At 57.3% G+C, this 115,343-nt stretch carries 101 protein-coding genes, 2 tRNA genes and 2 pseudogenes (1 of these 105 running past the window's edge); 65 read left to right on the forward strand and 40 right to left on the reverse strand.

Features of this window, described 5'->3' with window-relative positions:
• From VJ651_RS06615 to VJ651_RS06655, 9 genes and pseudogenes are all read left to right on the forward strand, one after another.
• A pseudogene (locus tag VJ651_RS06615) lies at positions 1 to 163 on the forward strand (phosphomannomutase/phosphoglucomutase); the annotation flags it as partial.
• A 171-nt stretch (positions 164 to 334) separates the two neighbouring features.
• Positions 335 to 1,981 (forward strand): GMC family oxidoreductase, encoded by a 1,647-nt coding sequence (locus tag VJ651_RS06620; protein ID WP_324106681.1) that lies wholly within the window; start codon positions 335 to 337, stop codon positions 1,979 to 1,981.
• A gap of 158 nt (positions 1,982 to 2,139) precedes the next feature.
• Complete coding sequence (gene galE, locus VJ651_RS06625) at positions 2,140 to 3,171, forward strand: UDP-glucose 4-epimerase GalE (RefSeq protein ID WP_324106682.1); 1,032 nt, start codon at positions 2,140 to 2,142, stop codon at positions 3,169 to 3,171.
• Positions 3,172 to 3,228: 57 nt separating this feature from the next.
• The gene (locus VJ651_RS06630) at positions 3,229 to 4,095 is read left to right on the forward strand and encodes a glycoside hydrolase family 16 protein (RefSeq protein WP_324106683.1); all 867 of its coding nucleotides are present in this window, start codon (positions 3,229 to 3,231) and stop codon (positions 4,093 to 4,095) included.
• A gap of 366 nt (positions 4,096 to 4,461) precedes the next feature.
• Positions 4,462 to 5,889, forward strand: coding sequence for a glycoside hydrolase family 16 protein (locus tag VJ651_RS06635; RefSeq protein ID WP_324106684.1), 1,428 nt, complete (start codon positions 4,462 to 4,464; stop codon positions 5,887 to 5,889).
• Between the two features lie 881 nt (positions 5,890 to 6,770).
• Positions 6,771 to 7,385, forward strand: coding sequence for a glycoside hydrolase family 16 protein (locus VJ651_RS06640; RefSeq protein WP_324106685.1), 615 nt, complete (start codon positions 6,771 to 6,773; stop codon positions 7,383 to 7,385).
• A 361-nt stretch (positions 7,386 to 7,746) separates the two neighbouring features.
• Complete coding sequence (locus tag VJ651_RS06645) at positions 7,747 to 8,868, forward strand: GNAT family N-acetyltransferase (protein WP_324106686.1); 1,122 nt, start codon at positions 7,747 to 7,749, stop codon at positions 8,866 to 8,868.
• Positions 8,869 to 9,193: 325 nt separating this feature from the next.
• Complete coding sequence (locus VJ651_RS06650) at positions 9,194 to 10,318, forward strand: glycosyltransferase family 4 protein (protein WP_324106687.1); 1,125 nt, start codon at positions 9,194 to 9,196, stop codon at positions 10,316 to 10,318.
• A 95-nt stretch (positions 10,319 to 10,413) separates the two neighbouring features.
• The gene (locus VJ651_RS06655) at positions 10,414 to 11,175 is read left to right on the forward strand and encodes a polysaccharide deacetylase family protein (RefSeq protein WP_324106688.1); all 762 of its coding nucleotides are present in this window, start codon (positions 10,414 to 10,416) and stop codon (positions 11,173 to 11,175) included.
• A 148-nt stretch (positions 11,176 to 11,323) separates the two neighbouring features.
• Here the strand turns inward: VJ651_RS06655 and VJ651_RS06660 are convergent, their stop codons facing one another.
• The 14 genes from VJ651_RS06660 to VJ651_RS06725 form a co-directional block, all read right to left on the reverse strand.
• Positions 11,324 to 13,327 carry an acyltransferase family protein gene (locus tag VJ651_RS06660; protein ID WP_324106689.1) on the reverse strand — a complete coding sequence of 668 codons (2,004 nt, stop codon included), beginning with the start codon at positions 13,325 to 13,327 and terminating at the stop codon, positions 11,324 to 11,326.
• A gap of 362 nt (positions 13,328 to 13,689) precedes the next feature.
• Positions 13,690 to 14,493 carry a WecB/TagA/CpsF family glycosyltransferase gene (locus VJ651_RS06665; RefSeq protein ID WP_324106690.1) on the reverse strand — a complete coding sequence of 268 codons (804 nt, stop codon included), beginning with the start codon at positions 14,491 to 14,493 and terminating at the stop codon, positions 13,690 to 13,692.
• Positions 14,447 to 15,565, reverse strand: coding sequence for a glycosyltransferase family 4 protein (locus VJ651_RS06670; RefSeq protein WP_324106691.1), 1,119 nt, complete (start codon positions 15,563 to 15,565; stop codon positions 14,447 to 14,449). The genes VJ651_RS06665 and VJ651_RS06670 overlap by 47 nt, the downstream gene beginning before the upstream one ends.
• Positions 15,566 to 15,663: 98 nt before the next feature.
• Positions 15,664 to 16,911 (reverse strand): glycosyltransferase family 4 protein, encoded by a 1,248-nt coding sequence (locus tag VJ651_RS06675; RefSeq protein ID WP_324106692.1) that lies wholly within the window; start codon positions 16,909 to 16,911, stop codon positions 15,664 to 15,666.
• A gap of 299 nt (positions 16,912 to 17,210) precedes the next feature.
• The gene (locus VJ651_RS06680; RefSeq protein WP_324106693.1) at positions 17,211 to 18,068 is read right to left on the reverse strand and encodes a glycosyltransferase family A protein; all 858 of its coding nucleotides are present in this window, start codon (positions 18,066 to 18,068) and stop codon (positions 17,211 to 17,213) included.
• Positions 18,065 to 18,826, reverse strand: coding sequence for a glycosyltransferase family 2 protein (locus VJ651_RS06685; protein WP_324106694.1), 762 nt, complete (start codon positions 18,824 to 18,826; stop codon positions 18,065 to 18,067). Before VJ651_RS06685 ends, VJ651_RS06680 begins: the two co-directional genes overlap by 4 nt.
• Positions 18,827 to 18,837: 11 nt before the next feature.
• The gene (locus VJ651_RS06690; RefSeq protein ID WP_324106695.1) at positions 18,838 to 20,067 is read right to left on the reverse strand and encodes a glycosyltransferase family 4 protein; all 1,230 of its coding nucleotides are present in this window, start codon (positions 20,065 to 20,067) and stop codon (positions 18,838 to 18,840) included.
• Between the two features lie 11 nt (positions 20,068 to 20,078).
• A complete protein-coding gene (locus tag VJ651_RS06695; protein ID WP_324106696.1) occupies positions 20,079 to 21,572 on the reverse strand; it encodes an oligosaccharide flippase family protein in 1,494 nt (497 codons plus the stop codon).
• Complete coding sequence (locus tag VJ651_RS06700; protein ID WP_324106697.1) at positions 21,559 to 22,983, reverse strand: O-antigen ligase family protein; 1,425 nt, start codon at positions 22,981 to 22,983, stop codon at positions 21,559 to 21,561. Before VJ651_RS06700 ends, VJ651_RS06695 begins: the two co-directional genes overlap by 14 nt.
• A gap of 390 nt (positions 22,984 to 23,373) precedes the next feature.
• On the reverse strand, positions 23,374 to 24,342 hold the full coding sequence (gene fcl, locus VJ651_RS06705) for a GDP-L-fucose synthase (protein ID WP_324106698.1): 969 nt from the start codon (positions 24,340 to 24,342) through the stop codon (positions 23,374 to 23,376).
• Positions 24,343 to 24,439: 97 nt separating this feature from the next.
• Complete coding sequence (gene gmd, locus VJ651_RS06710) at positions 24,440 to 25,606, reverse strand: GDP-mannose 4,6-dehydratase (protein ID WP_324106699.1); 1,167 nt, start codon at positions 25,604 to 25,606, stop codon at positions 24,440 to 24,442.
• A gap of 24 nt (positions 25,607 to 25,630) precedes the next feature.
• Complete coding sequence (gene galU, locus VJ651_RS06715) at positions 25,631 to 26,575, reverse strand: UTP--glucose-1-phosphate uridylyltransferase GalU (protein WP_324106700.1); 945 nt, start codon at positions 26,573 to 26,575, stop codon at positions 25,631 to 25,633.
• A 35-nt stretch (positions 26,576 to 26,610) separates the two neighbouring features.
• Positions 26,611 to 27,066 (reverse strand): VanZ family protein, encoded by a 456-nt coding sequence (locus tag VJ651_RS06720; RefSeq protein ID WP_324106701.1) that lies wholly within the window; start codon positions 27,064 to 27,066, stop codon positions 26,611 to 26,613.
• Between the two features lie 94 nt (positions 27,067 to 27,160).
• The gene (locus VJ651_RS06725; protein WP_324106702.1) at positions 27,161 to 28,522 is read right to left on the reverse strand and encodes an undecaprenyl-phosphate glucose phosphotransferase; all 1,362 of its coding nucleotides are present in this window, start codon (positions 28,520 to 28,522) and stop codon (positions 27,161 to 27,163) included.
• A 503-nt stretch (positions 28,523 to 29,025) separates the two neighbouring features.
• On the opposite strand from VJ651_RS06725, the gene VJ651_RS06730 reads away from it, so the two are divergent.
• The 4 genes from VJ651_RS06730 (at position 29,026) to VJ651_RS06745 (ending at position 34,602) form a co-directional block, all read left to right on the forward strand.
• Entirely contained in the window at positions 29,026 to 29,427 is a 402-nt protein-coding gene (locus tag VJ651_RS06730) for a group II truncated hemoglobin (RefSeq protein ID WP_324106703.1), read from the forward strand.
• A 50-nt stretch (positions 29,428 to 29,477) separates the two neighbouring features.
• Positions 29,478 to 30,932, forward strand: coding sequence for a DNA recombination protein RmuC (gene rmuC / locus VJ651_RS06735; RefSeq protein ID WP_324106704.1), 1,455 nt, complete (start codon positions 29,478 to 29,480; stop codon positions 30,930 to 30,932).
• A 206-nt stretch (positions 30,933 to 31,138) separates the two neighbouring features.
• Positions 31,139 to 32,452 carry a hemolysin family protein gene (locus VJ651_RS06740; RefSeq protein ID WP_324106705.1) on the forward strand — a complete coding sequence of 438 codons (1,314 nt, stop codon included), beginning with the start codon at positions 31,139 to 31,141 and terminating at the stop codon, positions 32,450 to 32,452.
• Positions 32,453 to 32,601: 149 nt separating this feature from the next.
• Positions 32,602 to 34,602 (forward strand): acyl CoA:acetate/3-ketoacid CoA transferase, encoded by a 2,001-nt coding sequence (locus tag VJ651_RS06745; protein WP_324106706.1) that lies wholly within the window; start codon positions 32,602 to 32,604, stop codon positions 34,600 to 34,602.
• 23 nt (positions 34,603 to 34,625) lie between these two features.
• Here the strand turns inward: VJ651_RS06745 and glp are convergent, their stop codons facing one another.
• The 5 genes from glp to VJ651_RS06770 all read right to left on the reverse strand — a co-directional run bounded on the left by glp (position 34,626) and on the right by VJ651_RS06770 (position 42,119).
• A complete protein-coding gene (gene glp / locus VJ651_RS06750) occupies positions 34,626 to 35,909 on the reverse strand; it encodes a gephyrin-like molybdotransferase Glp (RefSeq protein WP_324106707.1) in 1,284 nt (427 codons plus the stop codon).
• Positions 35,906 to 36,490 (reverse strand): molybdenum cofactor guanylyltransferase MobA, encoded by a 585-nt coding sequence (gene mobA / locus VJ651_RS06755; RefSeq protein WP_324106708.1) that lies wholly within the window; start codon positions 36,488 to 36,490, stop codon positions 35,906 to 35,908. Before mobA ends, glp begins: the two co-directional genes overlap by 4 nt.
• 3 nt (positions 36,491 to 36,493) lie before the next feature.
• Positions 36,494 to 37,609, reverse strand: coding sequence for a GTP 3',8-cyclase MoaA (gene moaA, locus VJ651_RS06760; protein WP_324106709.1), 1,116 nt, complete (start codon positions 37,607 to 37,609; stop codon positions 36,494 to 36,496).
• A 37-nt stretch (positions 37,610 to 37,646) separates the two neighbouring features.
• The gene (gene chrA / locus VJ651_RS06765; RefSeq protein ID WP_324106710.1) at positions 37,647 to 38,987 is read right to left on the reverse strand and encodes a chromate efflux transporter; all 1,341 of its coding nucleotides are present in this window, start codon (positions 38,985 to 38,987) and stop codon (positions 37,647 to 37,649) included.
• A 123-nt stretch (positions 38,988 to 39,110) separates the two neighbouring features.
• On the reverse strand, positions 39,111 to 42,119 hold the full coding sequence (locus VJ651_RS06770; RefSeq protein WP_324106711.1) for an Rne/Rng family ribonuclease: 3,009 nt from the start codon (positions 42,117 to 42,119) through the stop codon (positions 39,111 to 39,113).
• A gap of 713 nt (positions 42,120 to 42,832) precedes the next feature.
• Here VJ651_RS06770 and VJ651_RS06775 point away from each other — a divergent pair.
• Genes VJ651_RS06775 through VJ651_RS06790 form a run of 4 tightly spaced genes read left to right on the forward strand, consistent with a single transcriptional unit; the run spans position 42,833 to position 45,957 of the window.
• A complete protein-coding gene (locus VJ651_RS06775) occupies positions 42,833 to 43,840 on the forward strand; it encodes an RluA family pseudouridine synthase (protein WP_324106784.1) in 1,008 nt (335 codons plus the stop codon).
• A gap of 53 nt (positions 43,841 to 43,893) precedes the next feature.
• A complete protein-coding gene (locus VJ651_RS06780; RefSeq protein ID WP_324106785.1) occupies positions 43,894 to 44,553 on the forward strand; it encodes an HAD-IIIA family hydrolase in 660 nt (219 codons plus the stop codon).
• Positions 44,554 to 44,560: 7 nt separating this feature from the next.
• Positions 44,561 to 44,932, forward strand: coding sequence for a Rieske (2Fe-2S) protein (locus tag VJ651_RS06785; protein ID WP_324106712.1), 372 nt, complete (start codon positions 44,561 to 44,563; stop codon positions 44,930 to 44,932).
• A 32-nt stretch (positions 44,933 to 44,964) separates the two neighbouring features.
• Positions 44,965 to 45,957 (forward strand): S49 family peptidase, encoded by a 993-nt coding sequence (locus tag VJ651_RS06790; RefSeq protein ID WP_414691316.1) that lies wholly within the window; start codon positions 44,965 to 44,967, stop codon positions 45,955 to 45,957.
• 274 nt (positions 45,958 to 46,231) lie between these two features.
• Here VJ651_RS06790 and VJ651_RS06795 read toward each other — a convergent pair whose 3' ends face one another.
• Together VJ651_RS06795 and VJ651_RS06800 are read right to left on the reverse strand one after the other, a co-directional pair.
• A complete protein-coding gene (locus tag VJ651_RS06795; protein WP_324106714.1) occupies positions 46,232 to 46,984 on the reverse strand; it encodes an SAM-dependent methyltransferase in 753 nt (250 codons plus the stop codon).
• Between the two features lie 4 nt (positions 46,985 to 46,988).
• Complete coding sequence (locus tag VJ651_RS06800) at positions 46,989 to 47,603, reverse strand: Maf-like protein (RefSeq protein ID WP_324106715.1); 615 nt, start codon at positions 47,601 to 47,603, stop codon at positions 46,989 to 46,991.
• 106 nt (positions 47,604 to 47,709) lie between these two features.
• On the opposite strand from VJ651_RS06800, the gene VJ651_RS06805 reads away from it, so the two are divergent.
• The 30 genes from VJ651_RS06805 (at position 47,710) to VJ651_RS06950 (ending at position 73,129) form a co-directional block, all read left to right on the forward strand.
• The gene (locus tag VJ651_RS06805) at positions 47,710 to 48,207 is read left to right on the forward strand and encodes a YceD family protein (RefSeq protein ID WP_324106716.1); all 498 of its coding nucleotides are present in this window, start codon (positions 47,710 to 47,712) and stop codon (positions 48,205 to 48,207) included.
• Between the two features lie 120 nt (positions 48,208 to 48,327).
• Positions 48,328 to 48,510, forward strand: a complete 183-nt coding sequence (rpmF, locus tag VJ651_RS06810; RefSeq protein ID WP_057293158.1) for a 50S ribosomal protein L32 — start codon at positions 48,328 to 48,330, stop codon at positions 48,508 to 48,510.
• 163 nt (positions 48,511 to 48,673) lie between these two features.
• Positions 48,674 to 49,765 (forward strand): phosphate acyltransferase PlsX, encoded by a 1,092-nt coding sequence (gene plsX / locus VJ651_RS06815; RefSeq protein WP_324106717.1) that lies wholly within the window; start codon positions 48,674 to 48,676, stop codon positions 49,763 to 49,765.
• On the forward strand, positions 49,762 to 50,748 hold the full coding sequence (locus tag VJ651_RS06820) for a beta-ketoacyl-ACP synthase III (protein WP_324106718.1): 987 nt from the start codon (positions 49,762 to 49,764) through the stop codon (positions 50,746 to 50,748). Before plsX ends, VJ651_RS06820 begins: the two co-directional genes overlap by 4 nt.
• Before the next feature lie 20 nt (positions 50,749 to 50,768).
• Positions 50,769 to 51,701, forward strand: a complete 933-nt coding sequence (gene fabD, locus VJ651_RS06825; protein WP_324106720.1) for an ACP S-malonyltransferase — start codon at positions 50,769 to 50,771, stop codon at positions 51,699 to 51,701.
• Positions 51,698 to 52,444 (forward strand): 3-oxoacyl-ACP reductase FabG, encoded by a 747-nt coding sequence (fabG, locus tag VJ651_RS06830; RefSeq protein ID WP_324106722.1) that lies wholly within the window; start codon positions 51,698 to 51,700, stop codon positions 52,442 to 52,444. Before fabD ends, fabG begins: the two co-directional genes overlap by 4 nt.
• Before the next feature lie 122 nt (positions 52,445 to 52,566).
• Positions 52,567 to 52,806: an acyl carrier protein gene (gene acpP / locus VJ651_RS06835; protein ID WP_040041346.1), complete on the forward strand. Its 240-nt coding sequence runs from the start codon at positions 52,567 to 52,569 to the stop codon at positions 52,804 to 52,806.
• Between the two features lie 30 nt (positions 52,807 to 52,836).
• Positions 52,837 to 54,084, forward strand: a complete 1,248-nt coding sequence (fabF, locus tag VJ651_RS06840; RefSeq protein ID WP_324106723.1) for a beta-ketoacyl-ACP synthase II — start codon at positions 52,837 to 52,839, stop codon at positions 54,082 to 54,084.
• A gap of 56 nt (positions 54,085 to 54,140) precedes the next feature.
• The gene (locus tag VJ651_RS06845; RefSeq protein ID WP_324106724.1) at positions 54,141 to 54,656 is read left to right on the forward strand and encodes a protein YgfX; all 516 of its coding nucleotides are present in this window, start codon (positions 54,141 to 54,143) and stop codon (positions 54,654 to 54,656) included.
• Between the two features lie 74 nt (positions 54,657 to 54,730).
• Positions 54,731 to 55,333: an RNA polymerase sigma factor RpoE gene (gene rpoE / locus VJ651_RS06850; protein ID WP_040041344.1), complete on the forward strand. Its 603-nt coding sequence runs from the start codon at positions 54,731 to 54,733 to the stop codon at positions 55,331 to 55,333.
• Between the two features lie 69 nt (positions 55,334 to 55,402).
• Positions 55,403 to 55,999, forward strand: a complete 597-nt coding sequence (locus tag VJ651_RS06855; RefSeq protein ID WP_324106725.1) for a sigma-E factor negative regulatory protein — start codon at positions 55,403 to 55,405, stop codon at positions 55,997 to 55,999.
• A gap of 5 nt (positions 56,000 to 56,004) precedes the next feature.
• Positions 56,005 to 57,024 (forward strand): MucB/RseB C-terminal domain-containing protein, encoded by a 1,020-nt coding sequence (locus tag VJ651_RS06860; RefSeq protein WP_324106726.1) that lies wholly within the window; start codon positions 56,005 to 56,007, stop codon positions 57,022 to 57,024.
• 19 nt (positions 57,025 to 57,043) lie between these two features.
• Positions 57,044 to 58,531 carry a DegQ family serine endoprotease gene (locus VJ651_RS06865; RefSeq protein ID WP_324106727.1) on the forward strand — a complete coding sequence of 496 codons (1,488 nt, stop codon included), beginning with the start codon at positions 57,044 to 57,046 and terminating at the stop codon, positions 58,529 to 58,531.
• Between the two features lie 109 nt (positions 58,532 to 58,640).
• A complete protein-coding gene (locus tag VJ651_RS06870; protein WP_324106728.1) occupies positions 58,641 to 58,895 on the forward strand; it encodes a glutaredoxin family protein in 255 nt (84 codons plus the stop codon).
• 243 nt (positions 58,896 to 59,138) lie between these two features.
• Complete coding sequence (gene lepA / locus VJ651_RS06875; protein ID WP_324106729.1) at positions 59,139 to 60,932, forward strand: translation elongation factor 4; 1,794 nt, start codon at positions 59,139 to 59,141, stop codon at positions 60,930 to 60,932.
• Entirely contained in the window at positions 60,929 to 61,840 is a 912-nt protein-coding gene (gene lepB, locus VJ651_RS06880) for a signal peptidase I (RefSeq protein WP_324106730.1), read from the forward strand. Before lepA ends, lepB begins: the two co-directional genes overlap by 4 nt.
• Before the next feature lie 21 nt (positions 61,841 to 61,861).
• Positions 61,862 to 62,251: a DUF4845 domain-containing protein gene (locus VJ651_RS06885; RefSeq protein ID WP_324106731.1), complete on the forward strand. Its 390-nt coding sequence runs from the start codon at positions 61,862 to 61,864 to the stop codon at positions 62,249 to 62,251.
• A gap of 28 nt (positions 62,252 to 62,279) precedes the next feature.
• Positions 62,280 to 63,257 carry a ribonuclease III gene (gene rnc / locus VJ651_RS06890; RefSeq protein ID WP_324106732.1) on the forward strand — a complete coding sequence of 326 codons (978 nt, stop codon included), beginning with the start codon at positions 62,280 to 62,282 and terminating at the stop codon, positions 63,255 to 63,257.
• Positions 63,254 to 64,156, forward strand: a complete 903-nt coding sequence (gene era, locus VJ651_RS06895; RefSeq protein WP_324106733.1) for a GTPase Era — start codon at positions 63,254 to 63,256, stop codon at positions 64,154 to 64,156. Before rnc ends, era begins: the two co-directional genes overlap by 4 nt.
• Positions 64,157 to 64,261: 105 nt before the next feature.
• Positions 64,262 to 65,074: a DNA repair protein RecO gene (gene recO, locus VJ651_RS06900; RefSeq protein WP_414691317.1), complete on the forward strand. Its 813-nt coding sequence runs from the start codon at positions 64,262 to 64,264 to the stop codon at positions 65,072 to 65,074.
• Between the two features lie 16 nt (positions 65,075 to 65,090).
• Complete coding sequence (gene pdxJ / locus VJ651_RS06905) at positions 65,091 to 65,858, forward strand: pyridoxine 5'-phosphate synthase (RefSeq protein WP_324106735.1); 768 nt, start codon at positions 65,091 to 65,093, stop codon at positions 65,856 to 65,858.
• Positions 65,855 to 66,247, forward strand: coding sequence for a holo-ACP synthase (gene acpS, locus VJ651_RS06910; RefSeq protein ID WP_136420165.1), 393 nt, complete (start codon positions 65,855 to 65,857; stop codon positions 66,245 to 66,247). Before pdxJ ends, acpS begins: the two co-directional genes overlap by 4 nt.
• Complete coding sequence (gene nagZ / locus VJ651_RS06915; protein WP_324106736.1) at positions 66,244 to 67,296, forward strand: beta-N-acetylhexosaminidase; 1,053 nt, start codon at positions 66,244 to 66,246, stop codon at positions 67,294 to 67,296. The genes acpS and nagZ overlap by 4 nt, the downstream gene beginning before the upstream one ends.
• A gap of 15 nt (positions 67,297 to 67,311) precedes the next feature.
• Positions 67,312 to 69,168: an excinuclease ABC subunit UvrC gene (uvrC, locus tag VJ651_RS06920; RefSeq protein ID WP_324106737.1), complete on the forward strand. Its 1,857-nt coding sequence runs from the start codon at positions 67,312 to 67,314 to the stop codon at positions 69,166 to 69,168.
• Between the two features lie 84 nt (positions 69,169 to 69,252).
• Positions 69,253 to 69,834 (forward strand): CDP-diacylglycerol--glycerol-3-phosphate 3-phosphatidyltransferase, encoded by a 582-nt coding sequence (pgsA, locus tag VJ651_RS06925; protein ID WP_324106786.1) that lies wholly within the window; start codon positions 69,253 to 69,255, stop codon positions 69,832 to 69,834.
• A 61-nt stretch (positions 69,835 to 69,895) separates the two neighbouring features.
• A tRNA-Gly gene (locus VJ651_RS06930) sits at positions 69,896 to 69,971 on the forward strand.
• Between the two features lie 119 nt (positions 69,972 to 70,090).
• Positions 70,091 to 70,164 (forward strand) — tRNA-Cys (locus tag VJ651_RS06935).
• 842 nt (positions 70,165 to 71,006) lie between these two features.
• Complete coding sequence (locus VJ651_RS06940) at positions 71,007 to 71,444, forward strand: type III secretion system chaperone (protein WP_324106738.1); 438 nt, start codon at positions 71,007 to 71,009, stop codon at positions 71,442 to 71,444.
• 61 nt (positions 71,445 to 71,505) lie between these two features.
• Positions 71,506 to 72,570, forward strand: coding sequence for a hypothetical protein (locus tag VJ651_RS06945; protein ID WP_324106739.1), 1,065 nt, complete (start codon positions 71,506 to 71,508; stop codon positions 72,568 to 72,570).
• Positions 72,571 to 72,694: 124 nt separating this feature from the next.
• On the forward strand, positions 72,695 to 73,129 hold the full coding sequence (locus VJ651_RS06950; RefSeq protein WP_324106740.1) for a type III secretion system chaperone: 435 nt from the start codon (positions 72,695 to 72,697) through the stop codon (positions 73,127 to 73,129).
• Positions 73,130 to 73,161: 32 nt separating this feature from the next.
• Here VJ651_RS06950 and VJ651_RS06955 read toward each other — a convergent pair whose 3' ends face one another.
• A complete protein-coding gene (locus tag VJ651_RS06955; protein WP_324106741.1) occupies positions 73,162 to 74,217 on the reverse strand; it encodes a GlxA family transcriptional regulator in 1,056 nt (351 codons plus the stop codon).
• Positions 74,218 to 74,668: 451 nt separating this feature from the next.
• On the opposite strand from VJ651_RS06955, the gene VJ651_RS06960 reads away from it, so the two are divergent.
• The 5 genes from VJ651_RS06960 (at position 74,669) to VJ651_RS06980 (ending at position 80,052) form a co-directional block, all read left to right on the forward strand.
• Complete coding sequence (locus VJ651_RS06960) at positions 74,669 to 76,129, forward strand: MFS transporter (RefSeq protein WP_324106742.1); 1,461 nt, start codon at positions 74,669 to 74,671, stop codon at positions 76,127 to 76,129.
• Positions 76,126 to 77,211: a M14 family metallopeptidase gene (locus tag VJ651_RS06965; RefSeq protein WP_324106743.1), complete on the forward strand. Its 1,086-nt coding sequence runs from the start codon at positions 76,126 to 76,128 to the stop codon at positions 77,209 to 77,211. Before VJ651_RS06960 ends, VJ651_RS06965 begins: the two co-directional genes overlap by 4 nt.
• Positions 77,212 to 77,285: 74 nt before the next feature.
• On the forward strand, positions 77,286 to 77,906 hold the full coding sequence (locus tag VJ651_RS06970; protein ID WP_324106744.1) for a chalcone isomerase family protein: 621 nt from the start codon (positions 77,286 to 77,288) through the stop codon (positions 77,904 to 77,906).
• A gap of 477 nt (positions 77,907 to 78,383) precedes the next feature.
• Entirely contained in the window at positions 78,384 to 79,220 is an 837-nt protein-coding gene (locus tag VJ651_RS06975) for a winged helix-turn-helix domain-containing protein (protein ID WP_324106745.1), read from the forward strand.
• Positions 79,221 to 79,527: 307 nt separating this feature from the next.
• On the forward strand, positions 79,528 to 80,052 hold the full coding sequence (locus VJ651_RS06980; protein ID WP_324106746.1) for a CesT family type III secretion system chaperone: 525 nt from the start codon (positions 79,528 to 79,530) through the stop codon (positions 80,050 to 80,052).
• Between the two features lie 46 nt (positions 80,053 to 80,098).
• On the opposite strand, the gene VJ651_RS06985 is transcribed toward VJ651_RS06980, so the two are convergent.
• On the reverse strand, positions 80,099 to 85,738 hold the full coding sequence (locus VJ651_RS06985) for an AAA family ATPase (protein ID WP_324106747.1): 5,640 nt from the start codon (positions 85,736 to 85,738) through the stop codon (positions 80,099 to 80,101).
• Between the two features lie 399 nt (positions 85,739 to 86,137).
• On the opposite strand from VJ651_RS06985, the gene VJ651_RS06990 reads away from it, so the two are divergent.
• Positions 86,138 to 91,204 (forward strand): diguanylate cyclase, encoded by a 5,067-nt coding sequence (locus tag VJ651_RS06990; protein ID WP_324106748.1) that lies wholly within the window; start codon positions 86,138 to 86,140, stop codon positions 91,202 to 91,204.
• Here the strand turns inward: VJ651_RS06990 and VJ651_RS06995 are convergent.
• The 17 genes and pseudogenes from VJ651_RS06995 to sctW form a co-directional block, all read right to left on the reverse strand.
• The gene (locus tag VJ651_RS06995) at positions 91,171 to 91,752 is read right to left on the reverse strand and encodes a GNAT family N-acetyltransferase (protein WP_324106749.1); all 582 of its coding nucleotides are present in this window, start codon (positions 91,750 to 91,752) and stop codon (positions 91,171 to 91,173) included. The two genes, VJ651_RS06990 and VJ651_RS06995, sit on opposite strands and share 34 nt — an antisense overlap.
• A gap of 479 nt (positions 91,753 to 92,231) precedes the next feature.
• Positions 92,232 to 93,299, reverse strand: coding sequence for a hypothetical protein (locus tag VJ651_RS07000; RefSeq protein WP_324106750.1), 1,068 nt, complete (start codon positions 93,297 to 93,299; stop codon positions 92,232 to 92,234).
• Between the two features lie 119 nt (positions 93,300 to 93,418).
• Positions 93,419 to 94,462 carry a type III secretion system export apparatus subunit SctU gene (gene sctU / locus VJ651_RS07005; protein WP_324106751.1) on the reverse strand — a complete coding sequence of 348 codons (1,044 nt, stop codon included), beginning with the start codon at positions 94,460 to 94,462 and terminating at the stop codon, positions 93,419 to 93,421.
• Complete coding sequence (gene sctT, locus VJ651_RS07010) at positions 94,459 to 95,244, reverse strand: type III secretion system export apparatus subunit SctT (RefSeq protein ID WP_324106752.1); 786 nt, start codon at positions 95,242 to 95,244, stop codon at positions 94,459 to 94,461. The genes sctU and sctT overlap by 4 nt, the downstream gene beginning before the upstream one ends.
• A complete protein-coding gene (gene sctS / locus VJ651_RS07015; RefSeq protein ID WP_324106753.1) occupies positions 95,244 to 95,513 on the reverse strand; it encodes a type III secretion system export apparatus subunit SctS in 270 nt (89 codons plus the stop codon). Before sctS ends, sctT begins: the two co-directional genes overlap by 1 nt.
• A gap of 10 nt (positions 95,514 to 95,523) precedes the next feature.
• Positions 95,524 to 96,171 carry a type III secretion system export apparatus subunit SctR gene (sctR, locus tag VJ651_RS07020; protein ID WP_324106754.1) on the reverse strand — a complete coding sequence of 216 codons (648 nt, stop codon included), beginning with the start codon at positions 96,169 to 96,171 and terminating at the stop codon, positions 95,524 to 95,526.
• Complete coding sequence (sctQ, locus tag VJ651_RS07025) at positions 96,171 to 97,382, reverse strand: type III secretion system cytoplasmic ring protein SctQ (RefSeq protein WP_324106755.1); 1,212 nt, start codon at positions 97,380 to 97,382, stop codon at positions 96,171 to 96,173. Before sctQ ends, sctR begins: the two co-directional genes overlap by 1 nt.
• 27 nt (positions 97,383 to 97,409) lie before the next feature.
• Positions 97,410 to 98,270 (reverse strand): hypothetical protein, encoded by an 861-nt coding sequence (locus tag VJ651_RS07030; protein ID WP_324106756.1) that lies wholly within the window; start codon positions 98,268 to 98,270, stop codon positions 97,410 to 97,412.
• Positions 98,267 to 98,731 carry a type III secretion system stalk subunit SctO gene (sctO, locus tag VJ651_RS07035; RefSeq protein ID WP_324106757.1) on the reverse strand — a complete coding sequence of 155 codons (465 nt, stop codon included), beginning with the start codon at positions 98,729 to 98,731 and terminating at the stop codon, positions 98,267 to 98,269. Before sctO ends, VJ651_RS07030 begins: the two co-directional genes overlap by 4 nt.
• Positions 98,728 to 100,056 (reverse strand): type III secretion system ATPase SctN, encoded by a 1,329-nt coding sequence (gene sctN, locus VJ651_RS07040; protein WP_324106787.1) that lies wholly within the window; start codon positions 100,054 to 100,056, stop codon positions 98,728 to 98,730. Before sctN ends, sctO begins: the two co-directional genes overlap by 4 nt.
• A 26-nt stretch (positions 100,057 to 100,082) precedes the next feature.
• Positions 100,083 to 100,856 (reverse strand): EscD/YscD/HrpQ family type III secretion system periplasmic domain-containing protein, encoded by a 774-nt coding sequence (locus tag VJ651_RS07045; protein ID WP_324106758.1) that lies wholly within the window; start codon positions 100,854 to 100,856, stop codon positions 100,083 to 100,085.
• A 60-nt stretch (positions 100,857 to 100,916) separates the two neighbouring features.
• Positions 100,917 to 101,135, reverse strand: a pseudogene (locus VJ651_RS23610) (FHA domain-containing protein); the annotation flags it as partial.
• 70 nt (positions 101,136 to 101,205) lie between these two features.
• Positions 101,206 to 103,329 carry a type III secretion system export apparatus subunit SctV gene (sctV, locus tag VJ651_RS07055; protein ID WP_324106760.1) on the reverse strand — a complete coding sequence of 708 codons (2,124 nt, stop codon included), beginning with the start codon at positions 103,327 to 103,329 and terminating at the stop codon, positions 101,206 to 101,208.
• A 2-nt stretch (positions 103,330 to 103,331) separates the two neighbouring features.
• Positions 103,332 to 103,715: a tetratricopeptide repeat protein gene (locus tag VJ651_RS07060; RefSeq protein ID WP_324106761.1), complete on the reverse strand. Its 384-nt coding sequence runs from the start codon at positions 103,713 to 103,715 to the stop codon at positions 103,332 to 103,334.
• Between the two features lie 8 nt (positions 103,716 to 103,723).
• On the reverse strand, positions 103,724 to 104,149 hold the full coding sequence (locus VJ651_RS07065) for a hypothetical protein (protein ID WP_324106762.1): 426 nt from the start codon (positions 104,147 to 104,149) through the stop codon (positions 103,724 to 103,726).
• Between the two features lie 55 nt (positions 104,150 to 104,204).
• The gene (locus VJ651_RS07070; RefSeq protein WP_324106763.1) at positions 104,205 to 104,570 is read right to left on the reverse strand and encodes a hypothetical protein; all 366 of its coding nucleotides are present in this window, start codon (positions 104,568 to 104,570) and stop codon (positions 104,205 to 104,207) included.
• Entirely contained in the window at positions 104,567 to 105,787 is a 1,221-nt protein-coding gene (sctW, locus tag VJ651_RS07075; RefSeq protein WP_324106764.1) for a type III secretion system gatekeeper subunit SctW, read from the reverse strand. Before sctW ends, VJ651_RS07070 begins: the two co-directional genes overlap by 4 nt.
• 395 nt (positions 105,788 to 106,182) lie before the next feature.
• On the opposite strand from sctW, the gene VJ651_RS07080 reads away from it, so the two are divergent.
• From VJ651_RS07080 to VJ651_RS07135, 12 genes are all read left to right on the forward strand, one after another.
• Entirely contained in the window at positions 106,183 to 106,824 is a 642-nt protein-coding gene (locus VJ651_RS07080) for a hypothetical protein (RefSeq protein ID WP_324106765.1), read from the forward strand.
• A 68-nt stretch (positions 106,825 to 106,892) separates the two neighbouring features.
• Positions 106,893 to 107,402, forward strand: coding sequence for a SycD/LcrH family type III secretion system chaperone (locus VJ651_RS07085; protein WP_324106766.1), 510 nt, complete (start codon positions 106,893 to 106,895; stop codon positions 107,400 to 107,402).
• Entirely contained in the window at positions 107,383 to 108,624 is a 1,242-nt protein-coding gene (gene sctE, locus VJ651_RS07090) for a type III secretion system translocon subunit SctE (protein WP_324106767.1), read from the forward strand. Before VJ651_RS07085 ends, sctE begins: the two co-directional genes overlap by 20 nt.
• Positions 108,625 to 108,754: 130 nt before the next feature.
• Positions 108,755 to 109,630: a type III secretion system translocon subunit SctB gene (gene sctB / locus VJ651_RS07095; RefSeq protein WP_324106768.1), complete on the forward strand. Its 876-nt coding sequence runs from the start codon at positions 108,755 to 108,757 to the stop codon at positions 109,628 to 109,630.
• Positions 109,631 to 109,632: 2 nt separating this feature from the next.
• On the forward strand, positions 109,633 to 110,112 hold the full coding sequence (locus VJ651_RS07100; RefSeq protein WP_324106769.1) for a SycD/LcrH family type III secretion system chaperone: 480 nt from the start codon (positions 109,633 to 109,635) through the stop codon (positions 110,110 to 110,112).
• 39 nt (positions 110,113 to 110,151) lie between these two features.
• Positions 110,152 to 110,448 (forward strand): hypothetical protein, encoded by a 297-nt coding sequence (locus VJ651_RS07105; RefSeq protein ID WP_324106770.1) that lies wholly within the window; start codon positions 110,152 to 110,154, stop codon positions 110,446 to 110,448.
• Between the two features lie 632 nt (positions 110,449 to 111,080).
• Positions 111,081 to 111,671, forward strand: a complete 591-nt coding sequence (locus tag VJ651_RS07110; protein WP_324106771.1) for an RNA polymerase sigma factor — start codon at positions 111,081 to 111,083, stop codon at positions 111,669 to 111,671.
• 295 nt (positions 111,672 to 111,966) lie between these two features.
• Positions 111,967 to 112,206 carry an EscF/YscF/HrpA family type III secretion system needle major subunit gene (locus VJ651_RS07115; protein WP_324106772.1) on the forward strand — a complete coding sequence of 80 codons (240 nt, stop codon included), beginning with the start codon at positions 111,967 to 111,969 and terminating at the stop codon, positions 112,204 to 112,206.
• Between the two features lie 158 nt (positions 112,207 to 112,364).
• Entirely contained in the window at positions 112,365 to 112,781 is a 417-nt protein-coding gene (locus tag VJ651_RS07120) for a CesT family type III secretion system chaperone (protein WP_324106773.1), read from the forward strand.
• Positions 112,782 to 112,807: 26 nt separating this feature from the next.
• Complete coding sequence (gene sctC / locus VJ651_RS07125; RefSeq protein ID WP_324106774.1) at positions 112,808 to 114,631, forward strand: type III secretion system outer membrane ring subunit SctC; 1,824 nt, start codon at positions 112,808 to 112,810, stop codon at positions 114,629 to 114,631.
• A 12-nt stretch (positions 114,632 to 114,643) separates the two neighbouring features.
• Positions 114,644 to 115,186 carry a tetratricopeptide repeat protein gene (locus tag VJ651_RS07130; protein ID WP_324106775.1) on the forward strand — a complete coding sequence of 181 codons (543 nt, stop codon included), beginning with the start codon at positions 114,644 to 114,646 and terminating at the stop codon, positions 115,184 to 115,186.
• A 21-nt stretch (positions 115,187 to 115,207) separates the two neighbouring features.
• Positions 115,208 to 115,343 carry the 5' end (the start) of a hypothetical protein gene (locus VJ651_RS07135; RefSeq protein ID WP_324106776.1) on the forward strand. Its footprint extends 347 nt past the window's final position, so 136 of the gene's 483 nt are visible here — the first part of the coding sequence; its start codon is at positions 115,208 to 115,210; its stop codon lies beyond the right edge, outside the window.

Genomic DNA, 115,343 nt, shown 5'->3' on the forward strand with positions numbered 1-115,343 from the left:
GGTGGAGTATGCGGACGGATTCGGGCTGGCGCGTTCATCCAATACCACGCCGGTGGTGGTGATGCGCTTCGAGGGCGAATCGGCACAGGCATTGCAGCGCATCCAGGAAGAATTCCGGCGCGCCATCCTTGCCTGCAAGCCCGATGCGGCGCTCGATTTCTGACAGGCGCGTGATGCCGTGCGGTCTTTCCACGGATGAACGGACATTCTCTAACGTATATCAAAACGTCTCCGCGGAAAAAGCCTATTTTCAAAGAGGTTTGAAATCGGCGGTGACGTAACGGAATGCACGACTTTCAGGCGATTTTTTTCACTCGAGGGAAGAAGAAGAAAAATGTTTATCGATACGCGACGAGTTGAACAAGGTACTGCGGTTCAGGCCACTGTTTGCATTATCGGCGCAGGCGTTGCGGGTATCACGCTCGCAATGGAGCTGGACAAGCAGGGCATCGACGTCTGCCTTCTCGAAAGCGGTGGATTCTCACCGGACGATGGCACGCGCGATCTCTACCGCGGCGAGGATGTGGGCGAATGGCGCTACAACTTTGCCGACGGCAGCCGCAGCCGTTTTCTCGGCGGCAGCAGCAACTGCTGGGGCGGATGGTGCCGTCCGCTGGACCCGTGGGACCTGGAGCAGCGGGACTGGATTCCGTACAGCGGCTGGCCATTCGGCCTGGACGAACTGCTGCCTTACTATGACCGCACCCACTCGCTGCTCAAGCTCGGCCCGAACAACTACGACCCGGAATTCTGGGAGCGCTCGATCGGTCGCCCCGATGTGCGGCGACTGCCGCTGGTCACAGGCAAGGTGCGCGATACCATTTCGCAGTTCAGCCCGCCCGCGCGGATGGGCAAGCTTTATCGGGAAACGCTGAAACGCTCGGACCGCATTCGCGTGTTCCTGTATGCGAACGCGACGAATATCGACACTGACAGGTCGGCACACACGGTGACGCGCATCCAGGTTGCCACGCTGACCGGCAAGTACATGGAAGTGTCCGCGAAATACTATGTCGTCGCGACCGGCGGTATTGAAAATCCGCGCCTGCTGCTGGCGTCGAACAAGGTCTTGCCTTGCGGCCTGGGCAACGGCAACGATCTGGTCGGACGCTTTTTCATGGACCATCCGCGGCGCTATGTCGGCAACATCCGCTGGACCAAGGAATGGTCGCGCAACAAGCTTTCCGATGTGAAGTATCACTACATGAATTCGGCGGTGGCTGCGTTCGGCACGCATGTCGCGCATCAGTTTGCCTTGACCGAAGACGTGCTCCGCGAAGAAAAGCTGCTGAACGCGCGCGTCTGGTTCTGCTCCACCTTCCCCGGCGAAGGCAGCGAGGGCGCGCAGGCACTGTTCAGGATCAAGCAGGCACTGCTTCAGAAGGATCAGGAAGACTGGAGTCTGACCAAGGACGTCCTGACCATGTGCGCCCATCCGATCGATACTATCGGCTACGGCTATACCCGTCTGTTCCAGCCGCGCTGGCTGATCCAGGGCGTGAAGTTCCAGCTCATTGTGGAACCGGAACCCGATCCGAACAGCCGCGTGATGCTGTCGCCGTCGCAGAAGGACCAGCTCGGCATGAACCGTGTTCGCGTGGACTGGCGTCTGGGCAGGAACGTGCAGCGCACGATCGACCGGACGCTGGAAATCATGGCCGAGGAAATGCGGCGCACCGGCGTTGCCGAGGTTGAACTCGATCCGCCGATGGAAGGCAAGAAGTGGCCTTCGGACCTGGAGGGAACCTGGCACCACATGGGTACGACGCGCATGCATGATTCGCCGAAGTACGGCGTGGTAGACCGCGACTGCAAGGTGCATGGCATGTCCAATCTGTACGTTGCCGGCAGCTCGGTGTTTCCGACCGCGGGTGCGAACTTCCCGACCATCACGCTGGCGGCGCTGGCCTTCAGGCTGTCCGACCATATCGCTGCGCAGATACGCACATCCACTCTTCACCTGGCGGAAGAAGCGGCCTGACGGACCGCCAAGAGAGTTGAAGCAGCGTCGGTATTGATGCAACACCTGTCCGGGCGCCGTACCGGGCAGGTGCTTTTTTTCGGCAACGAGGTCTTGCCGCAGGAACAGTTCATCCGCCTAGCGGTTGCCACTGCGGCGAGGCTCTGGAACTCTCCGACATGACGACACATAAAACGATTCTGGTTACCGGTGCAGCGGGCTACATCGGCTCGCACACCAGCGTGGAACTCCTCGAAGCCGGCCATTCGATCGTCGCGCTCGACAACCTGTGCAACAGCTCCATCGAATCGCTCAAGCGGGTCGAGAAAATCACCGGCCATCTCATTCCATTCTATGACGCCGATGTGCGCGACAGGCTGGCATTGAATGCCTTGCTGAAGACGCATCGCATCGATGCCGCAATCCATTTTGCCGGACTCAAGTCGGTCGGTGAATCGGTCGAGAATCCGCTGGCGTATTTCGAAAACAATGTCACCGGATCGATCACGCTATTGCAGGCATTGCGCGATGCCGGCGTCAGGAAATTCCTGTTCAGCTCTTCGGCTACCGTCTATGGCGATCCGGAATCGGTGCCGATCAATGAGTCGGCGCGGCTCTCCGTCACCAATCCGTATGGACGTTCCAAGCTGATGGTCGAGCAGGTACTGGAAGACCTTGAGAAGTCCGACTCCTCGTGGGCGATCGGTGTACTGCGTTACTTCAATCCTGCCGGCGCGCATCCCAGCGGATTGATCGGCGAAGACCCGCGCGGCATTCCGAACAATCTGATGCCGTATGTCGCGCAAGTCGCGATCGGCAGGCGCGAACGCTTGTCGGTATTCGGCAATGATTACCCGACTCCGGACGGCACCGGCGTGCGCGACTACATCCACGTGGTCGACCTGGCGCGCGGCCATGTGGCGGCGCTGGCCGAACTGTTCCGCTCCGAGCAGGGCTTTACCCTGAACCTCGGCACCGGTCGCGGCTACAGCGTGCTGGAAATGGTGCGCGCGTTTGAAGATGCAAGCGGCCGCTCGATACCTTATCAGATCGTTGATCGTCGTCCGGGAGATGTGGCGGTGTGCTACGCCGACCCGAGCCAGGCGGCGCAGGTACTCGACTGGCGCGCGAAGAAAGGACTTGCTGAAATGTGCGCCGATCACTGGCGCTGGCAAAGCATGAATCCCGACGGCTTTCATGATACGCGCTGAACGCGATGACGAGCGTGTGGTCGCCGGCGCCTCAGGGACAATCCTCATGGATCGATCATGCGAGTAAGAAAACATCTTCGTCATGCGGCCTTGCTTGCCGCCTGCCTCGCCATTGTCTTTTCCGCCGCGTGCGACGAGGTAAGTGTGGATAACGACGTGCTGGCGGCTGTCGTGCCTGTCGCGAAGAAGACGCCGAAGACGGTCGTCAAGTCGCCATTCGGCCAGGATGCGTCGGACTATGTGCTGACCTTTGCGGAAGAGTTCGACACCTTCGACCGGCAGCGATGGAACGATCACACCTGGTACGAGACGCCCAATCCGACCAGGAACTATCTGGTCGAACACGGCGTGCTCAAGATCTGGCCGCAGCGCGACGCGTCCGGCAAGTTCTTCAACCGGACGCTCGACACGGATGGCAAGTTCGAGCAGACCTATGGCTATTTCGAAATCGAAGCGAAGCTCCCGCGCGGGAAGGGGACATGGCCGGCCTTCTGGCTCTTTGCGCATCCCGACAAGCGGCGCCCCGAGATCGACATCATGGAAGCGTATCCCGGTGGCGTCGAGCCCTGGGGAATGATCGATGACGCTGGCGTCGCGCGGCCGACCGCCTACGGAATGACCGTATGGCGCGATGATGGCATTTCAATCGGAAATCGCCAGTTCGACGCAGGCACCGACCTGTCCCTCAAGTTTCACAAGTATGCGGTGAAGTGGGAACCGCACGGACAGACTTTCTACTTCGACGGCAAGAAAGTGCTGGAAGTGGCAGAGCGCATGTCGGATCCGATGTATCTGATGGTCGACCTGTGGTTCGGCAGTTCGAGCGGCGAACCCGACGAAACAACGCCGCAGGGAAAATCGAATTCCTTCGAAGTCAACTACGTGCGGGCCTGGCAGTTCAGGCAGCACGCTCCCCGGCACTGAGAGCGCACTTCGGCAGGCAGCACCTGCAACCTACAGACCAGGCACGGCGGATACTGCGTTGCTCGTCGTTGCCACAGGCACCGCTATGTCGCCCCCTCGTGCCTTGTCTGCGCCGTTCCTGACCAGCAATCCTCAGACGCTCTTGGTGCTTCTAGCAACATCGCGCGCATAACCGAAAGTAGTGCTTTCTCAATCGGCATCGTGCCAAATTTTCCATTCTTCACAGATCGACAAGTTGTAACGACGAGTTACAAAAATTAAGTTCTATTTTATAGATTCCCCACGGAACTATTTCTGACTGGAAATGCTCAGAAGAAATTCTTGCTGAGCCACATCAGTAAATTTCATTCCGAAAAGGGGACCATCTTGTCGAATTTATCTTTCCATCGTTTATCGGTGTCTGCGCTGTCGTCCGCATGCGCAGCGGTGCTGCTTGCTGCTTGCGGCGGCGGCTCTGGAGATGCCGCAACACAGGACACTTCCGCCAACGCAGACGCGACGCTGCTGGCGACGACGACCTCCAGTACTACCAGCTGGAAGCGCTGCGCGGTTGAAGGCGGCACCTGCTCGTTTACCGGAACGCGGAAGGTGCGCTACGGCCTGAGCGGCAAGTACGCGACCAAGACGGCAACCGGTTCCATCGCCTGCACGAACGAAGTGTTCGGCGATCCGTATCCGGGCGCGGACAAGGTCTGCGATTATGCGACAACGACAACAACCACGGCACCTGCGCCTGCTCCCGCTCCTGCACCAGCACCTGCACCTGCACCGTCGACGACGACATGGACGCAATGCGCCGTTGAAGGCGGAACATGCTCGTTCTCCGGCACGACGCAGGTACGTTATGGTCTGGATGGAAAGTACGCGACCAAGACGGCAACCGGTTCCATCGCCTGCACCAACGAAGTGTTCGGTGACCCGTATCCGGGTGCGGACAAGGTCTGCGATTACGCAACAACAAGCACAACCACAGCGCCGGCTCCCGCACCCGCACCCGCACCTGCGCCGGCTCCCGCACCCGCACCCGCACCCGCACCCGCACCCGCTCCGGCCCCGGCACCTGCTCCGGCACCTGCTCCGACGACCGCTCCTGGACCGTACGGCCAGGATGCAAGTTTGTACACCTCCAGCTTCTCGGAAGAGTTCAACAGCTACAACACCAGCCTGTGGAACGACCATATCTGGTACGAGTCGTCCAACGCGACCAAGAACTACACCGTTGAAAACGGCACGCTGAAGATCTGGCCGCAACGCGATGCCAATGGCAATTTCTTCAATCGCACCATCGATACCGATGGCAAGTACTACCAGACCTACGGCTACTTCGAAATCGAAGCCAAGCTGCCGAAGGGCAAGGGCACCTGGCCGGCGTTCTGGCTGTTCAACCATATCGACAACCGTCGTCCTGAAATGGACGTGATGGAAGCCTATGCAGGCGGTGCAGCACCGTGGGGCTTTACCGATTCCAGCGGCGTGTCGCATCCGCAAGCTTATGCGCCGACCGTATGGAAGGGTGATTACGACGGCCAGTTGGTTGGTTCGCGCCAGTACGACACCGGGATGGACCTGTCCGCCGGCTTCCATAAATATGCGGTGAAGTGGGAAGCGAACAAGCAGACCTATTACTTCGACGGCAAGGAAGTGCTGACGCTGAATGTCTCGATGAGTGATCCGATGTACATCATGCTGGACCTGTGGTTCGGCAGCGCATCGGGCTCTCCGGACAACTCGACGCCGCAGGGGAAAGCCAACTCCTACGAAGTCAATTACGTCCGCGCATGGAAGTTCAAATAATGCAAGGTCGTCCCCGGCAACGAGGACACGCCCTAGCGTTGCATTGACTTGCAAGGAAGGCCAGCTCATATGCTGGCCTTCTTTTTTTGTTCTGCATCCTCACGCTCGCGCGCGACAGGCTTTCCATGGCGTTTCAACAAGGCGGCACAGCCGTCCGTATGGCGCCTTCCATGCCAATGCGCGGCACGCTCGCTTGCCATGTCATGCAAAAGAGCCAAGGGCATTGGCCATCGATTGATTGATGTGCGTGGCGCGAGCCTCGCTGTTTCAGCAAGACATTGCCGGTCTGTCCATGTCATCCATTCTGCCGGCGCCCCGGGTTTGCCACCTTCAATCTTGACGCCTCGACAAACTTGTTTGCAGGCTGCCAAGGAAAGCCTTGTCAAGACAATTACAAAGGCCAAAAAAAGCCCGCTTTCTTCATATTTCCCGGAACCATTTTCCGCAAAGCAAGCTCTGAAAGGCACTTGCTAGCGAGAATTATTGGCTATCATCAATCTGAAGAAAGAGGAACTATTTTGTATAAAATCACTTTTCACCGATTCGCGATTTCCGCACTGTGTTGCGCCTCCACAACTGTTCTGCTCGCCTGCGGTGGCGGTGGCGGCGTAGGCGATCCGGCTGCTGATGTATCCACAACGCAGACCCTCGCATCGACGCAAGCTGCTGCAAAAACCAATGCAAATGCTCCTTCCGCTGATGGCGGCGCTACAGCCACCGGTACGGCTCCCGCATCAACAACATCAACATCTACTATTCCTGAGGCTGTTTCAGCTCCCGCGCCTGCACCCAAGACTCCTTTTGGCCAGGACGCAGCTGCCTATTCACTGTCCTTCTCCGAAGAATTCGACAGCTTCAACAGCAGCCTTTGGAATGATCACATGTGGTATGAATCATCCAATGCGACCAAGAACTACACGGTCGAAGACGGCAAGCTGAAGATCTGGCCGCAACGCGATGGCAATGGCAACTTCTTCAACCGCACGGTCGATACCGACGGCAAGTATTACCAGACCTACGGCTACTTCGAAATCGAAGCCAAGCTGCCGAAGGGCAAGGGCACCTGGCCGGCGTTCTGGCTGTTCAACCATATCGACAGCCGTCGTCCTGAAATGGACGTGATGGAAGCCTACGCAGGCGGCGCGGCTCCGTGGGGCTTTACCGATTCCAGCGGCGTCTCGCATCCGCAAGCCTATGCGCCGACCGTATGGAAGGGCGATCAGGAAGGTCAATTGGTCGGCTCGCGCCAGTACGACACAGGTACGGATCTGTCCGCCGGCTTCCACAAGTACGCTGTGAAATGGGAGCCGAACAAGCAGACCTATTACTTCGACGGCAAGGAAGTGCTGACGCTGAACGTGACGATGGGCGATCCGATGTACATCATGCTGGACCTGTGGTTCGGCAGCGCATCCGGTTCTCCGGACAACTCGACGCCGCAGGGGAAAGCCAACTCCTACGAAGTCAATTACGTCCGTGCATGGAAGTTCAAGTAATGCAAGACGTTCCCCCCGGCGGGAACGCTTGATCAACTTGATCAGCGAAGAAGGCCAGCTCATATGCTGGCCTTTTTTTCGCCGCCCGTTTTTATCAAGATTAATGCGGGAGTGCGTCGCAAACGCCATCGGGATGCGCTCGATCTATGACTATCGTTGTAATAACTCAAAAGATTGCATGAACGTTGGATGATACTGTGAGATGCAATGCCAGAGGGCCATAGCGTGCCGACAAGCGCTGCGACCTGCGCGGCGATTTATGCGTTGCGCCAAGCGAATGGTTCTGGATGTTCAACAATCCGCCGGATGCGGGCCGGCTGTCGCATTGCCTCGCTATCGAATCATCACCACGGCGGCAACCATGAGGTATTGCGATCTGACGATTTCCTGCTACGACAATGAAGTACCGTCGTTTGTTGAGTCGGAAATCGAACGTCTCTACGGCAATATTTTTTCGTCCCTGCGCGGATTCAGGACCTATGGCTGGACTGAAACGAATACCAGTACATATGTCGCTCGGAAGAGCGGAAAGATCAGCGCGCTGATCCTGTTCGAACGGCGAAACGGAAAGGCCCGCGTATTGAATGAGGGGATCAGAATCAGCGGCGAGGAACTGGACCGTTTTGCTGATTACCTCTTCGCGACCGATGAGTCGCTCAATGTCATCTCCTTCAAAGCGGTTGAGACTGACATCCGCAAGTCGCGCTTTCCCTTGCAGCGATTTAACCAGCTTGAAGACCTCGCCCTCGCTTTTCCCTCGACGAGGGAAGAATATCTTGCCCGCCTGGGGAAAAACACCCGGCGCAACATCAAGCGCTACACCGATCGCCTGCTGCGAGCATTTCCGTCGTTCCGCTTCGAAGTCTGCGAGAGCGAGAACGTGAATGAAAAGGATATCCGCACCCTGATCGCATTCAACCGCGCCCGCATGGCCGGCAAGAACGTGGTGTCCTCCTTCGATGAAGAAGAGACGCGGCAAGTCGTCGATTTGGCAAAGTCATGCGGCCTGGTCGGTATTGCCAGGATCGACGGGCAGATATGCGCGGGCGCGGTCAGCTTCAAGGCAGGCGACAACTATTTCCTCAACCTGCTTTCGCACGACCCGCGATACGACGATTACTGGGTCGGCTTTCTCTGCTGCTATCTGACGATGTGTGAATGCATTGACCGCGGCGGCAGGGAGTTTCACTTTCTTTGGGGACGGTATGAATACAAGTACGCGCTCGGCGCCAAGCCGCGCGACCTCGATAACGTGAACGTGTACCGGTCACGCTTGCAAGTCTTGCTTAACGCGGACTTTGCATGGAAGGCTGCGCGGGAGGGCTATTTCCGTCGTGCCAAATGCTGGCTCAAGTATGACGACAGTTCCCTTTCGAAACATCTCAGAGAATTCATCGCGGACCTGTTCATCTTGCGGCGCTCGCTATCCGACATGTTCGGCAGCAGGAGGCGGGCATTGATCCGATCGACGCAGGAAAACTAAAACGAATCGCCGCCTGACGCGCTTCCAGGATGAATCCGGGGCGCCGGGTGCAGGGGGATTTTCTGGAAGAGGAGTGCGTTTCTATGTTGCTGCCTGTCGCGAGGCCATCGTGGTCTCTTCAAGGATTCATCACCTGCAGGATAGGTTGAGGAATTCACCTCAGTGCCCGACATCCCCGTCTGTCGGCAACTTTTCCATTAATCAACGAAACGCGGATCACGGATCGACATCACACCGCCTGGGCGAGGCGAATGGGGCCGACGCATTCGGTCTTTTTCATGATTTACGTCATCTATCGTTCCGCTGTACACATTAAGATTAATCCATGACAAGACTTGCCATCATTACCAACGAGCCTCCGCCATATCGCCTTCCCGTGTTTCAGCGCGTCAGCCGCACGCCGGGCATTACCCTGCAAGTGATATTCTGCGCCAGGCGAGAACCGAATCGTCATTGGGACCTGCCGCCCTTTGAGTTCGACCATGTCTTTCTGCGCGATCGGATCAGTACCGTCAACGGGCGTTATATCCACAACAATCCGGATGTCATACCCGCGCTCAGGCGTTTCGCACCCGATCTGCTGGTGATCGACGGCTTGAACCCGACCCAGCTCTATGCTTTCTGCTATGCGTGGATCAAGGGCATACCGCGCATCCCGCTCACCGACGGCACCTTTTTGTCCGAGCAAAAGCTGAGCAAGGTCCACAAGCTGATCCGGAGCATCGTGTACTCGCACTCCTCGGCCTACCTGTCCGCGAGCCTGGGTGGCCGCACGCTTTATGAGAGTTACGGCGTCGCTCCCGAGCGTTGCTTTCGCTCATATCTTTGCACGGACAACGATGCTTTCATGCAAGCCAGTGAAACGACGGAGAAGAAATACGATCTGATTTTCTGCAGCCGTATCGTCGCCGAGAAAGGCCCGCTGTTTGCGCTTCATGTCGGAAGAGAAACTGCCAGGCGGCTGGGGCGCAAGGTCAAGATGCTGTTTGTCGGTTCCGGCGACGAAGAAGAACGACTGAGAGCCGCGGCGGCACAGCAAACCGACCTGGTGGAGAGCGATTTCCATGGATTCGCCAAGCAGAAGGAATTGCCTTCCCTGTACCGCTCGGCACGCATCTTCCTGTTTCCCACGCATGATGATGTATGGGGCGTGGTTGCCAATGAGGCGTGTGCTGCCGGCTTGCCTGTCATCGTCTCGCCCTATGCCGGCGTGGCGGGAGAATTGGTGGTCAACGGGGAAAACGGTTTCGTATGCGACCTGGACGCCGAATTGTGGGCGGACCGCGCAGCACTGTTGCTGACGCAGCCGGAACTCCTCGAAAAATATTCCCGGCGCAGCCTGGACCTGGTGCGTGAATATTCCTTCGATAACGCCGCAGCCGGCCTGGTTGATGCTTGTCGATTCGCCATGGCGGCGGCCGTGAGCAGCAAGGCGCGGCGTCTGGTGTAAGGCGGGAGTGTCGGCATGTCATTTACTTCTTTTACTTAATCCTTGTCCTATGAATGGTTTCGGCAGCAAGCTATGGAAATAATCCGGAGTTGACGATGGGACCTCTGTTTACCTGCTCCATTGACGACGGTCATCCATCTGACCTGAAAACGGCCGAGATGCTGCACAAGCACGGCTTGAGCGGCACGTTTTACATTCCGATCAGGAATTGCGAAGGCGATGCTGTCCTGACCGAACCGCAGATCCGGGATCTCGGACGTCTGTTCGAAATCGGCTCGCACACCTACGATCATCGTTACCTGAAAAAGGTCGACATCTGGCAGGCATACCATCAGATCAATGACGGCAAGAGGAAATTGGAAGACGTGCTCGGTGCGCCGGTGAACGGATTCTGCTATCCGGGCGGGCGCTACTGTCCGCGCGACGTTGAACTGGTCAAGGCTTGCGGCTTCACCTATGCAAGGACAACGATGAACCTGTGTTTCGGCACGGGCAACAAACCCTATGAAATGCCGACCACCATTCAGTTCTACCCGCATGACAGAGCGGTCTACATGCGCAACTTCCTCGGCTCGGGCAATTGGTACAACCGGATTGACGGACTTCTGCTGGCCATGCAGCATGAAAACTGGATTCGCCGGCTCTACGCCATGTTCGACCATGCGTGCAGGAACAACGGCACCTTCCATCTATGGGGGCACTCGAAGCAGATCGACCAGTTGAATGCGTGGCATGAGCTGGACGTCTTCTTCAAGCATGTTGCCTCCAGAATCGCGTCGCCTCGCCGACTAAGCAACGAACAACTTGCGGCCCGTGCCATGTGGGTGCCGGAGCCTGGCATCGCGCATTCCATCTGAAGCCATCCAGCTTCACCCGCAGACATCTCCATATCAGGATACTGATTTCCGCCGCCGGCGGATGCGCGGCTGCACGACTCACGTCGTGCGGCCCGCTGCTGTCATCCTGTCACGAGCGCGTGCACCCGCGACAGGATGACGGTCTTGACTATTGGGACGCCTCGTCGCCAGTTTTCCCGTCCACATGCCTGGCGGCGGCGTGCACGATGCGTGGGTTGACGAAGGGATTCCCCTGGAGAACGATATATCGCTGACCGAGCAATGCCGCGGCTTTGGCGTTGATATGGTTGCCGTCCTTGTAGAGCGCGATGTTTTGCATGTAAGTCTTGCATTCCGTCTTGTCGCACATGACACGCTTGGGATCGATGACCAGCACCTGCGGATTTTCCGCCTTGACCTTGTCGATGATCGCATCCGGCGAGGCCTGGCTCTGCGCGACAAAGCGGTAGGGAATATTGCAGTTACGGTTGGGTGTTATCCAGCCGCGCTTGCGATAAAGAATGCAACGCGACAGATCGGGCTCATAGAAGGGATTGTCCTTGAACAGGACAGGCGTGGCTCCCGTTCTCATGATCCTGTCCACGAGCCGCGGAATCTTCTGGTCGAAGTGACGACCCGGCTCGGACCAGAAGCCGGCGATGACCACGTACTTGAAATTGCCTGCCAGCGCCAGCAGATCCTCGTTGCGCTTTTGACAGGTCGAGGCCTCTTCCGCGGTCTTCACGCCGGACGGCGGGAGGTCGGTGGGGAAGCAGCCGCCCTGCACATGGAACACCGCCTTGAGGCCGGCGTCCTTCGCCAGTTGCTCCACGAAAGGCTTGAAGTGATTCGCGTGCGAGTCGCCGATCAGCAGAATGTCGGCTCTCTTCTGATTCGTGTCGCCAAACGCGCAGTGCTCCATCAAGTGCGCCATCGTGACCTTCTGATAATCCTCCGCGCGGATCGAGCAGGCTCGTGCCAGATCCCGCTCGAAGGAATAGCTGGAGATGAGATCCCGAATCTCGCTGGAGAAACGATCCGGCGCGCCTTCCGTCACATAGGAATACAGGCCGACCGTCATGAACGCCGCGGCAGGTACGAGATAGAGTTGCAGAAAGGCTTTCCGGAAGCGGATCGTCTTGTTGCGCCGGATCGGACTTTCCACGCACTGCCAGGTCAGGTAAGCCAGCGCGAAAGCGAGCGCAATGGCGGCAGTGATCACCGGCACGCTGAAATCGATCTTGCGATATCGCAGGAAGGAGAAAATCGGCCAGTGCCACAGATAGAGGGAATAGGAAATCAGGCCGACAAAGACAAAGGGGCGGCTGGCGAGTATCGGCTTGATCACGTTATCCGCGTTGCCGGCATAGATCACCAGCGCCGCGCCGATGCAGGGGTAGAGCGAATTGATGCCGGGGAAGGGCGTCTCCTGGTCGATCAGGAAAAGAGAGCCGAGCATGAGTGTCATGCCGATGGTCGCAAGCACGTTTGGCACGACACCCGGCCGAGCCGGAACCCGCTGCGCGAGGAAGAAGGCGAGCGCGCCGATGATCAGTTCGTGTGCACGCGAGGTGAGCAGGAAGTAGGACTTGATTTCACCAGTCTTGAACTGGGAAATCGCGACAAACATGAGGCCGAGCAAAAGCAGCGCGGAGACGATATGCCGTCTGGAATAGCGAAAGAGGATGATCAGCAGGACAGGGAAGACGAAATAGAACTGCTCTTCGACGGACAGCGACCAGGTATGCAGCAGTGGAAATTCTTCCGTGCGCTGTCCGAAATATCCCCAGCTCAGCATCGAGAAGAAAACATTCGACAGGAAGGCCCACGACGCTGCCAGCGACGTGGTGTAGAAGATGTAATCGTTGGGAATCAGCAGATAGGTGGACACGGCCAGCGTGGCCAGCGCGACGACGATGTACGCCGGGAAGATGCGCTTGATGCGTCGTGTGTAGAACTCGGTGAAGGAGAAGTTGCCGGCTTGGATGCCATTCGCAATGAGCCCGGTGATGAGATATCCGGAAATCACGAAGAAAATGTCCACGCCGATGAAGCCGCCGGGGACGATGCGCGAGCTGGCATGAAAGGCGACAACCGCGAGTACGGCAATCGCGCGCAGGCCGTCGATATCGGGCCGATAAGAATGTGTTGGTGTGGCTGATTTCAATGTCATGGGCAGATGCTGGGAAAGGCAGAAGTTTTAACGCGGCACGAGCGGAATTCTGCTTGCCGATTCCTGAACAGAGAGGCCGACATGCGACTGGCGCACGGCCAGATTTCCATGCAGGGCCGGGCCGGCACCTGCCTGATTCGCAATGGATCTCGTTATCGACGCCATTCGCACTATCGGTGTGCGACGAAGTGTCTATGATTCCATTTCTGGCTGTTACATGATTGATGTGGCGTAAGCGCGGGATTTGAGCACACGCAATTCAAATGCGCATGAGAAATGCTTGTTCGGAGGCTGAACGCGTTGTGACAGCAGAGCCCGCAAATGGGGCCGGCCGGAAATTTTCATTATCGGGCACGCAAGGATTATGCGTCGCTCAGCGGAAGTTTTGCGACGACAATCTGGCGCAGGAATCCGAGCACGAACAAGGTATTGGTCACCAGATAGCGCTTGAACAGGCGACGCGGTTCGGAGCCGAGTCGATACAGCCATTCCAGCCCATTGCGCTGCCACCACAAGGGCGCGCGCTTGATGACGCCGGCGTGATAGTCAAAGGCGGCGCCGACACCGATCATGACCGCATTGATGCGGCCGCGATGGTCGGCCATCCATTTCTCCTGCTTCGGACAGCCGAGGCCGACGAAGACGACATTCGCTTCCGAGCTGTTGATCTCCTCGATCGACTGTTCATCCTCCTGCAGCGACAGAGGGCGGAAGGGCGGCGATGACATGCCGGCGATGCGCAACAGCGGGAATTTCTTGGCAAGCGCAATGCGCAGTTTCGCAAGGGTCGCGTCGGTGCTACCGTAGAAGTACACCTTCTGATCCAGGCGTTCTGCCTCGGCGAGGTATTTCATCATCAGGTCCGGACCGTTGATCCTTTCCTGCGAGGAATGGCCCAGGCGACGCAGCGCCCAGGCGATCGGTGCGCCATCCGGCGTTGCCATGTCCGCATTGTTGACCGCGATCTTGAATTCGACGTCGCGCGTCGTGGTCACCACCGAATGCACATTGCAGATACAGACATAGCGCGACTCCCGCGCCGCGCCCCATTGCGTGATGCGTGCAATCGCATCATCCCACGACAGCGCGTCGATGAATGCTTCGAGCACGGCCTGGCCCTCACGCGGCGCGACGTTCTCTGTGTCCTGTAGAAATAGCATCTTCATATATATCCATGAGCATTTCGTAATTGCGATCCGGCGTGTATTGCGCGTCATACTCGGCGCGCGCCGCATGGCCCATGCGCGCCATCTGTTCCGGGTGTTCGTTTGCCCAGTCTATCTTCGCGGCCAGATCGGCCGGATCGGCGGGATTGAAAAGCAGCCCGGTCACACCGTCATGCACCATATCGGCGAGGGCACCCAGGCGGCTTGCGATCACCGGCAGGCCGCAGGCAAACGCCTCGACGATCGTGCGCGGCGAGTTCTCATAACAGATGCTCGGAAGGACCATGAAGCGTGCCTTGCCCATGCGCTCCATGATCTCGGTCAATGGCCGCACGCCGAGATAGCGTTCACCGAAAGCGTCTTTCACTGCCGCTTCCATCGGGCCACCGCCGACGACTTCAATCTGTGCTTCGCGGGTGAGCGGCATGGCTGCCGTCAGCACGCCAATGCCTTTCTCCGGCGAGAGTCGTCCGACATACAGTCCTCCGCTACGACCGCCCCACACGGGCGATACGGCCGCTTGCACGAAGTTCGGCTTGATCCTGAATCGTTCAGCCGGCAAGCCGCCTTCGATGTATTTGTCGCGCGCAAACCGGTTGAGTGCGATGTAACGCGTCACGCGTTCCCGATAAGTTCCGATCATGCGGTGGGTGGCCAGCATGGCGGTGATCACTGCCGATTGCGCTGCCGAATCGCGGTAGCATTTTCTGGCGACCGAGCGCCACGGCAGTTTTCCGATGCAGTCCTCGCAGATTTTCCCGTCGCGCAGGAATATCGCTTGCGGGCAGAGCAGGCGGAAGTTGTGCAAGGTTTGCACGACCGGCACGCGCCTCTTTGCCGCGGCCCAGTACAAGGACGGCGAGATGAGGGGAAAGGTGTTGTGCACGTGGATGACGTCAGGTGCAAAACGGTCGCACAAGCTGTCGATCTCGGCGGCGGAGCGCTGCGACCAGATCGCCGACACGGCCGCCGCCGAGCGAGACATCTCCTTCAGTGCATCGTTGTGCTGGGCGTAGACTTCGACCTCGTGCCCGAACTGGCGCAGCAATGCGATCTCGGCGTCGACGACCATGTCTTCTCCGCCTCGATGTTGATATGCATTGTGTGCGATAAGTATTTTCATGGTTTATGCATGCCGCGCGAATGGCGCCGGCTGTTCGCTTCGGCCGTTCAACGGCTTTCCTTGCCTGTGTTCCCGCGCTTTCCGGAATTTTTCTTTCTCAGGGCGTAGCGACAGGCGTCGACAATGCCTGCAGCAGCGTGGTCGAAGGTATAGTTGCTGACCAACGACCCGCTCCGTTTTGCGAGTCGCCGGTACAGCACCTCGTCGGCGAGCAGGGCTGCAACACGCGCCACCCACAGGGAGGTGTCCAGCTCGCAGATGAAACCGTTTTCCGCGTCAACCACGAGTTCCCCGGCGACTCCCGCGTGCGGCGACACGATCGTGGGCAGGCCGGCCGCACAGGCTTCATTGGCCACCACGCCCCACACGTCGCGGGCTGTCGGAAACAGGAAGATGCGCGCTGACCCATAGAGGGCGGGCAATTCATCCTGCGATGCATGGCCATGAAATTCCGCCTCGATCAGGGACGACTTGTTTTCCGCTTCCGCCTTCACCTGTTCTTCCTGCTCGCCGGTACCGATGAAGAGGATGCTGATCTTGCGATTGAGCAGTCGCGCGGCGCCTTCGGCAACCGCCAGCGCGAACAAGGGATTTTTTTCCTGCACCATCCGTCCGCAGAAAACCAGATCGTGCTTTTTTTCTTCATGGTCGACCTGCCTTGCATAAAAATCATTGTCGATGCACAGGCACGACTGGAAGCAACGATTGGCGGGAACGCCATAGCTCCGGTACAAGCGCATGCCGCCATGGCTGGCGGCGATGAAAGCCTGCGAACGGGAATAGACCAGGCGGCGTATCAGCTTGTGCGGCCCGCTCAGCGATCTCTCGGAGATCTCGGTGCCGTCCGTCATGGGAACATGCGGAATGCCACTCGCCAGCGCATAAGCGAATGCATAGAGGAATGTCGGGTTGAAACCGGTGGTGACGATGACATCCGGAGCAAGCCGTCTCAACGCACCGAACACATCGGGATTGTTGTGGATGAAGTTCGACCCGCGCGTGAGAAAACGTTCCTTCAGAAAGACATGATTGAAACGGAGCGGTGGCAACTCCCACTGCCGGTTCGGTTCGCGCGCGCTGCAGAAAATCGCACGCAGGTCGACTCCCGGCATGCTCCCGATCTTCTCGTAGATCGGGATTCGAAATGGCGGCGGGTGGTTGGTGATCAGCGCAATCCGTACCGACGATATGTCGCACACCGGTCCCGATTGATGCGGTGATTCAATGGCGGCGGCAAGGCGTCTCGCCTTGCTTTTCGATTCATCCATCCTGGAATACTCGATTGGCTTCGACATGGCAGAAACTTCCCCTGCGAAACGGCCCTCCGCTATGCTCGACAAACGAGGTGACATCAGCGTTTTCATCCGGTATGTGCTTTTATTGTGGTGCCGACTATGCGGCTTCGATATGCTGCTCTCTGAATTTTGATCGCGACCCGTGCACGCGTTCCGCGTTAGATCAAAGCCGATGACTTTCTCGGGGTTTCTTTTGTAACATAGTGTGTACATTCCTCGGCAACACCGGGCAGCGCAGCCGCATCCGGACGCCGCCCGGATGGCGCGTCTCTGGATGCAAGCCGGTATCTATGACGCGTTTACGACTTGGTGCGCCGCCAGCCGAGCATGCCGTCGAGCCGTCCCAGGGTGGTTGCAAACCCGAGGGCAAGTTCCGCGCCGAACGATCCTTTCAACAAGGGGCGCAGCAGCGGCGCCGCCAGACCGCGCGCAATCACCCATGCCGGCAGGCGATGTTTGGCGTACAGGGCGCCGGTGCCGCGCGCACGATGCCTTACAGCGAGACGGGCCTGCCTGGTCGCCTGCGGTTTTTCCGGGTTGATTGCATGATGCACTTCTGCCAGTGGCTCGTACGCAAACTGCGCCCCGGCACCCAAGGCCCGCAGGACAAAGTCAGTTTCTTCGCCTGCACCAAACCACTGCCCGACGCCGAGACGGGCGTCGAAGCCACCGATTTCCTTGAACAGGGCGCGATGGCAGAACAGAGTGATGGAACTGACGGGGATGTCGCGGAAAGCGCGGGACCGCTCCCATGACAAGGAGGCGGCGGACAGAGGTTGTTCGTCCTGCTCGACCCAGCGCACGATCAGGCCGGTCGGCTTGTCCGGACGATTGAAGCGAACCGCCAGGCGCTCGAGGAGGCGAGCGTCGTACCAGCAGTCGTCGTCGGGGAAGCCCAGCCACTTTCCCTTGGCGGCGTCAATGCCGGCATTGCGGGCTGCGGCGAGATTGGCCGGATGATGCTTCAGGTGCTTGACCGCGATGCCCAGATAACGGGCGCGCTCCAGATGCGAGAGCAAGCGGTCGTCGTCGTTCTGGTCGACGACCACCACTTCGAAATTGCTATAGGTTTGTCCGGCCAGCGATTCGAACAGGCGACCGAGCTCATCGGTTCTTCCGACGGTTGCCAGGATCAGCGAAATATCAGGCCGTCTCATGCGTTCCCCTTCGCCTGGATGATGCGACGGCGCCGCACGAAGTAACGCGCGTAATGCGCCAGGCGTTCGATCGGGTTGTTGCTGGCATAGGTCAGCCGCACGCGGAAATCCTCAGCCATGGCCGCGAGGCGAGTGCGTGAAGACGTGGACAGGCTGCCTTCATGCTCGCGGAAAGCGGTCAGCGCATCATCCAGTTGCACTGGATCGCTCAGCGTGGCCAGCTTCAGCCAAAGGTCATAGTCCATCGCATACTTCAGGCTGGTATTGAAGCCGCCGGCACGCAGCATCAGATCGCGTCGCACGAAGGTCGCCGGGTGCGGTACGAAATTGCCGCGCAGGAGATTGTTGTAGCTGAAGCGCGGCGCGACATAATTGTCAGGCCGCAGCTCATGTCCGATCAATGCCATGGTGCGGCCGAACAGCCAGCCGCGTCCGCTATCTTCCAGGCGGCGCGCGACGGTGGACAGCACATCCGGACGCAGATAGTAGTCGTCCGAATGCAGATAGGCGATCACGTCGCCGGTGGCGACACGCAGTCCTTCATTCATGGCACGGCTGACACCGCCGCGCACGTTTTCCAGAAGCTTGTAGGGACGGTGCAGTGCATGAATCTGCGCGAGCGTGCCATCCTTCGATCCGCCGTCGACAAAAATGTATTCAATGTGCGGATGGTCCTGCGCCAGCACCGATGCGATCGATTCATGCAGATACTGAGCGCTGTTCCAGGTGCAGGTAATGACGGAAAAAGTAAGTGCCATGAACTAACCCATTAACAAGTGGAATGGCCCGAAGAAGCCTGGTAAATTTGCAATAACTTTTGCGCCGCGTCGTCGGCGCTGCCTAATCCATCCGGCGCGAAACCATAGCTGTCGCGCGGCTTGAAGCTGATCAGATCGTTCACGAGCGACGGCATGTCCGGATGCAATCGCAACTGCCCGGGTTCCCCTTGATAGGCGGCGAGCTCCGGCGTGCCTCCTCGATGCAGGGCGAAGGTTGGCTTGCCCAGAAAAAGTCCTTCCAGCACGGTCGTCGCACATGACTCCTCGCAAATCGAGGGCACGACCACGGCGCTCGATGCGGCAGCCAGTTTCAAGGTCTTGTCCTGCGAACACCAGCCGAGAAACTGGACCTGGTTGCTTTCAAAGTGGCCACGCAAGCGCGCTTCATCCCCGCCGTCGCCGACCACCGTGACGCGCATGTGGGAGGGAAGGCGCGGAACGAGCGTTTGCAGGAAATGCTCGACACCTTTTGCCGGATAGAGCTTGCCCGCGATGAACACATGGAATTCGTTGGAGGGGGGAAGCATTGTGGCCGCTTCGCGGATGTCCTCCAGCAGCGCGCGATCCACGAAATTGTGCACGGTGGCTCCCCAAGGGCCGGGGCCGAGGGTTCGGGTGAGATTGCACGCCAGCAGCTGGGACACAAATACCGTCTTGTGCCTGCGGAAGCTCTCTGCCACTTCGCCTCGGAACTTTCGTACCGCGATCGCCGACACCTTGCGCTGCAGGGCATTCGGCTTCTCGCGCAGGCAAGCCGCGCAATCTTCCGGATTCGCTGACGTGCAGATTTCGCCGTTCTTGAAACGCGTATGCCGAAAACAATCGCTGCCCTGGTCATGGCGGGTCTGGACAAAGTTGAGATCCGCCGGCAGGAACAGCGCAACATTCGGGAGGTGCCCGTGGTAGTGCACCACGTCATAGTTCGGCGCGTGCCGCATGATGATGGATGCGAATCGCCTGGCCAGCGCGGTTCGCTTCGGTGGCATGTACATGCCGAGGCTGATTTCTTTCCAACCCGCGTGATAGCCGTTCAGCTCCCCGATAAAACGGCCGCCGAACTGGCCCTCCTCGCCGCACACGGTAATCGGATGTTCATCGTTGCCGAGAATGTCGACCGCATGGCCGGCGCGTACCAGCGCACGCGCAAGATTCAGGACATGCTTGGCAAGGCCACCCATGCTGGGATACGGAATGTCTTCGCTGACGAGTAGAATGCGCATCAATACTATCCTCAAGAACGAAGCCGTCGGGCAAAGGCCATCATGGCGGCACGTTCATCCACGTCGACGATCAGGAACAGGCCGGCCAGGGTCAGCGTCAGCAAGGCAGCCGACACGATCGCCACCGTTCCGACCAGTCCGGCCGGCATCAACCACTTCACGGGCAGCAGCGCGCAGATGATCAGTGCGCCGACCGCGAGGCTGCGTCCGAAGCCGGTCCGCAGGGTTTCCGTGAATGTAATCGGCACGGTGCGGCCATGCACGAAGAGCAGGAAGCCGATGCCAAGTGCCGCCGACGACAGCAGATGTCCGGTCGCGGCGCCGACAATGCCGCCCGTGGTTGTGCCAAGGTAGACCATCGCCACGCCGAGGACGCCATTGGTCAGTGCGAACCTCCCGCTGATGCGAGGATGGCCAAGCGCGTCGTTGACCAGCGAGGGGATGTTGGTGAGCGAATCGACCAGCAGCGCCAGGGTCATGAGCACCAGCACCGGATAGCCCTTCAGCACGAACTCTTCGCCGACCCAGCGCCGCAGGAACTCGTCGCCGGCCAGCACGATCACGCCAAGCGCGGCCAGGTTGATGTAGGTGACATAGCGCATTACACCGAGGTAGACCGGGCGCAGTTCGTTGATGCGGCCGGCCCCGGCGAGTGCGGACGCGCGCGGATAGATCACGCTGGAGAGACGATAGGTCAGGCCCAGTATGCGGCCGGCCAGCGTAACCGGAACGGTGTAGAAGGTGAGGGCGACCGGCCCCGCGATCGCGCCGACGATCAGCTTGTCGGCGTGCTGATGCAGGGTCGATGCGATCTTGCTGAGATAGGCATAGGCGCTGAACGATGTGAGCGAAGCACGTACTTCCTTGCGCGGCCAGCACGGTGCGAGACCGAGATCGAATCCGCGAATCAGCCACACGAGGTACAGCAAGTTCACCGCCGAGACAGCGACGCGCACCGCGATCACGCCGGCAATGCCGGCACCGGCAAGCGCCGCGGCAACCGAGGCAAGATTCACGACGATGCCGAAGAAAGCCTCGCTTTGCGCCGAACGGTCATAGCGCTGCAGCGATTGCGGAACGACCAGCAGATAGTTTTGCGCCTGCGACAAGGCGAAGCCGAGCGCGCCGATCTGAAACGCCTGCACCGTTGCTTCATGCATCGCCGGCGTGACTTCGAAGAAGCGGTTGACCAGTGCATGCGCGCCGAAGAACACTACGGTCGCCCCGAGCATTCCGAGCAGGCCGTAGAACATGATGCCGAACCAGAAGGTCTCGGCAAAACGCTGACGGTCGTTCGACGCATGATGCTCCGACAAATACTTGATCGCACCGGCGCTCAGGTTGACGTCGAGTACGCCGAAGTAGCCGATCACCGAGCCGACCAGCGTGACGATACCGAAGCCTTCGGTACCGAGCGCATGAATCAAGAGCGGCACGGTCGCGAGGGCGACCACCATCGGGACCGCCGAACCGGTCAAATTCCACAGGGAGTTACGCAGCAGCATATTGGGATTGTTGGTAGAGGTATCGACGGACCTGGTAGTTCTGCATGCCGACCGCCACGAACGGCAGTGCCAGCGTGAAGCCGAGCATCATCATGCTGCGGAATTCGATGATCGGCGTACCGATCAGCAGGGTAGGGATCCAGAACAGGAAACCCGCAAAGCCGGCATCCGCGATCAGGCGCTCCTTGCCTGCGAGATGGTTTCGATGCTTGCGGTAAAAGGAAACATAGGCGCCGAGGATGCAGACAAACAGCGTCAGGCCGACAAATCCGGTCTTCAGCAGGACGTGTCCGAACCCGCTATGGACGAAGCTGAAATCGTTGCCGTGGTAGGACAGCGCGTCCTTGTCGCCGACGAAGGTGCCCCATGTGCCCCGGCCGAACAGCCAGTTCCCATCCATGCTTTGCGCCGCCGCATACAGCTCGTAGAAACGGTTTTCCTTGATGCCGCCCCGATCCGGTGCAATGTCGTAGATCAGCGATTCAAGGACGCCGCCCGTGGTGTTGAATTGCAGCCGCTGCTGGAAGAACACGGACGCAACCACCACCAGCGCCGACGCGCCGAGCATGGCAAACACCAGCTTTCTCCTTCCCGGCAACCGCAGGAACAGGAAGCCGAACATCAACGCAAGCCCGATCAGCGAGGAGCGACGGAAGGACAAGGCCACAGCGGCAATCTCCAGTCCGATGAACATCAGGATCAGCAGCCGGGTATACCAGCGCATCTTGAACTGCGGCGTGGTCAGGAGCCATGCCGCGCAGAACGCGGCCAGCGCTGCCACGAAGTTGTCGTTGATGTCGAAGAAAAAGATCTTGATGTCGAGACCTTCGAAGTTCCGATAGGGATTGGCGCTGTCGCCGTCGAACAGGAAATAGCGAACTGCGCCGAATGCCGCCCGGATGCCGGCCAGCGCGAGAATGGTCACCAGCAGCCGCGTCGAATCCTTGTCCTTGTCGAGCGCCATGATCACGATATACATGAATATCAGCATGTTCAGGATATTGAACACGCCGTTGTATCCGAGGATGACGTTGAGGTCGATGCCCAGCATGAGTCCCATGACGACATGGGACAGCAACAGAAAAATGAAGGCGACGAAATATTTCGAAATCGGCGGTGCCAGTTGTGGGCCGTGTCGGGTGGCCATGCGCTTGATCAGCGCCGCCACGCCCGAAATCAGCAGAATCAGATTCAGCAGCGAGAAATAAAACATCCCCGCGCCGCGAGAATAAATGGTCGCCTCCTGTTCGATCTGTCCCCATGTCGAATCGGAAAACATGAACAGAACGCCCAATAAACCGAACACGATCAGTTTCGGCGCCTTGATGAATATCCCGGCAACAAGCGGGATGACGAATAGCGCGGCAAGGAGATTAATGAGAATCTGGCCTGTTGTCAGTGCTGGTGTCATGGCTGTGTTCAGTGGGTTGAACGGGAGTCCAATCGGATGTGCTCACGACCGGGTCAACGCGGATGCCGTCGGCGTTCAGAGAGCGGATGCTCCGTCGACGATGGCCGCCGGGCAAGCAACAGTGCGGATTTAGATAGCTGCTGATCGCGAACCGGCGGCACGCTTCATTTGCCGCTCTTCATGTGCACCAAGCGCGGCTGGGCGATCGCTGTTTCCTCTGCGCCGCCGCGACGGTCTCGGCATGCCGGGCACGACTCTTCCTGGTACGCAAGCTTCATCTCGATGGCCTGTTCATGTTCCAATCATCTGGTTCGGCGAAAGCGCAAGCATTTTTCGTTCCCTGCCCGCGCACTTCGTTTTCCATAGTCGATTCAAGCTGTTCCCGAGCAATTACTGCTGTTGCTGCTCGGCCTTGAAGCATTCATAGGTCTCCTTGATGCCTTCACCCAGGCGCATGCCGGGCCGCCATCCCAGAGCTGTCAGTTTTGCCGTGTTCATCAACTTGCGCGGTGTGCCATCCGGCTTGCTGGAGTCGAACTCGATCGCGCCATTGAAGCCCACCACTTTCCTTATGATCTCTGCAACTTCACGTATTGTGACGTCCTCGCCTGTCCCTACATTGATATGGGACAACATAGGCGTCGTATGCTTTTCATAGGTATTACGATCGAGGTCCATGATGTGCACGCAGGCATCCGCCATGTCATCGACATACAGGAACTCGCGGCGCGGCGTACCTGTTCCCCAGATCACCACTTTGTCTGCACCGCTCATCTTTGCTTCGTGGAAACGACGAATCAGTGCGGGAATCACATGGCTGTTTTCCGGGTGATAGTTGTCGCCCGGTCCGTAGAGATTCGTCGGCATCACGCTGCGGAAATCGGTGCCGTACTGACGGTTGTAACTCTCGCACATCTTGATGCCGGCAATCTTCGCGATGGCGTAAGGCTCGTTGGTCGGCTCCAGCGATCCCGACATCAGGAACTCTTCCCTGATGGGTTGCTCGGCCAGGCGCGGATAGATGCAGGACGACCCCAGGAACAGGAGCCGCTTGATGCCGCTGCGCCATGCTTCATGAACGACATTCGATTGCACCATCAGGTTGTCGTAAATGAATTCGGCCGGATAAGTATTGTTGGCATGGATGCCGCCGACGCGCGCGGCCGCAAGATACACCTCGTCGATCTGCTCAGATTCAAAGAATGCGCGCACCTGCGCCTGGTCGGTCAACTCCAGCTCGGCATGCGAGCGTGTGACGATGTTGTTGTAGTCGCGCTTTCGCAGCGCACGCACGATAGCCGAGCCGACCAGACCGCGATGCCCGGCGACGTAAATCCGTTTGTTCAGGTTGGGTTTCATTATTCACTTCCTCTCGATGGGTTGCGGGCCAGCCCGATCGCGAATCGTCCGATGCCCGGGTTGGAGATGCACGGGGGTGCAAGGCACGCCCCGGCTTTCACTCCTGGTAGGTGGTTGGCGCGTTGTCGGTCTGCGCGAGCAACTGGTCCTTGCCTGCGGAATCCAGATCCGCGCGCACCATCTCCCTGACCAGCTGTTCGAACGACACGCTGGGTTGCCAGCCGAGTTTGTCGCGGGCCTTGCCGGAATCGCCCAGCATGCTGTCGACTTCTGTCGGCCGGAAATAGCGGGCATCCACACGCACGATGACCTGTCCTGCCTTGACGCCCGCATGCGGACCTGGATCAACGACAGTGGCGGTCTCGTCGATGGCGTGTCCGTCCCAGCGCAGCGTCATGCCCAGTTCGGCAGCGGCGGCGGTCACGAATTCGCGCACGCTATGCTGAATGCCGGTCGCGATGACAAAGTCCTCCGGAGCGTCCAGCTGCAGCATCCGCCATTGCATTTCCACGTAATCGCGCGCATGGCCCCAGTCGCGCTGCGCATCGAGATTGCCGAGATAGATGCAGTCCTGCAGGTTCAGTGCGATGCGTGCCAGGCCGCGCGTGATCTTGCGCGTGACGAAGGTCTCGCCGCGCAGGGGCGATTCATGATTGAAGAGGATGCCGTTGCAGGCATACATGCCATAGGCCTCGCGATAATTCACCGTGATCCAGTAGGCATACAGTTTTGCGATCGCATAGGGGCTGCGCGGGCGGAAAGGCGTCGTCTCCCGTTGCGGATATTCCGACGCATCCCCGTACATCTCGGAGGTCGATGCCTGGTAGAAGCGCGTCTTCTTTTCAAGCCCGAGCTGGCGAATGGTTTCCAGTATGCGCAGCGGACCGAGCGCGTCGGCATTCGCGGTGTATTCCGGCTCTTCAAACGAGACCGCGACATGACTTTGCGCGGCAAGGTTGTAGATTTCATCCGGCTGCGCCTGCTGGATGATGCGCCACAAGGACGATGAATCCGTCATGTCGCCGTGATACAGGATGAAGCGTCGTTGTTCCTCCTGCGGCCCCTGATACAGATGGTCGATGCGATCCGTATTGAAGCGCGAGGTGCGCCGCTTGATGCCATGGACAACATAGCCTTTGCCGAGCAGAAGTTCGGCGAGATAGGCACCGTCCTGGCCGCTGATGCCGGTGATCAGCGCGACCTTGGGCTTTTGGTTGGAACGGGAAGGCACCAGATGTTCCGGCATCTGAGGATTGGTCGTCATGGTATTTTCCTTCGTCTCCATGGCTTAACCCGCGCAGGCTGCCGCGTCCGCGGCAAGCGTTTCAGTGAGTGACGCTAGCGCCGGCACGGTGGATTGGGCGAACGACAGATGTTGCAAGAAAGAGCGAAACTCCTCGCGGACTTCGGGGTGGCGCAGTGCGAATTGCACCGTCGCCTGCAGGTAGCCGATCTTGCTGCCGCAGTCGTAGCGAATGCCTTCGAACTGATAGGCGAGCACGGTTTCCTCCGTCATCAGGGACGCAATGCCGTCGGTCAGCTGCAATTCGCCACCGGCGCCCGGACGCACATTGCGCAAGTGCCGGAAGATGGCCGGCGTCAGGATGTAGCGGCCGACCACGCCCAGGTTGGACGGTGCAAGTTCGGGCGCGGGTTTCTCGACGATGCCGTGCAGCTTGATCAGGCGCTCATCGAAGGCGGCACCGGCCACGACGCCATAGGAGCGGCTGTGTTCGCGCGCAATCGTCTCGACGCCGATCAGGCTGTTGCCGCGTTCTCCAAACAGCTCGGTCATCTGGCGCATGACCGGCACTTGCCCGTCCAGCAAATCGTCCGCAAGAATCACTGCGAACGGTTCGTTGCGGACAAGGCGTTCCGCGCACAGCACGGCATGCCCCAGGCCCAATGCCTCGGCCTGGCGCACGTAGAAACATTCCACGTTGTCGGGCTTGATGCCGTGCAGCACTTCCAGCAAGGCTTGCTTGTTTCGCGCTTCCAGTTCGGCTTCCAGCTCATAGGCCTTGTCGAAATGGTCCTCGATCGCACGCTTGTTCCTCCCTGTCACAAAAATCATTTCGGTGATGCCCGCTGCGATGGCTTCCTCGACCGCATACTGGATCAAGGGCTTGTCGACGATCGGAAGCATTTCCTTCGGGCTCGCCTTGGTTGCCGGCAGAAAGCGTGTTCCGAGCCCGGCGACGGGAAAGACTGCTTTGGTAATCTTGTTGTTCATGGTCTTCTTTGTAAAAAGTATCCAACGGCTGGCGCTTATTTCCGTCGTTTGACCGGGCCCGCTGCATCGGGCCCGGGTGGTATTTCCAGGGAGAGCCAATGCATGAATAGAAGCAGGACGACGCAAGACACCGAGGCAAGCACATCGAATTGCCAATCGAGCCAGTTCGCGTCTCTGTAAGGCATCAATGACTGAATTGATTCGTCGACACCGCCCAATAGCGCGACGATCATGACTGTCTGAACAGCGCGATACAGCGGTCGGCTGGTCACCGCGCCCCAGACGAGGCCGGTCAGAAACGCGTAGGCGATCACGTGCAAGAGCTTGTCATAGACCATGGCCGACAGCGCCTGTGCCTGGCCGGGGATGGCCCCGATACCCACCATGAGCGAGAAGAACGCCACGGCGGCAAACAGGTAATGGCGCGGCGTAATGGACGCAAGTAATGGCGCAAGTAATGACGCACGTAAGGGCAGCAGTGGATGACGCATGAGGTTTTGCATGTCCTATGTTGATTGTCAAAGCAGCGCGACATCTCGAACTGCGAGACAGGTGAAGAGCGGCACCTTCGACAACAGGCTTGTCTTAATAGGCATTCGTTCCTGTCCACCCCCTGAATGCCGTCCAGGCAATGATGCGAATGTCCATCCAGAGCGACCAGTTCTGGATGTAATGCAGATCGAATTTCACGCGGGCCGCCATCTTGTCGACCGTATCCGTCTCGCCGCGAAGCCCGTGGATCTGTGCCCACCCGGTGATGCCCGGCTTGACGCGATGCCGCAGCATGTACATCTCGAGCAGGTCCTTGTACATCTCGTTGTGCTGCAGGGCGTGCGGACGCGGTCCGACCACCGACATGTCACCGAGCAGCACGTTGATGAACTGCGGCAATTCATCGAGGCTGGTACGCCGCAGGAATCCGCCGATCGAGGTGATGCGCGGATCGTTCTTGGTTGCTTGCGTGACGGTGTCCCGTTCCTGGTGCACTTTCATCGTGCGGAACTTGTAGACATTGAAGTGGCGTCCGTTCAGGCCGAGCCGCGGCTGCCTGAAGAACACCGGGCCGGGCGAAGTGCGCTTGATGGCAATCGCGATCACGACGAACAGCGGCAGAAGCAGCACCAGGGCGACGATGGCAAACACGCGGTCGAAGATTTCCTTGACGATGCCGTTCAGCCCGCTCGAGATCGGCTGATTCAGGTCGACGGCGGGCAGGCCGAGGAAGTTGCCCATCTTGTTGCTCAGCATTTGCACGCCGAGTATGTCCGGCACCCAGCGCATATCCACGAAGGTATTGCGCAAGAGGTACTGCAGTTCCTGCAGCTTGGGCGATGCCAGCAGGGGGAGCGTGATCCAGATCTCATGGACGTGATTGGCCTCGACGAATTGCTGGACTTCCTGCAGGCTTGCGATGCGCGTGACGGAAGGATCGAGGATCTTGTCCATATCTTCCGGTGCGGCGTGCACGGCCTTGACGTCATAGCCGGCCCAATCCTGCTCCATGGCACGGCGATGCATTTCGCGCCCGGTGCTGCCGTATCCGACGATCACCACTCGCTTGTTGTTGAGCCCCTTGGTGCGCAGGAAGCGCAGCATGAAGTAGGCAACGGAACGGTAAAGCACGAGGAAGGCGACACCGATCGCGTACCAGTAGAACATCCACAGCCGAGAGACATTGCCGACATGATGGATCAGGAAGCTGAAGAAGAGTCCGATCAGCAATACCAGCGCCCAGGATGCCGCGAGCCGGACAAACATGTCCGGCATCGAGCGTCCGCGCCACGAGCCGTACAAATCGAGTTGAGGGAAGACGAGAAAAGCAAGGGCACTGCCAAAGTGCAGCAGAACGGTGTGGATCGGCGCCGTTTCGCTCAAGGGAATGTGGAAGTGCATCAAGCCTGCAACGGCTCCGGCAAGCTCAAGCGCCAATATGTCCATCAACCGCATTGACAGTTCCAACCGGGATGAATTTGTGATGATGAAATCTCGCATGGCGTTTCTGGCGTTTCGTCGGTTGCAACAATCTCAAACCAGTGACATGTGGTTACGGTATGCTCGTCGCTACACGCACTGGCTTGTGGCCATGCGGGTCGGCGCTGCATTTTCGTGCGATACAAAGGCTGTCTATGTGGATATCAGGTTGTCGAAAATGGCTCTCTGGATGTCAGTAGTGTTATTACCTTTTAGACAATGGTAATCACTAAAGAACCCGATAATTTGCTAAGTACTGTTTGCTTGCGTACGCTCAAACAGGCGGTTGCTGGACGTCAAACTTGCTGTTGCGAAGTATCAAACGCGGCCGGTTCGCACTCCTTTTGGCAACACTCTTTCCGGGTGAACATGGGCCGGCAGCCATTTTCGGGCGCGATCTTCTTTCCTTCTGCGCATCGTTTTCATTGCGCACAGGAACTTGATTCCGTAGCGACATTCAATGCGCTATCATTCGGGCCATGGCACTTGAAGAATCCCAAGAGAAGTCCGCGTACGAACTGGCAGGCGGAAGCGAGAAACTGCGCGAACTGGTTGATCGGTTCTATGACCTGATGGATCTGGAGCCGGAATTCGCAGACATCCGCGCGATGCATCCGACTACACTCGACGGTTCGCGCGACAAGCTTTACTGGTTTTTATACGGCTGGATGGGCGGCCCGGACATGTACATCGAGCGATTCGGGCATCCGCGCCTGCGTGCACGCCATTTGCCTTATGCCATCGCGTCGAAGGAGCGCGACCAGTGGTTGCAATGCATGGCGCTTGCAATGCAGGACGTTGGCATGGCGGAATCCTTGCAGGAGCGCCTGATGCAATCCTTCTATCAGACCGCCGACTGGATGCGCAACCAAGCCGGTTGATCGCCGCACATCGGAGACAAGCGCATTAATCCCTACGGGTCATCATTTTCATGAATTCAATCGAAACTATCATTCTGTTGCTGAGTGCAGCAATCATCGTTCTGCAAGTGGTGCTGCTGCTGCGGTCGCGCGGCGCGGACGCTTCGTCGCAGTTGCTGCAGATTCAGAATGCATTGCAGGGACATCAGCAGCAAACCGGCGAACGCATCGAACGCGAATTGCGCAATCAGGTGCAAACCAGTGCGCAGGGCACGCGCCAGGAACTGAGCGGAAATCTGCTTCAGTTCCAGCAGGCACTGACGGCGCAGTTGACCAGCGTCGCGACGATCCAGAACAACCAGATCGATTCCTTCGCGCAGCAGCTCGCCAAACTGAATGAAGTGAACGCCAAGCAGCTGGAAGCGATGCGCGACGCCATCACCTTGCAGGCAAAGGCCGGCCGCGAGGAACAGGCAACGGCCTTGAAACGTTTCGGCGACACGCTGAACCAGACCCTGGCGACGCTTACCGAGTCGAATGCGCAGCGCATGACGGAAGTGCGCGCGACCCTTGAAGCAAAGATCAAGGATCTGCAGGCCGATAACGGCGCGCGCCTGGAAGAAATGCGCAAAACCGTTGATGAGAAACTGCACGCCACGCTCGAACAGCGCCTGGGCGAATCGTTCAAGCTGGTGTCCGATCGACTGGAAAAGGTGCATCAGGGCCTGGGCGAGATGCAACAGCTTGCCATTGGCGTTGGCGATTTGAAACGTGTGCTCACCAATGTGAAGACGCGCGGCACCTGGGGTGAGGTCCAGCTGGAAATGCTGCTCGAACAGGTGCTCACACCCGATCAGTACGCGAAGAATGTGGAGACCGTGCCGGGTTCCGGCGAACGCGTTGAATTTGCCATCAAGCTCCCCGGTCAGGACGACGGCGGCCGGCCGGTCTGGATGCCGATTGACGCCAAGTTTCCGAAGGAGCAGTACGAACGCCTGGCCGAGGCCGCCGAGCGCGCCGACACGGACGGCGTTGCGGCGGCGGGTCGCGAGCTGGAACGCGCAGTGCGGCTGGAAGCCAAAACGATTTCCGAAAAATACCTGTCGCCGCCGCTCACCACCGATTTCGCGATCTTGTTCCTGCCGACCGAAGGCCTGTATGCGGAAGTGATGCGTCGCCCGGGATTGGCCGACGAATTGCAGCGCGCATGCCGCGTCAGCATTGCCGGCCCATCCACCTTGTCGGCGCTGCTCAACAGCCTGCAGATGGGTTTCCGCACCCTGGCACTGGAAAAACGCTCTTCGGAAGTGTGGCAGGTGCTGGGCGCCGTCAAGACCGAGTTCGGCAAGTTCGGCGATGTTCTTGCCGCCACCAAGACGACGCTGGAACGTGCCGCAAAGAACATCGAGCAGGCGGAGACGCGTACGCGGCAAATGTCGCGCAAGCTCAAATCGGTCGAAGCATTGCCGTCGGAAGCCGCCCAGCTGCTGCTGGGAACCGATGGTTCCGAAATCAATGACGAATAGTCCTCATCCGGGGTCGGATCATCGCCCCAGAACATCCGATCAGGCGGAATTTCCGCGCTACGGTAGACGGGCGACAAGGCGTGCTTGTCGCAGGCGGATTTAGCATGCAAGTATCGGTAATAAATTCTCGACATCCTCCTGCCCTGCGGTCGCAGGGCAGGTCGCATCTGTCTTTCACACCTCGAACGCCCGATTGGGACTGATCTATGGAAATCGCGATATTACTCGGTCTGATTCTCGTGAATGGCGTGTTTGCCATGTCGGAAATTGCATTGGTAACAGCGCGCCGGGCGAGATTGCAAAGACTGGCGGAAGCCGGCGACGCGGCGGCCGGAGCAGCGATCGAACTCGGTGATGATCCGAACAGATTTCTCTCGACGGTGCAGATCGGGATCACGTCCATCGGCATCTTGAACGGTATCGTGGGCGAGGCGACGCTTGCGCATCCATTCAGCATCTGGCTGGCGCAAATGGGGGTCGAGGGGCGGCTGTCGGGCTACCTGGCAACAGGGCTGGTCGTGGTGTCCATTACCTATTTTTCGATCGTGCTGGGCGAACTGGTTCCTAAGCGGATCGGCCAGATCAGTCCGGAGCCGATCGCGCGCATTGTCGCTCGTCCCATGCTCTGGCTGGCCGCGCTGACCAAGCCGTTTGTCCGATTGCTCTCCGGTTCGACACAGCTCGTATTGCGCACCTTTGGCGTGACCGAACGCAGCGAACCCAGCGTTACCCAGGAAGAGATCAACCTCATGCTCGCCGAAGGTTCCAGCGCCGGCGTGATCGAGCATCACGAGCATCAGATGGTGCGTAACGTGTTTCGCCTGGATGATCGTCAGATCGCGTCGCTGATGGTTCCGCGCGGCGAGATCGTCTATTTCGATGTGAACGATCCGCTGGAAGACAATCTCATGCGCTTCGAGGAAAGCGACCATTCGCGCTACCCGGTCGTGCGCGGTGGCTGGGAAGAAGTGCTGGGCGTGGCCAACGCGCGCCAGATGCTCGCCCAGACCTTGCGCGGGGAAAAGCCGAGCCTGACCGAGAATCTGCAACCCGCGGTATTCGTGCCCGAATCGCTTACCGGCATGGAGCTGCTGGAAAATTTCAGGAATTCCGGTGTCCAGCTTGCCTTCATCGTCGATGAATACGGCGAAGTGCAGGGCATCGTCACGCTGCAGGACGTCATGGAAGCCATTACCGGCGAGTTCAAGACACACCGCGCGGAAGACGCCTGGGCGGTGCAGCGGGATGACGGTTCATGGCTCTTGGACGGCTTGATCCCGATTCCCGAGCTGAAGGACCGCTTGTCCCTCAAAGGCGTGCCCGAGGAGGAGCGAGGCCGCTACAACACGCTCAGCGGCATGATCATGCTGCTGCTCGGCCGGATCCCCCAGACGGCGGACCACTGCGACTGGGAGGACTGGACCTTCGAGATTGTCGACCTGGACGGCAAGCGCATCGACAAGGTGCTGGCGACGCGCAGGGCGCCGCTGCAGGAAGAGCTGGCACTGCCATCTTCTTGACCGAGATCGTGGGCATCGTGGGGATGACTTGCTATCCTGAGTGCGACCGCGTTCGCACGGACGCAATTCAGGCATAATTACCCGCAGGCATTATCATTCCGCCAACGCAGCCGAGGCGGCCGGTTCGACAAGCCATTACGGAGGCATGCATGGTACATCGCATCCCGGATCCCATGTCAGGCGGTTCGCGTCCTTCCAGTCGACACAAGATCGTCTCCGCGGCCGAGGCGATCCGCCTGATCCATGACGGCGACACGATTGCCACCGGCGGTTTTGTCGGCATCGGCTTTGCCGAAAACATTGCCGTCGCCCTCGAGAAACGTTTCCTCGACACCGAGGACGAACTGCTCGGCATCGGAAAACCGAGCAATCTCACGCTGATCTATGCCGCCGGGCAAGGCGATGGCCAGGATCGTGGCCTGAACCACCTGGGACATGAAGGGCTGGTCAGGCGCGTCATCGGCGGGCACTGGGGTCTGGTGCCCAAACTGCAGCAGCTCGCGATCGCCAACAAGATCGAAGCCTACAACCTGCCGCAAGGCGTCATCACGCATCTATTTCGCGACATCGCCGCCGGCAAGCCCGGACTGCTTTCCACTGTCGGCCTCGGCACCTTCGTCGATCCCCGCTACGGCGGCGGCAAGATCAGCGAATCAACGACCGAAGACCTGGTGGAGTTGATGACGATCGGCGGCAAGGAATACCTGTTCTACAAATCGCTGCCGATCAACGTCGGCATCATTCGCGGCACGACTGCCGACCAGGACGGCAATGTAACGATGGAAAAGGAAGCCCTGACCCTGGAAGCGCTCGCCATTGCGATGGCTGCGCATAATTCCGGCGGCATCGTGATCGTGCAGGTCGAGCGCATCGCGGAAAGCGGCTCCCTGCATCCGCGGCAGGTGAAGATTCCCGGCATTCTGGTGGACTGCGTGGTGGTCGCGGAAAAGCCGGAATACCAGATGCAGACCTTCATCGAACCATACAGTCCTGCATTTGCAAGCGAAATCCGCGTGCCCATGTCATCCATCCCCGCGATGGAAATGAGCGAACGCAAGATCATCGCCCGCCGCGCACTGCTCGAGCTCAAGCCGAATAATGTCGTCAATCTCGGCATTGGCATGCCGGAAGGTGTCGCCAGCGTGGCGGCCGAGGAAAAGGTGCTGGACCTGGTGACATTGACCGCCGAACCTGGCGTCATCGGCGGCATTCCCGCCGGTGGCCTGAATTTCGGCGCGGCCACGAATGCTGCGGCGATCATCGATCAGCCGTATCAATTCGACTTCTATGACGGCGGCGGACTCGACGTCGCCTTTCTGGGGCTGGCGCAGGCGGACCGCCAAGGCAATCTCAACGTCAGCAAATTCGGCCCGCGACTGGCTGGCGCGGGCGGCTTCATCAACATCAGTCAGAATGCGAAAAAGGTCGTGTTTGTCGGTACCTTCACCGCCGGCGGGCTGGAGATCGCGATCGCCGACGGCCAGTTGCATATCAAGCGCGAAGGCGCGGCCATGAAATTCGTCGAGTCGGTCGAACAGCGCACCTTCAGCGGCGAATACGCAATGCGGCGCGGGCAAGCGGTTCTGTACATCACTGAGCGCTGCGTATTCCGTCTCGCGCAGGAGGGGCTGGAAGTGATCGAGATCGCCCCCGGCGTCGATCTTGAACGGGATGTGCTGGCGCGAATGCGATTCCAGCCCGCAGTCAGCCAACAGCTGAAGCTGATGGACGCACGCATCTTCCGAACCACGCCGATGGGACTGCGCAACGATATCCTGTATCTGCCGCTGGAACAGCGCCTTGCCTATGACGCCAAACGAGACATGTTCTTCGTCAATTTCGAAGGCTACGAAGTGAAGAACGTGGCCGACATCGAACAGATCCGCGATCTCGTCGAAGCCCACCTGCGGCCGCTCGATCGCAAGGTTCCTGCGATCGTCAACTACGATAATTTCTCGATCACGCCGGATCTGCTGGATAACTACATCGAGATGGTGCACGAACTTGCCGAGCGCTTCTACAGTCGCGTCACGCGCTATACCAGCAGCGCGTTCATGCGCAGCTATTTCGGTACGGCCTTCCAGCGACACCATACCGATCCGGCTCTATACGCCAGCCGCGAGGAAGCGATATCACACCTGCACGAGTAGAACGCGCAGAGCGCCTGTCACTTTCAGCAAAGCCCGTCGAACAACACCACATCCACGGCATCGCCGGCGTTCACGCTGCCTTGTTCATGATGCAGGATGATCATGCAATTGGCTTCCGACATCGAGCGCAGGATGCCCGAACCTTGCGAGCCGGTGACGCACACCTGAGGATGGCCATTCGTGTCCGCCGAAAGAATGCCGCGCTGGTACTCGGTGCGTCCCGGCTTCTTCCGGATCGACGACTGTGAAGTGGCGCGCATCAGCGGCAGGGGATCGTTGGCGGCTCCCATCATTTGCAGCAGTGCGTCACGCGCGAAGAAGTAGAACGTCACCATCACCGCCACAGGATTGCCCGGCAGGCCGAACAGATACGCGCTCTTGCCGTTCGACGCGATCCTGCCAAAGCTCATGGGCCGCCCCGGCCGCATCGCGAGTTTCCAGAACATGACATCGCCCAGCTTTGCCATCATCTCCTTGGTGTAATCGGCCTCGCCAACGGAAACGCCGCCGGACGTGATGATCGCGTCGGCGCTTTCGCATGCCGTGCGCAAGGCTGCTTCCAACGATGCGCGATCGTCCTTGACGACACCCATGTCGACAAGCTCGCAGCCGAGGCGGGTCAGCATGCCATGCAGCGTGTAGCGATTGCTGTCGTAGATGCAGCCCTCGTCAAGGCGCTCGCCGATGGAGCGCAGTTCATCGCCGGTGGAAAATATCGCGACCCGCAGCCGGCGCCGCACCGGTGCACTTCCGATGCCGAGGGATGCCAGCAGGCCTAGGTCGGCGGGACGCAGGATTTTTCCTTTACGCAGCGCCGGTTTGCCGGCCGCCAGATCTTCGCCTTTCAAGCGCCGGTTGTCGCCGGGCTTGACTACGCCTGGCTCAAGTGTGATCGATACATCGTTCGCGTTTTTCACCAGCTCTTGCGGCACCACCGTATCGCAATCCGCAGGCATGACTGCACCGGTCATGATCCGCACGCATTCGCCTTCAGCGACAGGGCCATCGTACTTGCGACCGGCATAGGCAACGCCGACGATCCTGAATTCCCGGGCAGCGGCGGCGAGCGCATTGCCGTGAAACGCGTAGCCATCCATCGCCGAATTGTCATGCGCCGGCACGTCGATCGGCGAGATGAGATCTTCACTTAGTACTCGGCCCAAGGCAGCATGCAGGCCGACTGTCTCGGCAATATCGACAGGCCGCACGAATTCACGAATCCACTGCTGCGCTTGGGTGACGCTCAGCGATTCGGGGTTGTGTGAAGGCAGGCGAGAGCTGATTTCGGAAAGTGTGGAAACGGTCATGGCGCTTCGAGCTTGTGCAATTCTTCCAGCGTATTGATGTTTTGAAAGGCCTCTTCGTCGTCGAAGTGCACCTTCACCGCGCGCAGCGATCCGAACCAGGTGCCCATCTTGCGTCCACCTGTCTGCAGGTACGCGCTCAGGCTGGGCAGCACCGAGGTCTTCAACAGGCAAAAGACGGGATGCGATTGGCGGGATTCGCCTTCGCCGGTCTCGGCAAAGGAGAGGTCGGCGCTTTCGGCCTGCAGAGCATCCCTCAGTCGTGCCACCAAGTCCATAGGCAGAAAGGGGGAGTCGCAGGGCGCCGTGACGAGATACTCCGTATCGCAATGCATCAGTCCCGTTTGCAGGCCGGCCAAAGGGCCGGGAAATTCATCCATCCGGTCCGGCCACACCGGCAGGCCGAAACCCTGGTAAACATCCAGGTTCTGATTCGCATTGATCGCGAGTATGCCAACCTGCGGCGCAAACCGGCGCATCACATGCGCCACCATCGGTTCGCCGCGAAAGACTTGCAGGCCCTTGTCCACGCTACCCATGCGCGTCCCTCGTCCACCCGCAAGAATCAATCCGGTAATCGACATAGCTCAGCCTCCGATGTAGGACATCTCGACTTTCCTGGTTGCCTGATCGAACCCCGTCGTGTTGGCGGTTCGCAGTTCCGAATACCGGTCCGCCCGGGCGCGCCACACATGCGCAATTGCCGTCGAAATCTCTTCATCACTACGGCCGGCGCGTACCAGTGCGCGGAGATCGTGTCCTCCGGTCGCGAACAGGCAGGTATACAACTTTCCTTCGGTGGACAAGCGCGCGCGGGTGCAATCGCTGCAAAAGGCCTGCGTCACGCTGGAGATCAATCCGATTTCTCCCCCGCCGTCGCGGTAGCGCCAGCGTTCCGCCGTTTCGCCCGTGTAGTTCGGGTCGATGGCTTCGAGCGGCATCTCGGCAGCAATGCGGCGCATGACTTCGGCGGAAGGCACTACTTCGTCCATCTTCCAGCCATTGCTCGTGCCGACGTCCATGTATTCGATAAAGCGCAGGATGAAAGGCGAGCCTTTGAAATGGCGGGCCATCGGCAGAATTTCCTGATCGTTCATGCCGCGCTTGACCACCATGTTGATCTTGATCGGACCAAGCCCGGCCTTGTGCGCCGTCTCGATTCCGTCGAGCACATCGACAACCGGAAAATCGACGTCGTTCATGCGACGGAACACCGTCTCATCGAGTGCATCGAGCGAGACCGTCACGCGCTTTAAGCCAGCATCCTTCAATGCCTGCGCTTTTCTCGCGAGGAGCGAGCCGTTCGTGGTCAGCGTCAGGTCAAGCGGCTGCCCCTCCGGGGTGCGCAGCGCGCTCAGCATGTCGATCAGTCGCTCGATGTCCTTGCGCAGCAAGGGTTCGCCACCGGTGAGGCGAATCTTGCCGACGCCATGCGCGACGAAAATACGGGCCAGGCGCGTGATTTCCTCAAACGAGAGCAAGGCCGCGTGTGGCAGAAAGGCATAGTCCTTGCCGAAGACAGCCTTCGGCATGCAATACACGCAGCGGAAATTGCAGCGATCGGTCACGGAAATACGCAGGTCCTGCAGCGGACGCGCAAGCGTATCCGAAAGCAGCCCGGTGGGCGCTTCCAGGGATGATGGAATTGTCGGCCCAGTCGTCGCCAGGCGCCGGTCGACGAGGGGAATGAATCTGTCTGTCATGCTCGGAAAGAAAACGGAGTGCGCAAGGAGAGTTACGCTATCGAAGATAAGATACCACGAGCCCCGCCAGCGCACATGCGCCGATCAGCTTGATCGTGCCGAGCTTGAAGCGGAAGAGTGCAAGCATTGCCAGCAGTGCAATGGCAATGGACGCGAAGTCCCATTGCATGACAGGCATCGTCAGCCTGAAGACATGCTCGGCAAAGAATACCCCCAGGCTCATGATTACCCCCACGACGGCCGCGGAAATGGCCGTGAGCGGCGCGGTCAGCCGGATATCGTCGCGTGTGGATTCCACCACCGGTCCGCCGGCGAGAATGAACAGGAAGGAGGGCAGAAAGGTAAAAAACGTGGCGACGGATGCTCCGGCCACGCCGGCGAGCAGCAGATGGTCCGGGCCGAACAGGATTTTGGTCCAGCCACCCAGGAAGCCTACGAATGCCACGATCATGATCAGGGGACCCGGTGTCGTTTCTCCAAGCGCCAGGCCGTCGATCATCTGTATCGGTGTCAGCCATTGGTAGGTCTCGACCGCGCCTTGATATACATACGGCAACACCGCATAGGCACCGCCGAAGGTCATGAGTGCGGCCTTGCTGAAAAACACAGCCATTTGCGGCAAAGGGTGATGCACATTCGACATCAGAACAATTGCCCCCCAGGCTATAACCCCAAGGAGTGTTCCTGCCATGCAGAACGCTATCAGTTTGCGCCAGGAAAAACGCGCATGTTGCGGAGGCGGCGTGTCGTCGTCAATCAATGCCGCGCCAAACGAGGCGGTGGTAGCGGCATGATTGCCCCCAAGCCGGAACAGGTCGGGTGCAACTCGCCCGCCAAGCAAACCGATCGCGCCGGCGGCAATAACGATGATCGGAAACGGCAGTTGAAGGATTGCGATCGCCACGAAGGCCACCACTGCGATCAAGATCAAGAGCGCGTTTTTCAGTGTCCTGGAGCCGATGCGCCAGGCGGCTGCCAGTACAATGGCCACAATCGCCGGTTTGATGCCAAAAAGAATGCCCGCCGCCAGCGGCACGTTGCCAAATGTCAGGTAGATCCACGACAGGATGCACAGGATAAACAGCGACGGCAGTACGAACAATGTCCCGGCAATGATGCCGCCCCAGGTCCGATGCATCAACCAGCCGATATAAATGGCAAGCTGGGTCGCCTCCGGGCCGGGCAGGAGCATGCAATAGTTGAGAGCATGCAGAAAGCGGCGCTCCGATATCCAACGGCGCTTTTCAACGAGATCGGCATGCATGACAGCGATCTGACCTGCAGGGCCCCCAAAGCTGATAAAGCCAAGTTTCAGCCAGTACCAGAAAGCTACGCTCAGGGTGATGTGGGCAGGGCGTTCTTGCTCGTTCGTGGGCATTCGTAATCTGTGTCGGCTTGTGGTCGAGGATTTGTGACGGCCTGAATGAAAAAAGGGAGCATTCGCTCCCTTTTTGAAGTAACAGCTGGCGCTCCGGCGTTGGACGCCGGAGCGAAAGTGTCATTACCGGCGAGTTTCAACCTGGACCAAGGGCTCGTTCGACACCGGCGGCAAGGGCTTGCGCTCACGCGGAACGCGAGGCGCGGGCACATTGCGCGACGCGGCTTCCTGTGCGGCGCGCAGCTTCTCCGGATCGGTAACAGCCAGGGTCAGGCCGGCTGCTGCCAGCATGTCACTCAGATGTTCCAGTGGCATGGGCTCCGTGGCGACCGTGGCCGGTGCAGCCACAGGGCTTGCGGTCGGCGTCACTTGCGCTTCAACTGCCTGTGCGGGTTCCGGTGCTGCTTCCGCCACAACGGGAACAGGAGCCGGTTGCGGTTCAGGATGGATCTCCGGCGCAGCAACAGGTTCCGGCACAGGCTCTGCAATCGGCGCCAAAATCGACTCAACCACAGGTTCAGCGGCAGGCTCCGTTACCGGCGCCGGCGCAACCTCTTCCGGACTCGCAGCGACAGGTTCTGCAACTGGAGTCGGAGTAGCGTCGACTTCCTTGGCAAGCGATTCTTCCGGAGCGCTGACAATCGCAGCCTCAGGTGCCGAGGCAATGGGCGCTTCCGTTTCCGAAGGGATAACCACTTCGGAAACCGCCACCGCTTCAGTTGGCATCGCCACTTCGGCGATTTCCAGCTGAACCGCTTGCTGCCTGACGACTTCATCGCCTGCAGTTTCCTGCTCGGTTCCAGCAGCCAGTTCACCGCCTTCACGCTCACGACGGTTGCGATTGCGACCGCCACGACGACGGCGACGGCGGCGCTCTTCACCTTGCTCGGCAGTTCCTTCTTCACCGCCCGGAGCACCCTCCATCAATTCTGCTTCTTCGGCAGGAAGTTGTACCTCGGCAAGAGCGGCGACAGGGGCTGCCACCGGAGCCGTCAACAACTCTTCGGTGGGCGCTTCCTTGCGCTCTTCGCGCTGACGCTGCTGTCGTTCGCCACGCTCGCCACGTTCTCCACGCTCGGGTCGTTCGCCACGTTCAGGGCGCTCACCGCGCTCGCGCCGCGGCTCATTGGCCTCGCGCAGCTCGCGTTGCTCGCGTGGTTCACGCGGTTCGCGCGGTTCACGAGGCGGACGCGGCTGACGTTGTGCCGGCTGGGCTTCAATGGCAGGCGCCGCGGACTGCTTTGTCGTCTCGTCGCGTGCTTCGACACGTCCGGTTTCGCGCTCCTCGCCGCGCTCGCGACCGCCACGTCCGCGGCCGCGATTGCGACCACGTCCATTGCGCTCGCCGCGCTCACGACTCGGCTGCGGCTTCTCTTCGACCACTGGAGCCGGCGGCACGACTGGCGCGACGGCCTTCTTGCGGAAGAATCCGAACATCCGGCTGAAGAAGCCTTCCTCGGCAGGCGCGGCCACAGGAGCCGGAACCGGGACCGGTTCGACCGGCTTGCGCTCCACGATCGGCGCCGGCTGGTCCGGCGTAATGCCTTTGACGACGGCTTCCTGGCGCGGACGAATTTCTTCCTTCTGACGCTTGCCGTAGCTGATGTCGGTATCCGCTTCCTCGGCCATGTCGTAACTGGCCTGCGGCTCTTCCAGGCGCGGGTCGTCGTGCTTGATGCGCTCCAGCTTGTAGTGCGGCGTCTCGAGATGCTTGTTCGGAATCAGGATGATCGTGACGCGATGGCGCGTTTCGATCTTCAGGATTTCGCCGCGCTTCTCGTTCAGCAGGAAAGCGGCCACATCGACTGGTGCCTGTACGTGGATGGCGGCGGAATTTTCCTTCATCGCCTCTTCCTGGATGATGCGCAGGACTTGCAATGCGGACGATTCGGTATCGCGGATATGTCCGGTTCCGTTGCAGCGCGGGCAGGTCACATGGCTGCCTTCGGAGAGCGACGGACGCAGGCGCTGACGCGACAATTCCATCAGGCCGAAGCGGGAAATCTTGCCCATCTGGACACGGGCGCGGTCGTAGCGCAGGGCATCCTTCAGGCGGGTTTCGACTTCGCGTTGATTCTTCGCGTTCTCCATGTCGATGAAGTCGATCACGATCAGGCCACCGAGGTCGCGCAAGCGCAACTGGCGGGCCACTTCATCGGCGGCTTCAAGGTTCGTATTGAGCGCGGTGGTTTCGATGTCGCTGCCGCGGGTGGCGCGGGCAGAGTTGACGTCGATGGAAACCAGAGCCTCGGTGTGGTCGATGACGATGGCGCCGCCCGACGGCAACGGCACGGTGCGGGAATACGCGGTCTCGATCTGGTGTTCGATCTGGAAGCGAGAGAACAGCGGCACATCGTCGCGATAGCGCTTGACCCGATGCACCATGTCGGGCATGACATGGCTCATGAACTGCTGGGCCTGCTCGTAGATCTCGTCGGTGTCGATCAGGATCTCGCCGATGTCAGGCTGGAAATAGTCGCGGATCGCGCGGATTACCAGAGACGATTCCTGGTAGATCAGGAAGGCGCCCGGGGCGGATTGGCCGGCGCCTTCGATTGCACGCCACAACTGCATCAGGTAGTTCAAGTCCCACTGCAATTCCTCGACGTTGCGGCCGATACCGGCGGTACGGGCAATGACCGACATGCCGGAGGGCAGATCCAGTTTGTCCATGGTCTCGCGCAGTTCCTGCCGGTCTTCACCTTCGACCCGGCGCGAAACGCCGCCACCGCGCGGATTGTTGGGCATCAGGACCAGATAGCGGCCAGCCAGCGAGATGAACGAGGTCAGGGCAGCGCCCTTGTTGCCGCGTTCTTCCTTTTCCACCTGGACCATGATTTCCTGGCCTTCGCGCAGGGCGTCCTTGATGGATGCGCTGCGGACATCCACGCCATCCTTGAAGTAGCTGCGAGCCACTTCCTTGAACGGCAGGAATCCATGACGTTCTTCGCCATAGTTGACGAAGCAGGCTTCGAGGGAGGGTTCGATGCGGGTGATAACCCCTTTGTAGATATTCGATTTACGTTGCTCGCGCCCCGTTGTTTCGATATCGATGTCGATCAGCTTCTGCCCATCGACAATGGCCACGCGCAACTCTTCCTGCTGCGTGGCGTTAAACAACATCCGTTTCATTTTTTTACTCCGTGACTCTAAGGTCAACTCTAAAGCCGCAAAAGGCAGGATTCACCAATGCGGCAAAGTACAAGGATGTACGCGAGGGCGGAGTGCTTGATGGAGGGAACTGCCTTAGTGTGCGGTAAATCGCAGCAAGAGCGCGAAAACCGCAACGGGGCGCGGATGGGGTTGATAGCGATGCCGAGTATGCTGTTCATCCGCGCCGCGCAGGTCGAACGGGCCGCAATGGGCCGGGTCGGGCGCAGCGTCAGGTAGCGAACAGCTTGGTGGAGCCAAACAAAACATAAGGTCCAGCAGAATCGGCAAACAGGGTTCTCAACCACATCAACCAGCAAGCATCCTTCGCAGGAAGTGCTTGCCGGACTTATCCTTGAATTTCAAGCAATCTTGTCCAACACCGATGCGCGCGATCCGATTGCAACTGCGGTGCAACCTTGATTCGCACAAGGGTGATGCATACACATCTTCCGGCCATCTCTAATCATTATTCGCCTAAAGCGCACACTCTCAAGTCCGCGGTGCTAAAAGTATTTAACTACCTGTCCACGTCGCGGATCGGCCTTGGGCGCCTATGTCAATTTTTAGAGATGCCTTTTCCATCGAATTTGCAAATCGGCAGGGCCGATGGAGACGCCCCTGTGTAGAATGTGCTTTTTATTCTTACACACGCACCGGATTTGTAACCGATGCGAAACAATTATATATTCAAAATGAAGGACTTAGCGAGATTTTCTGGGGGACAGGCGAATCCTGCTGTGCTTGACCGGCCCCCGCAGGCGCCCGTGCAAGTCCGACTGATCACGATTTCCGGCGAAGAAGCAGAGCAGCGCATCGATAATTACCTGTTGCGCATATGTAAAGGCGTGCCGAAAAGCCATATCTATCGCGTCTTGCGTTCCGGCGAAGTCAGGGTGAATAAAGGTCGTGTCGACCAAACCTACCGCCTGAAAGAGGGCGACGTTGTTCGCGTCCCGCCTGTACGTATTGCCGAAAAAGCAACCCATTCGGTGCCTGGCGCGGAATTCGAGATTCTTCTTGAAGATTCCCATCTTCTGGTCATCAACAAGCCGGCCGGTGTTGCCGTGCATGGGGGCTCAGGAGTCAGCTATGGCGTGATTGAGCAGTTACGCGCCGCACGACCCGAAGCCAAGTTTCTGGAGCTGGTGCATCGCCTGGATCGCGAGACCTCGGGCATTCTGCTGCTCGCGAAAAAACGCTCGGCATTGACGAACCTGCATGAACAGATTCGGGAGGGGCAGCTCGACAAGCGCTACCTGACCCTGATTCACGGTGACTGGCAAAATGCCCGTCAGCATGTCAAGCTTCCTTTATTCAAGTACACCACACCGGAGGGTGAACGGCGCGTGCGCGTCCAGACGGATGGCATGCCTTCGCATACGATTTTCAGCCTGGTCCGGCGTTACGGTGAATTTGCGCTGCTCGAAGCCGAGCTGAAGACGGGCCGGACACATCAGATCCGTGTTCATTTGGCCTCCAGCGGCTTCCCCATCGTCGGCGATGAAAAGTACGGCGACTTCGGACTGAATCGCGCGCTGCAAAAGGCGGATGGTTCGCGAATTGCTCTCAAGAGAATGTTCCTGCACGCGCACCAAATTACTTTCCGGCATCCTGAAAGCGGCCTTCAGGTTACGCTGAAAGCGCCGCTGCCACAGGAGTGCATGAAGTTCTTGAAAAGTCTGGAACTGCCCAACAACTAAAATCGTTTAATTTCAGCAATCCAGATAAGGCAGTTGCACGCACTTCGACAAACATGGCAAAAAAGCAATTTGATTTAATCGTCTTCGACTGGGACGGCACGCTGATGGACAGCACCGCCACCATCGTTGCCTGCATCCAGGCTGCGGCAAAAGACCTCGGGCTGCCGGTTCCTGACAAGAAGCAGGCATCGTATGTCATCGGCCTCGGCTTGCAGGACGCGATGCAGGCCGTATTGCCGGGGCTGGATTCCAAATACTATCCACACATGGTTGAACGCTATCGCTATCACTATCTTGCCAAGGACAAGGGGCTGACACTGTTCGACGGCGTGCGCGAAATGCTGAAAGACTTGTCGCAACAGGGCTACTTCCTCGCAGTCGCAACCGGCAAGAGCCGCGTCGGCCTCAACCGGGCGCTCGATGCGGTCAACTTGTTATCGGTATTCGATGCCACCCGCTGTGCGGACGAAACCTTTTCCAAGCCGCATCCAGCCATGCTGCATGAGCTGACTCGCGAGCTTGGTCAAGACATTCAGCGTACGGTCATGATCGGCGATACGACGCATGATCTGCAGATGGCAATCAACGCGGGCGCCGCAGGAATTGCAGTGCATTACGGGGCGCATTCCGCGCCTGAACTGCAGGCGCTCAGTCCGACCTATGCCGCAGCATCTGTGTTTGAGTTGCACGCTTGGTTGAATGAAAATGCATAATTCGGAAATGGACGACGTTTTCATTCCAATTTGCGCATCCTCTGATCTGGCGGAGGGCGGAAAAGGCATTCGATTCCCCCTTACCGCCGGCGGGGAAGACGGCACCGGCTTTGTGGTCCGCTATGACAACGCGGTCTATGCCTATCTGAATCGATGTGCTCATGTGCCGATCGAGCTGGATTGGAATGAAGGGGAATTCTTCGAATCAAGCGGCTTGTATCTGATGTGCTCCACCCATGGCGCGATTTACACTCCAGAGAACGGACGATGCGCCGGTGGCCCGTGCCGCGGTGGACGCTTGCGACCAATTACCGTATTCGAAAAGGACGGCCAGATATTCTGGCGTCCCGACGATTACATCAAACCTGCGCGAGCTTGAGTCGCGCTGAATAACCAGAGCAAATTGCGATGATGGACAATAATTTCGAGCAAAACAATCAATCGACATCCGGCACGCCGTCACGCAAGGAAGGGTGGGAGCGCGACGTTCTGGAAAAACTCGCCCTCGCCACGCTGAACGAACAGCGCGCGCGACGGCGCTGGAACATTTTTTTCCGTTTTCTGACGCTGGGCATTATTGCCTTCGGCCTGTGGATTGCATTCGGCATGGCCAACAAGGAGGACGAAATCCTCGGGCCGCACACGGCTTTGATCGAGATTGACGGCACCATCGAAGCGGGCACCTCGGGCGCCGCAGATTCCGTGATTCCCGCTCTGGATCGCGCCTATTCCGAGGATAACGCTGTTGGCGTCATCCTCCGCATCAATAGCCCGGGCGGTAGTCCGGTACAAGCCGGCATGATCAACGATGAAATCGTTCGTCTTCGCAAGGAGTATCCACGCAAGCCTCTCTACGTCGTGGTCGATGAAATCTGTGCCTCTGGCGGGTATTACATCGCTGCCGCGGCGGACAAGATTTTCGTCAACAAGGCCAGCATTGTGGGTTCGATCGGGGTGCTGATGGACGGTTTTGGTTTTACCGGATTGATGGACAAGCTAGGCGTCGAACGGCGCCTGATGACGGCAGGTGAAAACAAGGGTTTCCTGGATCCGTTCAGTCCGCAAAGTGCAAAGCAGAAATCCTATGCACAGGAGATGCTGAATGAGGTTCATCAGCAGTTCATCGATGTGGTTCGACAAGGCCGCGGCAAGCGCCTGAAGGAAACGCCGGAAACATTTTCCGGATTGTTCTGGAGCGGAAGCAAGGCTGTCGAAATCGGCCTGGCGGATGGTTTCGGCACTGTGGATTCCGTCGCACGGGACGAACTCAAGGCGGAAGACATCGTTGACTATACGCAGCACGAAGGCCTGTCGGAGCGCCTCCTCAAAAAATTTGGTGGCGCAGTCGGCACTGCGGTAATGGCATCAATTTGGAGTAGTGCGGCGAAACCAGGTTTCCGGTGAGATGCGTAGTCCGGCGAGCGAGGGAACGCAGAACTCCTTCGCCTCGATTGCGCCTTGAAACTTGGCGGTCGTGACATATACTTTGCTTGTCTGATTCTGTTTCGATCCTGTCACGCATAAAAAGCACGTTTCGGGAAAAACTCACGAATCGGACGTACGATACCGCGTCTCGGACGCGGTTCCGAGAAGCTCCTGTCTTCTCGAAAACTGCCCAATCGGGCATGCAAAACGGCGGCGCAATACCGCCGTTTTGCGCGTCTGGCGCCATGCGTTTTTATGCGGCGAGCAGCAAGAATACGGTAGGCTTCTTGTGAAAATCCGGCGCTGTTCTGGCGGCTAGATCGGCTTTCCATTTTCCTGCAGTCTGGGTCCTGATTGATTCAGTCGCGAGGCTCAGATCGGTGGCGATGCAAACCAGGGTATTTGCATTGCAAGTCGCGACAATCGCCTCCAGCAAGGCCCCGTTTCGATAGGGGGTTTCAATGAATAACTGGGTTTGCCTTTCCGCTCGCGAACGTTCCTCCAGCGCTTTCAAGCGTTTCGAGCGCTGCGCTGCGTCGGTTGGCAGATATCCGTTGAAGGCAAAACTCTGGCCGTTCAGCCCGCTTGCCATAACGGCAAGCAGTATGGATGATGGGCCGACCAGCGGCTTGACTGGAATGCCATGGGAATGTGCCAACCGGACGAGATTCGCGCCAGGGTCAGCAACGGCCGGCACACCTGCCTCTGAGATCAGCCCCGCGTCTTGTCCTGCCTGCAATGGTTCCAGTAACTCTGGCAGGGTGGCAGCATCGGTGTTGACATTGAGTTCGCGGATCAGGATTTCTTGCAGCGATACAGTCAACGGGTGCTTGATGGCAATCAGCTTCAAATAGGCCCGTGTTGTCTTGGCGTTTTCTGCGACGAAATAGCGGAGCCCGGCGGTGACGGCCTGTACATGTTCCGGGATGCATTGCGCGAGAGGGTTTTCCTGTGAGACATCCGCCGGGCCCAAGATGTTTGGAATGAGATAAAGAGTACCGGGCATCGCTTTACTCGCCAAAAAAAGAAACGCCCGCATGGCGCAGCATGGTGGTGAGGGCGATGAGCGGCAACCCAGTAAGTGCAGTGGGGTCGTCGCTTTCGATTTTTTCGAGAATCGCAATGCCTAGCCCCTCGTTTTTTGCGCTGCCAGCACAGTCATAAGGCTGCTCGATGCGCAGGTAGGCATCCAGTTCATGATCCGGAAGATCGCGAAACATGACGAAGGTCTGTACATTCTGTATTTGTGCTGCCTTTTCGTCACCCTTGCGCCGCCCATCCCACAAGCACAATGCGGTGTGAAAGACGACTTGGCGGCCCCGCATCTTGCGCAATTGCTCAAGCGCGTTGGCGTGCGTGCCTGGTTTGCCGATTTGTTCGCCATCGAGAGTCGCTACCTGGTCGGAACCAATCACCAAGGCGTTCGGAGCTTGTTGTGCCACGGCAAACGCCTTCTCTTTAGCGAGCCGCAATGCGGTCGTTTCCGGCGCTTCTCCAATGTGCGGGGCTTCGTCGATTGCCGGCACCAAAATCTCGAACGGGAGACGCAAGCGGGAGAGTAATTCCTTTCGGTATTTCGAGCTGGACGCAAGGATAAGGCGAGGTAGAGCGGTCGAGGAAGGCATCTTTGCTGTCTTATTTGAATAATCGCCCAATAAAAGCAAGCTAACGCTTTGACGAATAAGGGAAAAGCCTGTTATTATCGCAGGTTTTCCGGGTTCGGCTTGTGATATGAATGCTTTTGTAATCGACGCGTTCGAATTCTGCCGTCTCAAAGAGCGTCGCGAGGGCGAAGTCGCGGTTGCTGATTTGCCCAGGCTGGCGGAGGAGTCGGCTGATCAGTCTGGTACAGTGCGGTGGTCGCTGCAGGGAGGAAGTAGTCCGCAGGGGCATCCGCAACTGGCGCTTTCAGTGGCAGGGGCAGTTAGTCTGATGTGTCAGCGTTGCTTGAAGCCGTTTGCCTTCGATATCGTTTCCGAATCGGTCCTGGTGCTCGCGCCGGATGAGGCAAGTGCGGATGAAATCGAAAATTCGCTTGATGATGAATCCGTTGAGGTCATCGTCGGAAGTCGCAATTTCGATGTCGCGCAACTGATTGAAGATGACGCTTTGTTGACAATTCCATTGTCGCCAAAACATGCGACTTGTCCGGATCAGCTGATGCCGGAAATGGATAAAGAGGCGGAAAAGGTATCGCCGTTCGCGGTGCTGAAAGGCTTGAAAAAATAGAGCTTTGTGCGGCGAAAGATGCTCGCCGAAAATCAATAAACGCAGCAGGAATTCCCGGTTTGCAAGAGATTGGCAGGCCGGATATGTTAAAATTTCAGATCTTTAGGTTTAGGAGTCATCATGGCCGTTCAACAAAATAAGAAGTCCCCGTCCAAGCGTGGTATGCACCGTTCGCACGACCACCTGTCCGTGCCGCCGCTGGCAGTCGAGCCGACCACTGGCGAGACGCACCTGCGTCATCACATCAGTCCGAATGGTTACTATCGCGGCCGCAAGGTCCTGAAGACCAAGAACGACGAGTAATTTCGGTCATTGTTTTTCGATAAAAAGCGGCGCGGGGAGTTTGACTTGGCGCCGTTTTTTCATATGCTGAAAAAACGTATTGCGTCATTTTGAATCGCACCGGATCTGGCCCGCCGGGAGCCCGCAGGCTCCGGAAGTTAGGGCGAGGTACTGAGTCAAAACAATGACAATCAAAATTTCTATCGACTGTATGGGTGGTGATAATGGCCCGTCAGTCACCATTCCTGCTGCCGTCTCCTTCGCTAATCACGAACCTGACGCCGAACTCATTTTGGTCGGCCTTGAGGATGTTATTCGTGCTGAGTTGAAAAAGCAGGACGCATCCACTCACCCCCGCCTATCCATCGTTAATGCGACGGAAGTCGTCACCATGGACGACCCGTTGGAGGTTGCCTTACGTCGGAAGAAGGATTCGTCGATGCGGGTTGCCGTCAACCTTGTGAAGGATGGCAAGGCGCACGCCTGCGTGTCGGCCGGCAATACCGGAGCGCTGATGGCGGTGTCTCGCTACGTGCTGAAAACCATTCCCGGCGTCGACCGTCCTGCGATCTGCTTTCCAATGCCGAATCAAAAGGACTCGCCGACCTATATGCTGGATCTTGGCGCGAACGTCGACTGCGAGCCGCAACATCTCCACCAGTTCGCACTGATGGGTTCCGCGCTGGTATCTGCACTGGAAGACAAACCGAAACCCACTATCGGTCTGCTGAATATCGGCGAAGAGGATATCAAAGGCAACGAAGTCGTGAAGCAAACGGCCGCGCTGCTGCGTGTCGATCACGAAAAAGGTGTTCTCAATTTCTACGGTAACGTGGAAGGCAACGACATTTTCGAAGGTACCACTGACGTGGTCGTTTGCGACGGCTTCGTTGGAAACGTGGTGCTGAAGGCTTCGGAAGGATTGGGGCGCTGGGTCAAAACGATCTTCAAGAGCGAATTCAAAAGCAGTCCGATCAATATTCTCGGCGCTTTCATCGCCCAGGGTGCGCTCAAATCGATTTCACAGCACATGAATCCGTCCCGCTACAATGGGGCCAGTTTCCTCGGTTTGCGGGGACTGGTGTTCAAAAGCCATGGCGGTGAAGACGCCTACGGATTCGAGTGGGCGATCAAGCGTGCGTATGACGCAGCAAATCATGATCTTCTCTCGCGCATAACCAAAACCATCGCGGAACTGATGCCGCAATCCGGTCCGAGCTCAGAACCTGAGGCCGCAAGCGCACTCACTGAATTAACCAAACAGAAAACGGCATGACTCTCTATAGCAAAATTATAGGTACGGGAAGTTATCTGCCACCCAAACGCGTCACGAATCATGATCTCGCCGCACAGTTGGCGAAAAAGGGGATCGAGACTTCAGATGAGTGGATCGTGTCCCGCAGCGGGATTTCGGCTCGCCACTACGCTGAACCGACCGCGCAGTCGAGTGACCTTGCGGTCGAAGCCGCGAAGCGTGCACTGGACATGGCTGGCCTGAGTCCGAATGATGTTGATTTGCTGATTCTTGCAACCTCCACGCCGGACCATTTCGGTGGATTTCCGAGCACCGCATGCGTCGTGCAGCGCAAGCTGGGCATCAGCAATGGTAGTCCGGCGTTCGACGTGCAAGCGGTGTGCAGCGGGTTTGTCTACGCGGTTTCAATTGCCGACAGTTTCATCAAGAACGGGGTGCACAAGAATGTACTGATCATCGGTGCGGAAGTGTTTTCAAGAATTCTCAATTTCGACGACCGCACCACGTGTGTGTTGTTTGGTGATGGTGCCGGCGCAATGGTCTTAACCGTCGCCAGCGAGCCGGGTGTACTGGCAACGAGGTTGCATGCCGACGGCCGCCATGGCGATATTCTATGTGTTCCGGGCAGCGTTAGCGGTGGCGCGATCGAAGGCAGCGCATTCCTGTATATGGACGGGCAAGCTGTTTTCAAACTCGCCGTCTCCGTGCTCGAGAAGGTCGCCAATGAGGCGCTCGACGCTGCCGGCATGAGCTCGTCTCAAATTGATTGGCTGATTCCGCACCAAGCCAACATTCGCATCATGCAAGGCACTGCGAAGAAACTTGGATTGCCGCTTGAAAAGATGGTGGTGACTGTCGACCAGCACGGGAATACGTCTGCTGCATCGATACCGCTGGCACTTGATGTTGCCATGCGCGACGGCCGCGTGAAACCGGGCCAAAACGTCATGATGGAAGGCGTAGGCGGCGGATTCACCTGGGGTGCGATCCTCGCACGCATGTAAACCTTTTTCATTAATCAAGCATGACAAAATTCGCATTCGTCTTCCCGGGCCAAGGCTCGCAAGCCATTGGCATGTTGAATGGCTTTGCCGATAACGCCATCGTCAAGCAGACGATCTCGGAGGCGTCAGATGTTTTGCAATTCGATCTCGGCAAACTGATTGCAGAGGGCCCGAAAGAAGAGCTCGACCTCACGACAAACACGCAGCCGGTAATGCTGACCGCAGCCGTCGCTTGCTATCGTGCGTGGATCGCTGGCGGCGGTAAGGCGCCGTCTATCGTTGCCGGACATAGCCTTGGCGAATACTCGGCGCTTGTCGCTGCAGGCGTGATTCCCTTTAAGGATGCGGTACCGCTGGTGCGGTTTCGCGCGCAGGCCATGCAAGAAGCGGTGCCAGTCGGGCAGGGAGGTATGGCGGCGATTCTCGGATTGTCGGATGACGACGTGCGTGCGGCCTGCGCGGAAGCGGCGGCAGGTGAAGTGGTAGAGGCGGTGAATTTCAATGCACCGGCGCAGGTCGTGATTGCCGGTCACAAAGCTGCGGTGGAGCGCGCTTGTGAAGTCGCAAAGGCTAAAGGTGCAAAGCGCGCGTTGCCACTACCGGTCTCTGCTCCATTTCATTCCTCACTCTTGAAGCCTGCTTCGGACCGTCTGCGCGAGTACATGCAAAACCTGGCGTTCGCGGCACCCCGGATTCCCTTGATTAACAATGTTGATGTCGCTATTGCACAAGATGTGTCCAGCATCAAGGACGCCCTAGTCCGTCAGGCTGCAAGTCCGGTGCGGTGGGTTGAAACAGTGCAAAAAATGAAGACGGAAGACATAACGCATGTCATTGAATGCGGCCCGGGCAAGGTGCTGGCAGGCTTGACCAAGCGTATCAATAGCGAACTGATCGGTGAGGCAATCGTCGATCAGGCATCTCTCGACAAAGTTTTGGAGCTTCTCAAGTGAATCTGGTTAATCAAGTGGCGCTGGTCACCGGCGCTTCGCGCGGCATCGGTCGTGCCATTGCGCAAGAGTTGGCGATGCAGGGTGCGAAGGTCGTGGGCACGGCAACGACAGAGGCAGGTGCTGCAGCAATTTCCGCGTATCTGGAAACGGTTCAACCTGGATGCGGTCGAGGTGTGGTGCTGAATGTCACTGATGCCGAGCGCTGCTCCGCCGTAATAGACGAGGTGCAAAAGGAATTCGGCAGCCTGTCGATCCTTGTCAATAACGCTGGCATCACGCAGGATCAACTGGCGATGCGAATGAAAGACGAGGAGTGGGATGCAGTCATTGCAACCAACCTCACTGCTGTTGCGCGCCTCTCACGCGGGGTTTTGAGGGGAATGATGAAGGCGCGGTATGGCCGTATCATCAATATAACCTCGGTGGTGGGATCGGCCGGCAATCCTGGACAAATGAATTACGCGGCAGCGAAAGCCGGTGTGGCAGGAATGAGCCGTGCTCTCGCACGCGAGATCGGCAGCCGTAGTATTACGGTCAATTGCGTCGCCCCCGGATTTATCGACACGGATATGACCAAGGAACTGGGCGAGCAACAAGTGTCTGCGCTAATGCAACAGATCCCGCTTGGCCGATTCGGCATGCCGGAGGATATTGCTGCTGCAGTGGCATTTCTTGCCTCTCCACAAGCCGGTTACATCACGGGTACAACGCTGCATGTCAATGGCGGCATGTACATGAGTTAAGCAATAATTAGACACAATTGGCTGAAGTTAAAGCATTATTCAAAACAAAAGCCAAAAGTGAATTTTCACTGCGCAAACCTGATAAAATGCGCGCACTTTCTGTAACCCACTGGAGGGATAATATGTCCGATATCGAACAACGCGTTAAGAAGATCGTCGCTGAGCAACTGGGCGTCGCCGAAGCCGACATCAAGAATGAATCGTCTTTCGTCGATGACCTCGGCGCCGACTCTCTTGACACAGTCGAACTCGTGATGGCACTCGAAGACGAATTCGAAATGGAAATTCCGGACGAGCAGGCTGAGAAGATTACGACGGTGCAGCAGGCGATCGACTACGCCAAGGCTCACGTCAAGGCTTAACATAGATTTGATTGAATCCAGGAGAACCGCTTGAGCCGCTCACGTGAACGTCGCGTCGTAGTGACTGGCCTCGGTTGCGTTTCACCCATCGGCAACACGGTCGCCGATGCGTGGGCCGCGCTTACCGAAGGCAAATCGGGCATTGCGACCATCACAAAATTTGACGCCACGCCTTTCTCCACGCGTTTTGCGGGTGAAGTAAAGGGCTTCAATATCGAGGATTACATTCCCGGTAAGGAAGCGCGCCACATGGACACTTTCATCCACTTCGGCATGGCTGCGGGGATTCAGGCTGTACAGGATAGTGGCTTGGCTGTTACCGATCAGAATGCCGAACGCATCGGCGTTATCATCGGGTCCGGTATCGGCGGCCTGCCGATGATCGAGGAGACGCATGCGGAACTGACAAATCGCGGACCGCGAAGGATCAGTCCGTTCTTCGTGCCGGCATCGATCATTAATATGATCTCCGGCCACTTGTCGATCAAGTACGGCTTCAAGGGCCCGAATCTCGCGATCGTGACGGCATGCACGACAGGTCTGCACTGCATTGGCGCAGCCGCCCGAATGATCGAATACGGCGACGCCGACGTTATGATTGCCGGTGGTGCCGAATCAACCATTTCGCCATTGGGTGTTGGTGGATTTGCCGCTGCGCGTGCGCTATCAGCGCGTAACGACGATCCTGCCACCGCGTCGCGTCCATGGGACAAGGACCGCGACGGCTTCGTGCTTGGCGAAGGCGCGGGTGTTATGGTCCTCGAGGAGTACGAGCACGCAAAGGCTCGTGGCGCGACGATCTATGCGGAGGTGCTTGGTTTCGGCATGAGCGCGGATGCTCACCACATGACAGCGCCGCTTGACGATGGCGATGGCGCGCGGCGGTGCATGATCGCGGCGATGAACAATGCACGGATCAACCCTGATCAGGTCGATTACGTGAATGCGCATGGCACGTCCACGCCACTCGGCGATCTGGCAGAGACTATTGCGATCAAGCGCGCTCTCGGTGAACATGCGAAGAAAACAGTCGTCAACTCCACCAAGTCGATGACCGGGCATTTGCTTGGTGGTGCCGGCGGACTGGAGTCGGTTTTCACCGTGCTCGCGGTACACAAGCAATTGTCGCCACCTACGATCAATATCTTCAATCAGGATCCCGCCTGCGATCTGGACTATTGTGCGAACAACGCGCGCAATATGCCTATTAATATCGCAGTCAAGAACTCGTTCGGCTTCGGTGGCACGAACGGGACGCTCATCTTCGGCAAGGTCTGATATCGCGCTTCCTTCCTCACAAAGAGGAGGGAAGCTGTCCTTGGCTTATCTTCGTCATGTCTATCGCGGTATCCGCCGTAGTACGTCCATCCCGGCTTTTGCGAACCATGCTTGGCACTATGTCGGCTGGTGGTATTCTCGTCGGCGCTGCAATCGGCGCCGGTTGGATCGGTGATCTATCTGCCCTGGCTCGATTCGTAATGGCAGTCGTCACGATTTTCCTGTCATTTTTTGGGTTTTATCATGGCGCGCAATACCGAAAACCCATACATATTGATATCACCGGAACAGGACAGTTGCGATTGACTGAAGTGAGCGCCGAAAGGCCTTGCGCAGAAGCCGACTGGCCGCATCTTAGGGAGAATGGCGATGTCGTTCACTTATTGAGAGGAACGACATTGTGGCCGTATTTGCTTCTGCTGCATGTGCAGAACGAACACGGTGTGAAAAGATCTTTGGCTATCTTGCCGGATTGCGTGTCGAAGGATAGTTTTCGGGCATTGTCGGTGGCGTGCCGATGGATGATGGGGCAGGCACACAACCCCAAAAATTCTAGAAAATGTTCGAAATAAATTGAACTTCTTGCATTTCCTACAGTCAACTACTCTAGCCGCGCATATGTTGCAACGAAACAAGGGAACGGGGATTGACGACAGAACGCGACATTGATCAACTGCTTGTCGAGCGTGTTCAGCGCGGCGATAAAAAAGCGTTCGAGCTCTTGGTTACCAAGTATCAACGGAAACTGATGCGGCTCGTGTCGCGGCTTGTGCGCGACCAGGCTGAAGCGGAAGACGTAGTGCAGGAAGCCTTCATCAAGGCATATCGTGCATTGCCGCAGTTCCGTGGAGACTCTGCTTTTTATACGTGGTTGTACCGGATAGGTATTAATACTGCGAAAAACTACCTGGTTACGCAGGGGAGGCGCGCGCCTACATCGACCGAAGCGGATGCCGAAGAAGCAGAAACTTTTGATGACGGTGAGCACCTAAGGGACATCAATACGCCTGAGTCGATGCTCGCGACGAAACAGATCGCTGAGACGGTGAATGTGGCAATGGATGCACTGCCTGATGAGCTTCGCATTGCAATTACGTTGCGTGAAATCGAAGGGTTGAGCTACGATGAAATCGCGGAAGCAATGGGATGCCCGATAGGAACCGTACGAAGCCGGATTTTTCGGGCTCGTGAAGCTATCGCAGAAAAGTTGAGACCATTGCTTGGTACTGCAATAGACAAACGTTGGTAGTGGACGAGACGAATAGACAAGGTTCTTTGTGATGAAAACGAGGGTTGGCGCAGCCCGAACGAGGTAGTGATGAATACGAATGAAATAACTCGGGAACAGATTTCTGCACTTGCCGATGGGGAGTTGGCTAACCAGCAGCTGGATATGGCGTTGGCGGCATTGCGGCAAGCGGAAGGGCGGGCGGATTGGGAGGTCTATCATCAGATCGGCGACGTATTGCGCTCCGTCGATATGGCTGCACCGTTGAGTGCCGGCTTTTCTGCACGCATGGCCATGCGACTGGAAGCCGAGCCGACAATCGTCGCCCCCGGTTTGATCGCCTGCAACATTGATGAGCGTCCGGCTTCTTTGCTGCAGCCACGCTCGATAACGAAACGGTGGACAGTGCCGAGCATGGTTGCTGCAGCCGCCGTTGCTGCAGTGGCATTTGTCACGACGCCACAGTTGATAGTGGCCATCAAAGGCCGGCCCGATGGCGCTGCGGATTCCGCAGTTGTCGCCGGATCATCGGCTGTGCAAGGTTCGGTGATTGCAGCATCGGCTCCTGAAGGTGTCGTCCTGCGCGATCCGCGTATCGATGATTATCTGTTGGCGCATCAACGCTTCTCTCCTTCCGTGTTCAGCACAGCGCAATACGCACGTTCGGCTACCTTTTCCAATAAATGATTCATATGCGGCAAACACTTGTTTTATTTCGGTTTGTCGTTGCTCTGTCTTTTTTCTGGGGATTGTCGGCACAAGCCGAGAATCCCGAACCGCTGGCAGAAGGACGGGAGGCTCAGTCGTGGTTGAAGAGAATTCAGTCATCGGCGCAGAGGCTCAACTATTCCGGAACGTTTGTTTATCAGCAGGGCAATCAGATGCGCACTTCGCGTATCACGCATGTTGTAAGCGGAAAAAACGAAGTTGAGAAGCTCGAGATCCTGGACGGCAAACCGCGGGAGTACATTCGCAATAACGAAGAGATTGTCTGCTACGTTCCGGAGACAAAAACGCTTCTGGTCGAAAAGCGCGTAACGCACGACATTTTTCCCGCAATACTGGCTGCCAATCCTGCTGATCTGACGCAGTTCTATGACGTCAGGAAGGCTGAAGCCGGGCGAGTCGCAGGGCACGACTGTCAGTCAATCGTGCTTGAGCCGAAAGATAACCTCCGCTACGGTTACAAGCTTTGGGCAGATAAATCCTCGGGCTTGCTACTTCGCGCCCAAACCTTGAATGAAAAGCGCGAAGCTGTCGAGCAGATTTCCTTTACCCAGATTTCGATCGGCAATATCGACCGTACGCAGGTAAAACCGAGCATATCGAATACCAGCGGCTGGCATGTCGAGAACGCGGAGATGACTCAGGTGAATCTCTCAGGATGGACGGTAAAGTTTCTTCCGCCGGGATTCAAGAAGATTCGTGAAGTCAAGCGCATGGTATCGGATCACCCGCAGTCAGCGGGCGCATCTGCGAGCGCAACGCCGAATCAGCGCGAGGTCTCGCAGATGGTTTTTTCGGACGGGCTAGCGGCGATTTCGGTTTTTATCGAGCCGGGATCTCAGAGTCGAACCGAAGGATCGATTCAACAGGGAGCATTGAATATCGTTGGTAAGCGTCAGGGCGATTTTTGGCTTACCATCGTTGGAGAAGTGCCGTCAGCGGCAATCAAGCAAGTCGCCAATTCGATTGAATTCAAACCAAAATAGCTAAAAGAAACAGGATTCTATGAAAACAACGCCTTTTGTCCGCAACACTGTTCTGGCAGTCTTTCTGACGGCTGCTGCCGCATTGATCGATTCGTCGGCGTTCGGTATCGTCATTTCATCCGCGCATGCCGCCTCCGTTGCAGGATTGCCGGATTTTGCCGACCTTGCAGAGAAAACCGGACCTGCCGTAGTCAATATCCGCACAACGGAGAAAGTCAAGCCCGGTCAAGGGGCAATCCCTGGCGGAGATGATGAAGAAATGCAGGAATTTTTCCGTCGCTTCTTCGGCGTTCCCATCCCGCGCCAGCAGCAACCAGATCGTTCACCGCGTAACCGGAAACAAGCCCCTCAACAAGAAGAGGAAGTGCCGCGCGGCGTCGGTTCTGGTTTCATCATTTCCGGCGATGGATTCATTCTCACCAACGCGCATGTTGTGGACGGCGCTGATGAAGTGTATGTGACGCTGACCGACAAGCGCGAGTTCAAGGCAAAGATTGTCGGTGTGGACAAACGCACTGATGTGGCAGTGGTCAAGATCGAAGGATCGAGTTTGCCGCGCTTGACGATCGGAGATCCGAACAAACTGCGTGTCGGCGAATGGGTGATCGCGATCGGTTCGCCTTTTGGATTGGACAATACCGTGACGGCCGGGATTATCTCGGCCAAGGCTCGCGATACAGGTGAATATCTTCCCCTGATCCAAACCGACGTTGCGGTCAATCCGGGTAATTCGGGCGGCCCGTTGATCAATATGCGCGGAGAAGTTGTTGGAATTAACTCGCAGATTTATAGCCGCTCTGGTGGCTATATGGGCATCTCCTTCGCTGTGCCGATTGACGAGGCGATGCGTGTTGCTGAACAGCTGAGAACGACAGGTCGCGTTACGCGCGGCCGCATAGGTGTGCAAATCGGTGAGGTGACAAAGGATGTCGCGGAATCGCTGGGCTTGCCGCATGCACAGGGTGCGTTGATTCAGCGGGTGGAGTCGGGTGGGCCCGCAGAGAAGGGCGGATTGGAAGCCGGCGACATTATCTTGAAATTTAACGGAACTCCGATCGAAAAGGCCACGGACCTGCCTCGTATGGTTGGGGCAACCAAGCCGGGTACGCGCTCTACGTTGACGATTTGGCGCAAGGGTGCAACCAAGGATGTGGCCTTGACGGTCGCAGAGTTGGAGCCCGAAAAAACTGCCAAGAAAGAGGAGCGCAAAGCAAAACCCGAGCAGACGCCAAATGCTTTGGGTCTGGTGGTCAGCGATTTGACAGAGGCTCAGAAGAAGGAGCTCAAGGTCGATGGTGGTGTGATTGTCGATGCTTCCGAGGGGCCTTCGGCGCGAGTTGGTCTGCGCGCTGGCGACGTTATTCTGAGATTGAACAACAGTGACGTGAAGGACGCAAAGCAGTTCAATTCACTTGTTGCTCGATTGGAGCCGAAGAAGATGGCCGTACTGCTGGTGCGACGCGGAGACGCGTCGCAGTTTGTGCCGATCAGGCCGAACGGGCAGTAAAGACAGAATCTGTTGAAAGCCGCAATCCTGTTAGGGTTGCGGCTTTCTTTTTACTATACTGATTTAGTTGCTTTCCCACCCAAGCTCGGCCGGTCAACTTCAGACATCCATGGTTCATTTCACGCTCTATTCTCGCGCATACTGCCATCTATGCGACGATATGCTGGAAGCCTTGCAGGCATTAAGCGGCGAGTATCCGTTTACCGTCGAGGTGATGGATGTGGATGCGGATGAGGCTTTGCTCGCCCAGTTTGACGAGTTGGTTCCGGTCTTGTTTGGCCAGAAAGGCAACGCCGAGTCGATCCAGATTTGCCACTATTTTCTGGATGAAGGCAAAACCAGAGCGTTCTTGACGGAGGCATAGGCTTGGCAAAGGCATACAAGCTTGTGCACGTCTTTTGCAAGCGAAATTCACGGTTACCGGCCATCATTGGTCGCTCAACCCGCGGACAATCAGCCTCACGAGGCGAGCACCCCAGTGATTTTCGGGCTTTCCCCTCTGAAATCCGGTAAAATGCCGGCTATCGAACAACCTTCAATCATAAGGCGCTCGCTTGGGGTAAATTTCCCCGCTCAGAGCGCCTTTTTTGTAGTCGCATCTTAGTTAATGGACAACATTCGCAATTTTTCCATCATCGCCCATATTGACCATGGGAAATCTACGTTGGCGGACCGCATCATCCAGATATGCGGCGGCCTGTCCGACCGCGAAATGGAAGCACAAGTCCTCGATTCGATGGATCTGGAGCGTGAACGCGGTATTACCATCAAGGCACAGACAGCCGCCTTGTCGTACAAGGCGCGCGACGGCAAAACCTACAATCTGAATCTGATTGATACTCCGGGACACGTCGACTTCAGCTACGAGGTCAGTCGCTCGCTGTCGGCGTGCGAGGGAGCACTGCTCGTTGTCGACGCATCACAGGGCGTTGAAGCGCAGACCGTGGCCAATTGCTATACAGCGCTTGATTTGAACGTCGAAGTGGTACCGGTTTTGAACAAGATCGATCTGCCCTCAGCGGATCCCGAAAACGCGATCAGTGAAATCGAGGATGTCATCGGCATCGATGCGACTGACGCTGTACGTTGCTCTGCGAAGACGGGCATGGGGGTCGAGGATGTGCTGGAGGCGCTGATCGCCAAGGTGCCCGCGCCAAAAGGAGATCCCAATGCGCCGCTACAGGCGCTGATTATCGACTCGTGGTTCGATAACTATGTCGGCGTTGTGATGCTGGTGCGCATCGTCAACGGCACATTACGGCCAAAGGACAAGATTTCGCTGATGGCGAGCGAGGCGCAGTATCTGACCGAAAATATCGGTGTCTTTACCCCGAAGTCCGAATCACGCGAGTCACTCTCTGCCGGGCAGGTAGGATTTGTGATTGCCGGCATCAAGGAACTGAAGGCAGCCCGCGTAGGCGACACGATTACGCTCGCAAACAAGCCTGCTGCTCAACCGCTGCCAGGTTTCAAGGAAGTGCAGCCCCAAGTCTTTGCCGGATTGTTTCCGGTAGAGGCCAACCAGTACGACGCGCTTCGCGATTCGTTGGAAAAACTCAAGCTCAACGACGCCGCGCTGCAGTATGAACCGGAAGTGTCCCAAGCTTTGGGTTTTGGCTTCCGCTGCGGCTTCCTGGGTCTGCTGCACATGGAAATTGTGCAGGAACGGCTGGAGCGCGAGTTCGACATGGACTTGATTACGACTGCGCCGACGGTCGTCTATGAAGTTGTCCAGCGCGACGGCTCGATCATGATGGTCGATAATCCATCCAAGATGCCGGACCCGTCCAAGATCGAGGAAATTCGGGAACCGATCGTAACGGTCAACCTGTACATGCCCCAGGAGTATGTCGGCTCGGTCATCACTCTTTGCACGCAGAAGCGTGGCGTCCAAATCAACATGACCTATCACGGCAAGCAGGTGATGCTCACCTATGAAATGCCGATGGCGGAAATTGTGCTCGACTTCTTCGACAAGCTGAAGTCGACCTCGCGCGGATACGCGTCGATGGACTACGAGTTCAAGGAGTACCGGGCTGCTGATGTCGTAAAAGTCGACATGCTGATTAACAGTGAGAAGGTGGATGCGCTTGCGATCATTGTGCACCGATCCAACAGCCAGTATCGCGGGCGCGCGGTAGCGGCCAAGATGCGGGAACTGATTCCTCGCCAAATGTTTGATGTGGCGATTCAGGCTGCCATTGGAGCGAACATTATCGCGCGTGAAAACGTCAAGGCCATGCGGAAAAATGTGTTGGCAAAGTGCTACGGCGGCGACATCACACGCAAGCGAAAGCTGCTCGAGAAACAAAAAGCGGGCAAGAAAAGGATGAAGCAGGTTGGTTCGGTCGAAGTGCCCCAAGAGGCATTCCTGGCAATTTTACAAGTGGAAGATAAATGAGTTTGCAAGCTATTCTCGGCAACTTTGCATTAATCCTGTTCATCCTGACAATCGCAACGGGCATAGTCTGGTTTCTGGACGTTTTTCACTTTGCCAAGCAGAGGCGTGTTAAGGCAGATGCCGCCTTGGCCGAGTTCGACGCGCGTCACGCGAAATTGCGCGCCGATGGAATCAAGACTGATGACAGTGGTCGCGCCAAGCTTGAGGCCGAAATTCTCAAGCAGCCAACATGGATCGAATACTCTGGCAGTTTTTTTCCTGTTATCGCCTTGGTATTCTTCCTCCGCTCATTTCTTTATGAGCCGTTCAAGATTCCGTCGAGCTCGATGGTCCCGACGCTTGTGATTGGCGATCTGATCCTGGTAAACAAGTTCACCTACGGAATTCGTCTGCCGATCATAAACAAGAAGATCGTCGAAATCAGCAGTCCGCAGCGCGGCGATGTGATGGTCTTTAAGTATCCCAAGGATCCGTCCTTGGATTACATCAAACGTGTCGTTGGTGTGCCAGGTGATAAAATTGTATATAAAAACAAGCGCTTAACGATTAATGGTAAGGAACTTTCTTATCAGGCTTTGCCGGATTACCTGGATGAAGAACATCTGAGCTATTCGAAGCAATTTCTCGAGGATTTGACTGGCATCCGGCACAGGATACTGAATGATGACCGGGCGCCGGCCTATGTGCAGAACCCTGATCCGTTCCCGGGACGTGAACTGTGTACCTACAATCTGGAAGGATTTGCATGTACGGTCCCCTCTGGACATTACTTCATGATGGGGGATAATCGGGATAACAGCCTGGACAGCCGGTATTGGGGCTTTGTTCCAGATGAAAATATTGTCGGTAAGGCATTTTTCGTTTGGATGAACTTCGGCAACTTCCGGCGCATCGGCAGTTTTCAATAAACAGAATCAGGGAGACGGCATATGGAGCTAAGGGCGGTTGCTGAGCGCAAGCAGAATGGCCTTTCGTTGGTTGGTTTCTTGTTTGTTATTGTCATCGTGGCGGTCCTTGCCGTGTTAGGAATGAAGATCATCCCAACTGCTGTCGAATATACGGCGATCAAGAAGGCGATAGCCAATGCCAAGGCAAACGGGACGACACCTCGAGAGATCCAGGATTCATTCGATAAGCAGGCTACAACGGCTTACATTGATTCGATTTCTGGCAAGGATTTGGAAATTACAAAGACCGCGGATGGTTTTGAGGTCAGCGTCGCATATCAAAAAAAGATTCCGTTGATCGGCCCTGCGAGTTTGGTGATCGATTATGTGGCAAGCACCAGCAAGACCCCATTGACCAAACCCGATCAATGAATAGAGTTTAGCTAGGCGGCAAATCAAGATGGACTTCAAGTTATTGCAAACTCGGCTGGGACACACGTTCAAGGATGCTGCACTCCTGCAGCAGGCCTTGACGCATAGAAGCCATAGCAGCTTGCATAACGAACGGCTTGAATTCCTTGGCGATTCGGTATTGAACTGCGTAGTGGCATCGCTCTTGTTTGAGCGCTATAGCAAGATTGATGAAGGCGACCTGTCTCGATTACGCGCAAATCTGGTAAAGCAACAGTCGCTTTACGAAATTGCTCAGCGCTTGGAGCTGTCGCAATTTTTGCGGCTGGGTGAAGGTGAGTTGAAATCCGGCGGTTTCCGCCGGCCCTCGATTCTGGCTGATACCCTCGAAGCGCTGTTTGGCGCCATTTTTCTCGATGCGGGATTTAATGCCGCACGGGATGTCATTCGCTCCCTATATATCCCGATTCTCGATACGGTAGACCCCAAGACGCTTGGCAAAGATGCCAAGACCCTGTTGCAAGAATACCTTCAGGGAAAAAAGATTGCCTTGCCTCAATACAATGTCGTGGCGACACACGGGGCGGCCCATAATCAGGAATTCGAAGTCGAATGTCTTGTTCCCAAGCTCGAAATCCAGGTATTTGGGACAGGGGGCAGCCGGCGTGCTGGTGAGCAGGCCGCAGCGAAATTAGCCTTGGAGGCCGTCCAGAGCGCCCTCGTGAAGAACGCCACATCTGGTCGCAAGAGCCGTCCGCGCGCATCGCAATTGAAACTGGCGGGTATTGCAACCATTCAGCCCGATGCCCCGATCGAGGGCGAGAGCAAGAAACCAGTTAAGGCACCCGTAAAAGCCGAGATCAAGGCCGAAGCCAAGCAGGATGCAAAGCAAAATAAGCTGGATTTGAAAGACGACGGAAAGACTGAGAACAAGCCTGAGCCGCCGCCGGACGGAAAGCCCGCGGTTGATCAGCCCGCCAAAGCGGATGCGCCCGTTACCCTTCCCACACACTCAAAGACCGCATGACGTCAACTGATGTTTCTCCCGACTTTCGATGCGGCTATATCGCCATCGTCGGTCGTCCCAACGTCGGCAAGTCGACACTAATGAACGCCTTGATCGGCGCCAAGGTAAGCATTACATCGCGCAAGGCACAGACTACGCGTCATCGCATTACCGGTATTCAGACGACGGAGCATGCTCAGTTTGTTTATGTCGATACGCCAGGTTTTCAGACGCGCCATTCGAATGCATTGAACAAGACTCTGAACCGGACAGTAACCAATACGCTTACGGCTGCAGACGTCATTCTCTTCGTCGTTGAGGCGGGCACCTACGGCCAGGCTGACAAGCAGGTGCTGGACCTGATACCGAAAAACGTTCCGTGCATCCTGGTCATCAACAAATCCGACCGCATCAAGGACAAGGCGGTCATGATGCCCTTCGCCCAGAAGGTCGCGGCGGACCATGACTTTTCAGCAGTTGTGCCTGTGTCGGCCAAACAGCGTTTCCAGCTCACGGTGCTTGAAGGTGAAATTCAAAAATATCTCCCGGTAAATCCGCCTGTTTTTAGTGAAGACGACATTACCGACCGCAGTGAAAAATTTCTCGCGGCCGAAATTGTGCGAGAGAAGGTTTTTCGTTTCGTCGGCGACGAGCTTCCGTACACCAGCACGGTCGTCATTGAAAAGTTCGAGGTAGAGGGAAATCTGCGTCGAATTTTCACGGCCATTCTCGTCGACCGGGATAGTCACAAAGCCATGGTAATCGGGCAGAAGGGCGCCAAGCTCAAAGAAATTTCAACGCAGGCCCGGCTTGATATGGAAAAGCTTTTCGGTGGCCCGGTTTACCTTGAGATTTGGGTCAAGGTGAAGTCTGGCTGGGCGGACAACGAGGCTGGTTTGCGCGCGTACGGTTACGAGTAGGTTTGCCGCAGCCAATTGCCGGCACTGCGGCTTGACTTGACCAGGTTATACATGTCCCCTCCCATCACGCGAGAAAGTGACCTTCCGGTTAACGCTCCGGATGAAATGTCCTTGAATGTGACGGATACCAAAGTGTTTCAAGCACAAGCTGGTGGCACAAAGGTTCACACAGCGCGATCCGCTGCCCGCAACAAGGCGCACGAAAAGGAATACCGGGTGGCGAACCAGCCGGCGTTTGTCCTGCACAGTTATCCATACAAGGAAACCAGCCTGATCGTCGAGGTATTTTCACGCGACTATGGCCGTGTAGCGCTGATTGCCAAGGGGGCAAAGCGGCCGCATTCCAAATTGCGAGGCGTGCTGCAGACTTTCCAACCCCTTTCCGTTGGATGGAGCGGCAAGGCCGAGGTTCGGACGCTGACTTCGGCAGAATGGATCGGCGGTTTGCTGCCAGTGGAAAAATCGGCATTGCTTTGCGGCTTTTACCTGAATGAACTACTGGTCAAACTTCTCGCACGCGACGACCCGCATCCCGCGTTGTTTGATCACTATGTCGCCACATTGAATCAGCTCGCGCACGATGAGCCCGCGCCCATCGTCTTGCGCAAGTTCGAGCGGGCATTGTTGAAGGAAACCGGCGTCGGCGGCAATTTCACGCTATGTGCGACTACACGCCTCCCGATCGAGGCGGAGCAGATCTATGTCGTCGATCCGGAGCGAGGTCCGCGGCCTGCACATCCAGCGGATAATTCACCGCGTGTATCCGGGAAGACCTTGCTCGACATGGAACGAGAAGATTATTCTGACAATACAACCCAGTTGCAAAGCAAGTTTTTGATGCGATTTCTTCTTTCGCATCATCTGGGTGGCGTGCCGCTCAATACGCGGCAGATTCTGATAGATTTGATGCAGTTATAAGCCAAAATTATCTCCTATGAGTCTCTTACATCCCCACACTCCCGTCATTGATCTTGGCGTCAACATCGACCACGTTGCCACCTTGCGTAATGCGCGCGGAACGAGCTATCCCGATCCTGTGCAGGCGGCACTTCTGGCGGAAGAGGCCGGAGCCGATTGCATTACCTTGCATCTGCGCGAAGATCGCCGTCACATCAAAGATGCAGATGTCGAGGCGATCCGACCTCAATTGCGTACGCGCATGAACCTTGAATCGGCGGTAACGAGCGAGATGCTTGACTTTGCCTGTCGCATCAAGCCACAGGATGTATGTTTGGTACCTGAGCGACGCAACGAGGTGACTACCGAAGGCGGATTGGATGTCGTCCAGTATTTTTCAGGAGTTCAGGCTGCGGTAAAGCAACTGGCGGCAGAGGGCATCCGCGTCAGCTTGTTCATCGATGCCGATCCGGCACAAATTCACGCAGCAGCCGAGACTGGTGCGCCGGTAATCGAAATTCATACCGGCCGGTATGCGGATGCAATCACCGAAATCAATATTAAGCAAGAGCTGGAGCGTGTACAGGCTGGCGTGCTGGAGGGCGTCAAGCACGGCTTGCAGGTGAATGCCGGACACGGCTTGCATTACACTAACGTGCAAGCGATCGCCGCGATTCCAGAGATCGCCGAATTGAATATCGGCCACGCGATCGTCGCTCAAGCTATTTTTATCGGATGGCAGAACGCAGTGAAGGAAATGAAAGCGATCATGACTGCGGCGCGCCTGGGCCTTCACAAGAAATGATTTACGGCATAGGCACTGACATCATCCAGATTTCGCGGGTGGAAGCAGCGCTCGCGCGCAACGGCGAGCGTTTTGCCGAAAAGATCCTGGGGCCGGAAGAACTCGATAAGTATCGCCGCCGCAAGGCGAAGGTGGAGGCGCGCGGAATTCGATTTCTGGCAACGCGATTCGCAGCAAAGGAGGCATTTTCCAAGGCAATCGGACTCGGCATGCACATGCCGATGACTTGGCGCGCGATGCAGACTCTGAACGCGCCGAGTGGGAAACCTATTGCGGTCACCAGCGGTACGCTGAAAGAATTTATGGAAAAAAACGGGCTGACCGCGCAGATATCGATTACCGATGAAGCCGAGTACGCGGTCGCCTTTGTTATCGTGGAGAAGAAATGAATGCAATAGCAGCAAATGCCAGTCTCGGCCCCGTCATGCTTGACGTCGTCGGAACGACATTGACCGACGACGATATTCGACGGATTCAGCATCCGTTGACCGGAGGGGTGATCCTGTTCGCCCGGAACTACCAGAATCGGAAACAATTGACGGCATTGACCGACGCGATTCATACTGCCCGACCGGGTGTGCTGATCGCGGTCGATCATGAGGGCGGACGCGTGCAGCGCTTCAAGTCCGACGGTTTTACCAAGCTGCCCGCCATGCGCAAGCTGGGAGAAATGTGGGACCGGAACGTTCTGGAAGCGATCAAAGCGGCGACCGATGTCGGTTTCGTTCTCGCTGCCGAATTGCGGGCTTGCGGCGTCGATCTGTCGTTTACTCCGGTACTCGATTTGGATTACGGTGAATCGAGCGTGATCGGCGATCGCGCGTTCCATCGCGATCCGCGTGTGGTGACCGTGCTGGCGAAGAGTCTGAATCATGGCTTGGCGCTGGCGGGAATGGCCAACTGCGGCAAGCATTTTCCAGGGCATGGTTTTGTCCAGGCGGATTCGCATATTGCCATCCCGGTTGATGAGCGTGGTCTCAAGGAGATTCTGAGTGAGGACGCAGCACCGTATGACTGGCTTGGCCTGGGCTTGTCGGCCGTGATGCCGGCGCACGTGATTTATCCAAAGGTCGACAAGAACCCGGCGGGCTTCTCCAAAAAATGGCTGTCGATACTGCGCCGCGATATGGGCTTTCAAGGCGTGATTTTCAGCGACGACCTGAGCATGGAAGGAGCGAGTGTCGCTGGCAGCGTAGTCGATGGGGCAAGGGCTGCACTGTCGGCAGGCTGCGACATGGTCCTGATCTGCAATGCGCCTGCCAAGGCAGATGAATTGCTGGGCGGGCTGAAAATGAAGATGAGCGCTGCAACGAGAGAATCGTCTGCGCGCATCGCTGCACTGTTGCCGCAAACGCCCGTCCTCGATTGGGACGACTTGCAGATCGATCTTCGCTACCCCGCGGCGAAGCAGAGCGTGCAGCTGTTGACGGGCGCATAAGAACCATTGGATCCGATGTCTGAAGCTGTTACTCCCGATCCGCGTGCGGCTGTTCTGGAGACGGTCGCGAAACTGCCGCATTTGCCTGGCGTTTATCGCTACTTTGACGCGGACAATAATCTTCTGTACGTCGGAAAGGCGCGCGATCTCAAGAAGCGCGTATCGAGCTATTTTCAGAAGACGCTGAGCAGTCCGCGCACGGCAATGATGGTCGAACGCATCATGCGACTGGAGACGACCGTCACACGAAGCGAGGCGGAGGCCCTCCTTCTGGAAAACAATCTGATCAAGACGCTGCAGCCGCGCTTCAACATTCTGTTTCGCGACGATAAGTCTTATCCCTATCTGAAAATTACCGCAGAGGAAACGCCGCGCATGGCGTATTATCGCGGTGCGGTCGACAAGAAGAATCAATATTTCGGACCTTTCCCCAGCGCGTGGGCGGTGAAGGAGTCGATGCAGATTTTGCAGAAGGTCTTCCGCCTGCGAACCTGTGAAGACTCCGTATTCGCAAACCGTACCCGTCCTTGCCTTCTATATCAGATTCAGCGTTGCAGCGCGCCGTGCGTGCACGCAATCAGCAAGGAAGATTACGAGCATGACGTTGAGAATGCCGCGAAGTTTTTGCGCGGGCGGCAGACCGAGGTGCTGGAAGCGCTGGAAAAGAAAATGCATGGATTTGCCGCGGAGCTGAAATTTGAACAGGCGGCGGCAGTGCGCAATCAGATCACCGCATTGTCGCGCGTTCTTCATCAGCAGAGCATGGAAACCGTCGGTGATGCCGACATCGATGTCATTGCCGTCGTGGTGCAGGGTGGGAGGGCATGCGTCAACCTGGCGATGGTCAGGGGTGGCAGGCATCTTGGTGATCGCGCTTACTTTCCGACGCACGTCGACGATGCGATGGTGACAGCTGATGGCGCCGTCGAGGTTGAAGTGCTGAAGGCGTTTTTGGCACAACACTACATCGAGAAATTCATTCCGGGCACAATTATTCTCAATACGGAGCTCGACGAGCCTGCGCTCATGACAGCGCTGATGGAACAGTGCGGCCATCGAATCACGCTGGTGTTTCAGCCGCAGGGCCAGCGCCGGCAATGGCTTGAGATGGCACACAAAGGCGCGGAAATCGCGCTCGCCCGTTTGCTGTCGGAGCAGGGCTCGCAGCAAGCTCGTACGCGCGCACTGATTGAAGTTCTCGGGCTGGATATCGCCGACATTGACGCCTTGCGGGTGGAATGTTTTGACATCAGTCATACGCAAGGCGAGGCCACCCAGGCATCGTGTGTCGTGTTCCACCATCACGCCATGCAGAACGGCGAATACCGCCGATTCAATATTCATGACATTACACCTGGCGATGATTATGCAGCGATGCGGCAAGTGCTCACCCGACGGTATGAGAAGGTTGCCAATGGCGAGGGCGTGATGCCGGACATCGTGCTGATCGACGGCGGCAAAGGACAGGTCGAGATTGCACGGCAGGTGTTCAGCGAACTTGGTCTGGATATCGGGCTGCTTGTCGGCGTGGCAAAAGGCGAGGGCCGGAAGGTTGGCTTGGAGACCTTGATATTTGCCGACGAGAGGGCGCCGCTCGAGCTGGGCAAGGAATCGGCAGCGCTGATGCTGATCGCGCAAATTCGCGACGAAGCCCATCGCTTTGCGATCACCGGAATGCGTGCAAAACGGGCAAAGACCAGGCAAACGTCGCGGCTGGAGGAAATCGAAGGCATTGGCGCGAAAAGGCGCCAAAAACTATTGGCCCGATTCGGCGGATTACGTGGCGTCGCGGACGCGAGCGTGGAAGAACTGGCGTCGGTCGAAGGTATTTCACGACAGTTAGCCGAGGAGATTTACCGGCAGTTGCATTAATCGCAGCAATCGGCTGCAGCGAATTCGTAATTGCAGCGAAGGCAATTTCCACGCGATAATCAGGCTAATTCAAAGGCGCTGACTATGCCCCTCAATATACCGATTCTTCTTACTTGGCTGCGGGTAGCACTTATTCCGCTCGTGGTGGGCGTGTTCTATCTGCCCGATGTCTGGCTGTCGCCTTTTGCCAAAGGCATCGCTTCCACGGCGGTCTTTATCGTCGCAGCGATTACCGATTGGTTTGACGGATTTCTGGCGAGGCGCTGGAATGAAACCTCGACCTTCGGCGCCTTCCTCGATCCGGTTGCCGACAAACTCATGGTCGCCGGCGCGCTCCTGGTGCTGGTGGAGTTTTATAACGTCAATGCAGTCCTGGCATTCATTATTATCGGTCGGGAGATTGCGATCTCCGCATTGCGCGAATGGATGGCGCAACTGGGTGCGTCAAAGTCGGTTGCTGTCAGTTCCATCGGCAAGATAAAGACTACCGCACAGATGATCGCCATTCCGATGCTCTTGTATCGCGAGGCGCTGTTTGGGATTGACACGCGCTTCTGGGGCACACGTCTGCTTGAAATCGCCGCAGTTCTCACTGTTTGGTCGATGTTTTATTACCTGAAGAAGGCGTGGCCGCTCATCAAGGAAAAGGCGGGAAGAATCGTTTAGCGACCCGGATTAACGCTTGACAAAAAACGGCAGATCTCTATAATGCTTGTCTGTTGTCGACGCGGGAGTAGCTCAGTTGGTAGAGCGCAACCTTGCCAAGGTTGAGGTCGAGAGTTCGAGACTCTTCTCCCGCTCCAGATTCAATGAAGGCATTTCACTTTCATGCGATGTGAATGTCGTGTCAAGTCCGGCAAGTGTCGGACCAAATTGGCGACTGCAGCATGGCTTCAATTTTGTGGTTACAATACATGCCCATGGCGGGGTAGCAAAGTGGTTATGCAGCGGCCTGCAAAGCCGTCTACGCCGGTTCGATCCCGACCCCCGCCTCCAAATAATCAAGGGCTTAGCTCATTCTGAGCTAAGCCCTTAGTCTTTTTGGTCCCTCAATTGCTGTCGCATTCCACATCTGAAGCGGCCAGCTTGCCGCCGACATCACACGGCAAGCAACAAAACGAACCGCTCGAACGCACCAATTCCGGCAAGGAGATCTGAACTGTATCGCACTGTATTGCCGAGTGCATTCTCCATAAGGCAGTGCCGTTGCCGGGCATGAAACTACCTGATACGGTGCGTCTGCAACCGCCAGGCAATAGCACCGGTCATCTCACCTGCGATTGGGCGGAGGCGTAGATGCGCAAAACGAAGCGCGAGTAGAACCTGCTCCCTCCTTCAACAATTCGGTGCGCGCGAGCGGCGCGCTGCTTCCTGTTTTCCCGCTCGTCACTTCCCTCTGAATAATGGGTTCGAACAGCTTCGCACGGACGATGAGCCGCATGTCGTCCTACCCAAGATCCAACCACAACCCGATCATGCGCTTCCCAACCCGTGACGCGTACATTATTCCGGCCAAGGGTGTCGCCACAAGGTTCAGTTCGTGGCGGTTGATTGGCTCTGCGTCCGCTGCCAGCCGAATGTCGATTGCTTCAGTAAGCGTACTGTGTTTGACGCCGCATTTGGCACGACCACGCGGATCAGGGCTCGGCTCGTCGCAAATATCAATGCGCCCTTTGGAACTTATTTCCGAACGTTTCCACCAACAAAACACATTAATTCGTGCGGCACTCTTCGGCACGAATATGTGGCAATCACGCGCATTGCCTGTCCTGATAACCGGATGACATTGGATGCGTTACAGGGCGATATTCGCCTGTCATGTGCCAGGAGCGATTTTGATGAGCCAGGAAATCGAGATAGCGCTGAATGAATTCGGGGGCAGCATTGGCTTAGGCCCTCTTTCATTTAACGAGTCAGGGCAGTGCCTCCTGCTGTACGACGATTTATTGGTAGTGTTTGAGGTTTCTGGCGATCGTCGTGCACTGAGCATGCTGTGTCAATTGAGCGATGGCCAGGAGCGTGTGCACTCGATCCGCGCACTGGCACGATCCAATTCGCTTTTTAACAAACATGGCTTTTGCCTGGCTGTCGAGCCGCAGACAAAAAGCATGATGCTGTTGTGTCGCGTACCCCATACCCGACTTGACGTGCCCGGCTTGAGTGAGCTGCTGTCGGAGTTCATCAACACGGCGAAGATGCTGAGCGGCAGTCTGTTCGATGCTCCACGTCCGGTCGCAGAATCCGCTGGCTGGATGTCAGGCGTCATTCCAGCATGAGGATAAGAAATGCCTTGTTCCATTTTGATGGTGATGCTCAATACAGTAAAAAGGAGACTTTATGAACGTGAATAATTCAAATCCCTACACAGGCCCTTCAGCATCATCTGGCCAAGTAAACCCCGATACTGCCGCCAATCAGGGAGTGGAGCGACTTCGCAAGGCAAACGAGAGGATGGCTGTGATTGTGGGGCATTTAAATGCGGAGCCGGGAACTGTGCCGCATGCGCTCGGTAATTCTTCCGACCTGGCATCTGTGCCGGCGGCGACATTGACGAGCAATGCCCCCACCGCGAAGTCGACGGAGAAATCCGAAGTCGGCGTTCAAGACGTCGATAACGTTGGACCGGATTGGCCTAAAATTACTGCAAAAGACCTGCGACGCGGTGATATTTTGTTCGAGAGATTTATTGGTGACAAGGCTCATCTGGGTATATGGGATCTCCAGTTTAATTCGGAAGGACTGAATGGTTTTGAACCAAATCTTGGTGATTCGAAAGTTACTCATGCCGCGATGGTCACGGGGAATGGTCCAAACGGGCCGGAAGTGGCGCAGGCGAAAGGCAAGCCAGAAAAGCAGGTAATAAATGGGCCTTGGACACCAAAAGACGGCGCATCATATTATGTGTACAGATGTGTAGCCGACGAAAACCTGACCGATTGGGCGGCTCTAATATTCCAGTGCTGGGCCAGTGAAGGCAAGATCCCATACAACTATGAAGACAGGATGGAATTGGTGGGAGACGCTAGATTTACCCCAGAGATGACGAATTATTTTCGGACGTTGCAAGAACAGGCCTTTGATCCTAATCCCAAGCTGTTCGGCCCGGACGAGACGCGTAATTTGAAAATGGGAGGGCTCACTTGTGGAGAATCCGTGGTTGCGGCGCTCGCTGCGGCGAAATTGAATATCGCAGCAGCGCAGCACGCCAACATTGAAGGTTACGATCCGATCAACGCTCTGGAAGGCGCGGAGAAGGTCAATCCTAGAAGTATCATGCCGCGGACCCTTCAACACTTAATGGAGACGGATAAGCGATTCGCGCGCGTCGGTTTTTTTACGCCAGAGTCGGAGAAGAAACCTGCGGAAGCTCAGCAGTTAAAGAAAAGCGCTGAAACTGAGTGAACATCCAATCAGTAGCCGCACCATGCTCTGCATTGTTTGAGTAACGGATGAAAATCCATCACAACGCCCTTTCACTATCGCAGGAAAGGGCGTTGGTCTTTTTTCAGTCAAGACGAACAACATCATGAATTCCTTTTTGAAGCTTCTGCTTGGCGAGTTCGGCAACAGTATTGGCGTATCGGTTTTGCCCTTTGACGATGCAGGCAACTGCGCTCTGGTTGTCGGCACCACTCCACTATCTCTGAATATTTCGGTGGACAGTCGCGTGCTTACGCTGTCCTCGCGCCTGGATGCGGTGGTTGACGAACGCCGGGCGGAGCAGGCCCTTACGGAGACGATGCATCTTTTCAGGCTTCACGGCTTTTGTCTCGTAATCGAACCGGGGGTGGGATTGATGTTGCGATGTCGTTTGTTCAGCGAGAATCTGACTTTGTCTTCGCTAAGTGAAACCATGTCGCAGTTTGTTGGCGCCGTTGAATGGATCCGCTCCGGCAAAACAGGTTCTGAAAAACGAAGCGATGCTGACGACTATATGAATCAACTGTGCGTTCGCGCTTGATGTCTGCTTGCAGCTTGCAGCTGCGCGAGACCTTAGTTGCGCTTCGCCGGGCTAGGCGCATCGTCTGCGCGCCACCAGCGGCGTGTCGAGCGGACCGCATAGCGACGCCGGTATTCGCTCGGGGTGAGTCCGGTCTCGCGTCGAAACAGGCGACGGAATGCGGATGCATCCTGGTAGCCGCAGATTTCCATAATTCTCGGCAAGTCAAACAGCGTGAGCTCCAATAACTGCTTGGCGCGTTCGATCCGCAATTTGTGCAAATAATCCAGCGGAGTCATGCTGAGCACATCGTGGAAGTAACGCAGCAGGGTACGCGTGCTGACCGCCGCCGCTTGCGCGGCAGCTTCCAGGCTGTACGGTTCGACGATGTGCTGCTCGAGCCACTGCTTCGCCTTGTACACGACGCCGTCGCGGGTGGTGAGGGGCAGTTCGGTCAGCATCAATCCTGACTGTTCGAAACGCAGCGGCTCGTACAACAAACTGTTGGCACAGGTTTGGGCCACTTCATCGCCTGCGAAATGGCGCACCAGTGCCAGTGCCAGGGAAATGTGGGAAGCCGGTGCTCCTGCGCAAAACAAGGAGCCATCGATCGTCATCGGACGATCCATCATGAGTCGGACTTGTGGGAAGTTGCGGGAAAACCATCCCACGATCAGCCATGTAATCGTTGCATTGCGCCCATCCAGAATGCCCGCGCGGGCCAGCATCGCCGGCCCCGTGTAGCTGGCGGCAATGACACTTCCGGCTGCATGGCGCGCCGCAATCAAGGCGATTTCGGCTTCAGCGTTATTCAGTAGTTGCGTCAGGTGCGGCACACTGCGCATGGCCAACCCCGGCACGAACAAGGCGGTTTGCTCCGGAGAGAATTCCGGTTCGGGCTCGGGTAATGCCAGCGTATTGGCCAGCCAGGCGGGCAGGGGAAGCGTGGCGCCGCTCGCATCGATCAGACGCCAGTACAGCGGCCAATTACGACTGCCGGGATTACGCAGGCGCCACACGATATTTGCGCTGCGCAGAACATCAATCGTATTGAACAAGGCGCCTGACATGCAGTCGGGGCTAAACAGCAGATCGATACGAGCGCTCATGATGAGATTGTGGAATTGAGGAATGGTGGAACAGGTCCAATTTGGGGTAAGGGCTACGCCAATACCGTCTTCCATGCGCGTCTGGCCTGGGCCGCGCAGCCATCAAGTTTGCCTTCGACTGGTTACCTTCCGAGAGTAAGAGCACGACGGGCCAATAGTGAATAGAGGATAGAGCCAATCCTGCCATTGCCGCAAGTTTAATGCAGCGCACCACGGCATGTTGCATGTGCGCACGCCATGACGGCTGGTTTCGTGCTGTCGCGTACTTGGTGGCTCGACGATGAAATCAGTTCCATCAGACATGGCGCCAATTCGGATATGGCGAGCGGGCTGTGGCGAAATCGGCTTTGCAGTTGTCGATTTCCATTACTTACAAAGCGCCGTTCGCCTACTAGACTGTCGTCAAGAAAGTTGCCAATTTCTTGCGTCGAGATCAGCGCATATATCGCATATGCCGATCACGCGCCGGAAATCATATAAGAAACGAAGGCCAACAAGGAGACAGATGATCATGTTCAAACATGCGAGCAGTATTTCAACAATAAGCGAAGGCGAGACGGAATCAAATCCGTCACTTTCAGTCTCGGATTCAATGCGCCGTCGCGCTACGATCGCCTCCGTCCTGGGCAATGCGCTGGAGTGGTTCGATTTTGTGGTGTACGGCTTGCTGAGTGCCATGATAGCGCGACTGTTCTTCCCCTCTGACGACCCGACCAACTCGGTGCTGCTCGGTTTCGCGACCTTGGGGATCTCCTTCGTGGCGCGCCCGATTGGCGGGTTGGCGTTCGGCATTTACGCGGATCGCTATGGCCGCAAGAAAGCGCTGACTCTGATTTTCACCCTGATGGCGCTCGGGACACTGATGATCGCCTTTCTGCCGACATATGCATCGATCGGCATCGCGGCACCGCTGACGCTGGTGCTGGCTCGCATGATCCAGGGTTTCTCCGCCGGCGGCGAATTCGGGAGCGCGACAGCGACCCTGATCGAGTTCGCGCCCAAAGGGCGGCGCGGTTTGTACGGCTCGTTCCAGATGGTCTCCCAGATTGTTGCGATTCTGCTGGCATCGCTTTTCGTGGTCGTCCTGACGAAGACGCTCCCTGAAAGTGCGCTGACGAGCTGGGGTTGGCGTTTGCCGTTCCTGATCGGCGCACTGGTCGGTCCGGTCGGCGTCTATCTGCGTCATCGCCTTGCCGAATCGCCAGAATTTCAGGCTGAGGTCGAGCGCCTGGGTGATCGTCCATCGACTCCATTTCGCAGCGTGATCGAGAAACATCGTGTTGAACTCTTCGCGTCATTCTGCCTGGTGGCCGCGTTGACGGCACCGAATTACGTCAACTCCATCTATCTCCCCAACTTCGCGGTCACCCATCTGGGAATGGCTCAGGCAAATGCCTATCTCACCGTCATGATGGCAGCCTGCGTAATGGGTGTGCTCGTTCCCATCACCGGCTGGTTGTCCGACTACGTGCCCCGACGCCGGGTGATCGGGTTCGGCTTGCTGGCCAATGCGGTGCTTTATCCGATTTTGTTCGCCCGGTTCGCTGAAGCTCACACGTTCGCCTCGCTTCTGCAGCTGCAACTTGGCAGCGCCGTCGCTTATGCATTCGTAGTGGGCCCTGCAGCGGCACAGATCGCCGAGATCTTCCCGGTGGGCGTGCGCTCAGTCGGTGTGTCCCTGGCATACAACGTCGCGGTCATGCTGTTCGGCGGCATGGCTCCGTTTATCCTGGCCTGGTTTGGATCGGTGGCGCAGAACGTCTATGGACCGGTTTACTTTCTCGCGTCTGTGGCCTTGCTCGGCCTGATCGGCCTGCGGCTTATCGCCTCGTCCAGGGAGCGCCATCCGTTTCAATGCGCGGCCCCCGCTGAGGATGCCGTTGTGAGTCCTGCGCAGGGGCAGCAGGCATGACCCACAGCGCGCACTTCTCCCAAAGCTATGCTGAAGCCCGCACGAAGTTCCTTGCGATGGCCGCGGCAACAGGACTTGACGTCAAGTCGCACATGCATCCATTGCGTGGGCGCCATGACGAGCCGTTGGCGATGGACGTTTTATTCGATGGCCCGAAGGATGCGCAGCTGATGTTGATCATCTCCAGCGGATGCCATGGCGTGGAAGGCTTTGGAGGCTCCGGCGTCCAGCTTGCGTTGCTCAGTGATGCGGCCTGGCGCACAGCCGCGCGCCAGGCCGGCGTGGCAGTACTGTACATCCATGCCGTCAATCCGTATGGGTTCTCGTGGTGGCGACGCACGACCCATGAAAATGTCGACCTGAACCGCAACTTTCATGACTTCTCGAAGCCGCCGCCCGCTAACCCGGCTTACGACAAGCTCGCTGCCTTGCTGGTGCCGCCTCAGTGGCCGCCAACTCTGATGAACAAGCTATCACTTCTGAGTTTCGTCGCCACACATGGCACCAAGGCGACCCAGGCTGCCGTCTCCGGCGGCCAGTATCGTCATCCACGCGGCCTGTTTTACGGCGGATGCAGCCCCACCTGGAGTCACAAGACCTTGCGCGAGGTGTTGCGCGAGCATGGCCGGCAGCGTCAGAGGATTGGCTGGATCGACTTGCACACCGGTCTGGGGCCCAGCGGAATAGGGGAACGCATCTTCGCTTGCCGAAACGAGGCAAGTGCTCTGCAGCGCGCAGGTGCGTGGTGGGGGCCGAACGTGACTTCTGCTCACGACGGCAGTTCTACCTCGGCGGTGCTCGAGGGGCAAATGTGGAGCGCTATCTACGACGAATGCCCGCAAGCGGAATACACGGGCATCGCGCTGGAATACGGCACGCTGCCGATGCGACAGGTGTTCGAGGCCTTGCGCGCCGATCAGTGGCTGGAGATCCATCCCGAGGCGTCCGATGGAAAGCGGCACCGAATCAAACGTCAGATCCGGGACGCGTTCTACACGGATACCGATGTGTGGAAGCGGCAGGTGGTGGAGCAGGCGAAGGAAGCGGCGCAGCAGGCGATCCAAGGTTTGGTCTCCAAGTGAAATGCCGCGTGCACCGCGGCGGCTACTCGTGGCACAGACCACACTCAGAAAATATTTTCATCAGGGAGCAGCACATGAATTTGAATGATCGAATAAACGGCATATTGGCCTTGTTCGCGGTAGCGGCCACACTGGTTGCGTTCCCCGCTTTCGGCGTCGAAGTCGATGGCATCCAGCTGGAAGACTCGGTGCGTATCGCGAACGATGATCTGAAGTTAAATGGCGCCGGGACGCATTACAAGGTGTTTTTCAAAGTGTACGCGGCGGCTTTATATCTGCCCGACAAAAAGACAACTGCATCGGAGGTGCTCGCACTTCCCGGCGCCAAGAGGCTGACGATGGTGATGCTGAGGGATGTGTCAAGCGAGACATTCGCGCAATCGTTCATGACGGGCCTGAAGCGAAACACGAGCTTCGAAGACAGAACAAAGATCATTAACCAATTACTGACCTTTGGGCAGATGTTTGCCACGATCCCGGAAGTCAAGAAAGGTGATGTCTTGACCTTCGACTGGATTCCCGGTGCGGGTACCTTGTTTCGGATCAACGGGAAGAAGGTTTCCGAACTTATTCCGGATGTCACCTTTTACAACGCTTTCCTGCGGATATGGCTGGGACAAAAACCGGCTGATGAGAAGCTGAAGCGACTGATGCTGGGCGAGAAAACGGAAGAGCGTGGACGCGTGAATTTCTGATATCCGGTGTTTACGCTCTTGACATACCCGATGCCAGCAGTCGAACGAGTCATTGGGTTGCCAATAGCTCTTGATTTGCTGTCAAGCGTGAATGAGCGGCTTGGCTGATGTTTCGAAAGCGGCCAGCAAGGGATCGATGCAGACAGGGGCGGTTCGCCTGCTCGGATTCCTGACGGCGTCGAACAACGCTGATGGCCCTGCCAGGTGCGATTAATGTGCTGGCTATCGCCAGCAATCCCGGAGTCGTTCAGCACCACGCCGCGTACGCGGCCTGCCTTCATTCCGATGCCTTTCGGCACATACTTTGGTATGGATTAAAAAGCAGAATATGCGCTGCTATTGTTCATACCAAGGTTGTAGATCGTCAACCGCGATCTTCGCACTCTGTGCTTGGTGGATTGCGGTGAGGATGGAGCCTCGATTCCGACAGACGTCGCGGGAACATTGCTACTTATTGCACGCTCGTGGGAGACATGGATGGAAGTGACTTTAAAAGTAGTGAACAGAGACCTGTTTTCGTTTCTTTCAAACGCGGTTTGTTCCCTGCCTCGCTCATTCAAATGTGTATCGATCAAATGGAAAATCGAACTCGTTGAAAGCGAGCTCAGGCCGGCAGATTTTGTGGCGTTTTCCGATTCGCCGAGTACATTTCTAGTTTGCGCGAGCGATGCCGCAACGATCCATTCGATTCGCACGATGCAGAATGAAATTCATGCACTCAAGAGCAAAAATCTCGGTCTCCCGCTCGTGCTGGCGCCGGTTATCTGCGCAGTGCAGGAAAATGCCGGGGGCAACCGGATCGACGATTTGCCGGATTTTATGTCGGACTGGATTTATGCTCCGATCAATATTCAGGAGCTGGGGCGACGCATCATTTCTTGCCTGGTCCGGCAAAAGCTGATGACGGCGCATTTGCGTGCCGGCATGGTCACGCTGATGCCGGATACCCGTTCCATATCCTGTGGAGGCAAGACCTTGCGTTTGTCGCCGTCTGAATTCATGTTGGCCGATTTGTTTTTCAATCAATTCGGCACGATCATTTCATTTGACCAGCTCATTCAGTTTTTCAGGTCAAAAGGCAAATCGACGGAAGCGAGCAATATTCGGGTCGCGATCTATCAGTTGCGCCTGAAGCTCGACATGCTGACCAAATCTCAAATCAGTTTGACGAGCGTCTACAAAAAAGGTTACTGCCTGCGCAGCGATGGCGGCAAAGGCACTACGCATTGGGATTCGCCGTATGGGTCGCAGTATGTCATGGCGGATAGAAAGACGGAATCCTGGACAGCCAGCATGGGAGCACAGCATGATTAGTATCGGAAGCGGAGCTGGCAACGCGTTCGGGATTGTGGCGTCCCCTGATAATGCAGGTACACCGGTCAAGCAAACTTTGTCCGGGTTTGGGCAGCACAGCTATGACCTTCCTCGGGTAATTCGGGAAGCGCTAATGACTGACGCTGATCGTTCATTCGACCTGGATTCGAAGTTGTCGGAATCACTGAAGCCTCTCTCCGTTTCTCCGGGCCCGTTCGACGGTCTGCCCGCTGCTGTGCGGGCACATCTCACCAGGCATGCATCAGGCGCTTGACGGCTGCGGTGGCAGTGCAGCAAGCCGGGAGTCATGAAGCAGGGCGGGAAATTGGAAAGCGGTGCTGTGCCGATCGGCTATTCCGTTGCAATCAATGCGAGTCTATCCATGCATAATCCTCTGTTTTCGATGCTGATGCTTGGCGTATTCGAGGAGCTGGGCTTGTCCGGCTCGACGGAGCCAGGATATGAAGTGTATACACTGAACTTCGAGCACGACGAAAGCCTGCACTTTATCAATCGCCACGATGATTATCTTGATGTAATCACTGAGGCGGGCAGACTGAAGGAGCCATATTCCTCCGAAACGCTGCTGTCTCTGCTTGAACTCAATGGCTACGACGGCATGGAGTTTCCGTTGAGCGTCAGTGTCGAGCGCGAAAGCGGCGCGCTTTTAGTATGTTACATGCAGCGTCTCGCGATACTGGATGTGCCGACCGTGATCCGCCTGACAGGCAGCATGCGGGCAAAGGCGGCGATGGTATTGCGCACGCTGATGGAACCTTCCGATTGCAGGCCCACCACGGATGAGGACAGTTTGTTGTTGATGAAGGCCTGATTCCTCATCGTGGTGTGCGAACGTCTGCAGACCTGACTGAGCGAACTCAAGGCAGGCCGGGCTCGATGGCTGGCACATCGGAGGACTGTGGACTCACCTGCAAGAGCTGCTCAAGCGCTTCGCGCAATGCGGTGGCCTGAATCGGTTTGTGCAGCACGGGCAAGCCGCTCGCCAGGGTTTCCCGGATCAACTCGGGTGTGGTATCGCCGGTAATCAGCAAGGCCGGGATAGGCTCATTGAATTCCATATGCAAGTTATGCACGACATGCAGCCCGGTTTCCCCGTCGAGCAGACGGTAATCGCATATCATGCCATCGGGTATCCGCCGGATCGAGCCTAGTTGTTGCAGGGCGTCCTGACCGGAAGTGGCAGTGAGCACGATACATCCCCATTGCTGCAGCAGCACCCGCATTGCATCGAGAATCGTTTTTTCATCATCCACAACCAGGACAAATTTGCCGGCAATCTCGGCCTGTGCTCGCAGGGGCATGGCGCTTTGCACCGACGTCTTGCCCGGGGAAGTTGCCCGGGGCAAATCGATGGAAAACATCGAGCCTTGTCCCGGTTTCGATACCAGGGTCAGCGGTGTCGATAACAGCCGCGCCAGGCGTCGCACAATGGCCAGTCCCAGGCCGAGGCCGTTGGCGCGGTCGCGTCCGCGATTGCCGGCCTGGTAAAACTCGTCGAACACCGCGCGTTGCTCGTCGGGCGCAATGCCGATGCCGGTATCATAGACCGCCAGTCGCAATCGCCGGTCTTGACGGCGACAGCCGACCAGGACCGTGCCACGCTCGGTATAGCGTATTGCATTAGTGACAAAATTACGCAAGATGCGTTCGACCAGGCCGCGATCGCTATGGACGAATGCGGTGCAAGGAACCACGCGCAAACACAGCCCCTTGGCCCGTGCCTGGGGTTCAAATTCGACCCGGACGCGTGCCAGCAGTGATGCGATCGGAAAGACTTCCTGGTGCGGTTGCACGACGCGGGCATCCAGGCGGGAAATATCCAGCAGCGCCAGGAACATGTCGTTCAGGATTTGCGCGCATTGCCGTACGTCGGCCAGCAAGGGGCGCACGGATTCGGGCAAATCATAATTGACAAAGGCGCCCAGATAGAGATTCAGCGCATGCATCGGCTGCCGCAAATCGTGACTGGCCACCGCGAGAAACCGCGTCAGCTCCATCGTACGGGCGACGACCCGTTCTTCCATATACGCATACAGACGGGCATTTTCAATCGAAATCGCAGTTTGCGACGCCAGGAGCTGCAATACTTGCAGGCGATGCTCGGCAAATGCGCCGGAGACCGCATTGTTTTCCAGGTACAGCAATCCAGTCAGTTCGCGCTGATGCAGAATCGGCAGCATCAGCAATGAGCGCGGATGGCGGGTTTGCACATACGTATCCTGGGCGACCAGTTTCGCCTGGGTGGCGTCGTCGATCACCACGCTTTGCCTCGTATTGGTCACGTACCGCACCAGCGACAAGGGCAGCAGTTGTGCGGCGCGCGCCGATTCATCCACCAGCACCGATTGTAGTACTGTCGCCTGCGCCTCTTCGTTGGTCTGCGACGCTTCCAGGAACCAGCGTTCATCCTTTTTGAGCAACACCATCCCGCGCTGCGCTCCGGCGTTTTCAATGACCACCTGCATCAAGCGCTTCAACAAGTTTTCCAGCACGATTTCCTGCGACAAGGCTTGCGACGCCTTCGTGATGGCCGCAAAATCCAGCATGCCAGCGGTGCCGGCATGGCTGACGGAGGTTCCGCGGCTTGCCGGCACCATTGGCCCATCCACCGCATCCGGCATGCGCAGCCAGCGCGGATAACGTTGGGCCAGATCGTTTACCTTGGCCATGGCGCCCCAACGGAGGTAGCTCTGCTGTGCTTGCGCCAGGTAAACCCGCGCCAGCGTTTCCTGGTCGCGCTGCAGGTAAAATTCTCCCGCCAGTTCTTGCGCCAGCGCTTCTTCCTGCATAAATCCGTTGTCCGCGGCGAGCCGGATCGCCTGCTCATAACAGTCGATCGCCTTCAGTGCCTCACCGCGATGGCGTGCCAGTTCCGCTTCCACCAGCATCCACTTGTTCCGGAAATTCTCGGGCCCATGTTTGGCCCAGTGCTGCAGCTTTTTTTGATTCTTCTTCACGCGTCGCAGCACGCTGACCCGATTCATGCCTCTGGTTTTGCCCAGCAATGCCAGATGCGCCAGCGAGTCATAGAAATAAAACTGACTGCATCCAAACGAACCCAACAGGGATTTCACATACCTCGCGGCAGTGACTGCCTGCGCGTGCGCTTCGCGAAAGCGTCGGAACAGATAAAACAGGAAGAGTCGGCAGGAAGCCAACCTGAACATCAGAATCTGATCGTCGGTCATACGTTGCGCTTCCTGCAACTGATGCGCATCGTAGATCGTCCCTTGCAGAAGGGTCGGGTCAGGGTGGTCGCCCCTTAGATTCTGCACAAGCTGCCACTGGCATTTGTGCGCATTGAGGTGGGATGACCGTTGCGTCAGCGCTGCCACGTAATCGGCGAATTCCTTTTCCACGTCCTCCAGTTCATTCCCGCAATGGAAGGAGATGTAACACAACAGCGATGCTGCGTTCGCCGCGTATTCGGTGTCGCCCGAAGCGATGGCGGTAAGATAGCTTTGCCGTAAGCCGTCCACGCTCTTACGCAGTGGATATTTCCATGGCTGAATGTACCCATGGACCAGACATAGCGTGGGACTCCTTTGGATCGCCATTTCAGGCCGTTCCTGCAGTCGCAATGCCAGTTCGCCGAAGCGTATGCTCTGCTTGATGTCACCAACGATGCCACGCAGGATCATGCCACCGTAGCCGGCACAATTGGTTGCCGCTCCCGGCCCATGTCCATACTGCAGTGACAAGTCAATCGCCTTGCACAAAAGGAGCGGAAAATACATTGGCATTGTGAAGTATGCCGCGACCCCGATCTTGTGCAGGAGATTGCTGACGGCCAGCATATGCGGATTGGTCATGGTCGGCAAACTTGCCAGCTGCTCCATGCTCTTGCCGCGCAGCGCCCATTGGGTCCTGATCACGGAGGCGATAACATGCCATCGTGCAGGACGACCGGGAAAGGACACTCCCAGCAAATCGAGTGCTTGCAGCCCCTGAGCCACGGCTTCCTGTGGCCGGCCTTCCGAGAGGTGGGCCTGAATCCGGATTTCATAGGCTTTGGCCTGATCCAGCACATCGCGAGCATGCTGGAGGGCGCGGGCGAGATAGCCCTCCATTTGTTCAACTCCGGCGCAAAGATACGCTACTTCCGCTGCTTCCAGGTGCAGCGCCAGCATCAGGTCGTAGTGCGTTTCCCAGTCTTCGGAGGACACCAGTTCGAGCGCAACTTGCGCATATCCCAGCGCCGGCTTGTATGCCGCCGATGCCTTCGCGCGGCGCGCTGCGTCGAGGTTCAGGCGGGCCAGGTGCTGGCGCTGCAGCGCGTCGGTGATCAGGTGGCGTCCCAGGTTGAAATGATTGACCCACTCGAACAGGCGCGCTTGCTGTTCTGCCGGCGGCAATGACTGCAGCCAGAGCCGGCCGATGGCCAGGTGCATTGCAGGCTTGTCGGCTGCGCTGCCCAGCAGATACGCCGCTTGCTGTATTCGGTCGTGCCGAAATCGGTAGGTGGCCACCAGGTCGGGCGAGCTTCCCTGGCCGGACTGGCTCACATACTGGTAGCTATCCTCCAACGGCACTACCAGCTCTTCGTGCAATGCGTCCCACAGCAATTCGCCGGTGTCGGCTTCGGAACGTTCGCAGATCAGGGCCAGCATGCGCAGATCGAACGCGCCGCCCAGGCAAGCCGCCGCTTGCAGCACCTGCTGCGTGGGCAGCGGCAGCTTGTGCAGCTTGGCCACCATCAATTCCACAATGTTGTCGGTGATGCCGGCTTGCTCGATGCGGTTGATCTCCCATTGCCAGTGCCCTTGGGTGGCGTCAAAGCGCACCATGCCGTCCTCGGCCAGGATCCGCAGGAACTGCTTGAGAAAAAAGGGATTGCCCTGCGTCTTGTCAACGCACAGGCGTGCCAACCTGTCGACCGTTTCCGTGTCGGCGCGCAGCGTATCGCACAGCAACTGGTGCACATCGTCCTGGGCCAGCGGCGCCAGCGTGACGCTACTCAGCGAGGCGCCTTGTTGCGCTATCTCTTTCAAGATTGCCGATAGCGGATGGTCGGGCGTGACCTCATTGTCGCGATAGGCGCCAATCAGCAGGACATGCGGCAGCGCCGGTGCACGCAGCAGCAAGGACATCAACTGTAACGATGGCAGGTCGGCCCACTGCAAATCATCCAGAAACAGGACGAGCGGATGTCCGAGCGCGGCAAATACCCCGACGAACTTCCGGAATTCATGGTTGAACCGGTTCTGCGCCTGGTCCGGCGGTAATTTCGCTACCGCCGGTTGCGGCCCGATCAGCAAGGCCACATCCGGAATGACATCGATGATCACCTGGCCATTCTTGCCTAAAGCCTGCAGTAACTCGGCGCGCCATTGCATGACCGCGTTCTCGTCTTCGGTCAGCAACTGGCGCACCAGTTCCGTCAGCGCCTGCACCAGCGCGACATACGGAATAGCACGTTTGAGCTGGTCGAATTTGCCTTCGATGAAATAGCCGCGGCGCTCGGTGATCGGCTTTTGGATTTCATGCACCAGGGCCGATTTTCCGATCCCCGAATAACCGGTCACGAGCAGTAGTTCCGATGGCCCGTGACGAGCCCGTTCAAAGGCCGCCAGCAGCGTCGCGACTTGATTTTCGCGGCCATACAGTTTTTGCGAAATCTGCAAACGCTCGGAGACATCGCTGCTGCCGAGCGCAAAAACAGGAATATCGTCTGCGTCGTCCAGTGTGCGCAGGCAGGTCTGCAAATCCGCCATCAGGCCCGCCACACTCTGATATCGCTCTTCCGCCGTCTTGCCCATCAATTTGCCGATAATGGCAGACAGCATGGCGGGAATGCCGGGCCGGACGCGCTCGACCGGCAGCGGCTGGCGCGCGATGTGCGCATGCACCAGTTCGAGCGCGTCGTCGCCGGAAAATGGCAATTGGCCCGTCAATAATTCATAGAACGTGACGCCCAGGCTATAAAAATCGGTACGGTAATCAACCGCGCGGTTCATGCGGCCGGTCTGTTCGGGGGACAGGTACGGCAAGGTGCCTTCGATCCATTCCGGATGCCGGGTTTCCGGCAGCTCGCGCGACAGGGGCGTCGCCAGGCCCAGATCGATCAGCTTGACTTCACCGGTGTGGCGATTCCAGATGAAATTGGAGGGATTGATATCCTTGTGCATGACCTGCTGCTGGTGAAGTTGCCCCAGACACCGGGTCATGCGTATGGCCAGTTGCAGCCAGGCGGCGAGCGGCAAGGCGCCGGCAATCGACAGGCGATCGAGCGAAGTGCCGCCAATGTCTTGCAGGACCATCGCCTGCATGCCGCGATACGACTCGAAATGGTATGCGGTTATGATGCCTTGCAGTTGCAGCCGATGGGTAAGCGAGTATTCCTGTCGAAAGCGTGCACGCCTTTGCGCCGATGCGTCCTTGTCATTCAGGATCTTCAGGATCACCGGCAAACCGTCATGTCGGCTACCACGCCATACCTGGGAATGGCGGCCTTCATACAGCAATTCCCCAAGGTCGTACTCCGGCATCTCCATCATGGTCGCTTACGCTCCCCACTTAAATAAGGCGGCTTTGCCTGCAGATTGGTCGTCGCGGCGATTTGTCGATCGACCTGGCGCATATCTAATTCCGCTGCGATGCAGCACGCGACTTGTAAGCGGCGCGTGCCATGGCAACGATAGCAGAATTGCATCTGCATCGTAATCCAAATGCCGGCGGGTGTGGCGAATGAGGCACGAATGGGGGACGTATGGTGTGCGAGTCGGTTGATCGCCGAGTCGAGTTCTTGTACGCCGCAAGGTCGTGCGAGATGGCTACGATGTATAAATGTTTTGCTAGTGTTTGTCCGTCATTCCGGCTATGCTTTTTCTGTCTTAATTGGCAGGCAAGGAGGCGCTTCCTCCGTGCACACTCCCCATCTGACAAGGTGACCGCTCATGATTAACGTGCCTGGCTACCGCGCCGATGAACAGCTGTATGAGAGTCGGCAATCGCGCATTTATCGTGGACATCGACTGCTGGATGGCGTGCCGGTGGTGTTCAAACTCATGAATGACGAGCTGCCATCGCCTGAGAAGCGTGCCCGGTTCAGACAAGAGTTTCACCTGATGCGCAAGCTGCAATCGGATGGCATCGCGAGCGCCTACAGCCTGGAATCCCATCAAGGGATCCAGGTGATGATCGTGGAAGACTTCGGCGGCACCTCGCTCGACAAGTTGCCCATCGCTGCCGCCATGCCGCTTGGCGAATGGCTGGCCCTGGCGATCCGTATTACCGGCTGTCTGGAAAAGCTGCATCAGCAGCGGATCATGCACAAGGACATCAACCCGTCCAATATTGTGTGGAATCGCCAGACTGGCCAGGTCAAACTGATCGACCTGGGAATTTCCACGGAGCTGACGCGCGAGATCCCGGAAATCCGCAATCCAAACTACCTGGAAGGCACGTTGCCGTACCTTTCCCCCGAACAGACTGGCCGCATGAACCGCGCGCTGGATTACCGCACCGATTTTTATAGCCTGGGCGTCACGTTCTATGAACTATTGACGGGCCAATTGCCATTTGTCGGCGACGACGCGCTCGAACTGGTGCACGCGCATATCGCCAAGCAGCCTGTCCCGGCACACCAGATCGATCCCCGGATTCCGGCGGTGCTGTCGGCGATCATCGGCAAGCTGATGGAAAAGACGGCTGAAGCGCGCTACCAGAGTGCGGCTGGCTTGAAAGCCGATTTGCAATGGTGTCTGGACACGCTGGACGCGAAGAACAATATCCAGGAGTTTGCATTGGGCAGAAGCGATTTCTCCGGTCGCCTGCAGATTCCGCAAAAACTCTATGGCCGCGATACACAAACCGCCACGCTGATGCAAGCGTTCGAACGTGCGAGCAATGGGCCCGCTGAATTGCTTCTGGTGAGTGGCTACTCGGGAATCGGAAAATCCGCGTTAGTGCATGAAGTCCAAAAGCCGATTACGCAGCGCCGCGGCTATTTCATCGAAGGCAAATTCGATCAGTTCAAGAAAGATATTCCCTACGCGGCCTTGACGCAGGCGTTTGAAGAATTGATCCGGCATCTGCTGACCGAAGGCGATGCGGAGATCCGGCGCTGGAAGGAAAGGCTGTTGCAGGCCCTGGGCAGTAACGCGCAAGTGATTATTCAAGTCATTCCGAATGTGGAATTGATCGTCGGCGCACAGCCTGCGGTTGTGGAACTGCCGCCTGAACAAGCGCACAATCGTTTCAATCAGGAATTCCGGAAATTTGTCAGCGTATTTGCATCGATGGAGCATCCGCTCGTCGTCTTCCTGGACGACCTGCAATGGGCGGACTTGCCCACCTTGCAGGTGATGTCCTTGCTGCTGCGCTCGCCGGCCACTCCGCATTTGTTATTGATCGGTGCCTATCGCGATAACGAGATCACGCCAGTCCATCCGTTGCCTCTGATTTTGCAGGAAATGGAAAAGAATGGCGCGGCGATACAAACCATCACACTGCCGTCGCTCCAGCTTGAAGAAGTGAAGCGGCTGTTGAGCGACGCACTGCATGTCAATTCCGATGGCGTCGAATCGCTGGCCCAAATCTGCTTGAGCAAAACCCAGGGAAATCCATTCTTTTTGAGCCAGTTTCTGGGATTGCTGGTCGATCGGCAGATGCTGCGAGGCGACGTGCTGATGGGCTGCTGGCAATGGGATATCGCCGCGATTCAACATGCGGACATCACGGATAATATCGTCGAGCTGCTGGTGGCGAAGCTGCAAAGACTATCGGCCGCCACGCGACAGGTGCTGCAGGGCGCGGCTTGCCTGGGCAACCAGTTCGACTTAAGGACTTTGGCCATTGTTTGCGCCATGGCCGAAGCCGATGCCGCCAGTCTCTTATGGGATGCTCTGGCCGAAGAGCTGATTGTGCCTCTGGATGACTACTACAAGTATGTGCGCCAATCCGACAATGAAGTCGAACGGGACCTGGTTCCTGCGTACCGGTTTCAGCATGACCGTGTACAGCAGGCGGCTTATTCGCTCGGCAGCGCAGACGACAAAACGGCGATCCATCTGACTATCGGCAGGCTCTGGCTCAAGTCGCTTTCCGCGGCCGAACAGCAAGGCCGGTTATTCGATTTGGTCAATCATTTCAACCTCGGACGTGCGCTCATTACGGACGATACGGAGCGTGAACATGTGGCGCGTCTGAATCTGGATGCGGCGCGCCGGGCCAAGACATCCGCCGCGTATAAACCGGCGCTGGCATATTTGCAAACGGCCATGGAACTCATGTCCGATCCGGCCTGGCAGCGAAACTATGAGCTGCAGCTTCCGCTTCACCTGGACGCCGCGGAAGCTGCCTATTTCTCTGCCGATTTTGCACTGATGGAGCGCTACCTCGCTGTCGTCCTGCAGCGGGCGCGCGATGTGCTGGATCTCGCCAAGGCCTATGAAATCCGGATTCAGGCGTACATCTCTGAAGACAGATTCCACGATGCCGTGATGCAGGGGCTGGAGATACTCCATCAGTTGGGTATGCCGTTTCCCAAACAGGCGACGCGGCTTCACATCGTGACCAATCTGATCAAAACCAGAATGGCGCTGAGCAGGCGGGAGATCGAATCTCTGGCGCAGTTACCGGACATGACCGATCCGCACATTCTCGCCGCCAGCAATATCCTGCTCAAGGTCATCATGGCCGCTTATTATGGAATGCCGACGCACTTTTTCCTCTTTCTGTGCAAGACGATTCGCCTGACGTTGAGATTTGGTCATAGCCCGGTATCGTCGATGAATTTTGCCGGCTATGGCATGGTGCTCAGCGGTGCGCTGGGCGATGTGGAACAGGGAGCAAAGTTCAGCGACCTGGCCTTGCAATTGCGGAAGCGCTCGACGGCAGTGGTAAGCAAAATCCGTACGATGCTGATGGTGTATAGCAGCCTCGAAGCATGGACAAAGCCGCTGCATACTACCCTGGATCCATTGCGGCAGATCCACCTCGACAGCATGGCAGCGGGCGACCTGGAAACGGCCGCGAACGCAGCCACCTTATACTGCATTTACGCGCTCTTTTGCGGCCATGAATTGACGCAACTCGAAAAAGAAACCGCGGCATATTGTGGCGCCATCGAGTTATTGCAGCGGCCGTCGATTTTCAAGAATCAGAAAATTCTATGGCAGTTTCAGCAGAATCTGATAGGGAAATCTCAGGATCCGGCCATCCTGCAAGGCGAAATTTGCGATGAACGGCAGCTACAAGAAATAGAACTGATGGCCGATGACCATTTTCTGACGAGTACGCTGTTTTTCTTTCGCTGTTTGTCGCTGTATTTCTTTCGCCGTTATCGTGAAGCCCTTGCGGCCATTGAGGTCAATGGCAAGTACGTGGATCGGCTCGTCGGCAATTATGGGGCCAGCCAACACTATTTCTACGATTCCCTGGTCCGCCTGGAGGTGCTGGGCGATGCGTCCTTCGCCGAGCGTGTCGGCCATCTGCGCAAGATCAGGAAAAATCAGAAAAAGATGCAGCACTGGGCCAAACATAATCCGCAAAATTTTCTGAATAAATGGATTCTGGTTAAAGCCAGGCTAGCGCAGCACGCGGGCAAGCCATTGAAAGCGATGCGGCACTATGAACAAGCAATCCGGCTTGCGAAGGATAACGGGTTCTTGCAGGAAGAGGCGCTTGCAAAAGAACTGGCCGGAGAATTTCACCTGCATCTAGGACAGGACGCGCTGGCTCAGTTTTATTTGCGGGAAGCGCAGCAGAGCTATCACCGCTGGGGGGCGCTTGCCAAAGTGGCCGACCTTGTCAAGCGTTACCCGCAATGGTTGCACGAGCCGAGCGCCGCTCAGGCAATCGCAACGCTCGCCAATCCGACAATGTCTACCACCAACAGCGAAATCAGTTCATCGGGTATTCTGGATTTTGCGACCGCAATGAAAGCATCGCAGGCATTGTCGCAAGAAATTGTTCTGGAGCGTCTGCTGAAGCGTTTGCTGCAAGTCGTGATTGAAAGTGCCGGCGCCCAACGAGGCATGTTATTGCTGAAGAAGGACGATCGCTGGTTCCTGGAAGCCGAGCAGGGAGACGGCGACACCGCTGCCACTGTGCTGCAATCGATATGCCTGGATGAATCGAGCCGGGACGAGATTCCGCTGCCCTTGTCACTCGTGCATTACGTGGAGCGCACCAGGGAAAGTATCGTGGTTCATGAGGCGACGCAAGAGAAACTGTTGGCCAATGATCCCTATGTTCAACGACATGCGCTGCGTTCTTTGTTGTGCCTCCCGATTTTGAATCATCGGGAAATGACCGGCATGTTGTACCTGGAAAATAATGCGGTGTCCGGCGCCTTCACTGTAAACCGTCTGGAAGTGCTGCAGTTGCTCGCATCGCAGGCCGCAATCTCGATTGAAAATGCACGGCTGTATGCTGATATGGAGGGTCGTGTAACCGCGCGCACCGCCGAATTGAAAGTCATGTCGCAGCGCGACGGATTGACTGGCGTGGCGAATCGCAAAGCCTTCGATGAGCGGATGCAGGAAGAATTCAGTCGCGTGCAACGCAGCGGCCAATCCTTGTCGCTGCTGATCATCGATATCGATCATTTCAAGCAGGTCAATGATTCGTATGGTCACCTGGTTGGCGATGAATGCTTGAGGCGGATGGGAAAAGTCCTGGCGGGCGTTAGTCGGCGCGCCAGCGACTTCGTCGCGCGCTATGGCGGGGAAGAGTTTGTCTTTATCCTGCCCGATACGGATTTATCCGGCGCGGTTTTATTCGCAGAGCGCGCGCTGTGCGCAGTGAGAAGCATAGATCTTGAAGTGGACAGGATTCACCATCCCATTACGGCCAGCATTGGCGTAGCGACCGCAAGTGGAAATTCGAACACGGATATCGCCGGGTTGGTCGCCAAGGCGGATCGTTGCCTGTATGCGGCCAAACGAGCGGGCAGAAATTGTATCGTTCACGTTGATCCTATGAGTCATCCGTCTGCAGAAATGTTCAGTACCGGATGATTAAGCGTGATGCTTCCTCGCTCCCGCAAAGGCGATGAAGCTGTCGCAGCCTCTTCCATGTGACGAAGCAAAGCCATGCACAGCAAGTCGTCGAATTCATGGTTTGCATGGAATGCCCTTCGTTTCACTCCTTCAAGGACGAATCCCAGCCGCTTATATAGTCGAACCGCGTTCGTATTACTGCGGCAGACCTCCAGTTCGACGCGACAGAGTCCATTTTCCCAAGCATTGCCCAAGGCCGTATTCAGCAGCGACTCGCCGATGCCATGGCCGCGCCAGCCACGCAGAACACCCATGTATAACTGGCCGGTGTATCGCATGCGAACGATCTGGATCGGGATGACGGAGCACCAGCCAACAAGCTTTTGTTCGACAAGAGCGACAAAGAACGGATGTCCGGAATTGCTATGGTAGTGAAGTTGATCGACGAACCAATTGATGGGCGGCGCGGCGGCAATACCCAGATAGGGGACTTCCTTCGCAACGCTGTCTATTGCAGCATGAAGGCTTTCTGCATGTTCAGGTTTGACGGGTTCGATACAAAGCATGGCAAGAGCTGGTCTTCGGGCTGGGTGTGCAAATTATTTGGGGCGTTAGTAACGGGGGCGACGGCCGAACCAGTCACTTGACCGCGTTCTCAGGATGGCGAGCATCCAGAAGAGGAACCTCATTCTTGCTCAGCTGGTTTTTTCAAGCATCGCAGCTCCGAGATGGGATCATGCAGGGACATTTTGAATGGCCTTCCAAAAAAAGCCGCTGGCCTTTTCGCCAGCGGAGAATCGTTCCAGGAGGCGAAACGAAATTGAACCTACAGAGGCAGCTTAAGCTCGACTCCGCCGCAAGGGAATAAATATTAGCGCTTGCTAACAAGCTCTTCCGCGGTACGGCCAGCGCGTCGTCAAGGCCGTCTTGCCGCATGCACCGCCATGTTGAATGAGGGCAGAACAGGTGAATTCAGGTCGCCGTCCGGCAAACTCGTCGTGAGAGATAACGGCAATTCTTTCTGCCTGAAGCAATACCTGCTTCCTTAATCGTCAGCGTTCACGGCTCGCACAGTCGCGCCGAGGAGCTCGGCGCGTATTCCCGTCACCGTTGCATTTTGCTGTTTTTCGTCCAGCTCGTTCCACGCGTTGATACTTGTCTCGATGGCGGCCGGCATATCAAAATCGGGAGAATCGATGCCAGACATGCTATCGAGAACGAACAGCAGGCGCATTGCCAACGGGCCGCATGCGTTGGGGGTACAGGTCTGCATCGATGCGTCTTTGAAATAAAACTTTCCCATCTGATCGTCAAGAGCCTCTTTTAATCCACTTTCGATTTGCTCGGACAGTTTGCTTCCGTCCTGATGATTGCTATCGACAACGTGACAATTGATCTTGTCGCCCCGATTTCGTTGCAAAATCAAAGGCACCCAGTGCCCGCCCGTGTTGACAAAGATCGTGGCGGGAGCGCCCTGTTTCAGATGAGATTTGATTTCTCCGATCGCTTTTTTGAATCCGGCCTGATTGGCGAGATCGAGACAGGTCTCATGTGGTCTGAGGTGCCGCAGCTGCTTGCTGCCGTTGATCAGTTCATGGCCGAATACCAATCTGCCGCGCGACAGCAAGTCCTTGTCCTCTTCTGGAGCATTGCCATGCCTGTACACCTGCCCGCGCAAACGCGCATTAATCATGTCTTCCGTATTCCGCTGATTCAGGCTATGTGCTCGTTGTCCTGCCAGATATAGGATTTGCGCCGATATTTCGTGCGGCACAAAGCCGCTATTCTCTTTTGGGGCAGCGTTGGCTTTTTCTGTCAACTCATGGAAGGCAAGTGCCTGTTCTTCGATCTGCGATTTCGTATGATCGCTCACCGTCGGGTCCGTATAGAGATCGATGAGTGATTGCTCTGCCAGTTGACGAATCTCCGAGTGATTCGCGCCCGCAGAAAAGTTGATCAGCATTTCAATGGCATCGTCGTTTCCTGCCTTGGCTTCTTCGGCAAGCGAGGCAATACTTGTTCTACAGGCCTTTTCGCTTTCGCTGGCGGTCGATCCTATTGGATGGGTAAATAAATGTCTGCCCTGGTCAAAGGTTCGTTCAAAATTCAGCATTGCATTCCTCTCGAGTGAACTGGTTGATCGCTTCTGAAGGAGTTGTCATGGAGTTCATGATTTCCGCACTGGTCCTGCATTGCAGGCCAGGGTAAAGCACACGGTTCAAAAGAGCCTGGCTACCAGGCAGGCCCCATATCCCTCACCGCGCGCAACACCTCCACCGTGGCATCCAACAGATGGGCTGGCACATAATCGTCGAGCCTGGCGTCGCTGATGAGTGAGCGGGTAAGATAAATATTCTGAATCACAGGAACGCCGGCGTCGCGTGCGTCCTGTGCGATGATTTTTGCGTAACTTCCTTCGCCCATGGCCACGACGACCGGCAATGGCGTGTCGCCTTCCTTGTAATACAGCGCTACGGCAAAGTGGGTCGGGTTAACCACGACGGCTGTGGAATCGCGCACCATTTGACGCCTCGACTCTTCGGCCAGTGCACGATGGTGTTGCTTGCGATGGCTCTTGATGTGCGGATCGCCTTCCATGTCCTTTCTTTCCTGCTTGACTTCATCTTTGGACATTTTGTTTCGCTTCATGTACAAGAAGCGCTGCAGCATGATGTCGGCACCGGCGACAATGCTGAACAACAGGGCGGTCGCCAGCAACATGGCCTTGAGCATCTTGCCGAAGGCGGACGCCAGCGCATCCATGCCGGCTGGAGGAACCAGGGCCAGTGTCCCGATGTTCTCCTGGATGATGGCCCAGAGAACCCAGGCAAGCACGATGACTTTCAGGATGGATTTCAACCCTTCAAGAAGATTCCGCGCCGAGAAGACTTGTTTGGCGTTGTTGATGACGTTGAATTTGTTGAGGCTGGGTTTGATTTTTTCCGGCGCGAAGATCACGCCGACGTGAAGAATATCGCCGAACACGCTGGATAGCACCACGATCACGACAAACGGGAGCATCGTGTCGATCAGGAGTTGGATGGAAACCTCCAGGATTTCCTTCAATGCGGCGGGAAATGGGCCGTACGCGCTGGTGCCGCTCCACCGTATCAGGTTCGCCGCCGACTCCGCGACACGCGGTCCGTAGAAGATCAGGTAAATGAGGCACGCGCATACCAGCAAGGATTTCGGTGCGTCCTTGCTGTGCGCGACATCACCCTTTTCGCGCGAATCGTCCAGTTTCTTGGGGGTGGGTTGTTCGGTTTTTTCACTCATCGCATGAAACCGCCAAGTGTCTTGACCAGGACCGGCATGTCTGCGAAGGTCGTGCCGAGATAGTGAAGCAAGGTCGGAAAATAAATCAGCAACACAAACAAGGCGATGCCGCTTTTGATCGGCATCGCCAGAAAGAACACCTGCATTTGCGGTGCGAACAGGCTCACGATGGCAAGCGCAAGCTCGCTCAACAGCATCGCAATCATGGCCGGCGCGGCGAATACGATCGCTGTGCGCATCAGCTTATCGAACAGTCCCAGGTAGTGCGGCGCGAACTCAGCGGAAAATTTCGGCAGCACCGCCGCCACCGGCCACACGGCGTAGCTTTCATAGATAGCTCCGAGGACAAGGGGCAAACCGCCCAGCGACAGGAACAAGACCAGATACGCCTGATTCACAAAGATGCCTAGCGGGGAGGACTCGTTTCCGCTGGTGGCATTCTGCATAGTGGAGGTGGACGCGCCGCGCTGGTTATCGATGACAAATCCGATGGCTTCGGCCGCCCAAAAAGGAATGGCAATGGCAAAGCCGAGACACAGCCCGACGGCAGCCTCCTTCACGATGCTCATGCATATCCAGCCTGCCTCGATCTCTTCCTTGCTAACCTGCCCAATCAGCAGCGGCAGCGCCGGAAGGACAAAGGTGGCCGTAACGCAGGTGCGGATGAAGGGTGTACTGTTGCTCCCCGAGAAGAACGACAGCATCATCAACGTCACCAGAATGCGCGGCAGCCCTATGCCAAAGCTGACCAGTGCAAGTTCAATGGCGCGCACGTCGAGCATCAGCTGGCGCCCACGCCGGGAATCAGGCCGAACAGGATTGTGGCGTACTGATAGATTTCAATAGACATCCAGCGCAGAGTGAGGAGCAGGGTGGCAAATGTGGCAACCAGCTTGGCAACGTAGGAAAGCGTTTGCTCCTGTATTTGCGTCAGCGCCTGGACGATGGCAAACAGTGTCCCGACCGCTGCCGCGACCAGGATCGACGGCAGTGACAGCATCAGGCTGAGGTAAAGGGCTTGCGTTGCGTAGTGTGCGAGGTTGTTGGGCATGCAGTGATCCTCAGGCGTACGACAGGATGAGGCCCTGCAACAGGCGCGTCCATCCGTCCACCATGACAAATAAAAACAGCTTGAGGGGCAGGGCGATGGTGGATGGCGACACCATCATCATGCCCAGGGCCAGCAGAATGTTCGAGACGATCAGATCGATGATCATGAAGGGCAGGTAGAGCAGGAAGCCGACTTCGAATGCCGCTGTCAGCTCGCCGATCACGAACGAGGGCATCAGCACCAGGAAATCCGTCTCCTTGACCTGTTTTGCTTGTTCTTCCGGCCACATGCGCTTGCCGGTATTGATGAAGAATGCGCGTTGCTCCGGCTTGCTGTGCTTGAAGAGAAAATTGCGTATGGGTTCGGCGCCGATGCTGCTGACATGAATGATGGACGCAACACTGGTAACGCCGCCGGGCTCGTCGCGCAGCGCATCGCTGACCTGATTCACCACCGGTGTCATGACGTACAGGCTGAGTATGATGGACAGCCCATAAAGCGCAATGTTCGGCGGCACTTGTTGTACGCCAAGAGCGTTCCGCACCAGGATGATGACCGTCGAGATTTTCAGGAACGAGGTGGTCACGACCAGGAACAGCGGTAACAGGCCAAGCAACGCCAGCAAAAGCGTCAGTGAGATGGGATCGACGGCTTTCATCAGTGCGGGGCGGCGATACGCATGACCGCGACGCCAATGCGGCCACCGATTTCCACCAATTCGCCTTCGCCCACGCGAACGCCATTGATGCGCAAATTCACTGCGCTGTCCGGCGCAAGGCCGAGATCGAACAAGTGGCCGGGCGCAATCGACGCCAGTTCACGCAAGGGAATATGGCGTTCACCCAGATCGAAAGTAATACGTAACGGGATGTCGGCCAGTTCGGCCACGCCCGATTCAACGGCAGGCAAAGCACTATTGGTTGGCAGCTGTGCATTGCCCGGATGCTGTACGAGGGAGTCGTCTTGTTCCATTCTCTTTACCTTTGTCGTTGCACGTAGATGTTCGTCGATGGTGAACTGCGCCCCGATCCCAAGCTTCGGGCTGATGCGAATGCACAAATCTTTCCTGCCTTTGCCGCTCCACCATCCATCTGGCAGCAGCACGTCTTGCGGCCGGATAGTGGCAATTTCGTCGAGTGTCATATCGACCCAGCCGAGCTCCAGGGTCAGCAAGATCGGCAGACCGGCCCACGGCTCTGCCTTGGGCGGCTCGCTTTCGGCGCGCGCGGCAAGCCGGGCAAGCTTGGTTAAGCCCTGCAGATCGGTCAGCAAGCGGGCGGAGGCCGGATCGCCGCCATCGTGCCTTGTCATCCTCAGGTCCATGGCAAATGGCACTGCGCAAGCCTGCTCGGCAGTGGCCCAACCGTCGATGCGGATCGGACCCAGTTCTTCGCCTGCGAGGTCGCGGCTCAATTCGTCGACAGCATCTTGCAGCAGCGCCAGCGCCAAATCGGGCGGCACCTCATTCAATGCCATGTCTCCCCACTTGACCTCAAGCAAAGTCTCCGCCGATGCGTAGGAAAGGGCGAGAACGCAGTGGACGCCTTCCCAGCTCGCGGCCAGCAGGATATCGGCCGGTCTTTGCGGCGAGCTGACCGGCCCGGTCAGCGCCAGGTTCCATATTGGATCGCGCCCTAGGCCCGACCAGCGACGCCCGACGGCCAACTGGTTGATTGCCGCCACTGCGTCCTTATCGACGCTGCGCAGGCGCGGTCGCATGCTGCACATTTCATTTCCGATCTGTTCCCTGATCTCATGCCTGGGCGGCGGAAGAGAAACGACGCCGCCAGACCGGGCGCGCTTGTCTGTCGCGCTTTCGGCATTTGCGGCAACCAGTTCATCTTCCCAGGCCAGCAATATATTTTTCATGATCGTCGTGTTTGGCAGAACAGGCTCTTACATTGCGCGCTGATCGGCCTCCGGCCGAATCGTGACGCGCCGCTGCAGGCTTGCGCTCAGTCGCTGTACCAGTGCATCGGCATTGGATCCGAACCAATCCGTTTCTTCTGCGCTGCCACATTCGTAGCCCACTTCTATCGAATCCTTGTCTCCGCGAATTTTCAGGCGTGTACTGGAAAACATGGCATGGCTTAACGATACGGCGACCTCCGAACGGCGGTTGTCGATCGCCACTTGCGCGCCCATCTGGCATATCAGGTGATGAAACTCCTGCATTTTCAGCTCGGTCCTGGCCGGGTCGGAATAGGCCGATTGAGCCGCGCTCGGGTCGACGGCAGCTGGCAAGTGCTGTGTGAAATGGAAAATGGCCGGCGGCGCATCCGGCACCCGATCGACATCGATTGCGTTGCTCTTTCTGCTGATTTTTCGCTCCATGGGGAACGTGAGCTCGGTTTGGGGGACGGTGTCTGGCGAACCGTCTTGTACTGGCACGTGCCGGCCGCGCGTGGTCGTCGCAAGGGACGGCTCGGCATTGGCCGGCAATGGCGGCGCGGCGGCATAGATCATCTCACCGCCGGTGACTGACGCGGGTTGGAGCGCCGCATCGTTCGGCGATTGTCCTTGCCCCTGCGTGCTGTCCGGCCAAGGCAGTTGGGCCAGCAAATCAAAAAGAGGACCGTCGCGCACATCTGCGTCGGCAGGAAGGGGGGCGCGCCGATTCAACGCATTGGAAAAATTCTCAGCCGCGAATGCGTCTGGCGGCGACAGTCGCCTGGCCGGATCGGTGCCGGCGACGGTGAGTGCCGGGCTGTCGACTGCGTCGCTGTTCTGATTGCCACGGGTTTCAATTGCGCTCATCGCTTTGCTCCGATTATTTCCTCAAGCTCCAATTCTTCTTTCCTTAGCAAGCCGAGGGCCGCCGCCTTGTCCAGCCTTTTTTCGAAATCGACATATTTCTCGGTTCGTGCCGCTTGCCGGTTGTAGGCGTTACGAGCGTCGGCGACTTGTTGTGTTGCCGCATCGACGGCCTTGCCGGCTTGTGCAAGTGCGGCTTCCAGTTCGACGCGTCTGCGTGAGATGGCGACCAACTGCGCATTGCATAGATCCACTTGCTGCTTGTTCACCACGCATCCAAAGAGACGGGCATTGATGGCGCGGACCATCTCAACGGCTTCCGTGCAGTACTTCTCGAGCGCCGCGCGGCATTGCTCCCGCTCCTCCTTGCACGCTGCAAGTTCTTGTTGTTTCTTCAGCAGAAAGGATTCCGCCTCCTGCTGGCGGCGCTTGTGCAGCTGAACGATGCGACGGATGGGATTCATGTCGCCAATGCCTTCAACTGATTGAGCGTGTCGTCAAAGGAAAACGCCTGCTCGGGTTGTTGGCACAGGAAGGCATTGATGGCATCGTTGCGGTCAATGGCGATATCGGCCACGGCATCCGATCCGCGCTTGTACTCGCCTATGCGCAGCAGTAATTCGACTTCCTCGAATTTGGCCATCAGCTTGCGCAGGTTCTGTGACCAGGCCCGATGCTCGGGGCTCACGATCGCTGGCATCACGCGGCTCACGCTATGCAGGATGCTGATCGCCGGATAATGATTGGCCGCACCCAGTTTGTGGGAAAGGATGATGTGGCCGTCGAGAATGGAACGTGTTTCGTCGGCGACCGGTTCGTTCATGTCGTCGCCTTCCACCAATACCGTATAGAAGGCGGTGATAGAACCCTTGTCGTTAAAACCGGCACGTTCCATCAGTCGCGGCAAAAACGCAAACACCGACGGCGGGAAGCCGCGCCGGGTGGGCGGCTCGCCGGCCGCCAGGCCAATTTCGCGTTGTGCCCGGGCCAGGCGGGTTACCGAGTCCATCAGCAGTAGCACCCGCTTGCCCTGGTCGCGGAAATATTCTGCAATCGAGGTCGCGACAAATCCGGCTTTGACACGCTCCAGCGGAGCGCGATCGGAGGTGGCGCACACGATTACGGCACGCTCACGCCAATTTGGGCCCAGCTCGCGCTCAATAAATTCGCGGACTTCACGCCCGCGTTCGCCGACCAGCGCGATCACGACGATATCGGCGTCGGCATTCTTGGCAAGCATGCCGAGCAGCGTACTCTTGCCGCCGCCGGCCGCGGCGAAGATACCGATGCGTTGGCCCTCGCCGCAAGTCAGGAGAGAGTCGATCGCACGCACACCCATGCACAGCGGCCGGGAAATCATCTGCCGAGTCAGCGCATTCGGCGCCTCGGCATAGACCGGATAGTAGGCTTCCGGTTCGGCCTCATTCTGCTGTCCGTCAATCGGGCGCCCGAAGCCGTCCAGGATGCGGCCCAGCAGATGCGGGCCGACGCCGATGCGATGAATATCTCCGGTGGACGTGACAAAGGTTGTCGAGCAGATGCCCTGCAAGTCACCGATAGGGGACAGCAGCACATCGCCTTCTGTAAAGCCGATGACCTCGGCCTCCAGCGAAAAATCCTCTCCCGGCGTGCCAAGTGTGCATAACTCGCCGATGCGCGCCGACGGCACGGCAGCGCGAATGATGGTACCGATCACTTCCCGCACCCGGCCCCGGACCTTTACCACCGCGGCAGTGTCGATGGCATCGTTCAAGGCCCATGCCAGGCTGGTCGGCCCCGGTGATGGCATGCCCGCGTGCTGATCCATGTCCATGTTCACCAGTCGATCTCCACAGGGCGCTCGCCGGAAAACATGAGCTTGTGATCCCTGACCGCCGCCAGCCTGAAGCCTTTGTAACTAGCCCCGATGAACATCCGCACACCATCGTCGGTGACAATGTGAGGCAGCGGGCCCGAGGCTATTTGCGTTATCCCGAACGGGAGATTCCTGGCCGGAGGAATAATGCTCGCGTTGATCGCCAGCATGTCTCCATACTTTTTGACAAAGGGGACCAGGATTGCTTCAAGCACCTGCTGTTGCTCACTGTCCAGCTCGCCGCTAATCCGGATGCCGTTACCTTCATCGATAACCTGAAGCTGCTTGCTCAACTTGTGATTCACCAGGCTCTGCTCGAGTTCGGGTAATGCGTTGCTTGCCGATCTCGATTCATGGGGTGTGGCAGGCACCGCCGGTTTGGGTTCGATCACCATCGGTTCCGAAGCGCGGACAGCATCCTGGGTTCTTGCTGCTGTCTTGCTGATCTCCGGCTTTAGTTTCGGATCGAGTTCCGATGTCGGCTTCATGACGTAAGCCAATGCACTTCCGCAGGCAATTGTCGCAACACATCCGACAAGAAGCCAGCGGCCGACCCGCGGAGGCGCAGCATCCGGGGTGGCGGACATCACGGAGGCCGCACCCGCATTCTCTGCGGCGAGGTGCAGCGCTTCACCAGCAGGCAATTGCTGCGGCGCGTCTGCGTCTGCATCGGCGATCATCGCCTCGGGCTGCTCCAGCCATGAGCGCTTGGACGGCCACGGCTTGTCTTCCATGTCGACCGCAAGCCAGATATCCGCGACATGAAACGCTTGCCCCGGTGCCAGTCGGAATTCTTCGGCAGCGCTTTCATTGGAGCGCACGCCGCAGCCGGTCTGGCGCGGCGTTGCGAGGACGGTCTCGCCGTCGACGGAGAGCTGCAGGGCGGCAGCTTCGATGCCATGACCAACGAGGACGATGTCGCAGTCATCGCTATCGCCAATCAGGTATTGGCCATCCGGCAGCTTCAGTCGAGCGCCGGCTTGCAAACCGTCTAAGATGCGTAGTTCAAGCATGATGTGTGTTCTTCAAAATAATGCTCGGTTTACGGGCAAATGTCGGACAAGTGCCGGGCGATACAATTGGTCACGGTACAGGCTCGGGCGTGCTATGCAAGTCGATCCGCGCCAGAGGTTGAATATTCACTTCCTGGGACAGTTCCTGGTACGAGACGACGTTCAGCTCGAACAAATCCTGTTCTATGATTTTGCGAACATAACGCCGTATATCCATGCTGGTGAGAAGTACCGGCAACTGACTGACCACCGACAAATCGCCAACCGCGCGCTTGATGTTGTGGACAATGGCGCGCGACAGAGCCGGGTCGAGGGCAAGGTAGCTGCCGGCCGATGTCTGTCGGACCGCATTGCGCACGGCATCTTCGACGCCGGGCGACAGCATGTAAGCGGGAAGCAAGGACTGCTTGGATGCGCATTTATAGGAAATCTGGCGCTTGAGGGCTGTACGCACATGCTCGGTCAGCAAGACCGAATCCTTTTCTTTTTGTCCCCATTCGATCATCGCCTCGGCAATGCCGCGAAGGTTTCGAATCGAAACGCCTTCCGATACCAGCCGTTGCAGGATCTCGCCGATTTTTTGCGGTGACATCAGTCTTTGCAATTCCTTCACGAGGTCGGGGAATTTCTCTTCCATCTTCGAAATCAGGAAGCGTGTCTCTTGTACCCCGATAAACTCGCCGGCATAGCGCTTCAGCACGACCGCCATGTGATGAATGGGGATTTGCAGCGGCTCCATGAATTGCGCGCTATAGGTGCGCAGCTGATCGCCGTACTCCGCCGCCACCCAGCGTGTCGGAATATTGGGCAGGAATAACTTGTCTTCTTCAAAAGGGATGCCCAGGTCGGTCAGTGTTTTGTCGGCTTCGCGCGCCAGCACATAGCCCGGCCGTATGCGGCCCTGCGTGACCGGAATTTCATGTACCAGAAGCGCATAGGTTTCCGGCGGCAGATTCTTGTTGTAGCGCAGATGAATTCCGGGAAACGGCACGCCAAGATCAAAGTAAAGCGCCTTGCGCACGCTCAGCAATTCGGTATTGAGCAAATCGGCCTCGAATAGCGCTTCCAGTTCTTGCGACACGTCCATCATCAACGGCACCGTCAAGGAAAAATTTTCCTCCGCATTTTCCGGCCGGGTCGGCGCCAGGTCGCCGGAGCGCGCCATCGCCGGCACGGGTTTTCCCTTGTCATCCGTCATGACGAGCTTCGAGGTCCTGAACAATACAAAACCGACCCCACCGGCCGCGACCGCCAGCGCGGCAAACACCGCGGACGGCATGCCGGGAACGAATGCGAATCCGAAGAGAATTGTCGCAACCAGCAATAGCGCGCGCGGCTGCGCCAGAATCTGATTCGAGATGTCGCGGCCGATATTGCTCTTGGTATTGTCGCTGTTGGTGACGCGCGTGACGATGATGCCGGCGGTAATCGCGATAAACAGTGCCGGTATCTGCGCAATCAGGCCGTCGCCGACAGTCAGCACCGAATAGACGCGCATCGCGGCGCCGGCGCTGAGATCGTGTTGCGCGGTGCCGATGAGCAGGCCGCCGATCAGGTTGACCGCAACGATGATGATGGACGCGATCGCATCGCCTTTGACGAATTTCATCGCCCCGTCCATGGCCCCGTAGAGCTGGCTTTCCTTTTCCACCTTCGCACGTCTGTCGCGCGCCTCGTTCTTGTCGATCATGCCGGCGCGCATGTCGCCGTCGATCGACATTTGCTTGCCCGGCATGGCATCGAGCGAGAAGCGGGCAGCCACTTCCGCAACGCGTTCCGCGCCTTTGGTGATGACGATAAATTGAACGATGGTCAGGATCAGGAATACCACCAGACCTACTACCAGATTGCCGCCGACCACGAAATCGCCGAAGGCCTGGATGATATGTCCCGCGTCCGCCTGCAGCAGAATGAGGCGGGTGGTCGCAATCGAGAGTGCCAGGCGAAACAGGGTGGTAATCAGCAGAACCGAGGGAAACGAGCTGAATTCGAGCGGATTGGGAAGATACATGGCCACCATCAGCAACAACGCGGATGCCGCAATGTTCAGTGCGATCAAGACATCGACCACGCCAGTCGGCAGTGGCAGAATCAGCATGAACACGACAGCAATCAGGATGACGGCAAACACGATGTCGGCTCGCTGGGACGCGGCCAGGACCAGGCGCTGCGATGTTTGAAGTAGTCGTTCCATCGCTATTGCCTTCGCGTGGTGCTTGGGACGTTAACCGGGCCGACCGGCATTGTGCGGCTTGCTGCCTGCTTGTACAGCATGCAGTAGCGCGCGAATTCCGTGCGTGCATCCTGAGGCCTGCCGGTCTGCGCCAGGGCCCGGCCGCGCAGGAAATGCGCTACCGCGTGGCGCGAAACCTGGAGAGCAGCCAGCGTCTTGAGCGCCTCGACGGGCCTGCCGTTGCACAAGAACGCATAAGCCAGGGCCAGCCGTATTTCGCTATTCACGGGTTCTACCGCTACCAGCAATTCCAGCAAGGGCTCGGCGCGATCGGCTTTGCCTTGACGCAGATACTGATGGGACAGTATCTGGAGCGCTTCGATGCAGTGTGGATCAAAAGTTTGCATGACACCCTCTAGGCTTGTAGCAAAGCGTTGCGGAACGAATCGAGTAATTTGCGCAAGCCGATTTCTTCCTGCAATACGGCATGGGCGCGGGCAGCCAACTGAGGAGCGATGCTTTCCCTGCCGTCATGCGAATGGCACAGCGCTTCCAGCGAATGCCCCAGCGCTGCCACGGCCGCATTAAAGCGTTCCGGTCGCAACAGCAGACGATTCAATACGCGCGGTTGAATGGCTGTCAGCACAATGTCCTCGATATTGGAGCGGCCAAGCATGCGGTCGATTTGCGAGGCAATGACGACTTCCGCCGGCTGCAGCAAATTGATGTCCGGTAGCCTGAAGTCATGCTCCGGGCCGGGCAGCATGCCTTCAACGCCCCGCTCTGAAAAGATGCTGTCAAGGTCCGTACCTGGGCTATTCTTGACGGGAGACAAAGCCATTCGAGTTTTCCTTGCAATGTCGGATTCAATCAGCCGACGACGATGACATAGGTCCTTACGACTTGAGGCAGACTTCCAGAAATCGCAACAGAGACTGCATGGCCGCGTCCAGCAGCGTCGTATTCGGCGGGTTGCGCCCCAAGTTCATGCTGAGCACCAGTGCATTCCTGTGCACGCCCAAGGCAATCGCGGGGGCAGGCCGCTTGCGCAAGCTGATGTTGCGCAGTCCTTGTTCCGCCGCTTCGAAGAGAGTCCATGGGCACGGTGCAAACAGGCTCATGATGTGCTCTTCCTCCACCGTTTTATCCAGCATCAGCCAGCGCCCGTTCTCCAGATCGAGCATCATGCTCTCCGTGCCATACGGTATCCAGCTCACTTCGCCTGCTGCGCTCCCTGACGAGGACATGACTTCAAGATTCATTGCCCCTCCGCCAGAAGTAAGCTATCAATCAACTGCTGCACTGCCGCGATGGTCTGCAGCCTTTGCTCGTCGCCGGAAAATATCTTCGGGGGCAGGCTGCGCAGAATGTCCAGGACGCCATTCAAAAACAAGACCTGGGCTTTCGGCTCATCGTCATCAAACTCGCCGGGATCATCTTCATCCGGTTCTTCTCCATTCGAGTGTTTCGATCCGTTATTTGAGTGTATACCGGCCTCATTCGATTTTTCATCGATTATGTCCAACCCATACTTTTGTATTAGTCGGAGTACGTAATGACTCTCGATCCATTGCTCCGCGGTGAACTTCACCAGGTCCGTCATGAGCACGACGGGCTTCAGATTCAGCACCGGATAGGCGCGCTTCAGCCATTCCACTATGTTGCGACAGCGCTGTAGTACGGCCACCGCGGCGGACAGCTGATACAGGTCCTGCAGGATGGCGTGCAGGCGTTCCGGTTCGGACGAGGGGCGGATCGATGCCAGGTCGGAGCCTAGCGCCTTGCGCAGGAGATCGACGCCGCGTTCAAGTTCATCGCCGAAGCGTTCGAGCACCAGGGCAAGTGTGGCAGAGAATGTGGCCTGCCCCAAAACCGCGTCCCGGTAAGTGGTGCGAAACATGTCCGCTGCCGCCGGTTCCTGGCTGAAGGCCGTCGCTTCTGCGACCGTGTTGATGTCGGCTCGTATCGTGGGCGCATGCAGTGCGTGCATCCACTCGACGGCGTCGCGCAAGGCTTCGACGACGTCGGGGTTGCTTCCATTGGCGCGTGCCATGTGATAGGCATGCTCGAGTGCCAGATATTGCCTGGTTGGGTCGCGACTGAAATTGCGTACGGCCGCGAGCAGGGACAGGCGTTGCCCTGCAATGTCGATCAGACGCGCCGCGAAACTTGCCGCATCCTCCGCGTTGGAGCTCTTTCCCAGGATTTGCAGTAATTCTTCTATCTTGGCTGCCCGCTGAACGATATCAGCTTGCGGATGGGTCAGTTCGAACTCGTCGAGTTTCTTGTCTTCCGCACGTTCTTGATGCGCGAATCCAAGCTCTTCCGCAGCATCGGTAAGATTGAATTTTTGGCCAGGAACGCCGGCGCCCTGCGCCGGAACCTGATCAAAGTGCGATTGCGCGGACAGAACGTCGACAGCATGCTCCACCCGGACGGTGCTGATGGTCGATATGCCGTTGATGTTCGCAGTGGACATGGTGTTGCGTTGCTTGATTGACTGACTGATTAGCGCTTGGTGGAAGAAAAACGAATAGAGTTCGGTCGACCGCTATTAACAACATTAACAATTGGCTGCATCCGGGCGTCGCGAGCCGCTCCCACGATCGATCTTCCCTGGCTGCCCGCGCCAAATTGTCCGCGTCGTGCGGGCATCTTGCAGTAAAGAGATGCTGCTTCCCGAGGGATGGAACCTTATTCGTAAAACTTCCACTACAGGCTTTGTAGAACTCCCGGACGGAAACTTCACCACCTGTTCGGCTACGAAAAATTTCTCTTGATTGCAGCCTGACTCAAGGGCGGCACGAGATGGATGGGTATCCAAAAACTTGAGTTGTTTTGCGCGCAGGCGCAGGAAAAGCGGAGGAGTAAATCATGGCTAATGATATTGGCATCACCATGGGATCGCAATTTGTTCAAGTTGACGGCGTTGAGCTCCAGTCGACGCTGAATGTGGAGCAGTGGATGCTGTTGGTCCAGCAGGAGCGCGTCGGCGAACTGGATAACGTGGTCACGCAACAGGCCGAGCAAATCCATAAACGCAATCAAGCTATCGCCAACCTGAACACCGCACTCAGTGCAGTCACTGCGATTCAAGCAAAATTTGCGAGCGATGCCAAACCGGGTGACAAGGTCAGAGATGCGGTAGGAGGTGAAGGGCCATGGAGCGCAGGTGACTACCAGCTGGAGACGGACGTCAATGAGGCATTGACTGCTGCCGGTGTAGACAATCTGTTTAATACCCCTATGGGACAGCGAGATACAAATGAGGGGGGGAGTGGCAATCATCTTAATTGGCAAGGGCACGGCATGTGCGGCGACCGGACAAAAGGAGACGTCGACGGCGCCATCAGCAAGCTCAAGAGCACGATCGACGCTCTCAGCAACTTGCAACAGATGGATACGCTGCGTCTGCAAAGCGTGATGAATAAGCGCAACGAGGGCTTCGACATCATGTCCAACTTCATCAAGAAGTACTCGGACGTGCTGGACTCCATCATCCGCAATCTGGCATAAAGCGGCGCCTGCGCAATGCATTGACAGCGCGAGCCGAGGGAAAAACAGGGAAGGTCGATATGCAAAGCATGCAATTTCCAGTCGAAAAACTGGCCGAGCAAGTGAGCGAACTGTTCAACAATGGCGGCACTTTGGGCGATGTGTACGGCTACACCGAGACGGATTACGAAGTGGTGTACACGCTCGGCTCGAATTTGTACAAGCAGGGGCGCTATTCGGATGCGATGAAAGCGTTCGGTTTTCTGGTAATCCATAACCAGTGGGAGCGGCGCTTTGTCAGCGCCTTTGCCGCCAGCTTGCATATGTTGAAGCGCTACGAGGACGCGATTCAGTACTACTCGATTGCTTCCGTCATGGATATGCGTGACCCGGTACCGACCTTTCATACCGCGGAATGCATGATTCCGCTGGGGCGCGTGGACGATGCGAAAGAGGCGTTGGGATTCGTGATTCTGCAGTCTCGCGATGAACGGTATGCGGGCCTGAAAGCACGCGCGCAGGCGATGCTGGATTCACTGGTCGCAAACGAACGCAAATCGAAAGACAGAGAGGGAGATCATGGCTCAAACAGTAAGTAACAGTTCCGCTGCGTCGCCGTATGCAAGCGATGTCTCGGCGATTATCGGCGCCGGCCGGTCGAACGGCTCGGGAGAGGTTGATTCGACGGCACTGCTCGATGAACTAGTCGTATTGTCACGCAGAGTCGACCGGGAATCGGGCACGGGTTCGTTGCCGGATGCGCCGGAGCTGGATTTGCCGACGTTAGGCTTTACGACGGATGACATGGCCATTCTGCTGACCGCCTTGCGATCGAAAACCTTCGACGAGCAGATTAAAACCGGCAAGGACGGGCTGGAAATCGATCGCAAGAAAACGCAAGACATCAATGATCGCGCAATGAAGAAGATCCAGGAGTGGGTCGATAAATGCAAGGAGGCGCAGGAGAAGGACAAGGCGGGCGGCATTTTCGGCTGGCTTACCAAGATCTTCTCCTTTATCGCCGCCGCGATCTGTACCGCGCTTGCCGCTGTCGCGACCGCGGTAACGGGTGGCGCTGCCGCGCCACTGCTGGCGGTTTCCGTCATTCTTCTTGCCGGGACGACGCTGACTCTGGCGAGTGCGATCAGCCAGGAATGCGGAGGTCCGGCGCTGGAGCCGTCCGCTTGGTTATCCGACCTCATGACAAAAATGCTCGTCAGCTTCGGCATGGATGAGGAAAAGGCGAAATCCCTCGGCAAGATCCTGGCTACCGTGGCCGCTACCGTCGTCACCGGGGGAGCGGCTCTTGCAGTCGATCCGCAACTGATGGGAAATCTGGCAGGTGGTATCGCCGAACTTTCCGGCGCCGCCAAGGATACCGCGATGTGGCTGAACATGGCTTTTACGATCGCCGCGTCGCTTGCCGTCATGGTGGTCGCGACGGTCATGACAGGCGGCGCTGCGATGACGCAGGCAGTGGACAAGCTCAGCAAATTTGCGGCAATGGCGATGAAGGTCGGCAGGGCAATGCAAGCAGGAGCGGGCATTACCGCAGGCGCGACCCAGGTGGGCCACGGCGCCATGCAGATCCAGGCTGCCGACGCTCAGCACTCGGCGGATAGAGCCATGGCGCAAAAGAAAGAGCTGGAGGCATTGCTGCTCAAACTGCAAAAGATGATGGAAGAGGGCCGCGAGGACTTGAAGAAGATCATGCAAGCCGTCGAAGAAATGATGAGCAACTGTATCCGGATGCTCACCACGAATAGCGAGACCCACCTGCAGCTGATCGACAATATCGGGTCAACAGGCTCAACCGTGTAATGCGTCTGCAAATGAATAGAGTGGTTCAAACGGCGGTGCGAGAAATGCTCCCACGGGCAACCTGCGGCAACGACCTCGGCGGTCGCCAGGAATTTCTCGCCCGCCTCACTTTCGAATAACGGAGGACAACATGGTAAGCAGCGTTACAAGTACTCAAAATATCTATTATCTCGATGGTATCGGTGACCCGAAACTGTCTGCGCCACGAAGCGGGCAATCCGATCAAGCACCGCCGCCGCCTTCTTCGGTCGCTGAATCTGATTTGTCGCCGCCCAATGCAACGGACGGGCCAACGCAGGCACATATCCTGGAGCTGGGCTTTGCTTTCGAGCATACGCAAACGGATATCGAAGATGTCATGAAACTGCTGTATGACTTTGCAAGCAAGACGCGCCAGGCGCAGAAGGCGATACGCCAAAGCGAGCTTCGGGCCCAGGTGGAAGTGCTGCTGAGCGCCGCGCAGAAACTGAAGGACGCGGCTGAAGCGAACTTCAAGGCCGCCATCATTAGCGGTGCTATGGGAATAGCTGCTGGCGCCCTGGGGATCGCGTGCAATGCATACGGACTTAAATCGTCGATGAAGAGTATTTCGACTGATAAGAAGATTGCCGGCCTGGAGAGCAAGCTGGAGACCTTGAGGTCCGATGGCGTGGCCACCAAGGAAGTCGGCAAGCGCATGGATGCAATAACCGAGGACATCGCAAAACTCAATGAACTGTCGAAACGGAAAGCTGCACACGGCATGATATGGCCGGGAATGGGCATGGGCGTCAGCCAGATGGTGAGCTCGGCAGGCGATGTCGCTGCTGCGCCACTCAAGCGGGAAGCCGACCTGGACACCGCTGACTCCAAAAAGCTCGATGCATTGGCAACGACTCATCAGGCACTGTCGGAACACGCGGCGGAGTGGGTGCGCGAGATGCAGGACCTCATGCAGGACCTACTGCAAAAAATGCAGGCCCTCATTCAACTCCAGCATGACACCAACAGCAAGATTGCGAGCTGATCATGGGCGATCCAAAGGCAGAGGGATCCGGCGATTCATCCACGAATGAACTGATTGATCAGTTGCGCGCCTTGCCGTCGGCGCGGCGATTGAGTCCGGAAACGCTTGAATCGGTGTATGGGCTGGGGTTCAACCACTACTCGCAGGGGCAGTACGAGGCGTCTCTCCGCTACTTTGGATTTCTGACGGTGTACCGCCCCACGGAGCCGCGCTTTCTCAATGGACTGGCACTCAGCCATCAGCGTCTCGGCAATTACGAGCCGGCGATCCAGGCGTACTCGATGGCTGCGGTAATCGACCCGTTGACGCCGCAACACATGATGGGCGTGGCCGATTGCCAGCTGCTCGCGGGCCAGTTTGATGCGGCTCTCGGGACGCTGGAGACGGTCATTTGCTATTGCAAGGAAGCCGGTGGCTTTGACGCGGTGTTGCGACGTGCCGAAGAATTGAAGGCCTATATAAGCAAGCATGCTTGCGCATGAACTGCGATTCATTTTCAAGCACACAAACAGGAGATCACTATGTCAAACTTTCATGATCCCAAGGTGGCGGAAATCGTGAAACAAGCAGAGCGGCTGGTTGGCAAGGCGCGGCAACAACGCGGCTCGACCGACGACCTGTATCGTCAATACGGACTGGATCCGGATAAGGTGCGTGCCGTCCTGGAAGCACACGGCGGACCAGGACAGCGTGAAAAAGCGCGGGCCCTGGTCAAGGCTGATCTTCAGGAGATTGAGCAGGAGCTGGCCGAGGAAAAGGCGCGCAGAAGAGGGACACAGTCGAAGCTCAGGGTGAAGCGCCCACGCGACATGATTTGAATTGCACCTGTCGAAAGGCCGTCTCTTCAAAACCGCTTGTCTGAAATTTCAAGCAGACCACGCGCCGCATTTTTTCAAACTGGTTCCGGCAGTGCCCATTGCCGGAACCATGCTTATCGCAACGCTCCATTCTCAACGCCGTAGATAGCACTACCGGTACGAGTTCAGTCGGGCCATTCAAACGCATCCCAAAAACATGGCCGATCTTGCGTCATGTATCTCGTGGCCGACATTCGGCATACGCAGCAGGCCTTCATGTTCTCACTGCAGACGGCGGGTCATGGCAGGACGAAACCTGCACACCCTGCCTGGAAGCGAAAACGGCTCCAGCAGACTGTTGAAAAACTACTGCGCGGGCTGATCCTGGGGCCTGAGGTGCTCTGCGTACAGGCGTACGCGTGCGCTCCTCGGTCCCAGTCTCGGCCCGCTCGCTACGTTTCTCAACAGCCTGCTAGGCCATTAACAAGCACTAATAGTTAGTGCAATAAAAAACGGCATCTCGGATGATGGTTTTACGGGCTAATTTGATGAGATTGAATACCCTGAACTGAATGCGATCGGTGATGCCGCCCAGGCGGATTGATCCGAAACTCGGGCTGACGCATGCCTGCTTCAATTTGCCGGGATTGCAGATGGACACTACAGAACAACAAATATTAAGTCGGTCTGATCATGAAGGAAATTTGTTCGCGCTTGCCGAGCTTGTGCGGGAGCGCCGAGCACACCTGTTCCGTTTCATATTGCGCCGGGTGCGCGATCCGGCCGAGGCCGAAGACATCATGCAGCAAGCATTTTTCGAGGCGGTGAAAGGCATCCAGCATTTTCGTGAAGACTCCAAGATCAGCACCTGGCTGTATGGGATCGCTTCAAAGCTTGTGACGAATTATCTGTGCAAATCGCCGCGCTGCATCTATCGCTGGGTAGACGACAGCGTGTTAGAGCTGGACAGCAGCTACTCCTGCGATCCGCACGCCGCAGTGACACTGCGTGATCTGTTGAGTCGACTGCAACATCACCTGAGTCTGCTGCCGGAAGAGATGCGCGAGACGATTTTTCTGGTGGCCGTAGAGGAGATGTCCTACGCCGAGGCCGCGGCCTGTTTGCGCATCCCGATTGGTACCGTGCGCAGCAGGATTTCCCGCATTCGATCCTTTCTGGAGGAGCGACTGGTCGAAGAGGGCGCCGGCTATGCGGGCGCAATGGAAGACTGCGCTGCACCTTAGCAGGCGCGCTTTGTGAACAGGAGGTGCCATATGCGATCACCGATGCAAACGCAACATACAGTCGATTTTTCAAGGGGCGACGTGTCGCAGGATGAGTCTCGACGGTTACTGGAAGTGTTGAGGCGAGGGCGATACGCGCTGGAAGCGAAACTCAGAGCCGGGTGTTCAGGAAATGAGTTCAGCCAGTTGGCGCAGTTGCTGGTTGCCGTGGAAGCCGCGGAAGAGTTTGTCGAATCAGCTGCCGTCTGACCATCCGCAAACAAGGACTTTCCTACTTCATGACAGGAGTCATACCATGCCGAGCACACACTTCTCCGGAACCGGGGTTTATACCCAAATGTCGGGCACTTTGGATGCTGCCAACACCAGAATGCAAGACATAATGAATTCTCTTGCCGGGACGACGGAACTCAGCCCACAAGAACTGCTGCGAATGCAGACCGAGCTGGCGACGTTGCAAAACGTTACGTCCCTTGTCGCCACCCTGATCAAGGACGCCAATGACATGATCAAGGACGTTCTGCAGAAAATGTAAGCGCATCTGTATTGAACAGATGAATGACGACATACCGACGTAAGGATGTGCAGCAATCGCGGCATCCTCGATGCGGGAGAGGCTGTAGTCAACGCGCGACGCTTGTCACTCACTGAGTTTCTTAATCGGGACGGGGCGGATTTGTGGATACCTTGCTGTTGCCAAAAAATATCCGGCTGCTGCTTGAGACGCGAGGAGTCTCGGTGCGGGAGTGTCTGCGCACCGATGGCCGCTATTCGTTAGCTTATGACGGCGGTCGCCTCGACGTCTATCCGCTTGCCGGTGGGCGCCTGGTGCTCGAAACCATGCTGGCCGAATTGCCGACCGAAACATCGCAGCGCCGCGTCATGCTGGAATCGGCCCTGCGCTACTCCACATCGCAAATGAAGATACGCCAGGATACCTTGGCGCAAACGCCAGCCGCCGATGCCTTGGTCCTGCAGTGTGAACTTGATTCCACCGCGTCCCTGCTGGACATGGAGGCGTCGGTGTCACAGTTCCTGAATGCGGCCGAGCGTTGGCGGCGTGTCCTGCGCCCGACGCAGAAAAGCGAGAGCGTGCCATGGCAGCGATAGCAATTCGGACGTGTCTCCGGCGAGTAATGGCTGCGCTTCTCAAGGTGTTTTCGGCCGACGCGATGTCGTTTCGTCGCTTTCTGCTGTTGACCTTGCCCTTGATTGCATTGGTTTCCTATCCTCTGACAGTACATGCCGCGCCGCTGGCGCGCGACACTGGCGCATATGCGTACTACGCGACCAATACGCCGGTCGCCAAAGTGCTCGCCGATTTTTGTGCGAATTTTGGCATTCGGCTAAAACTGGGGCGTGATATATCCGACAAGCTCAACGGACGTTTGAACGCACCGACTCCGTCAGAATTTCTCAATCAGGTGACATCGACGCTAGGTCTCACCTGGTTTTACTACAACGGCACGCTTTATGTGAGCCGCGCAGCGGAATGGCAAACCCGTACGCTGGCGGTGCCCAAAGGTGCGGTAACGAACCTGAAGCAGGCGATGATCGATCTGGGCGTGTTCGATGCGAAGTTCGGCTGGGCGACGATGCCGGATCCCGGCCTGGTTTTCTTGTCCGGGCCGCGCGAGTATATCGATCTGGTTGACGCGACCGTGCAATCGCTCAGGGTCACGCCGGGTGGCAAGCAAATCGCCTTGTTTCGCCTGAAGCATGCGAATGCAACAGATCGTACGGTGGACGTACGCGGAACGAGCATCGTCATTCCCGGAGTGGTGACCATCTTGCGTAGCCTGGCCGGCAGCGGGCAATCGTCGGCATCGCCGAGGGTACGCACGGGCGGGGATGCAAACAGGATACCGCCGAATGGCGGCGGCGCGGTCGACGGATCGGGCGGGACGAAGATGATGAACGTCAGCGACGATGCAAGACCCGCGGCGTCGGAACAGGTGATAGGCAGCGAACTTGGCAGCGGCGCAACGATCGAAACGGATACGCGTCTGAACGCCTTGATCATCAAGGACACGCCTGAGGCCCTGGCGATGTATCAAAAGCTCATCGAAGCGATCGACGTTCCCGTCGCACTGGTGGAAATCGAAGCGATGACGGTGGACATCAGCAAAACCCGTCTCAGTGAACTGGGCATCGATTGGACGATCGCCGGCAACCACAAGTTAAGCGCTACCTTGGGTAACAATGAGGTGGTGCCGACCGCGGGCGCGCTGTCGCTCGGCTATAACACCAATGCGGTCACCTTGGTCGGCAACCAGGCAGCCGCATTGATTGCCAAGATAAAGCTCCTTGAGACAAAAGGCGATGCGAAGGTGGTCGGCAAGCCGTTTGTTCTTACCACCGATAACCTGATCGCAGTCATTGACCTGAGCCAGACCTTCTATGTGCCGGTGCAAGGCGAACGCGTGGCCACGTTGACTCCTGTGACGACCGGCGTCATGTTGAAAGTGGCGCCGCATGTGATCTCCCACGGGAAGGCGCCGGCCGAAATACGGCTGGTGGTCGATATTCAGGACGGTGCACTGGTCAATCGAACCGGACTGAGCCTGCCGCTCGTTCAACAAAGCAGCATCAGCACGCAGGCCACCATCCTTGAGAATCAGAGCCTGCTGATCGGCGGTTACGACAGGACTGCCGATTCGAACAGCACTGCCGGTGTACCCGGCTTGTCGAATCTTCCGGTCATAGGCGGATTGTTTCGCAACAACATCGTCCAGACCGATGACACCAAGCGCTTGTTTCTGATTACTCCGCGAATTGTGAATATCGACAACGGCGGGCCGGACAAGACGGACAGCGGGATAGAACACAAGTCGTCGCTTCGGCGTGATAGCCAGGCCTCGTCCGCGCCATTGTCGCCAGCCTTGATGACCAGCGCCGCACCGCCGGCACTATCCGTAAAAGAGTCAGCATCGCCTGGCGGCAGAACCCTATTCGATTGAGGAGATGCAGACATGACGAGTTTGATGAATGGCCAGACTGGCAGCAACGATATTTGTGCCGACGAGGAGCAAACGTGTTCATCCTCGGCATCGGCTGCCGCGAATCCCGGAGACCGGATGTCAGGTGGACTATTGCCCAGGGAACTGTCGAGGGCATTGGCCGAAGTCGGCTTTCGCGCGATGTCGACATCACATCGTACAAAGTCACAACTGATATTCAATGCGTTGCGGCAGCTTCTCCCGGAGTCCGAGTTGCCGGTGATAGGCCTGGCATTGTTCGCTATGAGCAGTGACGACCCGTACGCAGCGGTGACGCTGCTGGAGGACGCACTAGCGAAGATGCCGGACAGCCTGGAGATGAGGGCATTGCTCGGTCGCGCTTTTTTGCGCGCCGGCCGCTTCGATCAATGTGCGCTGGTACTTGAGCAGTTGGCGTGCTGCGATGTGCAGTCATCGGTCGGGCGCTATGTCCAGGCCTTGCGTGATGATTTGTTGTACAGGTCCGGCCCCGCTGCAGTCCATTGCATGCAAGTGGTTAAAGACTCGCGTTTGTAGACCTACATTGAAGGAGACAACATGGATCCAATGACAACTCTAGGCGGGGCTGCCGCGGTCTCGCCGGCATTAGCGCCGAATGCACCGAATGCGCCTGGTCGCCGTGAGGTGAGCACAGGCGATGCGCAAGGATTTTCCAGCATGATGGCGGATATGG

This window comes from Noviherbaspirillum sp. (assembly GCF_035254865.1).
Lineage (GTDB): Bacteria > Pseudomonadota > Gammaproteobacteria > Burkholderiales > Burkholderiaceae_D > Noviherbaspirillum.

What these genes read in the sequence shown, in the direction of transcription:
- VJ651_RS06620 (WP_324106681.1), top strand. Translation starts at nt 335, where the DNA reads ATGTTTATCGATACGCGACGAGTTGAACAAGGTACTGCGGTTCAGGCC.
- galE (WP_324106682.1), top strand. Translation starts at nt 2,140, where the DNA reads ATGACGACACATAAAACGATTCTGGTTACCGGTGCAGCGGGCTACATC.
- VJ651_RS06630 (WP_324106683.1), top strand. Translation starts at nt 3,229, where the DNA reads ATGCGAGTAAGAAAACATCTTCGTCATGCGGCCTTGCTTGCCGCCTGC.
- VJ651_RS06640 (WP_324106685.1), top strand. Translation starts at nt 6,771, where the DNA reads ATGTGGTATGAATCATCCAATGCGACCAAGAACTACACGGTCGAAGAC.
- VJ651_RS06645 (WP_324106686.1), top strand. Translation starts at nt 7,747, where the DNA reads ATGAGGTATTGCGATCTGACGATTTCCTGCTACGACAATGAAGTACCG.
- VJ651_RS06650 (WP_324106687.1), top strand. Translation starts at nt 9,194, where the DNA reads ATGACAAGACTTGCCATCATTACCAACGAGCCTCCGCCATATCGCCTT.
- VJ651_RS06655 (WP_324106688.1), top strand. Translation starts at nt 10,414, where the DNA reads ATGGGACCTCTGTTTACCTGCTCCATTGACGACGGTCATCCATCTGAC.
- VJ651_RS06660 (WP_324106689.1), bottom strand. Translation starts at nt 13,327, where the DNA reads ATGACATTGAAATCAGCCACACCAACACATTCTTATCGGCCCGATATC.
- VJ651_RS06665 (WP_324106690.1), bottom strand. Translation starts at nt 14,493, where the DNA reads ATGAAGATGCTATTTCTACAGGACACAGAGAACGTCGCGCCGCGTGAG.
- VJ651_RS06670 (WP_324106691.1), bottom strand. Translation starts at nt 15,565, where the DNA reads ATGGTCGTCGACGCCGAGATCGCATTGCTGCGCCAGTTCGGGCACGAG.
- VJ651_RS06675 (WP_324106692.1), bottom strand. Translation starts at nt 16,911, where the DNA reads ATGTCGAAGCCAATCGAGTATTCCAGGATGGATGAATCGAAAAGCAAG.
- VJ651_RS06680 (WP_324106693.1), bottom strand. Translation starts at nt 18,068, where the DNA reads ATGAGACGGCCTGATATTTCGCTGATCCTGGCAACCGTCGGAAGAACC.
- VJ651_RS06685 (WP_324106694.1), bottom strand. Translation starts at nt 18,826, where the DNA reads ATGGCACTTACTTTTTCCGTCATTACCTGCACCTGGAACAGCGCTCAG.
- VJ651_RS06690 (WP_324106695.1), bottom strand. Translation starts at nt 20,067, where the DNA reads ATGCGCATTCTACTCGTCAGCGAAGACATTCCGTATCCCAGCATGGGT.
- VJ651_RS06695 (WP_324106696.1), bottom strand. Translation starts at nt 21,572, where the DNA reads ATGCTGCTGCGTAACTCCCTGTGGAATTTGACCGGTTCGGCGGTCCCG.
- VJ651_RS06700 (WP_324106697.1), bottom strand. Translation starts at nt 22,983, where the DNA reads ATGACACCAGCACTGACAACAGGCCAGATTCTCATTAATCTCCTTGCC.
- fcl (WP_324106698.1), bottom strand. Translation starts at nt 24,342, where the DNA reads ATGAAACCCAACCTGAACAAACGGATTTACGTCGCCGGGCATCGCGGT.
- gmd (WP_324106699.1), bottom strand. Translation starts at nt 25,606, where the DNA reads ATGACGACCAATCCTCAGATGCCGGAACATCTGGTGCCTTCCCGTTCC.
- galU (WP_324106700.1), bottom strand. Translation starts at nt 26,575, where the DNA reads ATGAACAACAAGATTACCAAAGCAGTCTTTCCCGTCGCCGGGCTCGGA.
- VJ651_RS06720 (WP_324106701.1), bottom strand. Translation starts at nt 27,066, where the DNA reads ATGCGTCATCCACTGCTGCCCTTACGTGCGTCATTACTTGCGCCATTA.
- VJ651_RS06725 (WP_324106702.1), bottom strand. Translation starts at nt 28,522, where the DNA reads ATGCGGTTGATGGACATATTGGCGCTTGAGCTTGCCGGAGCCGTTGCA.
- VJ651_RS06730 (WP_324106703.1), top strand. Translation starts at nt 29,026, where the DNA reads ATGGCACTTGAAGAATCCCAAGAGAAGTCCGCGTACGAACTGGCAGGC.
- rmuC (WP_324106704.1), top strand. Translation starts at nt 29,478, where the DNA reads ATGAATTCAATCGAAACTATCATTCTGTTGCTGAGTGCAGCAATCATC.
- VJ651_RS06740 (WP_324106705.1), top strand. Translation starts at nt 31,139, where the DNA reads ATGGAAATCGCGATATTACTCGGTCTGATTCTCGTGAATGGCGTGTTT.
- VJ651_RS06745 (WP_324106706.1), top strand. Translation starts at nt 32,602, where the DNA reads ATGGTACATCGCATCCCGGATCCCATGTCAGGCGGTTCGCGTCCTTCC.
- glp (WP_324106707.1), bottom strand. Translation starts at nt 35,909, where the DNA reads ATGACCGTTTCCACACTTTCCGAAATCAGCTCTCGCCTGCCTTCACAC.
- mobA (WP_324106708.1), bottom strand. Translation starts at nt 36,490, where the DNA reads ATGTCGATTACCGGATTGATTCTTGCGGGTGGACGAGGGACGCGCATG.
- moaA (WP_324106709.1), bottom strand. Translation starts at nt 37,609, where the DNA reads ATGACAGACAGATTCATTCCCCTCGTCGACCGGCGCCTGGCGACGACT.
- chrA (WP_324106710.1), bottom strand. Translation starts at nt 38,987, where the DNA reads ATGCCCACGAACGAGCAAGAACGCCCTGCCCACATCACCCTGAGCGTA.
- VJ651_RS06770 (WP_324106711.1), bottom strand. Translation starts at nt 42,119, where the DNA reads ATGAAACGGATGTTGTTTAACGCCACGCAGCAGGAAGAGTTGCGCGTG.
- VJ651_RS06775 (WP_324106784.1), top strand. Translation starts at nt 42,833, where the DNA reads ATGAAGGACTTAGCGAGATTTTCTGGGGGACAGGCGAATCCTGCTGTG.
- VJ651_RS06780 (WP_324106785.1), top strand. Translation starts at nt 43,894, where the DNA reads ATGGCAAAAAAGCAATTTGATTTAATCGTCTTCGACTGGGACGGCACG.
- VJ651_RS06785 (WP_324106712.1), top strand. Translation starts at nt 44,561, where the DNA reads ATGGACGACGTTTTCATTCCAATTTGCGCATCCTCTGATCTGGCGGAG.
- VJ651_RS06790 (WP_414691316.1), top strand. Translation starts at nt 44,965, where the DNA reads ATGGACAATAATTTCGAGCAAAACAATCAATCGACATCCGGCACGCCG.
- VJ651_RS06795 (WP_324106714.1), bottom strand. Translation starts at nt 46,984, where the DNA reads ATGCCCGGTACTCTTTATCTCATTCCAAACATCTTGGGCCCGGCGGAT.
- VJ651_RS06800 (WP_324106715.1), bottom strand. Translation starts at nt 47,603, where the DNA reads ATGCCTTCCTCGACCGCTCTACCTCGCCTTATCCTTGCGTCCAGCTCG.
- VJ651_RS06805 (WP_324106716.1), top strand. Translation starts at nt 47,710, where the DNA reads ATGAATGCTTTTGTAATCGACGCGTTCGAATTCTGCCGTCTCAAAGAG.
- rpmF (WP_057293158.1), top strand. Translation starts at nt 48,328, where the DNA reads ATGGCCGTTCAACAAAATAAGAAGTCCCCGTCCAAGCGTGGTATGCAC.
- plsX (WP_324106717.1), top strand. Translation starts at nt 48,674, where the DNA reads ATGACAATCAAAATTTCTATCGACTGTATGGGTGGTGATAATGGCCCG.
- VJ651_RS06820 (WP_324106718.1), top strand. Translation starts at nt 49,762, where the DNA reads ATGACTCTCTATAGCAAAATTATAGGTACGGGAAGTTATCTGCCACCC.
- fabD (WP_324106720.1), top strand. Translation starts at nt 50,769, where the DNA reads ATGACAAAATTCGCATTCGTCTTCCCGGGCCAAGGCTCGCAAGCCATT.
- acpP (WP_040041346.1), top strand. Translation starts at nt 52,567, where the DNA reads ATGTCCGATATCGAACAACGCGTTAAGAAGATCGTCGCTGAGCAACTG.
- VJ651_RS06845 (WP_324106724.1), top strand. Translation starts at nt 54,141, where the DNA reads ATGTCTATCGCGGTATCCGCCGTAGTACGTCCATCCCGGCTTTTGCGA.
- VJ651_RS06855 (WP_324106725.1), top strand. Translation starts at nt 55,403, where the DNA reads ATGAATACGAATGAAATAACTCGGGAACAGATTTCTGCACTTGCCGAT.
- VJ651_RS06860 (WP_324106726.1), top strand. Translation starts at nt 56,005, where the DNA reads ATGCGGCAAACACTTGTTTTATTTCGGTTTGTCGTTGCTCTGTCTTTT.
- VJ651_RS06865 (WP_324106727.1), top strand. Translation starts at nt 57,044, where the DNA reads ATGAAAACAACGCCTTTTGTCCGCAACACTGTTCTGGCAGTCTTTCTG.
- VJ651_RS06870 (WP_324106728.1), top strand. Translation starts at nt 58,641, where the DNA reads ATGGTTCATTTCACGCTCTATTCTCGCGCATACTGCCATCTATGCGAC.
- lepA (WP_324106729.1), top strand. Translation starts at nt 59,139, where the DNA reads ATGGACAACATTCGCAATTTTTCCATCATCGCCCATATTGACCATGGG.
- lepB (WP_324106730.1), top strand. Translation starts at nt 60,929, where the DNA reads ATGAGTTTGCAAGCTATTCTCGGCAACTTTGCATTAATCCTGTTCATC.
- VJ651_RS06885 (WP_324106731.1), top strand. Translation starts at nt 61,862, where the DNA reads ATGGAGCTAAGGGCGGTTGCTGAGCGCAAGCAGAATGGCCTTTCGTTG.
- rnc (WP_324106732.1), top strand. Translation starts at nt 62,280, where the DNA reads ATGGACTTCAAGTTATTGCAAACTCGGCTGGGACACACGTTCAAGGAT.
- era (WP_324106733.1), top strand. Translation starts at nt 63,254, where the DNA reads ATGACGTCAACTGATGTTTCTCCCGACTTTCGATGCGGCTATATCGCC.
- recO (WP_414691317.1), top strand. Translation starts at nt 64,262, where the DNA reads ATGTCCTTGAATGTGACGGATACCAAAGTGTTTCAAGCACAAGCTGGT.
- pdxJ (WP_324106735.1), top strand. Translation starts at nt 65,091, where the DNA reads ATGAGTCTCTTACATCCCCACACTCCCGTCATTGATCTTGGCGTCAAC.
- acpS (WP_136420165.1), top strand. Translation starts at nt 65,855, where the DNA reads ATGATTTACGGCATAGGCACTGACATCATCCAGATTTCGCGGGTGGAA.
- nagZ (WP_324106736.1), top strand. Translation starts at nt 66,244, where the DNA reads ATGAATGCAATAGCAGCAAATGCCAGTCTCGGCCCCGTCATGCTTGAC.
- uvrC (WP_324106737.1), top strand. Translation starts at nt 67,312, where the DNA reads ATGTCTGAAGCTGTTACTCCCGATCCGCGTGCGGCTGTTCTGGAGACG.
- pgsA (WP_324106786.1), top strand. Translation starts at nt 69,253, where the DNA reads ATGCCCCTCAATATACCGATTCTTCTTACTTGGCTGCGGGTAGCACTT.
- VJ651_RS06940 (WP_324106738.1), top strand. Translation starts at nt 71,007, where the DNA reads ATGAGCCAGGAAATCGAGATAGCGCTGAATGAATTCGGGGGCAGCATT.
- VJ651_RS06945 (WP_324106739.1), top strand. Translation starts at nt 71,506, where the DNA reads ATGAACGTGAATAATTCAAATCCCTACACAGGCCCTTCAGCATCATCT.
- VJ651_RS06950 (WP_324106740.1), top strand. Translation starts at nt 72,695, where the DNA reads ATGAATTCCTTTTTGAAGCTTCTGCTTGGCGAGTTCGGCAACAGTATT.
- VJ651_RS06955 (WP_324106741.1), bottom strand. Translation starts at nt 74,217, where the DNA reads ATGAGCGCTCGTATCGATCTGCTGTTTAGCCCCGACTGCATGTCAGGC.
- VJ651_RS06960 (WP_324106742.1), top strand. Translation starts at nt 74,669, where the DNA reads ATGCCGATCACGCGCCGGAAATCATATAAGAAACGAAGGCCAACAAGG.
- VJ651_RS06965 (WP_324106743.1), top strand. Translation starts at nt 76,126, where the DNA reads ATGACCCACAGCGCGCACTTCTCCCAAAGCTATGCTGAAGCCCGCACG.
- VJ651_RS06970 (WP_324106744.1), top strand. Translation starts at nt 77,286, where the DNA reads ATGAATTTGAATGATCGAATAAACGGCATATTGGCCTTGTTCGCGGTA.
- VJ651_RS06975 (WP_324106745.1), top strand. Translation starts at nt 78,384, where the DNA reads ATGGAAGTGACTTTAAAAGTAGTGAACAGAGACCTGTTTTCGTTTCTT.
- VJ651_RS06980 (WP_324106746.1), top strand. Translation starts at nt 79,528, where the DNA reads ATGAAGCAGGGCGGGAAATTGGAAAGCGGTGCTGTGCCGATCGGCTAT.
- VJ651_RS06985 (WP_324106747.1), bottom strand. Translation starts at nt 85,738, where the DNA reads ATGATGGAGATGCCGGAGTACGACCTTGGGGAATTGCTGTATGAAGGC.
- VJ651_RS06990 (WP_324106748.1), top strand. Translation starts at nt 86,138, where the DNA reads ATGATTAACGTGCCTGGCTACCGCGCCGATGAACAGCTGTATGAGAGT.
- VJ651_RS06995 (WP_324106749.1), bottom strand. Translation starts at nt 91,752, where the DNA reads ATGCTTTGTATCGAACCCGTCAAACCTGAACATGCAGAAAGCCTTCAT.
- VJ651_RS07000 (WP_324106750.1), bottom strand. Translation starts at nt 93,299, where the DNA reads ATGCTGAATTTTGAACGAACCTTTGACCAGGGCAGACATTTATTTACC.
- sctU (WP_324106751.1), bottom strand. Translation starts at nt 94,462, where the DNA reads ATGAGTGAAAAAACCGAACAACCCACCCCCAAGAAACTGGACGATTCG.
- sctT (WP_324106752.1), bottom strand. Translation starts at nt 95,244, where the DNA reads ATGCTCGACGTGCGCGCCATTGAACTTGCACTGGTCAGCTTTGGCATA.
- sctS (WP_324106753.1), bottom strand. Translation starts at nt 95,513, where the DNA reads ATGCCCAACAACCTCGCACACTACGCAACGCAAGCCCTTTACCTCAGC.
- sctR (WP_324106754.1), bottom strand. Translation starts at nt 96,171, where the DNA reads ATGAAAGCCGTCGATCCCATCTCACTGACGCTTTTGCTGGCGTTGCTT.
- sctQ (WP_324106755.1), bottom strand. Translation starts at nt 97,382, where the DNA reads ATGAAAAATATATTGCTGGCCTGGGAAGATGAACTGGTTGCCGCAAAT.
- VJ651_RS07030 (WP_324106756.1), bottom strand. Translation starts at nt 98,270, where the DNA reads ATGAGCGCAATTGAAACCCGTGGCAATCAGAACAGCGACGCAGTCGAC.
- sctO (WP_324106757.1), bottom strand. Translation starts at nt 98,731, where the DNA reads ATGAATCCCATCCGTCGCATCGTTCAGCTGCACAAGCGCCGCCAGCAG.
- sctN (WP_324106787.1), bottom strand. Translation starts at nt 100,056, where the DNA reads ATGCCATCACCGGGGCCGACCAGCCTGGCATGGGCCTTGAACGATGCC.
- VJ651_RS07045 (WP_324106758.1), bottom strand. Translation starts at nt 100,856, where the DNA reads ATGGAAGACAAGCCGTGGCCGTCCAAGCGCTCATGGCTGGAGCAGCCC.
- sctV (WP_324106760.1), bottom strand. Translation starts at nt 103,329, where the DNA reads ATGGAACGACTACTTCAAACATCGCAGCGCCTGGTCCTGGCCGCGTCC.
- VJ651_RS07060 (WP_324106761.1), bottom strand. Translation starts at nt 103,715, where the DNA reads ATGCAAACTTTTGATCCACACTGCATCGAAGCGCTCCAGATACTGTCC.
- VJ651_RS07065 (WP_324106762.1), bottom strand. Translation starts at nt 104,149, where the DNA reads ATGGCTTTGTCTCCCGTCAAGAATAGCCCAGGTACGGACCTTGACAGC.
- VJ651_RS07070 (WP_324106763.1), bottom strand. Translation starts at nt 104,570, where the DNA reads ATGAATCTTGAAGTCATGTCCTCGTCAGGGAGCGCAGCAGGCGAAGTG.
- sctW (WP_324106764.1), bottom strand. Translation starts at nt 105,787, where the DNA reads ATGTCCACTGCGAACATCAACGGCATATCGACCATCAGCACCGTCCGG.
- VJ651_RS07080 (WP_324106765.1), top strand. Translation starts at nt 106,183, where the DNA reads ATGGCTAATGATATTGGCATCACCATGGGATCGCAATTTGTTCAAGTT.
- VJ651_RS07085 (WP_324106766.1), top strand. Translation starts at nt 106,893, where the DNA reads ATGCAATTTCCAGTCGAAAAACTGGCCGAGCAAGTGAGCGAACTGTTC.
- sctE (WP_324106767.1), top strand. Translation starts at nt 107,383, where the DNA reads ATGGCTCAAACAGTAAGTAACAGTTCCGCTGCGTCGCCGTATGCAAGC.
- sctB (WP_324106768.1), top strand. Translation starts at nt 108,755, where the DNA reads ATGGTAAGCAGCGTTACAAGTACTCAAAATATCTATTATCTCGATGGT.
- VJ651_RS07100 (WP_324106769.1), top strand. Translation starts at nt 109,633, where the DNA reads ATGGGCGATCCAAAGGCAGAGGGATCCGGCGATTCATCCACGAATGAA.
- VJ651_RS07105 (WP_324106770.1), top strand. Translation starts at nt 110,152, where the DNA reads ATGTCAAACTTTCATGATCCCAAGGTGGCGGAAATCGTGAAACAAGCA.
- VJ651_RS07110 (WP_324106771.1), top strand. Translation starts at nt 111,081, where the DNA reads ATGGACACTACAGAACAACAAATATTAAGTCGGTCTGATCATGAAGGA.
- VJ651_RS07115 (WP_324106772.1), top strand. Translation starts at nt 111,967, where the DNA reads ATGCCGAGCACACACTTCTCCGGAACCGGGGTTTATACCCAAATGTCG.
- sctC (WP_324106774.1), top strand. Translation starts at nt 112,808, where the DNA reads ATGGCTGCGCTTCTCAAGGTGTTTTCGGCCGACGCGATGTCGTTTCGT.
- VJ651_RS07130 (WP_324106775.1), top strand. Translation starts at nt 114,644, where the DNA reads ATGACGAGTTTGATGAATGGCCAGACTGGCAGCAACGATATTTGTGCC.